Origin of the sequence: Microbacterium protaetiae (assembly GCF_004135285.1) — a bacterium.
GTDB lineage: Bacteria > Actinomycetota > Actinomycetes > Actinomycetales > Microbacteriaceae > Microbacterium > Microbacterium protaetiae.
This window is the reverse complement of sequence record NZ_CP035494.1, coordinates 2,281,398-2,393,606: the sequence shown is the minus strand read 5'-3', so window position 1 is coordinate 2,393,606 and position 112,209 is coordinate 2,281,398. Positions and strand designations below refer to the sequence as shown.

Genomic DNA, 112,209 nt, shown 5'->3' with positions numbered 1-112,209 from the left:
GTGGTCCTGGTCGAGCACGACGACGCCGTCGTCGCGCGTCCACAGCAGCGGGGCGCGACCGTATTGATCGGAAGAGATGCTGCCGCGGGTGTCGGCCGGTTCGACTTCGACGGTGATGTGGCGGTCGACGGCGACCAGCACCGAGGGCTCCCCCGGCTCGACGACCGCATACTCGCCCGCGATGAACAGCTTGCCGGGCGCCTGCTCGCGGATCATGCCGTCACCTCGACGAGGTGGGCGCCGGCCCCGGCACGGGCGGCGATGAGTCGCTCGCCCGGCATGTCGGCGGTCAGCGCTTCGCGCACGGCATCGACCTCGCCGGCCGGGCAGACGAACACGACATTGGGCCCGGCGTCGGCGGTGGCGTACGCCTGCAGACCCTGCGCCCGCAGGCGGGCGGCGGCGTCGAAGAGGGCCACGCTCTGCGGCGCCAGGTAGCGGATCGGCGGGCGGCATCCCATGATCGCCGCGTGCATGCGCAGCGCGTTGGATTCGGTCACCTCGCCGATCATGCCGATATCACCGGCGGCGAAAGCCTGCTGCATGAGAGCGAGGTCGGCCTCGGCCGCGTGCACCCATGCGTCGGCATACGGCGAAGTGTCGCGGGTGCGACGCATGGCTTCGCGGCTCGAGACAGCCTTGGCTCCGGCATCCACCACGGCGATCACCATGCCGAGGTCGGGACCGTCGACGTGTTCGGCGAACGAGGTGGCATCGTCGAGGCCGGCATGCCAGATGGCCGCTCCCGGGATGATCGAGCGGCACGCCGAGCCCGAGCCGCGGCGAGCCAGCCTGCTCAGCGCCCTCTGGTCGAGGGTGAGGCCGTAGGCGTCGGCGGCTGCGACGGCGAGCGCCGCGAAGCCCGACGCGCTCGAGGCCAGCCCCGCGCCGGTGGGCACGGAGTTGCGCGTGTCGACGCGGGCGCGGGCGTTCGTGCCGGCGAGGGTGCGCACAAGGTCGAGGAAGGCGGTGATGCGGGCGGCGGCCGAGCCGGTGGCCGGTGCTGCGTCGAAGACGATCTGATCGGCCTCGGCGTGCGGGTCGACGACGACGGTGGTCGTGGTCGGAAACACGTCGAGAGTCAGCGAGAGACTGCCGGTGAGGGGCAGGATGAGCGAGTCGTCGCGCTTGCCCCAGTATTTGACGAGGGCGATGTTCGGGTGGGCGACGGCGGTGCTCATGCAGTGGTCTCTTCGGGGCGCAGCATCCATGTGCGCTCGGCGCCGTTCTCGCGCATCGCCGCCGCGATCGTCTCGGCGTTCTGCGCCGTCTCGGCCAGGGCGAGCACGCAGCCGCCGCGCCCGCCGCCGGTGAGCTTGGCGCCCAGGGCGCCCGCGGCCTCGGCAGAGGCGACCAGGCGGTCGAGATGCGGATTGCTGACGGTCAGCTCGCGCAGCAGAGCGTGCACCTGGCTCATCCGCGCGCCGAGCGCGGCACGGTCGTCGCCGGCGAGGTCGTCGACGGCGGCCTGGGTGCACTCCTGGATGCGGGAGAGGATGCCGGCCACCCGGTCGGGTTCGGCCGCCTTCAGCGCGGCGACGCCGGCGACGGCCTCACGGGTGCGGCCGCGCAGCCCGGTGTCGGCGATCACGAACACGCCGCCGAGGGCGGAGGGCAGCTCGCGCGCCTGGCCCGCCTGGAACCACACCGGCGTGTCGGAGACGACAGAGCGGGCATCGAGCCCGCTGGGCGTGCCGTGTGCGACACGCTCGGCGGCCTGGATGAGGGCGAAGCGCTCGGCGGCATCGAGTTCGACGCCGCAGCTGCGTGCCACCGCCGCGGCGATCGCCGCCGCCACCGCCGCGCTCGAGCCGAGCCCCCGTTCGGCGGGGATCTCGCCGTCGATGCGCACCGCACGCCCGGTCGCCGGCGCACCGACGTGGCGCAGCGTCTCGACGATGGCCGTCACGGGTGCCGCCAGCAGCTCGGGGGCGGCGGCGATCGGACCGCGGTAGAGCACCGAGTCGATCCACAGCGGTCGGTCGGTGCGGGTGACGGTGGCGGTCAGCGCGAGGCCGTGAACCGGCAGAGCAATGGCCGGAGCACCGTGCACGACGGCGTGCTCGCCGAGCAGGATCACCTTGGCATGAGCGGTGGCCGTGGCCTCGGCCGGCGCCGCACCGATCGTCGAGGCCGGTCGCGTCGACGGTTCCCAGACGCGACCTGTCACGCCGGCCATGTGTCGTCTCCTGAGGTCTGGAACACGGGCGCGCAGCAGGATCGTGGGCGAGCGTGCGGCGCACGCTGCGGATCCGGCCGCTCTGCTCGCGGGCACGCGTGCGCGTGCCAACGTTCGATTTTATCCATGACCGACCGGTCGTGGCTGTGTCCCGGCCGAGCATCGCCCGACGCCGAAGCGTCGGCGCCGCGACACACTTCGTCACTCTGGGTAAGAGAGCGTCGCACATTTCGCCGGTTCGTCGGCGCGGCTTCTAGCGTTCTGATCACATCGCGCACCACGCGCCCTTCGAGAGGACAGCCATGTCACGCATTCGCCGCACCCTGATCGCCAGCAGCCTGGTCGTTGCCGCGATGGGGATGGCCGGGTGCGCGGCATCCGGAGCCGAAGCCGACGCCGAGCCCGGCGTGCAGAAGGTCGTGGTGGCGACCGGTGCGAATCCCAAGCCGTACACCTATCTCGATGACGACGACCAGCTCACCGGCTACGACATCGAGGTGCTGCGCGCCGTCGACAAGTTGCTGCCTGATGTGTCGTTCGACTTTCAGGTCGCCGAGTTCGACGCGCTTTTCGCGGGCTTGGACTCGGGGCGGTACAACATCGTCGCGAACAACCTGTCGGCCACGGCCGAGCGTCGCGAGAAGTACGACTTCACCGACCCGTACCTGCAGGCGCAGTTCGGCGTCGGGGTTCGGCCCGACAGCGGCCTGACGAACATCACGAAGATCGACGACCTGGCCGGCAAGAAGACCTACGGTCAGGCGGGTCTGAACTTCACCCGCGTGCTCGAGCAGTACAACGACGCGAACCCGGGCCACACCATCGACATCACCTACTCCGAGGCCGATCTGCAGACCCAGTACAAGAACCTCGCCGCCGGCGCCGTCGACTTTCTTTTCACCGAGCGCGTGGTCTTCGACGGCTACGGTGCCGCCAAGCTCGGCCTCACCTTCGTGCCGCTGGACGGCGACTATCTCGAATCGACCTACGGCACGAGCCTGAAGTCGGCGTTCGCGGTCTCACGGCATACCGAGAACGCCACCACCATCGAGTCGGAGATCAACGGCGCGCTGCAGAAGCTGAACGCCGACGGCACGCTGACAAGCCTCAGCGAGAAGTTCTTCGGGCTCGACCTCACGCCCAAGCAGTGACCCGATGGACGACATCGTCGACGTTGGAGCGTTGCTGCGGTACACGCTCGCTCTGATCCCGTACATCCCGGTCACGTTGCTGCTGAGCATCGCGGCCACTGTGCTCGGAGTGATCATCGGCCTCGTCATGGCCCTCATCAAGATGGGGCGCGTGCCGGTGCTCTCGCAGCTGAACGCTGTGCTGGTGTCGTACCTGCGCGGCACGCCGGCCCTGGTGCAGCTGCTGCTGAACGTGAACGCGGCGCCCATCCTCATTCTGTTGAGCAACCGTTGGCTGGGTACCGACTTCGACGCTTTGGCGCTCTCGCCCTTTCTCATCGCGACCTTCACCTTCGCCCTGCACGAAGCGGGGTACGGGTCCGAAACGATCCGCGCCGCGCTGCTGTCGGTCGACAAGCGTGAGATCGAGGCGGCGCACGCGCTGGGCATGACCGGATGGCAGACGCTGCGGCGGGTGATCATCCCGCACGCGGCCGTCGTGGCATTCCCGACGCTGGTCAGCCAGTTCATCGGAATGCTCAAGGCCTCATCGCTGGCGTTCGTGGTGTCGGTCGTCGAGGTCACCGCATATGCGAAGATCCTCGGCGGGCGCGACTACCGCTACTTCGAGGCGTATCTGGCGACGGCGATCATCTACTGGGCGCTGACGGTCGTGATCGAGCAGATCACGGCACGTGTCGAGAAGCGGATGCTGCGACCCCGGCCGACGCGCCGGGTCACGCGGCATCCCTCCCCCGTCGAGGTGGCGGCATGACCGGCGTCAGCGGCCTGCAGGTGACGTTCGGGCAGCGACGCGTGCTCGACGGTCTCGACCTCGAGTTCGCCCCCGGTGCCGTCACCGCTGTGGTCGGGTCATCGGGCGCCGGCAAATCGACGCTCTTGCGCTGCGTGAACCTTCTCGAGCGCCCGCAGGCCGGCTTTATCACGATCGGCGACCTGAGAGTCGACACCACACGAGCCACCGCACGCGAGATCCGCGAGCTGCGTCGGCGCACCGCCATGGTGTTTCAGCAGTTCCACCTCTTCGCCCGCAAGACGGCGACCGAGAACGTCGCCGAAGGTCTACGGGTGGTGCGCGGCATCGACCGCCGCGATGCCGAGCGGCTCGCGCTCGAGCATCTCGACCGGGTCGGGCTGGCCGCCCACGCCGACCAGTACCCGAGTCAGCTCTCGGGCGGGCAACAGCAGCGGGTGGGCATCGCCCGTGCGCTCGCGATGCAGCCCGAGGTGCTGCTGCTGGACGAACCGACCTCGGCCCTGGACCCGGAACTCGTCGGCGAGGTGCTCGCCACGATCCGCAGCATCGCCGAACAGGGTCAGACGATGGTGCTGGTCTCGCACGAGATGCATTTCGTGCGGCAGGTGGCCCAGCGCATCGTGTTCCTCGAAGGCGGCCGGATCATCGACGACGCCGCACCTGCCGAGTTCTTCGGCGCCGCGGCATCCGACCGCACTCGCGGCTTCTTGCGCGAGTACCACCACGCACACGGCACCTACCAGATCTAGGAGTTCGACATGACAGACACGCCCCGCCCGGTACGCAGCCTCGGCTTCGTGCACATCGCCCCGTTCGACCGTGATTCACCCCGCGAGGGGCTCGACAATGCGATCGAGCTGTTCCGCTATGCCGAAGAGCTGGGCCTGGACAGCGGGTGGCTGCGCACCCGCCACCTGCAGCACGGCGTCTCGTCGTCGCCGGTGCTGTTCGGCGCCATCTCGCAGCACACCGAGCGCATCAAGCTGGGCCACGCCGTCATCCCGGTCGGGCACGACAACCCGTTCCGGCTGGCCGAAGACCTGGCCACCGTCGATGTTCTCAGCGGCGGTCGCCTGCAGCCCGGCCTCAGCGTGCATCCGCCGAAGTTCGCCGATGATGTCAACGACATCGTGTTCGACCGCGGATGGCGCGAGCAGGACTACGGGTACGGCCGCATCGAGCTGCTGCGTGAACTGTTGGCGGGGCGCGCCGTGCGCGAGATCCCGCCGTATCAGGGCATCGGCGGCGACTTCGACTCTGACCGTGTCGAACCGCACAGTCCCGGGCTGGCCGACCGCCTCTGGTACGGCGGCGGATCGCTGCGGTCGGCCGAATGGGCGGGGCACGCCGGGCTGAACTGGCTGGTGAGCAACATCAGCACGACCGCCGACGGCGACACGGATTTCGCCCGCGTGCAGCGCGGGCAGATCGATGCCTTCCGCGCGCACCACCCCGCCGGCGAGCAAGCGCACGCCACGGTGGCCCGGGTGGCCGTTCCCACCGACGCTGCCACAGGCTCGCAGCTGCGGCGATACCGGGAGTACGTGCAACGGCGCACCCCGCGCACCAGGCAGATCCAGGGCAAGAACACGATCATCGCGCTCGACATCCTGGGCTCCACCGACGAGATCGTCGAGGTGATCCGGGCCGACGCCGCCTTCCGTGCGGCGGAGGACTACCTGTTCGAGCTGCCGTTCGAGCTCGAACTCGAAGACTGGAAGCACATTCTGCATCAGCTGGCCACCCGGGTCGGCCCGGCCTTGGGTTGGGCGCCGGCTGCCGAGCGCCGTGAGCAGGCAGCATGAGTGTGCAGGTGCGCCGCGCCCGGCCCGAGGAGTTCGAGGAGATCGACCGTGTCATCGACGACGCATATGCACACGACTACGGCCCGCGTGAGCACCACGACGACATGCATCGCTCGGCCGTCCGTGCACGTGACTACGACGTTCTGGTCGCCGTCGACGAGCACGGAGCGGTGGTCGGCAGCGTGACGGTGCGCCGGCGCGGTGGCCCGGTGCTGCACGAAGACTTCGGCGATGACGATGCCGATCTGCGCCTGCTCGGTGTGGCTCCCACCGCTCGGCGGCAGGGAGTGGCTGCCGCCCTGATGCAGCAGGTGATACGGGATGCCGCAGCCGCCGGGTACGCGCATGTGACGCTGAAGACCGGCCCCGACATGCATGGCGCGCACCGGCTGTACGAAGCGCTGGGATTCGAGCGTGCGCCCGAGCACGATGGGCTCTGGATCGGCGGCGAGCGGGTGTTCGATCTGCTCGCCTATCGTTACCGTCTCGGCGCGACCACGCCGGTGCCGCAGCCGGCGCGCAGCGGCGTGGCGGAATGACGTGACCGCTCAGGCTGTCGGCGCCTGCGCCCGCACGCCGGAGGACGCTGTCAGTCGTGCGCCGACGCGACGCGACGCGCGGAAGGCCAGCCAGGCGAGGGGATGCCGGCTGCCCTTGCGGTAGACACGGTGCGGCACATGCGCGTCTTGCGGGCGCGTATAGCCGGCGGCCGCGCACACGCTCGGCAGGATCGCCCGCGCTGCCGCGCGATAGCCCGCGTCGGAGGGGTGCAGATGGTCGTGCGTCGAGAACATCTCCTCGGGAGTCCGGCGAAACAGCGGTCCGAGCGTGTCGGCGAGCGAGACCGTCCGGCCGCCGGCGCGCAGCACCACTATCGCCTGACCGGTCGCGGTCAGGCGGCTCGACCAGTGCGCGAAGAACCGCAGCGGCTGCGAGAACGTCTGCACGGTTCCCAGGTCGGGGCACGTCGCCACCACCACCTGCACTCCGCGCCGGCGCAGTTCCCGCACGGTCTCTGACAGCGGCCACAGCGCATCGGTGAGCCGTTTGAGCCGCATCACATCGTTTGCCCCGATGACGATGACGACCACGTCGAGCGCCGGCTGCTCGTCGAGAAGCGTCGCGAGCTGTGCGATCAGCGCCGTCGCCTCGGCGCCCACCTCTCCGACGTTCGTCAGTTCGACCGGGCGATTGGCCGCGTCGGCCAGGCCCATCGCCAGCAGCGTGCCCGGCGTCTGTTCGGGATCGAAAGCTCCGTAGCCGACAGCCAGCGAGTCGCCCATCATCCCGAGCTGCAGCGGTGTTCCGGGACGGTGCACGCCGAATCTTCCACTGCGCGGCTTGATCGGACCCAGGCGCGTGGGCGCGAGTCGCTCGCGCGCGAAAAGTCCCTCGGCGGTCGTGATCGCCGCGACCGCCGCGAGAAGACCGGCGGCGGCGCCCAGAACCATCGTCACGGCGCGCACGAGGCGCAACACTGCCGTCGGTGCCCGGCGGCGCTCGGAATCGGCGCGGGGCTGCGGCATCCTGCGACCCGGCCACGTGCGTTGTGTGCCCATCTTCTGCCCCCGAGGCCAGGCTATGCCCCGCTCGGCCCGCGCGGGCTGTGCCACCGATATCGCCGCGATCAGCCCACCCCGCCGAACAGCGTGCCGACGGCGAAGGTGGCGGCCAGCGCCAGCGCGCCCCCGATGACGGTGCGTACGACCGATCGCCAGCGCACGGCTCCGCCGATCCACGCGGCGACGTGGCCGGTGACAGCGAGCGCGAGCAGCACCGCGACGAAGGTCCACGCGACCCGCACCGCGGGTGGCGTGAGCAGGATCGTCAGCACGGGCAGCATCGCGCCGACCGTGAACGACACTGCCGAGGCAAGCGCGGCATGCCACGGGCTGACCACGTCGTCTTGGTCGATGTTCAGTTCCATCGACAGATGTGCCCGCAGAGCGTTCTTCTCGGTCAGCTCCCTCGCCACCGTGCGCGCGGTCTCGTGCGACAGCCCCTCCTGTTCGTACAGCCCCACGAGCTCTTCGAATTCGGCCTCGGGGTCATCGGCGAGCTCCCCGCGCTCCTTCGCGATCAGCGCCCGCTCGGTGTCACGCTGGCTGGAGACCGAGACGTATTCCCCGAGCGCCATGGAGATGGCCCCGCCCACGAGGGCGGCCGCGCCGGCGAGAAAGACCGGGCCTACGGCATCCGTCGCCCCGGCCACCCCGACCGCGACAGCGGCCGTCGAGACGATGCCGTCATTCGCGCCGAGCACACCCGCGCGCAGCCAATTGAGTCGCTGTGCCAGGCCCGGGGCGTGCGGCTCGTCGGCATGGCCGCGCCCAGAAGTGTCCGTCACCCGACCAATCTATTGCGGGGGATGCTATTGCGGGTCTATTGCGGGGGATGCTGTTGCGGGTCTATTGCGGGGGATGCTGTTGCGGGAGGATGCCGCGGGGCGGCGCCGCGGCGATGAACGGTCGCCGCGCGGTCGCGGCATTGTTCGTTCAGTCGTCACATATGACCACTTTTCGGGCAGTCAGGCGGCCATTCGTGACGACTGAATTCGCCGCACGCCGTGTCAGCGCCATACGCCGCGATGAGCGCGCCCCCGGCACAATGCTCACGGTCCCGGCTCCCAGCGCAGGATGTCGCCGGGCTGGCATTCGAGCACGCGACAGATGGCGTCGAGGGTGGTGAAGCGCACGGCCTTGGCGCGCCCGTTCTTGAGCACCGACACGTTCACCGCCGTGATGCCGATGGCCGCGGCGAGCTCGTTCACGCTCATCTTCTTGCGCGCGAGCTGCACATCGAGGTCGATGATGATGGGCATCACACGACCTCCGACATGTCCTGCTCGAGCTGCACGGCCTGGCGCAGCAGCTCGCGCAGGACGACGACGACCAGCGCGATGCCCAGGCCGACGATGATCGCCAGGATGCCGCCGATCAGCGCCACCGGCGTTCCGGCGCCCGCCCGGTCGATGAGGATCATGCCTGCGACCACGAGCACGACTGCCACCAGTACCGCGATGATGATGGCATCGACCCACCGGAACGCCGCGGGTCGGAAGATGCTGTCTTCAGCGACCATCGACAGCAACCGCCACACGCATACGAGCATCACCTCGACACACACCAGCAGCAGCACGGTGAGCACGACTCCCGGCACCTGCAGGCCCGCGAACTCGGGGGCATCATGCGCGACGTCGCCCGCGAGCACAGGCAGCAGCACGATCTGACAGACCAGCAGCGCCGCGAACAACACGACGATGAGCGCCTTCGTGAGGATGACGGCCACATCGCGCATGATGATCCCTATCGTCTCTCGAGCGTTATCTATCGAGAAACGATAGCCTATGCTTTCGCGCCGCGCATCCCGTTCTGCGGAGTCGCGCCGCCTACGCGGTGGCGTCCATGATGTGCACGACCGTCACCTCGATCTGAGCATCGGGATGCCGCGGCTCCAGCAGAGCCCGCACGGCGTCGTGCACGGCACGAACCGTCTGCGGCGCGCCCTGCGCGGCGTGCACGCCGATGGCCACGCGCACGCGCAGCTCGCCCCCGGATTCGTCGATCGCCACCAGCGAGGGCGACCGACCCAGCAACTCGGCGCCGGCGTCGAGAAGGTTCGCCGCCAGCGACCCCGGCCGATACAGCGTGATGACACCGGTGACGGCCCGCGCAGCCGCCTCGACGGCCGCTGCGAGCACCGCGCTGTCTTCCGTGGTCATCCTTCGTCCTCCTCGTCGGCCGCCGGCACGATGAGCTGCACGTCGTGGATCCTGATGTCGATTCCGGTGACGTTCAACTCGGTGTGCACCGCCAGTCGCCGTGCTATCTCGTCGCGCAGCCGATCGGCCAGCCGTGGAAGCGGCTCGCCGTACGGCACGCTGGCATCGATCTCGATGCGCACCGGCGCACCGGGGGTCGTCACATCGCCGTTGAGGCGACAGCGTCCGATGAGCACCCCTGGAATCGCGTTTTCGGCTGCCCGCACGAGTCCGCGCACAGCGCCTTCGGTGAGAGCGATCTCGGCACCCGGGGCCGGCGGGGTGAGGGGAATGCGTCGCCCGGCCCGGGCGTCCAGGGCGATGCCGCTGAGGATCTTCTGCACCCAGCTCTCGTCGGCAGCCGGCTCGGCCGCGGCATCCGCTGCCATCAGCTCAGGTGTCAGCGAGTGCAGCCGTTCGAGCGCCTCGAGCGCGAGCTGGCAGCCGGCGGACTGCTCGATGGACGGATCGGACGGCGAGCGACCGGCCTCGAGATAGTCGGTGAGTTCCTCGATGGTGTGGCCGTCGAGGTCGCCGGGCTCCACGCCCAGCCGTCGGGGATCCGGACGTTCTGCGGTCATCGCCACTCCTCCATCCGGATGATGATGTACTTTCTCGCCCGAGCCAGCAGGCCGCGCACCGTCGAGAGCGGAAGCTCGAGCTGCTCGGCGATCTCGTCGTACGGGTATCCGGCGATCTCGCGCAGCACCCAGCACTGCCGCTGCTCGTCGGGCAACTCCTGCAGCACGAGACGCAACGCCTCGACTCCAGCATGCGTCTCGGCGATGCGTGCGGGAGAGGCGTGCGCGGGCGCCGGATGATCCAGATCATCGATGTCGCTCTGCGGGCGTGAGGCACGGATGCGGTCGACGGCCTTACGGCTCACGATGCGCATCAGCCAGCTCTTGACCTTGGCCGGGTCATCCAGTTCAGGCAGCCGCTGCCATGCCGTCACGAATGCCTCTTGCACGACATCATCCACGTCGGCGGAGGCATTCAGGATGCGGCGACTGTACGCCCGCATCATGGGTGTGTACCTGCGCACCAGCACCCCGAACGCGGCCATGTCGCCGTCGGCGGCGCGGCCGGCGACGATGAAGTCATCCGCGCGCTCGAGAGCGCTCGGAAATCGGTCACCGGTCATCCCCCTGACCTCTGCATGCGATCCCGCTCTCCCCGGGGGGACAAGGGCGGCTCATGATCGCCGCCTCGTCCCCCGCATCCCTCACGAGAACACCCCCGGTCGGGGGTTCTGTGCGATCTTCTCATTCGCTGGCGCGGCGCCCGACGATGAGCCCGTAGATCAGCAGCACTATCAGCGGCCCGCCGATCGCCAACAGCCACGTCGAGAGGCTGAAGAACGACTGCAGATCGACGTGGAAGATGAGCCCGCCCAGCCATCCGCCGAGCATCGCACCGATGACGCCGAGGATGAGAGTGACGAACCAACCGCCGGGCTGTTTGCCCGGAATGATGAGCTTGGCGATCGCCCCCGCGATCAGACCGAGCAGAAGAAAGCTGAAGAACCCCATGGGGTGCCCCTTTCGTTGATGGTCGAGGCCTCCGGTGCCCGGAAGCCGTGTCGTGATGGCTCAGCCGCCGATCCTGTTCCTTTCGTTCGTCTTCGTTCCCGCTATCGCACGCGGGCAGCCGATCGCAGGCCGTCCACCCTCCGGCGGTCGGCCAGATGCACCGCCACCGGCACCCTGACACCCGCGAGCCGGTCCCAGTCGTGCACGACGTCTTCGACGGCAGCCAGAAGCCGTGCGAGATCCGCTCCCCGTCGCGGTCGCACCGTCAGTGCTATCGCGGGGGCCCGCCTGACCCGGTACACCTCCACGGTCGCCGACAGCACGTCGGCGCGCGCGCTGAGTTGTTCGGTCAGTATCGTGGCGGCGATGCCACGGTCTACCGAGGTGCGTCCTTGGCCGGTGACCTGCCGCAGCACCGTGCGCGTCTTTCCCCGCCCGCGCGTGGCGAGGAACACGGCCAGCAGTGCCACAACCACCACCAGCGCAGCCACGACGACGACCTCGGCGCCCGAGACGGTGCCGCCTCCGGGCAGCGCCATGCGCCATGCGCGGGCGCGGGATGCCGCATCCGCAACCCCCCTCGTCGCGCCGGCGATCATCGGCTCTGCCCCTGTGGGCCGTATGCCGGCGAGCATCGCACTCGCGCCGATCACGAAGAGCAGGATGCCCGCCGCAAGCAGCACCGCGCGATTGAGGACGCGGTTCGTGGCGTTCATGCCACGACCGCCCGGTGGTCGACGAGCACTCGCGACGTCACCGCGAAGCCCGCCGCCGCGATGGCCTGCTTCGCCGACTCTGCGGCAATGTCACGGTGCACCCGCACACCGCTGAGCGGAACCACCCGCACGGTGGCAGACCGCGGCCGCACGCTGACCGAGACGCGGTCGGAGCTCAGCCCGCACGCGGCGGCGACCGCGTCGGCCGAGGCATCGGCCAGCACGCCGTCGTCGGCGGACAGCGCGACGCGCCCCGTCATGCGGGTGTGGCGTGCCCGCCGCCCGGGCAGCACGGCCATGGCGATCAGCAGCAGTGAGAGCAGCACGGCCACGACCCCGATCGCCGTCACAACGGCCCGATCGCCGCCGAGCTGCGACAGCGACCCGACCAGGCGGTCGACACGTTCGCGCACGGCCGGATCTGCCCAGCACCACATCGCCAGCACGATCCCGGCGGCGCCGAGAACACTGGCTGCGGCAGCCACGACCACTGCGGCGCCGGTGCGGGGCGAATACCGTTGGCGGCGCAGCACCCGTCGGTACACGGCCGATTCGGCAGTCATCGCACCCTCCGCGCCGGCATCATGCGTACACCTGCGTAGCGCACGTCGACGGCGCCGACGGCGCGGCCGCTCAGCGTCTTCATTCCCGCGATCACGTGATTGCGCACGAGTGCGCCCTGCTCGAAGATCGGTGTTGCGGGGCGTGCGCCCACCAGAAGCGGCACGGTGACCGAGACCCGCAGCGCACCGGCGGCGTCGGCCAGTGACACCTCGATGTCGCGGACGCGGGCGGATGCGGCATCCCGCACCATTCCCGTCACCAGATGCTCGAGCGCCCGCGCGCTGATGGTCGTTCTGCCGGGAACGAGCCGGTCGACCGAGGTCATGACGACGAGCGCCGTCCGCGGAACGCATCGGCCACGGCCCGCACATCCAGTCGGCCATCGACGATGCGGCCGATTCCGGCGCCGACGAGCATGGCGACCGCGACCAGCACGAACGCCCAGAACCCGAGCACGACCCAGGCGATGGCCAGTACCGCCCCCGCCGCCGCACCGACCGAGGCGGTCGTCATCGGACTCGCGCCTCGGGCTGCTCATCGTCGTCGTCCGAGGGAATGTGCACGTCGTTGACCGTCACGTTCACTTCGGTGACCTCCATGCCGACGAGATCTTCCATGGCGCGGTAGATCGCCTGACGCACATCGTCCGCGACTTTCTGCAACGACACCGGGTACTCGGCGACGATCGTCACGTCGACGGCGACCTGCTCTTCGCCGACGTCGACACTGATGCCCTGGCCGAGATCGGTCGTGTTCAGCGCTTCGCGGATCGCCCCGACCATGCGAGCAGCACCGCCGCCGAGCGCGTAGACGCCGCTCACTTCGCGGGCGGCGATGCCCGCGATCTTCGTGACCACGGCGTCTTCGATGGTCGTCTTGCCGCCCAGGGCCCCGCTGTTCTCGCCGGGTGCAGCACTCGGCCGCGTTCCCGCCTGTGTCGCTGCGCCTGCCTGCACCCGGCTGTCTGCGTTCGCCATCATGATCTCCTTCGCGTCGGTACCCCGTGCCCTGAAGCTACGAGGCTTCACGGTCGGCTCACTGATCAGACGCGCGCACCGGCGAAAATGTCACAGATCGGCTTCGGCGCCGCCGCAGGCGTGCTCACACCGGGTCGTACGCGCCGCTGCGAAGGTCGTCGAGCCAGCTCGGCCGTGACGGCGCCCAGCCGAACAGCTCACGGGTGACTTCGGCGGATGCCGGGCCGTCGGCCGACCAGAATCCACCGAGGAATCCGAGGTATCGGCCGACATCGGACTGATCGACCGAGATCGCCGGCACATCGAGTCGCGAGGCTATCGTCTCGGCGACCTGCCGGATCTGCACGCCCTGTTCGGCGACCGCATGCACGACCGCGCCGGCCGGCGCCGATTCGACGGCACGGCGGAACAGCTCCGCGGCGTCGTCGCGGTGCACGGCCGGCCACCGGTTGGCTCCCTCCCCGACATACACCGAGACACCGGCCTTCTTCGCCGCGTTGACGGCGGTCGCGGTGAACCCGTTGTCGCCCCGCCCATGCGTGGCTGGGGGCAGGCGGACGACGCTCGAGCGGATGCCGCGCTCGGCCAGCGTGAGCACGTGCCGGGCGGTGGCGGCACGGTCGCTGCCGCCGCTGACCGGTCCGGGCTGCTCGTGTGAGAAGCGCCCGTCCGCCTCGGTCGCGATGACGCCGGGGGTAAGACCCAGCACACCGAGAATGCCCGACGCGACCACAAGGGCCTTTCCGGTTCCGGCCAGGCGTTCGGTGAACACATCGATGACGGCGCGGTCATCGTGCGCGGCCCCGGCATAGTCCCCGGCGAAAGCGACATCATGTTTGAAGGCCAAGTGGATGACCGCATCGGCCGATGCGGTCGCATCGCCCACGAGGTCGTGATCGTCGAGCGTGCCGGGCACGACATCCGCTCCGAGCGAGCGTGCCCGTGCGGCCGAGCGATCGGTGCGGGCCAGTGCCGCGACGGTGTGACCGTGGGCGATGAGTTCAGGGACGAGAGCTGAGCCCACCCATCCCGACGCCCCTGTGATGAAGATGTGCATGGGTCCCTCCTGTTTGGGGTCGAGGTCCCATTATTGGTACACTCGTTCAACAAATGCAAGGGGGCGGGGCATGGCCGGCAGACCCGTGAATCAGCAACGGCGCGATGAGCTTCTCGACGCTGTCGTCGCCTACACGGTCGACCACGGCCTCGCAGCCCTGACCTGGCGGCCGCTGGCGGGGGCCCTCGGTGTCACGCCGACCACCCTCGTGCACCGCTTCGGCAGCAAGGAACGGATGATCCAGGCGGTGCAGCGGCGGCTGCGCGAACGCATTCTCGACGAGACGGCGGCTTCAGACGACGGCGACGCGGATCCGTCGGCCATGGCGCGGCGGATATGGCGGCGCGTCTCTGATCCCAGCCGCGAGGCCGAGTTCCGCCTCTTCTTCGCCGTATACGGGCAGGCTCTGCAGACGCCTGATGTCTTCGGGGACTTTCTCGACCACGTCATCGCCGACCCGCTTGAGGCGTTCGCCTCGCCGGCAGAAGGTGAACGCGGCGCGACGCTTGTGATCGCGATGCTGCGCGGATTGCTCCTCGACCTTCTCACCACCGGCGACCGCGAGCGCGTCGAGGCCGCGGCAGAGGCGTACTTCGCGTCTCAGGCCGACGCGCCACCGATCGAGGCTGCGAAGAAGAGTGGGGTCGCTCAGCCCCCTCGCGAGCGACCCCACAGGTGAAGAACCCGACCCCCCAGAGTCGGGACTCGACAATGAGACGTGCGCGCAGCGCGATCCGTCACAAAACGACGCCTCGCTGGGAGTTCGGATGGTCGACGCGCACCCATACGTCGTCGTCGCGCCGCCACACAATGCGCTCCCCCTCCCACTCACGCACGGTGTCGGTCAGCCACACGGTGACATCTGGGCCCCAGCCCGCGACCACGCTCGCATACTCGTCGTCGATCGGGATCGCCCGGGTGGCGGCGTGCACGTATCCGAACGCACTCAGGTGCACGGCATCCCACTCCTGCGCCACGCGCTGCCAATCGGGGATCAGCCATCGCCCGTCGCGCCCGGTGGTGCGATACCAGTCGTGACGGCGCGACGCCGTGACCTCGAGCGGGAACCGTCGGCACAGCTGCGCCCAGTCTTCTGCCCGGTGGATCTCATGGGTGCGGCCGACACCGCGCACGGGAATGGCCGTGGCGATATTCCAGCCCGGTGAGTCCTCGACGTGCCGCAGGCCCACTGGCTCTCGGGCATCCGTCACTCCTGTTGTCGGGACCAGACCGCCCGGTGTCGACCACCACGTTCCCGACCAGTTCGCGGTCGGCTCACGCGGTCGCTCGCGCTCGGCCCGTCGCTCTTCGGCGAGCGTCTCGCGCTTCCATTTCTGCAGTGCAGATGCCGGGTTGCGCTCGAGCGACGCTGAATCGCCGGGATCGCGCCATTCGATCGCCCATTGTTCGGTGCGGCGATCGGCCGTCCACCACGCGGGTGGATGCTGCGCAACAGCCTCGGCGAGGGGACGAAGCGCGTCGACCACCTCGGGAAGAGCCGCGAGCACGTCCTCACCCGACGGCTCCTGCCAGTACCGCGCCCCGTCGACCGAGGCGGCCAACGCCGCATCGAGGTCGGCGAGAGCGATCGAGTCGGGCGCGACGCGCTGCACAGCGCGCACGAGGTCTTCAACCCTGCCGGCGGGCGGTGGCTCACCCACCTCTTCGCCGATCATGAGACGAACGACCGACGTGCCCTTACCGGGATCGAGTTCATACGAGAGGTCGAAGGCGAGCTGCCGCACCCGCTGGTCGCTACGCGAGGCCAGCTCGAGGCACAGCGCACGGCCGCGAGGCCCCTGCAGCAGCTCTCGCGCGTCGATCATGCCGCGAGTGTAGCGGGGTGGGCAGACGGGGTGCTTGAGCTGTGGTGCCCGACAGGGATACTGTCACGGCATGCGCACCTCGGGCTGGACGGTCTTCGTCATCATCGCGGGGCTGACGGCCGCCGCGCTCACCCTCCTCACTGACAACGGCGCGCTGCCCCCGGCCAGTGGCCTCGTCGCGGTGAGCGCGATTCCCCTGCTCGTGCTGGGAGCGGCTTTCGTCGGCCTGATCGTGTCGTTCTCGGTGATCACGAGCGGGATCGTGGCAGTGACCGCGATCGTGGCGCCCATTCTGGACGTCACCGCCCACTCCCTGGCCGCCGGCAACTTCGATGATGCGACCGGCTATGGGCTCTGGTCGGGCCTGGCGATCTCCGGCGCCGGACTGCTCGCTCTCACCGCGGTCGTCGCCAAGCGTGGCCGGGAGCACGGTCTGCTGATGATCGTGTGAGGACGGAGTCAGTCCCCATCGATCTCATCGGCTCGGGGCACGGTCCGCATCAACGGCGGAATGAACATCATGACCGCCGTGGCCACCCACGACTGAGGAAAGCTCGGGCACGGCAGGCGTCGCCCTGGGCTGCCACACGCTAACGTGGCAGCCCAGGGAAGGGGCGGCATGAACGACTTCTCGTGCGACGACGTCGACTTCGTCACGTCTGACACCCACTTCGGGCATGCACGCATCATCGAGCTGGCCGGGCGGCCATTCTCTGCGGTCGAAGAGATGGACGCCGAGATGGTGCGCCGGTGGAACGATGTCGTCTCTGCCGATGCGGTCGTGCTGCACCTCGGCGACCTCGCGCTCGACACGATCACCGAGACCTTCGCCATTGAGCAAGGCGAGCTCGCGAGCGTGTGACGGAGCCGAGCAGCTGTTGAACGAGTTCTTCCCCGGAGACGACCTCACGCCGAAGACCTACGAACGCGTGCGGAACGTCTTGGACGCGGGCCTCCCGCCACACGCTCTCCCGCCACTGCCTGACCTCACCTGAAACCCTCGATCCGACACAGATGCCCCCGAGATCCGCGTGATTCCGCGGTTCTTCGGGGGCTTGATGTAGCAGGAGCGGGGCTTGAACCCGCGACCTCACGATTATGAGTCGTGCGCTCTCACCAACTGAGCTACCCTGCCGCGAAGCATCCCGAACCAAATCGTGATGCATGCGAGCCCCGAGTCAGGATTGAACTGACGACCCCTTCCTTACCATGGAAGTGCTCTGCCACTGAGCTATCGGGGCGTTCCCGGACCATTCCGGGCAACCAGAAAAGAATATCAGAGCGAAGCGTGAATACCGAACCAGAAGGCTCGCAATCGCAGCCCGCTCAGCACTTGTTGTGCGAGCGCAACCAGGGCAGCGGATCGATCGGCGTGACGCCGTTCTGACGGATCTCGACGTGCGTGTGCGCGCCGAACGAGAAGCCGGTGTTGCCGGTGCGGCCGATGTACTGGCCGACCTTGACCTTCTCGCCCGCGTGCACCTGCAACGAGCCGTACTGCATGTGCCCGTACAGGCTGGCGACGTGCTGCCCGTCGATCACGTGATCGATGATGACGGCGACGCCGTAGCCCTGGTAGCCCTCCTGGGCGATGCGCACGGTTCCGTCGGCGATCGCCTGCACATGCGCACCGTTTCCGGGCGTGAAGTCGACGCCCTCGTGGAACTCTCCGGGGCGCGGGCCGAACCCGAACGAGATCGGCACGCCGATCGCGAACGGCCACTGCACATCGCACAGTGGGTTGTTCGTGTAGACAGAGCTCGATACGTTCTGGATGCCGGTGGTCCCGGCCATCTCGACGAGCGTCGCGGTGCTGTAGTTGGCGGTGCGGTCAAGGTCGTCGGCGACGGGCTGGGTGTCGCCGGGCGCCACATAAGCCTGGATCTCGTCGCTGGCTGAGGCCGAGACATCGCCCGCCTGCTGCAGCGGAGCCACGCCGGTGAGCTGAGTGTCGACGGCGGCGACAGCCTCGGCCGGCATCGTGGTGCTCACCGCGAGCAGGCCTACGGCGACGATGACTCCGAACGACGCGGATGCCGCGGCCATGCGCTTGAGCGACGAGCGAGTGGAATGCGCACGGCGGGGTGCGCTGTGCTTCTTCTCACCCTCGGCTGCGACGGCCTCATCGGCATCGTCCTGTGTGAGGACCGGCTCGGCGGTGAGCTCGTCGTCGGCGCTTTGCACCGGGGTCTCGCCCGTGAAGGCGAACAGGCGTGCGGCCTCGGCGAACTCATCGACCGACTTTCGGGCGGTGGATGCCGCGGCGGGTGATTCGACCTCGACGACGGGCTCGGGCGGAGCGACCGACTCGGACTGAGACTGGGTCTTGCGCTCGGGCTGGGTCTCGCGCTCGGGCTGGGCCTTGCGCTCCGGCTGGGCCTTGAGCTCGGCCTTGCATTCGGGCTGGGTCTTGCGCTCGGGCGCGGGACGCTCGACGACCGGCACTGACGCTGTCTGCACCGGAACCGAAGCGGTGGGCAAGGAGAGGGAAGCCGTCGACAGCACGCTGAGCACCTCGGGCCCCGCTTGCGGGATGACGGGAGTGGGCTGCGTGTTCATCCGACGCTGGCGGCGCGTGAGGGGCGCGGCGGCCGCGGACTTCGCAGGCGGCGCGGCGGCCGCGGACTTCGCAGGCGGCGTGGTGGTCGCGGACTTCGCAGGCGGCGTGGCCGCGGCCGTCTTCTCCGGGGCGGCAGGCATCGGGACGGATGCGCTGGCGGCTGGTGACGCGGTCGGCGCCTCTGTCGCGACCGGCGCGGTCTCGCCCTTCACCGAGCGCCCCCATACGACCGCAGGACGCTCGGCCGGAGAGTGCTGGGGTGCCCGACGCCGAAGTTCCGCCCTGCTCAGCGCCGCGGCATCCGTCGCCGGAACAGGCGTGGTTGCGGTACGGGTCGAGCGCCGCGTGCGCGCAGGCTCGGCCATAGGGGCGTCAAGAGACAAGGGGAAAGGCGATCTCTCGGGTCAGGTCGCTGGGGGGCAACGGTCGGACGACGGGGTCTGATCATCCTCGTCGTTCGGGCCGACGAAGATAACGAATGGGTAAACACTACCCCGCTGAATCTGAAAATGCCATGCACGCACATCGATATATCAGTCACGTGCGGCGATGGCCGCCTCCAGCGCGACGAAGAGGTCCGGGCCGGCCGCGATCGTCAGGTCGTTGCCCGGACGACCTCCGGGAAGACCGCCGACGCGACCCCCGGCCTCCTCGACGATGAGGGCGCCGGCCGCGTGATCCCAGGGGTGCAGGCCGCGTTCGAAGTAACCGTCGAGGCGTCCGGCAGCGACATAGCTGAGGTCGAGTGCGGCAGATCCGATGCGTCGGATGTCGCGGGCCAGGGGCATCACCCGCGTCAGACGCGCCAGGTCACCGGCATGCGTGGCCGGGTCGTAGCCGAAGCCCGTCGCGATGAGTCCGCCCGCCTCGGGCGCATGCGCGCGCACTGCCAGCAGCTGGGCGTCGGGGCCCGTGCCCAGCCACGCGCCCTCCCCCGCGCTCGCCTGGAAAAGCTCGCCCAGCGCGGGAGCGAACACGACCGCGGCCAGGGCGCGCCACCGCGTGGGGTCTGGTTCGCCCTCGACCGCGGCGATGCTCACCGCATAAGAAGGGATGCCGTAGGCGTAGTTGACGGTGCCGTCGATGGGATCGACGACCCAGGTGATGCCCGACGAGCCCTGCTCAGCGCCGGATTCTTCTCCGAAGAACCCGTCCCGTGGTCTCTCCTGCGCCAACCGACCGCGGATGAGTGCTTCGACCTCGCGGTCGGCCGCCGTCACGATGTCGGCGAGAGCCGACTTCGTCGCCGCTATGCGCACGCCCTCGCCACGGCGTCGCCGCGCGAGTTCGCCCGCTTCGCGGGCGATGTCGGTGGCCAGTCGGGTCAGATCAGTGGGCGAGGTCATCCCCTCACGCTAGACCTTCGCGCCGCAGGCCCTCGGCCTCAGCGCGGCAGCGGCGGCGGAGGCGGAAACCCTTCATATCCGGGTGCCGGCGCCTGCGGTGGCGCTGCAGGCGGCGCCCACTGCGGACCGGGCTGCGGGCTGGGCGGCACCGGGTTCGGCTCGGGGCTGGGCGGCACCGGGTTCGGTTCAGGACTGGGCACCGGATTCGGCTCGGGTGCGGGCTCAGGAATCGGGGCCGGGTACGGATCCGGGGCCGGGTACGGATCCGGGGCCGGGTACGGATCCGGAGCCGGCGCGGGCGCCGGCTCGGGCGCCGGCCAGTCCGGTGCCGCCGGGGTGCCATACGCGTCGGTGTAAGGCTGAGCGACCGTCTCGGGAGCGATGGCGGGCGCCTGTTCGGGCGCGGGCCACCCCGCCGCGACTGCTGGGGCTGCGGCATCCTGACCCGCCCAGACTGCGGGCTGGGGCACGCTGGGATATCCGGTGTAATAGGCGTTCCAGTCAGGCTGGCCGTCGGGCAGCACCGGCAGCGGCGTGATGCCGTCGGCGTAGGTGGGCCATCCCTGCGGGGCGACAGCATGACGCTCGCGCCGCGGCGCGAACAGGGCGTTCACCAGCGGCACGAGCGCGGTGCCCACGGCGGCGAGGATCGCGACGGCGACCGTCAGTCGCCAATAGAGGTCATGGAAATGCACCCACTCCTTGAGCATCAAGGGGAAGACCAGCATCAGTGCCAGCAGCGCGACCAGCACGATAGTGATCCACGCGACGACATCGGTGAACGTCGTGCGGTGTCGGTCCCACGCCTTCACGAACAACCGCACATGCAGCACCGCCAGCTGCAGAATCAGCACGATCACCAGGAACGACAAGAAGCGTCCTGCGCCGCCGCCGAACTCCGACTCGTTGAACCCCCGGAAAGGCAGCCAGATCATCACCGCGCCGATGAGCAGGGTGATGACCCACACCACCATGCTGGTCAGCGCGAACCACACCGGGCGGCGCGGAGCGAGGTAGGTGTCGAGCAATGCGACGCCGGAGAACGCCACCATGAGCAGGATGGTCAGGAACGCTCGGCCGACGATGCCGTTGGCCGAGCCGACCAGCACCATGATGACGCAGACGACCGCCGCCGCGATCAGTGCGCCGATGGCCACCCAAATGGCAGCGCGCAGGATCTTGGAGTTGGACGTGTCATGGGCAGGAGGTGTCACCTGTGGCGCAGTCATGGATGTCCTCTCGTCAGCGGATGTCGACCCGCGCTCCCATCCTGACACGGTCCCCCGACAAGATGAGAGGGTTTCGCGCGGATCTGTGGACAAGTCGGGTTTCGGGTTGGTGCTCCTGGGTGCAACGTTCGCCGGCCCCACCGACCCGAGCTATCTCGGCCGCATGGGCTCGATCATCAAGGTCGGCGACGACAGCCTGCGCCCGCTGACGATGGCCGCGTTCAGCGCACTCGCCTCGGCGACCGTGCTCTGGGTTCTGTTCGTCGTCTACGGCACCGGCATCACCGGCTTGATCGTCGTGCTCTTGAGCAATCGGCAGCTGAGAACGCTTTCGCTGCGGACGGTTACCTAAGGTGAATATGTGAGTGAAGCGCAATGGTCCTCGAGCGACGAAGCATTCGAGTACGGCAGCGGCCTCTTGACCGACGGCACAGTCGCCTTACGTGCCCTGCGACCAGCGGATCTGAGCGAGTTGGTCACGTGGTGGAACAGCCCTGAGTGGGCCAGCCTCCAGCAGCGAATCATCAAGCCGAGGCCCGACACACCGATCGAGGAGATGTTCCAGACCTGGAGCACCAACAAGCCACTGGGCGACACCGGCTTCAGCATCGTCAGCCATCACTCGGGTGATCTGCTCGGCCATCTCACGCTCTACGGCGCATCGCTGCCCGCACGCTCTGCGTCGTTCGCGATCATGGTTGGTCCCGAACACGTGGGACACGGCATCGGACCGAAAGCAACCCTTCTCGCACTGTCATACGGCTTTCGCGAGCTCGGGTTGAATCGCGTCGAGCTGCACGCCTGGGCGTTCAACACACGTGCTATCCGCGCCTACGAGAAGGCAGGGTTCGTCGTCGAGGGGCGCCGTCGTGAGGCCGTCTTTCACGACGGTCGGTTCCACGACGAGCTGATCATGAGCGTGCTCGCTCGCGACTACTTCGCGGAGTGAACACCGGGGCGGTCTGCCTGAAGAACACGGAGTGGTCTCCTGACGACGCCGTCGGAGCGCGTCGACACCTCCCGCGAACCCACAAACACCCCGAACCCACAAAAACGTCCTGAGCCGCGACCCGTTCGTAAACGATGTCGCGACTCAGGACGTGGTGGGTTGTACAGGAAACTCATACAGCCGCGTGATTCCGGACGTTCCATTCGCCGCTTCCAACACAGATCCTCTGCTTCCTCCGTGCTAATCCTCCGCGGTCCAGTGAGGTCAATTACCGGAGACGGCACCCCAGACGATTCTTCGACGGGCAAGTCAACGGTGTGGCCATCAATGATCGATGGTGTTGCCTCAACGTAGGTCTGATCGTCGAGTCCACAGGGGCGTTCGCCGGGTTGTGCATTGCCGACGTCAAGGGCCCCGACGCACTGTTTTGACCGGCAAGGACGGCATCCGTCGGAACAAGGACAGCTACGCTTCGACCGCTTCCGTCTCGTCGCTCCAACGAGCGACCACCGAGAGCACTGCGAGGAACTCCAGCGCGACCTGCTCAGGCCAGGGCTCATCCTCATGGGCGGCAATGTTGCGGATCCCCGCGAATGTGCCCTGCGCAAGCAGGTGCAAGCCGGACTGACGCGATCGCCAGGATTCGTCGTCGCGCTCGCCGGGAAACTGAAGCCGGACCCCTCCGGGCTTCGGCGGGTCGAGGCTGAAGACGTCCTGCACGAGCTTGCGGTCGGACAGCTTCGACTTGGATCTCGCCTTGAGGTGCATTGCGAGGGCCAGGGCAGCCTGGCCGACGGCGATTCGATACTCACCCGTGTCCCAGATGACGGCCGCCGCACCCCAAACCCTCGGATGCAGGCGATCCGCTACAAACTCGGGCGCCTCCGGTGCGAGGTGCTCGTTCGTCTCCTCAATATCTTGTAATGCGCCGAGCGCCCTCCGAACGCGAAGCTCCGTGTCGCTGTCGCTGTAGTTTGGGGGCAAGAGCGGATTGGTATTTGCAGGGTCAACCTGGAACAGGACCCGCTGAACTGTAGAGAGCATGAGTTCTGCGTCGTCGTTGATCGGGCTCGCCCGATCACTCCAGTACTCGCCCGGTGGCACCGCTGCTTTCACAGCCCGACAGAGGTTCAAATACCGTTTCAGTTTCGAAATCGCCCACTCGATGTCCACGTCGTCACGGTAGCGCTCCCCGCCGACGCTGAACGCATCAGGTCATGCCCGCTCACGAAGCGCTCCGCACCACGATTCGTCTCGCCGCACGGCGACATATCGTCAATGACGCCACCTCAGTCAAATGCGTAGTCGTCCACAGTGCCGCCTTCCAACACTGCCCGGATTGCCTCGCGCTTCCACACTCGGCCGAGGTCCGAGGTATCCGTGATGCGTCCCGAATAGATCCCGAGAAGCTCCCACGACTCTGCGGAGCCGATCTGAATGTTTCCCCGCTGCGTGAGCTTGGTCCGCTCCGGCGTCCAGTACGCGATCACGGGCGAGCCTGACTGACCCGAGCGAGCCCTCGCATCCACGAGGAAGCAAGGCTTCCCCTCGAAATCCAACTCGGGCTCGGTCGCGATGCTCGCACGCGTCCAAACAGGAAGATCGATTCGCTGATCGAGGTCGAATGGATACCCGACGATGCTCACTTCCGAGGTCGGAGTGAAAGCCGCAGGGTCCTCGGGTTCCGTTGCGTCGTACGGCATGAAGTCCTCGGCGCGAGCCGGGTAAGACGGGCCGAACTCAAACGCGACAACGTCGACCGCTCGCCCAAGTGTTGGGTGAACGAGCCACCGCGCTCGCCCTTGGTCGTCGTAGAGTTGCAGGTCGTAGCGCACCTTGCCGAGTCGTTGGTCGGCTTCGGACTCGACGATCACATGGGCCTCGAGACGGCTCGGCTTTGCCGATGAACTACCGATCTGTTCATCGGTCAACGGGTCCCGCCCAGTCAAGACGTGCCAGTTGGTCACGAGATACGATCTGCTGTCACTGAAGACCACGAAGCCGGTCCCCGTGCCAAGCGTCTGCCACTCGCCCGTTTCGACGTGCTGGCGAGTCGCACGGAGGTACACGGACATCCCAGACGGTGCGGAGAGACGAATCACCTCATCAGGATAGGGACGCCCCCCCCAGACACCGACTGCTGCGGCCCAGCCGGCGGGAACCGCGTGCCTCGTCGCCGACTACCCGTGCTACGCGGCGTTCGCGCTGATCGGCACGTCGATCACATCCCGCGCTACGACGATCCCGTCCTTGATCACGTAGCACTCAACGACGTGCTCACCGCGGAAGCTGGTCCGCTCGTGGTGGGCGTGACCGGCACGGTTTGGCGGGATGATGCCGCCACGGATGTTGTCGCGGCGCTCAGCCTCATCGCCGCGGTTCAGAACTTTCCACCTCACGTCGTACGGCGGTGAGACCGTGCAATCTATGATGCTGAAGTCAAGCTCCTTATTCGGAAGCAAGAGCGTTTTGTTGACGAGCATCTCGCGCAGGGACGCCGTTCGCCAGCCGTTCTGGGAGACCTTGCAATCAATTGCGACCGACTCGCGAATATCAACCGGGTACCGGCTCTCGATGAACTCCTCCGTGTCTTTGAAAGCGCGGGCCGAGCTACTCGCCGCGAGAGGCACCGCGGTGCCGAACACCTCGCGCCACTTCTTGTTCGCCGCCGCTTTGCCCTCGTCAGCGATCGCCTCGAGGCACCGGTTGTACGCCTTCTTCGCCTTGGCCTGGAACCGCTTCTTCACATAAACACGCTGATTGCTGCCCAGCGCGAGGTAGTAGTCCTTGTCCGGCTCGTCCATGAGGAACTCGAAGAAGTCTCGGACCATGAAGTCGTACCAGAGACTCCCCTTGTCGTCATACTCACCGGTGCCCTCGAAAAACCGGTGTACCAGCGTGTCGATGAGCAGACCGCCCATGGCAACTCCGTTCGCGTCCTTCCACGCCCGGGCCATCCGGGCGAGGTGGCGCATGTTCTTGGACGTGCGATCGTTGCACTCCCTTGTCGCGGCGATCTCCTCGCGCGGCTTTGTGGTCCTCCAGCTGTCGGACTTCGTGTCCGGGTATTCGAAGCTGCCATCGTCGTTCTCGAACGCTGGCTGCACCTCGAACTTGAACTTGCTGCTGACGAACGTCACCCGCACGACACACTGGTCGACCTTTATGTCGGTGCCGGGGTATCGCGCCTTCAGATCATCCCGGACACGGTTGAGCATGCGTCGCGGCCCTGTCTCACTGCTGTAGTTCGAGCGCAGCGACGCCGGGAGGATATGGATCATGTCGAGGTCGGAGACTCCCTTGATAGCCGTGTGCCGACCGTAGGAGCCCACCATCAAGCGGTTCGCCGTGGAACCTACGACGGACCGGAAGTCCTTGTTCAGCGCCTTCGTGATCTCATCGCGGCGCGCGGCGATGAGATCATTGGCGTCGCCAACCTTCAGGTTCTCGAGCAGCGTGTCGAAGATCTCGTCCACCTTCATCGTCAGACCTCGCCTTCGTTGAGACGAAGCGACTCTGGGAGGAAGAGGTCAATCTCGTGCGACGTGAACGTGAGCTCCTCGTTGTTTTTGAGTCCATCCTGCGCCCGACCATAAGCCTTCGACGTATTCCGAGGAGCATCGGAGTATGCAGCGCGCGCCGCCTCTTGGAGCTCGTCGCGGCGCCTGCGTCCATCCGTCGGCGACGTCGCCCCGGACATGAGATCGGCGATCAGGGACAGGTAAGACTCGCGCACGTCCCAGAGCCGGGCGGCGATGTCCCGGTGCGCCGCGGACTCCTCGCTGAACTTGAAGCTCTTCGAGGCGAGGCTCAGCGCGCTGACGACGAGCGCGATGAACGAGGTGGTGAGGCTTGTTAGCACTTGGTTTCCCACTAGCCCCAGCAAGGACACGAGGAAGGTTCCGGTGCTGATCGCGGTGAAGGCGATCAGCACTCCCTGCTGCCACCGGTATCGCACAAAGCAAATGTCCGCCTGCTTCTCGTGCGTCTTGTGGCTGTAGACCACTCGCCCAAACGCCTCTCGCACCTGAGCGAGCAGATACCAGTCTCGCCCCGCCTCGGCTGCATGCTCCATCGCCACTTGTCTCCCCACTGACCGTCCACCAACAGGTGCACCCCAATCGACTCCCCCAGCCATCTACGCTGCGGAAGCGCGACCGCCAGTGACGGTCGCTGCACTCGAATCCAAGTATGGCGAGGGCCACCGACACCCCCAGAGCACACAAGCCCAGGGGCCCACCTCGCATTACCTGTGGCGCCTACTCAGGTGGGGGATCTTTGAGTGACAATGTGCGCAGCTGCCGGTTGCTCAGCAGCACGGTGATGAGTGCGGTGATGGCGAGGCCATAGACGACGAAGGGGACCCAGAGCGCGGTGGTGGATGCGAGGATGCCGAACAGCGCCATCGTCAGGGGACGCAGGCTGTCGTCGCCGATGCTGATGATCGAGCCCATCCGGCCGAGGTAGCTCGGGTCGGTCGTGCCGGCGAAGGTCGCGCCCAGCAGCACGGACCCGAACCCGGCGCCGAAACCGATGACGACGCCCGCCGCGATGACCAGCCACAACGGCCCCAGGCCGACCGCGATGATCGCGACGCCCTGCGTGCTGAACGCCCAGAACCCGGCGAACGCCTCGCGACGCGGACGCCACTTCATCACGATCGCAGCCCCGACGGTTGCACCAACGCCGGCGAACGCGCCGAACCAGCCGACGGCTTCGGCGCCCCACCCTTCTGCCGTCGCCCGCAGTGCGACGCCGATGCCCATCGCCGGAGCGGCGGCCAGATTCAGGCTGGCCAGGGCGATCACGAGCGTACGGGTGGCGGGAACGTCGCGAAGATGCCGGAAACCCGACGTTATGCCGCGCAACACCGATTCCCGTGCGGCGCGGGGCAATTCGAAGCGCGGGCGCAACCAGATCGCGATGAACGCGACGACGATCGCGAACGAGACGGCATCCAACGACGCCGAGCCCGACATCCCGATCTGCGCGACGATCACACCGCCAACGGCAGAGCCGAACATGCCGCCGAGCCGGGCCGACGTCTGCATGGCCGCGCCGTACGTGGGCAGATCTGCTTTGCGGACCATCTGCCGTGAAATCGTCCCCGCGGCCGGCTCGTAGAACGCGTCACAGATACCGAAGGCCAGAGCGGCCAGCAGCAGGATGACGACCGACGGCACGTTGAGCGCACACCAGATCGCTACCGCGACGAGCACGATGGTGCGGACGATGTTGAACAGCACCATGAGCTTGCGGGCGTTGAGCCGATCGGCGAGCACACCGCCGAACAGCAACGCCAACGCACGCGGCACCGAGCCAGCCGCCACAACCAGTCCCGCCAATGCGGGCGTCGTCACCTGGACGGCGGTCCAGGCCAGCGCAACGGACCAGATCGCGTCGCCGGCGTCCGAGATGCCCCGCATGACAATCCACGCGTGCGCGAGATAGTCGCGGCGAAACGGTGGCACATCGCGCAACTGCTCGAGATCCGGCGGCGACACCCGCCCATACTATTCCGACGATCACGCAGCCGAACCACCAGTGCCCTCTGAGGAATCCGCTTGCGTCCGGGCCGCTGCGCCACGGAGCGTTGCAAGAGCACCCGTCGCAGAGGGCCGAAAGACACGGCTGAAGCCCGGGAACGGTCTCGGCTCTAACGATTTTCGGACCCCGCCGAGCACTGCTACTGCCGCGACGGCAGCGTGAACTTCAGGTGCGAAGCGTGTCGCGCAAGAAGGGTGACAGGTTACACTCGGCAAACTCGCGTTCATTCGTGAGAGCGAGGCGTCAGCGCCGCATGCATAATCACGCGGGAACACGGAGGGCGAATGATCTCGTTTGTCGCGGGCGCAAGGTCCGAACTTGGCCCGGTGAGGTCGTCGAACCAGAATTCCGTCTACGTGTCGCGGACGAGTGCCATCGTGGCTGATGGGGGTGGGTGTTCCGTGACGGGCACCCTGGCTGCACTCAGCCCGCAATCGGAAACGACAGCCGTGCCGCTTGGGGCCTGCCGGGCCGTGACGTCAACACCCCCGAACCCACAAAAAAGTCCTGAGCCGCAACTCGTTCGTAAACGATGTCGCGACTCAGGACATGGTGGCAGGTGAGGGATTCGAACCCCCGAAGTCGAAGACGGCTGATTTACAGTCAGATCCCTTTGGCCGCTTGGGTAACCTGCCGGGTGCGCACCCGCCCGGCTTTTTCAGTCGACCAGAGGCGCGATCATTTATCTTACCCGTCCGCCGCACCCCTCGCGAATCAGGCGGGGCTCACGTTCCCAGCCGGTCCAAATCCATGGTGACGGCGTCGGGATGCCGCAGCAGAGCGCCCTCGAACCGCACGGTGGCCGCGGCCACCCGCATGGCCCGCTCGAGCGCTTCTTCCCATGCCACCGGGTCGGCCGGGGCATCCCTCACCAGCGATGCGACGATCGACGCGAGTACGGCGTCTCCCGCACCCATCGTGTCGACGATCCGGCCGGGCATTGCGGCCACCGGCACCGCCACGTCGGCACCCGCGGCATCCAGAACCGCCCCTGCCGCACCGGCGGTGGCCAGCACCGCCTGGGCACCGGCTGCCCCCAGCTGCGCCCGTACGGTGTCGAGGTCGCTCTCGTACAGCAGCCGGGCATCATCGTCGCCGACCTTGACGAGCCGGCAGCTCGGAACCAGAGAGCCGAATCCGCGCACGAATGCCGCCCGGTCGTGCAGCATGCCCGCCCGGGGATTCGGGTCGATCACCAGCGGCCCGTCGCCGACCGCCTCGGCCAGTGCGGCGACCTGCTCGGCGTCGTCGAACGGAAAGCAGCTGACCACCGTCAGCGGCGCTTGCGCGATGGCGGCACGCTCGTCGGGCCCGAAGTCGACCCGGCGCTGCTGGGCCGCTGCGTTGAACGCGTACACCGGCTCACCGGCCGTGCGAGTCGACACCGCCCGTGACGATCCGCGCGGGCCGGGCGTGGCCAGCAACTGCACGCCGTAGTCATGCAGATACGCGCGGATGTGCTCGCCTGCCTCGTCGTCGCCGACCATGGCGATCAGTGTCGCCGCAACCCCGAGCCGCACGAGACCGACCGCGACGTTGAGCGCGGCCCCGCCGACGAGCTCTTTCACCGACCGCCCGTCGCGCAACTCGTCGATGAGCGCGTCGCCGATCACGACGACGCGGGCGGTGCGCTGTTCCATGACGACAGTCTAGAAAGGCCGGATGCCGCGCCCCCGCGTGACCGCGCGCGGCGGCCACCCCGTGCGGCCGGGCGGGCGCGTTGCGGGGTGTCTACTTCACGGCGCCGGCGGTCAGACCCCCGACGATGTAGCGCTGCAGCGACAGGAACAGCGCCATCGGCAGGATGGCGGCCAGCACCGCGCCGGCCGCAAAGACACTCCAGTTGCGCGCCGTCTCTTGGGAGACGAACTGGTAGAGACCGACCGCCAGCGTCTGCTTGTCGGGATCGACGAGCACGACCGAGGCGATGACGAAGTCGCTGGTCGTGCTGATGAACGCGAGCAGTCCGATCACGGCGAGGATCGGGGCCACAAGCCGCAGAATGATCGTGAAGAAGATGCGGGCGTGCCCGGCGCCGTCGATCTTGGCCGCCTCGTCGATGGATGCGGGAACGGTGTTGAAGAAGCCGTACATCAGGAAGGTGTTGACCCCCAGCGCGCCGCCCAGGTAGATCATGATCAACCCGATCTGCGAGTTCAGCCCGAGCACCGGAAAGATGTCGCCGATCGCCGACATCAGCAGGAAGATCGCGACGAAGGCGAGCAGCTGCGGGAACATCTGCACGAGCAGCAGAGTGAGCAGTCCGAAGCGTCGCCCGGTGAACCGCATACGCGAGAAGGCATAGGCGGCCAGCGCGCACAGGATGACGGTTCCCACCGAGCTGCACACGCCGATCACTATCGTGTTCACGAACCAGTCGCCATACGGGCGCGTGGGATCGGCGAAAAGGTCGATGTAGCTGCCCAGATCGAAGTTCTGGAAAAGGCCGTTCGCGGTCAGCAGCGTGCCGCCGGGGTTCAACGACGCCGACAGCACGTACACCAGCGGAAAAGCGGCGAACACCAGCATGACGATGCCGATGAGGTGCCGCCAGCCGGTCTCGCGGAACCAGCGCCCGAACGGGCGGCGGGGCAGGGGTGCCGGCTCGGCCGCAACGGCCTGAGCGGGCGTGATCGGCACGATGGTGGACTGCGTGGTCATATCAGTTCAGCTCCTCCAGGACCTTGGTCTGACGGAAGCTGAAGTACGAGATCAGCGCCACCAGCACGAAGATGATGATCGAGAACGCGCTGGCCAGACCGTAATCCCGGTTCGCACCGACGAATGCGACCTTGTAGACCATCGAGATGAGGATGTCGGTCTGCCCGACGTTGATGCTCGCGTCGGCGAATCGCGGCCCGCCGCCGGTGAGCATGTAGACCAGGTTGAAGTTGTTGAAGTTGAACGCGAACGACGAGATCAACAGCGGTGCCACCGAGACCAGCAGCAGCGGGAATTTGATATGCCGGAAGATCTGCCACACGCTGGCTCCGTCGACCCGGCCGGCCTCTTGGATGTCGTCGGGGATCGACTGGATCGCCCCGGTGCACACCAGGAACATGTAGGGGAAGCCGAGCCAGAGATTGACCACGAGGATGGCGATCTTGGCCAGCCACGGGTCTTGCAGCCAGGGAACCGATGCACCGCCCAATAGCACCTGGTTGATGAAGCCGAAGTCCTGGTTGAACATGCCCGCCCACACCAGCGCCGAGAGGAACCCCGGGAACGCGTAGGGCAGGATCATGATCACCCGGTAGAACTTCTTGCTCTTCATGCGTGGATCGTTGAACACAATCGCCAGGAAGAGCCCCAGGATGAAGGTCGTAGCCACCGACAGCACGGCGAACACGAACGTCCAGATCAAGACCGTGAAGAACGGCCCACGAATGGACTGGTCGCTGAAGGCGCGCACGAAGTTGTCGCCGCCCACCCACACCTGCCATCCCGGCAGCAGCTGTGTGCCGTCGTCGGCCGTGAAGGCGCCCTGCCCGGTATCTCGATAGACCGTGCCGGTGGTGGTGTCGGTCATCGTTCCCGCGGCGGCATCCCACGTCAGCGATGAGGTGAAAAGGTAGGCGTTCGAGCCGTCGGTGGTGCGCAGGAAGCCGTCGTTGGGGTCGGCGTCGAGCTGCACCGACAGCTCGCCGATCGCGTCTTGGTGCGCCAGGATCTGCCCGAAGTCGAGAGTGGTGAACCCGGGTGCGCCCGCGGCGTCGGCTCCGGCGACCGGTGCCAGCGGCTGATCTTCACCGCCGATGACGAACGCACCGGTGTCGGGGTCGGTGGTCAAGAAGTAGAACCCGCCGTCACGCTCGAGCACCTTCACGGGGAAGGTGGGCGAGTTCTCCACGCGCGACTGCGACTGCTGCATCAACGCGTTGACGGCGTCGTCTTTTGTGGAGATGTGGCCCGAGCCGTAGTTCGTGAAGGCGATGTAGATCGTGTACAGCACGACGAAGATCTGGAACACGAACAAGAAGACGAGCCCCGGTGTGAGGTACTTGGCCGGCAGCAGGCCGGGCACCAGGTAAACGATGTTGATCGCCACGGCGACGACGACGACGATCGCCGGAACCAGCCACTGCCCCTGGCCGATCAGCACGAGGACGGCATAGATCGCGAGCGCATCGATGATGCCGAGCAGCACGATCTTGGCTAGCCACACCTTCCACCCCGCCGAGGCGGCTTCGGCCACGGCGGCCGCACGCTTGCCGCGCCGCTGCGTGGCGGCGTCGGTCGCGGGTGCGTCACGAAGGGTGGGAGCTGTCATCATCGACTCCTGTCTGCAGAATCCGTCTGCGAAGGTACGGGGTGGGGCGGTGCATGTGGCACCGCCCCACCCGGCGCACTACTTGAGCTTCGCCTCGATGTTCGAGGTCATCTTCTGCCAGCTGGAGACCGCGTCGCCGCCCTTGATGATGGCGGCCTCGGTCTTGCCCCAGTCGTCCCAGACAGCGCCCATCTGCGGGATCGACGGCATCGGCACGGCATTCTCGCCGACCTTGCCGAACCCGGCGATGATCGGGTCGGACTGCGCGGCCTGATAGGCACTGGTCAGTGCCGGCGGGCGCCCACCTGCCTCGTAGAGAGCGGTCTGCACGTCTTCAGTGGCGATGTAATTGACCAGGAAGTCGGTGGCCGCCAGCGCGTTCTTCGACTTCGCACTCAGGAAGAACGTCTGCACACCCGCGAAGGGTGCTGCCGTCTCGCCGCCGGCCGACGGGATGGCGTCGACCGACACGTCGATGCCCTTGGCCTGCGCGTCGGCCACGTTCCACGGACCGGTCAGCAGGTACGGCGATTCGCCGGCGAGGAAGGCCTCTTTGGCCAGGTCCTGCGAGAGGTTCAGGTTGATGACCTTGGTGCCCTTGTCGCCCTGCGAGCGCAGCCACGTCGCGAAGGCCTCACCCGAGGCGTCGCCGATCGTGAGCTTGCTGGCGTCGTACGAGCCGTCGGCGTTCTGCGCGAAGACGGAGTTGCCGAACGAGGTCTGGAACGGGTACAGGTGGTACGGGTCAGCGCCCTGCGGGTCGATCCCGACCAGGAAGGGATACTTCGTGCCGGCCTTCTCACCTTGCGCGATCATGTCGTCGAAGCTCGCGGGTGTCGCGTCAGCGAGCTTGGTGTTGCGAAGGATCGCGATGTTCTCGATGGCATACGGCAGGCCGTAGGTCTTTCCGTCGTAGGTGACCGCCTGCACGGCGACCTTCTCGAACTGCGACGCCTTGTCGCCCAGCTCGACGGGGGCGATGACGCCGTCTTGCACGAAGCCCCCGGTCCAGTCGTGACCGCCGATGGTCAGGTCGGGGCCCTTGCCGGTCGGCACCTGTGCGGTGAAGTCCTGCTGGATCTTCGAATAGTCCTTGACGACGAGATCGACCTTGACGCCCTTGTCCTTCTGGAACTGGGCAGCGACGTCCTTGAGCGCGCGCGCCCGGTCGGCGTCGACCCAGACCGTCAGGGTGCCTGATGTGGTCGCGGCCGGCTTGTCGCCATCGCTGGCAGGCGAGTCGCTGCTCGCGCAGCCGGCAAGTCCCAGCATGCTTCCGGCGATCAGCGCCGCAATGGCCACGGCGCTCTTCTTGTTCACCTTCATCGGTGTGTGCCTCTCTGGAATGGATGAGCGGGCGGCGATGCGTCACGCTCGGGATGCTCGATTTGCAAGCGCTTACATTGTTGCTCACGAGTGGCTTTCGCACAATCTCGCGATGCTACTGATATCGCGTCGTGACATTTCCGTCCAGCCACAGCCGGTCATGGAAGCGGTTGCATGAGATAAGACAGTGGATGCCGCCGCCTGCTGAGTAGACTCGCGGCATGGCTGACTCATCCTTCGACATCGTCTCCAAGGTCGACCACCAAGAGGCCGACAACGCTCTGAACCAGGCGCGCAAAGAAGTCGAGCAGCGCTACGACTTCAAGGGCACCGGCGCCTCGATCGAATGGAGCGGCGAGCAGATCCTGATCAAGGCCTCGACCGAGGAGCGTGCGAAGGCCGTGCTCGACGTTTTCGAGTCGAAGCTCATCAAGCGCGGCATCTCGCTGAAGAGCCTCGAGGTCGGCGAGCCCGTCCAGGGCGGCAAAGAGGTGCGGATCACCTCGAGCCTGAAGGACGGCATCTCGCAGGATTCCGCGAAAAAGATCAGCAAGGTCATCCGCGACGAGGGTCCCAAGGGCGTCAAGGCACAGATCCAGGGCGACGAGCTGCGCGTGCAGTCCAAGAGCCGCGACGATCTGCAAGAGGTCATCCGGCTGCTCAAGGCCGCCGACCTCGACGTCGATCTGCAGTTCGTCAACTACCGCTGACGGGCACCGCGGGGCATCCCCTCGTCCGTCGCCTCGCAATCTTAAGATTCGCTGAAGACCTGCGGCTGTGTCCCCCATTCGGTGGACACGCGAGATTCCACCAGGTAGCTTGAGAGCACTTGAAGCTACGGGGCGAACATTCACTGGACGCCTGCGCCGCCGAGACTGACTGGGGAGTCACCGGACCGGCAGGGCGCCGTCGATCAGCGTGTTCGAAGCAGAGAGGACGTGGGTACCGCGAGCTGTCGATTTTTGGGGAAACGAAGTCTCGCGGCACCCACGCTGGTTGTGCGCTCGCAGCGGTCCCGTCTGGGGAACAGGCACGACACCAAGCTGGGGACTCGGTGCGCCGCATACGCAGGAACCACTTTCAACGGTAGTTGCCCACCGGCATCCTGTCGAGCCAACCTGCCACCTTCCGAGAGATCACTCAGCGCGCTGCGATTGCGCACGCAGCATCGGCACCAGCCACTGCTCCAGCGCCGCATATGCCTGGGCACGGGGTGCGACGCGCGATAAGAAGACGTCATGCAGTGCCCCGTCGATGCGTGCGATGGTCACGAGCCGGCCGATGCGCGTCGCCGCTTTGGCGATGTCGTCGACGACCAGCACGGAGTCTGTCGTGGTCATCTGCTCCGACCACGCCAGCGGCGGGGTCGACCGGGCAGACAGCAGCACCAGGGCGGGGCATCCCACCTCGACTCCCGCGGCGACGCGGCGATGACCTTCCAGAATCGCCGCCAGCCACCCCGCGTGCACCCGAAAGCCCCGCTCGGGCCGCCAGTCCTGGCGATAGCCGACCACCGGCAGCACGCCCACCTCACGCTGCGCGCGCGTGTAGAAGCCGAAGTCGACGACGGGATGCAGCCCACGCGGGTCGACCCGCGCCCGCGCATTCACCAGCGGCGCCAGGGCGTTGCGCCCGATCGCGCCCAGCTGCAGCTCGAGCCAGGGGCTGTTCAGCACGAGAGCTTTCGCCCGCCCGGGGTGGCGTGCCGACCACAGCGCCAGCACGAGCCCACCGGTGGAGTGCCCCAGCAGCACGAGTCTGCGGCGCGGCGCGGCATCCGACCCCTGCCCCATCTCCCGCAGGGCAGCGCCGATGTCGGCGTCGTAGTCGTCGAGGCTCGCCACGTCGCCGGGAGTCTGCCCCGGCCGCAGGCTACGCCCGTATTTGCGCAGGTCAAGGGCGTGAAATCGCGCGCCACGCGCCGTGAAGAACTGGGCCAGCTGCGGCTGGAAGAAGTAGTCCGACCAGCCGTGCACGCTCAGCACGTCGACATCGGCCAACGGCTGCTGCCGCAGGGTGCGGCGCGGGATGCTGCGCACCAGCGTCGCGACGATGGGCCCTTCGTCGTCACGCCCCAACACCAGGGTCTTCTGCTCGAACGGCGGGCCGAGAATATCGGGCTGCCAGTCGCTCATGACCCCAGCGTAGGGCGCCGCGGGAATAACATGCCGACATGGGGACCCGTGTGGCCACGGGCGACGCGCACTCGGCTGCGCGCCTGATCGGGCGCGCCGCCCAGACGGCGATGCTGCATGCCGCGCTGGCCGACGCGGCCGGCGGCACGCCGCAGCTGATCGAGTTGATCGGCCCGCCGGGGATCGGCGCCACAGCGCTCGCCGAAGCTCTTGTCACCGATGCCGCGGCTGCCGCAATCACGACGCTGGTGCTGCGTCCCGACGCGTTGACACGGGACCGGCCCTACGCCGCCCTGGTGCGCACTCTCGCTGCCGCTGTGCGCGCGCTGCCCGCCGACGATCGCCTTCGGTCGGCGGACGCATACGCACCACTGCGCGGGTTCGTCGCGGGGCTGCACGGACCCGCACCAACCCCCCTGGCCGATCCCGCGCTCGAACGGGCGCGCGTGCACGAGGCCTTCGCACGGCTGGTCGAGGCTGTTCTTGGTGGGTCGCCGGCACTGTTGCTGCTCGACGATGCGCCGCTTCTGGACGACGCCACCCTCGCGGTGCTCGACGACGCCGCCACCGCCCTCGCCGACCACGGCGGCATGCTGCTGGTCACCGAACACGCCGAGGCACCGCCGGCGCTCGCGACGCTTCTGAGCACGCTGCGCCGCGACGGGTGGACGGCGCACCGACACGTGCTGCCCCCGCTGAACGACGCCGACGCCGATCTTCTGCTCACCACCTGTGCGGGCCGACCGCTGGCATCGGGCGCGCGGCGCCGAGCGGTCACCGCGTGCGCGGGGCTGCCGCTGCTGGTGGCCGCCGTCGGCCGGGATCTCGCCGCCCGCCCTGCCGAGGACGACGCGCTGCCGCTGCCCGCCGACATCCGCGACCGGGTCCGCATGCGCATGCACGGGCTCGACGAGCCCTCGCGCGAGATCATGACGGCCGTCGCCGTGGGCGGCGGGCTGCCGGTCGATGTCATCGCCGAGGTGTGTGCGTGCCCACCCGACGAGGTCGCCGCTCCCCTGGCCGCACTGCAGCGCGCGGGGCTGATCCGCCTCGACGACGGACGATGGATGCCGGCCCACGACCTGCTGCGCGATGCTGCGATCGCCGCCCTGCCCGAGGCCCGCACCCAGGCCGTGCACGCCCGTCTCGCCCGCGCGCTGCGCGCCACCGACGCCCCGGGTGCGGCGACGCACGCTGTCGCAGGGATCGGGTTTCTCGACCCTGACGAGGCGGCGCGGATAGTGCTGGCCGAGGCTGACCGGCTCGACCGCCTCGGCGCGGCGGCGCCGGCGCTGCGCCTCGTGGAGGCGCTGAGCGCACACCTCGGCCGGATGCTGCCCGAGACGCGATCGCGCGTGCTGCTGCTGCTCGGCCGCTGCCGCCGGCACGCGGGCGACGATGACGGCGCCCGTCGGGCTCTTGACGACGCCGCCGACGCCTTCGACGCGGCCGGTGACCCGATCGGTCGCGCGGGTGTGGACCGCGAGCACGCCGAACTGGAATGGGCGCACGGGGAGTTCGGCGCCGCACAGACGCGTCTGCAGTCGGCACGGGCACGTCTGGACGGACTCGAACCATCCGAGGCGCTCGCCGGCGTGCTGCACGCACAGGCCGTTCACGCGATGCGACGGCGCGACGTGAACGGGCTGGCAGAGCTCGCCGGCCATCTCACGAGGCTGTCCGAACGGCTCGGCACGCCCGACGTCGCCGCGCGCATCCGCCTCGTCGAAGGTGCGGCACACTTCGCACGCACCGACTTCGTCGCCGCTGAGCAGGCGACCGAGGCCGCGCTCGCGTCGGCATCGGGAAGCGACGATCTGCTGTTGCGCATGCGCGCGCACGATCAACTCGCCGTCGTCGCCGCCGCGCAGGGCGACCTCGACGCGCTGCGCGTGCACAGCCTCGCCAGCGCGCGACTGGGCCGCGGCATCCCGCTGCTGCAGGGCTGGCCGATCGGCCGGCTCGCCATCGTCGATCTCGCCCGGGGCAATGCCGACGCCGCACTGCGGGCGACGGCCCGGCTCGTCGAAGACGTCGTGCGTGAGGGCGACCCCCGCGCGCGTCTGGGCGCGCTGAGCCTGCACGGGCTCGCCCTCGTGCACGCCGGTCGCACCGCCGCAGCCCGCGCGGCGATCGACGAGGCCCGCCACATCGCGACGGACCGATTGGACGGCGACAAGAACGTCGTCGCGACCCTGGAACTGGCCGACCTGAGCGTCGCCCTCGCGCAGGGGCAGCCCGACGCCGCGCTCGCGCGGGTCACGGTGATCGACGACCCCGCCGCCGGCTGGCTGCCGCTCCTCTCGATCGCGGTGCTCGGCCGCGCGCTCGCGGCGGTCGGCGACCGACCGCGGATCGCGGCGCTGATCGACCGGGTCGACGCGGTCGTGTCATGTCGCACCACGCTCGCACACACGGTGGCGACGTGGCTGCGGGCCCTGCATGCGAACACGGATGCCGCGGCGAGCCCGCTGTTCTCGCAGGCGGCCGCCGGCTTCGCCGAGCTGGGGCTGACGACCCTGGTGCGACGTGACACTCCCCCAGCATCCGTCGTCGCACCGGCGCTCAGCGCCCGTGAGCTCGATGTCGCGCGGCTGGTCGCTGCGGGGCTCACGAACGGTCAGGTCGCCGACCGCCTGGGCATCAGTCCGCGCACGGTGTCGACGCATCTCGACCACATCTATCGGCGCTTCGGCTTTCGCTCACGCGTCGGTCTGACGCGCTACCTCGTCGACGCAGGGTTCGTCGACGCAGGGTTCGTCGCCGCAGGGTTCGTCGCCGAGGGATTCGTCGCCGCAGGAACGGATACGTAATTCTCCTGATCGCGCTCGGCCCGTCGCCGGACGAGGATGCTCATCGGAGGCACACGACATGGGGACTCGTGAGGTGAAGACCACGGCTGTTCGCGCTGTGCCCCTGGCCGAGGCCGCGCGGTGGAGGCGCGGCCTCGTCGGGGCGAAGGCTGCAAACCTGGGGATGCTCGTGGCCGCCGGATTTCCCGTTCCCGAGGGCTGGGTGCTCACGACGACCGCGCTTGCCGGCTCGGACGCCGACCTCGACGCGACCGTCGATGAGATCGACGCGGCGATGCCCGACGCCGTTTTCGCGGTTCGTTCCAGCGCCGTCGCGGAGGATCGCGCCGACGCCTCTCTGGCCGGTCGATACCTCAGCACTCTCGGCGTGCGCGGCCCGCACGCGCTGCGGGGCGCCGTACGCGCGTGCCGGCGTTCGGCCGGCGAACCGCGCCTCGGCGAACACGGCGGCGCCCGCACCCCGATGGCGGTCATCGTGCAGCGGCAGGTGGATGCCGATGCCGCGGGCATCGCGTTCACGGCAGACCCCATCACCGGCGAGCGCGACAGTGTCATGATCTCGGCCGTGCCCGGTCTCGGCGACGTGGTGGCCGGTGGGTCCGCCGACCCCGATGAGTGGACCGTGCACGGCGAACAGGCCCTCCTGGTGCGGGGGCGCAATCGCGCGCTGACGGCACAGCAGGTGCGGCAGCTGGCCGCTCTTGCCCGCCGCATCGAGGCGATCACCGGCTGCCCGCAGGATGTCGAGTGGGCCCTGGCATCCGGCCGCCCCGTCGTGCTGCAGGCGCGACCGATCACGGCGCTGCCGGTGCCTCCCCGCGACACGCTGCCGCCCGGGCGCACCTGGGTCAAAGACAGCGCGCGGTACGCCGAGCCGTTCTCAGCGCTGGGCGCATCGCTGGCGCCCGCGATGGTGGCCGCAGGACTGACCCGCGCCTTCACCGAGGCAGGGGCGCTCGTCTCCCGCGTGGACGCGCGCATGATCGCCGGTGAGATGTACACCTCGGTCATCACGCCCGGTCGGCCGGCCTCTGCTCCCCCGCCGTGGTGGATGCTGGGGGTGCTGTCCCGCATCAACCCCGATCTGCGCGCCCGGTGTGCGCGCGCCGTGCACGCCGTCGACCCTGCACATGCGCAAGCGGCGACGGATCGGTGGCAGAAGGTGCAGGGGGTGCACCTGGATGCCGCAGCCGCCCGTTTGCGCGCCGTCGAGGTGACCACGCTCGACGATGATGCCCTGGCCGATCACCTCGACGATGTGCGCGACGCGCTCGAGCAGGCGATGAGGGTGCACTTCGCCCTCACCGTGGCCGTGACCGTGCCTATCCATCGTCTCGTCGGCGTGTGCCGTGCGCTGCTCGGATGGTCGCAGAACCGGTCGCTGATGCTGCTGGCCGGCTCTTCGCCGGCCAGTTCCGAGCCCGGTGACGCCCTGCGCGCCCTCGCGGCCCGGGTGCCCGATGCCGAGCGCCTGGCGGTGCGCGAGACACCGCCGGGCGCTCTGTGGGACCGGTTCGCCCAGATCGCCCCGAGCTACGCGGCGGCGTTCGCGCCGTGGTGCGAGCGGTTCGCGTTCCGCGGGCTCACCGACGACCCCGGTTCGCCCGTGCTGTGGGAGCAGCCGCTGCTTCTGGAGCGGCTTATCCGCGCCGCGGCGGCTGAGCGCCCCGGCACCGCAGGCATGCCGGCTGGCGCGGCCGGGCACGTCGGCGCGGAAGCCGGGCATGCTGGCGCGGCCGGGAACGCCGGCGCCGAAGCCGGGCACGCTGGCGCGGCCGGGCACGCCAGCGCGGCAGCCGATGGCGCGCTCGCCGATGCGCGCGCAGCCCTTGCCGGCGCACCGGCGGCCGACCGAGAGCTGTTCGAGACGACGCTGCGGCACGCCCGCGCCGCACACGGTGTGCGCGACGACGTCGCGGTGCGTACCGGCGCGACCTTCGGCGGACTGCTGCGCCGGGCCGCGCTCGAGGCGGGCGCACGGCTTGTCGCGCGCGACGCGCTGGGCCGGCGAGAGGATGCCGCTCAGCTCGACTTCGCGACGCTGCAGGCCGCGCTGCGCCGCCAGCGCGACGACGACCTCGCCGCCCGCGTGGCCCGTGCGCTCGGTGAGCGCGCATGGGTGCGTGCCCACCCCGGACCGCAGCGGGTCGGCCCCGTTGCGCCGCCACCCGATCTGCGGGGCCTGCCGCGCGCCGCGCGCGAGCTCAACGCCGCGCTGCTGTGGATGCGCGATGACGACGTTGTGGCCGCGGCATCCCCCATCGATCCAGCGGCGGCGATGCCGCTGCTGCACGGCGCGCCGGCCTCGCCCGGCACGGCCACCGGTCCGGCGCGGGTCGTGCTGTCGGCCCCCGACCTCGCCCGCGTCGAGATCGGCGACGTGCTGGTGTGCCGCACCGCCGATCCGACGTTCGCGGCGGTGTTCGCCATCGCCTGCGCGGTGGTCACCGACCACGGCGGCGCGCTCTCGCACGCGGCGATCGGTGCACGCGAGAACGGCATCCCCGCGGTGCTGGGCACCGGGAATGCGACGACGTCGCTGCACGACGGCCAGATCGTGACCGTCGACGGAACCACGGGGCGGGTGGATGCCGCCCCCGAGGAGGGGAATCGATCATGACAACGACACACGCGGCTCGACCGCTCGTCACGACCGGCACCGCCGGCTGGCGCATCGGATTCGACCGCGCACAGCGGATCGGCGCGATCATCGGCATGGCGCTGTGCGCCCTGCAGGTGGCGTTCGCCGCCTACGGCTTCTGGGTGTCGACGCAAAGCGGTGGCGACGAGGCCGTCGGACGCGCGGCGTTCACGATGCACACCGTCACCGGTGAAGTGCTGCAGTACCTGGCCGCCGCACTGCTGGTGTGCGGGCTGCTGGCCCGCTCGGGCTGGAAATGCTGGGTGCTGCCGCTTGTGATGGCCGTGCTGCTGTTCGCGGTGCAGGGGCCGCTGGTGGGCCTTGGCTTCGGCGTGAGCGCCTGGTTCGGTGCACTGCATGCCTTCGACGGCATGCTGATCACCGCGGGGTTCGTGTGGTTGGGTGTGGACAGGATGCTGTACCCGCTGCGCTGAGTGGCGTCAGCGTCAGTGCCGCTCGTCGCGCGAGATGCGCACCATCTCGTCACGCGGCACGACCTTGATGCGCGCCCTCTCGTGCGGTTCGCCCAGCGCAATCTCGTACGCGTCGAGGCGGTGCCAGCCTTCCAGGTCGGTCCAGGCCACTCCCCGCGCGGCGAGCAGCGCGGGGATCGCGCCCTCTTCGGGGTGGTGCGGATGCCACCAGAACGCCTGATCGTTGATGAGGTTTCGCACCGTCTCCATGGCGTCTGACTTTGTGTGCCCGATCAGGCCCACCGGCCCGCGCTTGACCCACCCGGTCGCATAGACGCCGGGCACGTACTCATTCGAGTCCTTGTGCAGCACGCGTCCCTCGCGGTTCGGGATGACCCCGTGCCGCTTGTCGAAGGGCACGCCCGGCAGCGGGCTGCCGAAGTACCCGATGGCGCGGTACAGCGCCTGCACCTCGATGGTGCGCAGTTCACCGGTGCCGACGACACCGCCCTGCCCGTCGGGACGGGTGCGCTCGTAGACGTACGCGGCCACCCGGCCGGCGGCATCCGTTCGCACTTGCACCGGTTTGGCGAAAAAGTGAAAGTGCAGGCGACGGGATGCCGGAGCCCGGCCTTCTTCGGCAGCCCGCTTGCGCCACGACTGCAGAATGCGGTCGATGACCAGCACCTGCTTGTTGGTGGCCACTGCCTGCTTCGATGCCTCGTCGTAGTCGAAGTCCTCATCGTCGAGCACCATGTCGACATCGCGCAGCTCGCCGAGCTCGCGCAGCTCGAGCGGGGTGAACTTGACCTGTGTGGGGCCGCGGCGCCCGAACACGTGCACGTCGGTGACCTGCGAGGCGGCCAGTCCGTCGTGCACATTCTGCGGAATCTCGGTGGGCACGAGGTCTTCCACGTGCTTGGCGAGCATGCGGGCCACATCGAGGGCGACGTTGCCGTTGCCGATGACGGCGACCGAGGCGGCATCCAGCGGCCACTCGCGCGGTACGTCGGGGTGCCCGTCGTACCAGCTGACGAAGTCGGCGGCCCCGTACGAGCCCGCGGCGTCGATGCCCGGGATCGCCAGCGGGGCGTCGTGCGATGATCCGGTGGCGAAGATGACGGCGTTGTAGTGGTCGCGCAGATCGTCGAGGGTCAGGTCGGTGCCGAACTCGACGTTGCCGAAGATGCGGATGTCGCCGCGGTCGAGGGTGTCGCGCAGCGCCGTGATGATGCCCTTGATGCGCGGATGGTCGGGGGCCACGCCGTACCGCACCAGTCCGTAGGGGGCGGGCAGCCGGTCGAACAGGTCGATCGACACGTCGAACTTACGCTCGGCCTTCAACAGGTTGTCGGCAGCATAGATGCCCGCCGGGCCTGCACCGACGATCGCCAATCGAAGCGTGGTCATAGGGTCCTTTCGAAAGCGGATGCCGCGCGCTGCCGGTGCTGTCAGCTGCTGCGGTCGGCGACGGCCTCGGCGAAGCGTGCGAGCCCCTCGCGCACCGGGCCGTCGGGCACCGGAGACAGCGCGTCGACCGCGTCGCGCGACCAACTGTGCGCCAGGGCGCGGGTCTGCGCTGTGGCGTCATGGTCGCGCAGCGACGCCAGCGCACCGTCGAGGATGGCCGGGTCGGCTCCGGCGGCGATCTCGGCGACGCCGTCGTCGATCTGCCGGCGCAGCGCGGTGGATGCCGCATCCTCCCGCTCGCCCAGCAGCAGATAGGGCATGGTGGGCACGCCCGCGCGCAGGTCGGTGCCGGGCACCTTTCCGGTCTCACCCGGATCGTCGCTGAGGTCGATGACGTCGTCGAGCAGTTGGAAGGCGACGCCGGTCTTCTCACCGAAGTCGAACATCGCCTGCTCGTATTCGGCGGGCGCGTTGCCGAAGAGAATGCCGGCCTGGGCCGCGGCTGCGATGAGCGAACCGGTCTTGTCTTTGAGCACCTGCAGGTAGAACGCGACCGGATCGTCGCCGGGCTGCGCGCCGATCGTCTCGTGCATCTGCCCGAGCACGAGGCGCTCGAACGTGTCGGCCTGCAGGCGGATGGCGCGCTCGCCCAGCCGCGCCATGATCTGGCTCGCGCGGGCGAACAGCAGATCTCCGGTGAGGATCGCGATGCTGTTGCCCCACACCGAGTGCGCGGCGGGAACGCCGCGGCGCACATCGGCGTCGTCCATGACATCGTCGTGGTAGAGCGAGCCGAGGTGGGTGAGCTCGAGCGCCGTGGCGGCGTGGATGACATCGTCGGTCACACCGTCGCCGAGCTGGCAGGTCAGCAGCACCAGCATGGGGCGCACCCGCTTGCCGCCGGCTTCGTACAGGTAGCGGCTGGTGGCGTCCACCAGCGGGTCGGAGACGCGCAGTTCGCCGGCCAGATCGTCTTCGACGCGCGCCAGGCCGTCTTCGACGGTGCGCATGAGTCGACGGGATCGGGCACCGGCGAAAACCCGTTCCGTGAGGCCGAGGCGGCTCGCCACGCGCGAGCCCGGCACGAAGGGACGCCCAGTCACGCGTTCCAGCCTACCTGTCTGAGATGACCGAGCCTGCCGTCAGGCAGGGTCGGCGGCGGGCTTGACGGCACGGTGCAGGGCGACGATCCCGAACGTGAGATTTCGCCACGCGACATCCGTCCATCCAGCCTGCCGGATCCAGCGCGCCAGCGTGGGCTGATCAGGCCAGTCGCGGATCGACTCGTTGAGGTAGTCGTACGCCTCGGCGTTCGTGCTCACCGCCTTGGCCGCCAGGGGCAGCACGCGGTTGTTGTAGAAGCCGTAAAGCCCGGCGAAAGCCTTCGAGGTGGGGTGCGAGAACTCGCAGACGACGAGCCGGCCGCCGGGCTTGGTCACCCGGAACATCTCGGCGAGCGCCTTTTTCGGCTCGACGACATTGCGCAGACCGAACGAGATGGTGACCACGTCGAAGGCGTCGTCATCGAACGGCAGAGCCGTGGCATCCGCCTGCTCAAAAGTGAGATTCGGGATGCCGCCGTGCCGGCGCCTGCCCTCGGCGATCATCCCCTGCGAGAAGTCTGCTGCGACGACCTCGGCGCCGCTGCGCGCGAGCGAGACCGAGCTGGCCCCGGTGCCGGCCGCCAGGTCGAGGATGCGCTGGCCGCGTCGCGGGGCGACGGCACGCGTGGTGGCCACGCGCCAAAGCTTGTCGTTGCCGAGGCTGAGCACGGTGTTGGTGCGGTCATAGCCACCGGCGACCTGGTCGAACATGCCGCTGACCCGGGCGGGGTCTTTGCCGAGGTCGGCGCGATTGGGCTCGGTGCTCCTGGGCTCGGTGCTCACCCGTCGAGTCTAGGCGCGTCGGGTGTGAGCGCAGCCAGGCGGTCGAGCCAGCGCTGCGCCGTCGCATCGTCGAACGGCGGCGTCTCAGCGGTGACCTGTGCCTTGAGTTCGATCGCCTTCGCTGCCAAGGTCGCCTGCACATCGGCCGGGTAGTCGTACAGGACGCGATGCTCGTCCCACTCGTCCTCGTCGTCGATCCAAATGCCGCGCTGGTCGTCGCAGCGCACGACGTCGAGGTCCATGTCGATGGCGGTGGGCTCGGCGCCGGTCCACTGCACGTCCCAGGCGATGTCGATGTAGATGCGCACGTGACGCGGATGCATCCCGCCGTAGAACGTGCCTGCCCAGGTGGGATCGGGCGTGATCAGGGTGACGTTGGGCGACTCAGTGGTGAACTGTTTGCCGGGGCGGTGACTGTGCCACCCGGTCGGCTGCCCGACCCAATCGCCCAGCTCGTCGGATCCGAGATAGACGCAGTCGTGCTCCCAGTGCGGCGAGCCGTCCCACTTGCGCCAGCGGAAGATGAGGCGGGTGCCCGGCTCGGGGCGCTGCGCGGTGGTCACTCCCCGACGCTACCGCGCCGCCGCCGCGCGGCGGATGGCCGTGGCAGACAACGCTGCGGCGGAGGGCCGTGGCAGACAACGCTGCGGCGGATGGCTGTGGCAGACAACGCTGCGGCAGATGGCCGTGGCAGACAACGCTGCGGCGCGCGCTCACCATCTGAACCGCCCGGCGAATCAGATGGTGAGCGATCGGGCGAGAACCCCCGCATGCAGCGGCCTTCACAGCAATGGCGGCCACTGCGCTCGCCGTGATGGCGGCCGTTGCGCTTTTGCCGCACCCTTCTGGGAGGGCGCCTGGCCGTTCGGGGACGGTGCCTGGCCGTTCGGGCTGGGTGCCTGGCCGTTCGGGGACGGCTCCCGGTCAACGCGGAATAGGCTGGAGGGGTGACCGGTTCCGCCCCTGCCCGCTTGCGCGTGCACACGCGCGAAATCGACCCGATCGACGACCTCGTCGAATACACCGACCCGAACGCACCGCTGGTGTGGCTGCGCCGCGGCGATGGCATGGTCGCGCGCGGCACGGTGCTGCGGCTCGACGTGGGCGCGGCCTCGACCGAGCCGCGCACCGTGGCCCTGGCCCGCGCGTGGGCTGAGCTTGCCGCCGACGCCGAGATAAATGACGAGGTGCGGCTTCCCGGCACCGGGCTGGTCGGTTTCGGCGCGCTGACCTTCGACGAGCGCTCGGCGGCCGACAGCTCGATCATCGTCCCGGCCCTGATCGTCGGCCGACGCGGCGGTCGCAGCTGGGTCACCAGCATCCGACTGCACGATGACGAGGGTGAGGATGCCGCTGCCGCGCCGATTCCGTACGGCCCGTACTGGTCGGCCACCCTCGGCCCGGGTGCTCTCGACCCCGACGGCTATCAAGCCGCGGTCGAAGCCGGCCTACAAGCCATCGCCGACGGCGAGGTCGGAAAGGTCGTGCTGGCCCGCGACATCGTCGGCACGGTTCCCGAGGGGTCGGACCTGCGGCGCCTGCCCCGCGAACTGTCGACCGGCTACCTCGACACCTGGGTGTTCGCCGTCGACGGCATCATCGGTGCGAGCCCCGAAACCCTCGTCACCTCGCACGGCCGCAACCTCACCGCGCGCGTGCTGGCGGGAACGTTCGCGCGCGGGGCGGATGCCGACGAGGATGTCGCGGCTCGCGCGACGCTCGCGGCCAGCGCGAAGAACCTCGACGAGCACTCCTATGCGGTGCACAGCGTCGTGGAGGCGCTCGGCCCGCACACGACGACCCTGTCGGCCGATGCCGAGCCGTTCACCCTCGAACTGCCCAACGTGTGGCACCTGGCCACCGATGTCGAAGGCGTTCTGTCGAACGGCTCCAGTTCGCTCGACCTGGTGAGCGCGCTGCACCCGACCGCCGCGGTGGCGGGCACGCCGACGGATGCCGCGATCGAGGCGATCCGGCGGATCGAGCCGTTCGACCGCCGCCGCTACGCCGGGCCGGTCGGCTGGATCGACGCCGCCGGCGACGGCGAGTGGGCGATAGCGCTGCGCTGCGCGCAGTTCGAGCCTGAGGCCGTGGGCGGCCTCATCCCGGTCGCCGCCCATGCCGGCGCAGGGATCGTGGCCGGCAGCGAACCCGAGGCAGAACTGCTGGAAACGAGGGTCAAGTTCCGCCCCATCGTCGACGCCCTGGCCTGAGGGCCACGCTCGCAGCGGTCGCGCAGTCCCGACGAGTGCGCGTCCGGTAAACTGAAGGCTGAATTTCCAGGCCTATTGGGGAGCCATGAGCCACACCGGCACGTCGCCTCAGCTTGGGCGCGACGCCGCATTGGCGGCAAGAGCAGTGCGTCCGGGCATTCTGAGCACCATCACCCGCTACTACTCGCTGACAAAACCCGGCGTGCTGTACGGCAACGTCCTGACCACTGTCGCCGGGTATCTGCTGGCCGCCGCCTGGTTCGGCTTCTCGTGGCGGGTGTTCGTCGGCGTCGTCGTGGGCAGCACGTTCGTGATCGCCTCAGCATGTGTGCTCAACAACGTGCTCGACCGCGACATCGACACGCTCATGCAGCGCACGAGCACCCGCGCCACCGTCACCGGAGCGATCGGCAAGACGCCCGCCACGATCTTCTCGATCGTGCTCGGTGTGCTGGGCACGCTGCTGCTGATCGTCACAACGAACTGGTGGGTCGTGGGCACCGGTGTGGGCGGGTTCATCGTCTACGTCTGGTTCTACGGCGCCCTCTCCAAGCGCATGTCGGTGCACGGCACCCTCGTCGGCTCGATCTCGGGTGCAGCACCCATCCTCGGCGGGTACCTGGCCGCCTCGGGCCGGTTCGACATGGCCGCCGTCGCCGTCTTTCTCATGGTGTTCTTCTGGCAGGAGCCCGAGTTCTACTCGATCGCCATCTACCGCCGAGACGAGTACGCGCGTGCCGGGGTTCCCGTGATCAGCGTCGTGCGCGGCAATCGCCGCACGGTGTGGGAGATCCTCGTCTACACCGTGCTGTTCGTCGCTTCGTCGATGCTGCTGCCGCTGTTCGGCTATGTCGGCATCACGTACACGGTGGTCATGGGGCTGCTCGGCCTGGCCTGGATCGTGCTCGGCATCGCCGGGCTGCGCGCCCGCGACGTCGTGGCGTGGTCGCACCAGATGTTCCGCGGATCGATGGTGATGATCCTCGCGCTGTGCGTCATGGTGGCGATCGGCCCGCTGCTGCCCTGAGCCCGCTGCTGCCCTGAGCCCGCTGTGCCCTGAGCCCGCGCTGCCCCGGCCGCTCAGATCGAACGCTGATAGCTGCGCAGCGAGCGCACCGCCCACCAGAACGCCAGCGCAGCCAGCAGCACGAGCCCTCCGGCCTGCCACCATCCGGCATCCGGCAACGATCCGGCCAGCCCGCCGCGCCCCAGTTCGACGGCCCAGGTCATCGGGTTCCACCGCAAGACGGCCTGCACCCAGTCGGGCATGAGCGCGGCCGGCATCATCGTGGTCGACAGGAACGTCGCCGGCAGCACGATCAGCTGCGACAGGCTGATCAGCGCTATCTGGCTGCGCGAGATCAGTGCCACCGCGGTCGAACAGCAGCAGAAGATCGTCGCCAGCAGCGTCGCCACCCCCAATGTCAGCAGCATCCCGCCGACCCCGCCGGCAAAGCGCGCGCCGGCTAGCGCGCCGATGCCCAGCACGACCAGCGACTGCGCGAAGTTGATGATCAGCTGCTGCACCAGCTGCCCGGTGATGATCGCCGAGCGTGAGATCGGCGAGGTGAGGTACTGGTCCATCACACCCGAGCCGATGTCGTCGATATACCCGGTGCCTGCCCAGGCACCCGAGTACAGCACCGTCATCATCAGGATGCCGGGCACGAGATACGCGATGTAGCCGGCCGATCCGAACTGCGGCAGGGCACCCAGCGAGTGGAACACCTGACCGAACAGCACGATCCAGATGATCGGCTGCACGAGGCTCATCACGGGTCCCCAGACCTGACGGAACGTGGAGATCAACCAGCGGCGCAGCACCTGCCCGGTCTGCGCGAACCATCCCGCCGATCCGGCGGAGACGACGACCGTGCTCATGCGGCGATTCCTTCCTGAGTGTCGGCGTGCTCGCCGAAGGTGTGGCCGACGAAGTGCAGGTACACGTCGTCGAGAGTGGGGTGGGATGCCGCGACCTGCCCGTAGCGAATGCCCGCGGCATCCAGCGCGGCGATCACCGCACCGACAGCCGCCGAGGCGTCGTCGGTGCGTGCGGCCAGCAGTCCGTCGACACCGGATGCCTCGACCACGACACCGCGCAGCCCCGGCACCCGGCTCACCGCGGCGCGCACGGCTGCGGCATCCGGCTCGATCAGAGTCACCCGCAGCGAGTCGCCGTGCAGGGCGGCCTTGAGCTCGGCGGGCGTGCCCTGCACGACGGCGCGGCCGCGGTTGACCAGCAGCAGTGCGTCGGCGAGCCGATCGGCTTCTTCCATGTAGTGCGTGGTCAGCACCACGGTCAGCGACTCTTCGGCCGACAGCCGGCGGATCTCGCCCCACATCGCCGCACGCGCCTCGGGGTCGAGACCGGTGGTCGGCTCGTCGAGAAACAGCACGCGCGGCCGGTGCACGAGAGCCGCGGCCACATCGAGCCGGCGGCGCATGCCTCCCGAGAACGTCGAGACGGGCCGGCGGGATGCCTCGGCCAGTCCGAACTCGTCGAGCAGCCTCGCCGCCCGGCGCCGGGCGTCGACCGCAGCCAGTCCGCGCAGTCGTCCGGCGATCTGAAGGTTCTCGGATGCGGTCAGGATCGGATCGGTGCTCGCTCCCTGCGAGACGTAGCCGATGGCCGCGCGCCCGGCATCGGGCTCGCGCAGCACGTCGTGACCGTCGACGCGCGCGGTGCCCGATGTGGGCCGCGACAGCGTGGTGAGGATCTTCGTGGTCGTGGACTTGCCGGCCCCGTTCGGGCCGAGCAGGCCGAACACGCGGCCGGCCGGCACGGCGAGGCTGAGGCCGTCGAGGGCGCGGACTTCCGGCCGGCGGCCGCGGCCGGGGTACACCTTGACGAGGTCGTCGGCGGTGATGGCGTTTTCAGGCATGGCGAAGCATCCCTTCTTCTCTGTGTTTCATTGGTCGTTGTCACCCGGTCGTTGAGCGAGGCGGCGAGTCCGCCGCGTCGAAACGCCCCGCCCCCGGTCGTTGAGCGAGCGCAGCGCGTCGAAACGCGGCGCCCGCCCCGCATTCACCCCTCGCGGCGCGGGCCGAACATCATTCGCGCGAGCACGAGCATCATGGCCGCGAGTCCGCCCAGGAACGCCAGCGGCGCCCACCACCAGCCCACGGTGAACACGAGCACCACGATCACGGCGAAGGTGACCACCCAGATGACGGCACTGTAGATGCCGAAGCGGGCGGCGGTCTCGGGCTCGGTCTCGAAGCGGTTGGGTGGCATGCTGGCCTGCGCCTGACGTGTCCAGGCCTTGTGCCGATTGGTCTGGGTGGCACCGAGGAACGCGAACAGGATGATCGCGCCGATCACCCCCACCGCAGAGAAGACGACGGTCCACACCGGCAGCGTCTGCAGCAGGATGAGACCGACCAGGCCCAGCCCGAACACACCGAGGAACGTCGCGACGCCGTAGCCGGCGGCGCGGGGCTGCGGCATGGGGTGGTTCGTCGTCGTCTCTTGCGAGAGCGCGTCGCCCACCAGCATCCAGGCCCCCGTCGCCGTGATGCCCAGCATCAGGAACACGAACCCGAGCGCCACCTCGAGCACGCCTGTTGCGGCCAGCGTGCCCAGCGTGGCTCCGACGACGATCGCCAGCGACCACGCCACCGCGCGCACGACGAAACCGGGCTTGGGCCGCACGCGGTGTCGTGCCGCCAGTGCGTCGGCGTACCCGCCGCGCTGCGCGTCGGCGCCGGTGGCGGGGGCTGCGTCGGCGCCGGCGTCGTTGACCAAGGCACGCACATCGCCGAGTTCGGCCAGAGCGCGGGCCGCGGCATCCGTGGCCGGCACACCGGTCGATTCGAGCTCGGTGACCCGGGCGACGAGGTTGGCGCGGATCTCTTCTTTCAGGTCCTGAGTTTCGGGAGTCATCGTCACTCCCGCGAAGGCCTCGTCGAGAAGCCGGTGGATGTCGGTGTTCATTGCTCTGCGCCCTTCTCGGCGGTCACGTGCAGCAGGGTGTCGATGATGCGGCGGGTGGCGACCCAGGCGGTGACGTTGCCTCGGTAGACGGCGCGCCCGGCATCGGTGATGCGGTAGTACTTGCGGCGGCCGCCCTGGGTCTCATCGCCCCAGTACGACTCGACGAGGCCGTCGCGCTCCAGACGCCGGTACGTCGCGTACAGCGTCGCCTCTTTGATCTCGTAGTCACCGCCGGTCGCCTCGCGGATCGCCTTGTAGATCTCGAAGCCATAGCTGTCGCCACTTCGCAGCACGCCGAGCACGATCGTGTCGGTGTGGCCGCGGATCAGGTCGGCCGCGAAGGCATCATCTTTTGTCACGCCTAGTACTGTATCACATCAAGTACTTGACGACGCAGGATCTTCCTGTGCCCAGGTGGACCGCCGCGGTCAGGTGGCGTGCAGGCGCTCGCGCTCGGCTTCGACGTCGAAGGTCGCGTCGGGCCAGCGCGGGTCGATGTCGAGCAGGGCGTTCAGCAGCAGCGACTGCACGGCCAGGCGCGCGTACCACTTGCGGTTCGCCGGTACCACGTACCAGGGTGCGTACGCGGTCGAGGTGCGGTCGAAGACGGTCTGGTAGGCGTCCATGTACGCCGGCCACAGCATCCGCTCGTCGACGTCACCGGGCTGGTACTTCCAGTGCTTGTCGGGGCGGTCCAGTCGCTCCATGAGCCGATCGCGCTGCTCGTCCGACGAGATGTGCAGCATCACCTTGACCACGCGCGTGCCGCCGTCGACGAGCTGCTTCTCGAAGTCGTTGATGGCGCCGTAGCGGCGCTCGATCTCATCGGACGGCGCGAGTTCGCGCACCTTGCCGATGAGCACGTCCTCATAGTGCGAGCGATCGAACACGCCGATCATGCCGGGCTCGGGCAGCCGAGCCCGAATGCGCCAGAGAAAATCGTGGGCGAGCTCATCGTCGGTCGGCTTCTTGAACGCCGCCAGCTGCACGCCTTGCGGGTCGACCGAACCGACCACGTGCCGGATGATGCCGCCCTTGCCGGCGGTGTCCATGGCCTGCAACACGAGCAGCACCGCGGCATCGGTCGCCTCAGATCTGCTGGCCGCGTACAGCCGCTCCTGCAGTTCGCTCATCTCGTCGGCGCCGGCCACGAGATCATCGACCGAGTCTTTCTTGCGCCGCCCGTATCCGGGCGTGGCGTCGGCATCGATGCGGTCGAGGCGAAAGCCTCCGCTCACGCGCAGCAGGTGGCTCACATCGCCTGTCCAGTGCTTCTGGCTCTTCGGTGTCACATGCCCATCATGTCGGGGCGCGGCTCAGCGGTCCAGGGGCACCTCGATCAGCTGCGGCCGCTCGGTCGCCGCGCTCAGCGCCTGGTCGAGCGCGGAGCGCGTGGTCGCCCGCTGATATTCCCAGCCGTACGCGTCGGCCAGGCGCGCCAGCTCGACCTGCTGCGGCGTATACAGCACGCGCCGCAGCGCAGCCTGATCGGCGGTGGCGGCGACCTCGAGTCCGTCGAAGATCGTGCCGCCGCCGTCGTTGCCGACGATCACCTGCAGACGCGGCGCCGGCTCGTCGTCGGGCAGCAACAGGGCACCCACGTCGTGCAACAGAGCGAGGTCACCCAACAGCACCCGGGTGACCCCGACGTCGAGGCTGCCGACGGCGATGCCGGTCGCGGTCGCGATGGTGCCGTCGATGCCGGCGAGCCCGCGGTTCGCGTGCACGGGGACCTTCTTGCCGGGCAGGATGTCGTCGGCCACGCGCACGAGCCGCGACGAGCCGAACACCAACCGGTCGTGCGGCCAGGTCGCCCGCCAGACCGCGTCCACAAGCAGCTCGCGATTCAGCGGCGTGCGCAGCGCGGCGACCTCGGCCGAAATGGCTGCCAGGTGCTCGGCCGGCACCGCCGATGCCATGCCCGCGGCATCCGGAGCCGGCGGATCAAAGTCGACGACCTGCGCCCGCGACGCGCGCATCCATTCCCCCAGCCAGACGCGATCGGCTGCGCCGTCGCCGACGGTGAGGGATGCCGCGGCCGCGGTGGCCCCGTTCAGGTTCAGCCGCTCACCGGGCCCATCGACGGCGATCACCTCGATGTCGCGGCGTTGCAGCAGTGCCGTCACCTCGCGGGAGAGCGTCGGGTGGCCGAACACAACGGCACGCTGGATGCGCCCACCGAGTGCGCTTTCGCGCAGCAGGGCGCGGTAGCCGTGGACGAGGTGCCGGCCGAACCGTGCGCCGCTGACGATCTCGGCGACCAGCGGCCAGCTGCCGTCGTGGGCGAGCTGCTCGGCGGCGGGGCCGGCGTCGGCGCCGGCGATGACGATCGTGCGAGGGCCGCGCGGCAGCGCGATCGCGGGCGACCCCGCCTGCGCCGCGCCCGCCGGGCCTGGGCGCGCCGCGCCCGCCGACGCGCCCTCCGCCCCCGCCGACGCGTGCCCCGTCCGCGCCTCGCCCACCGACGCACCCTCCGCCCCCGCCGAGACAAGGGATTCGCGCCCAGACACAGGGCGTGGCCCTGGGTTTCGGGAGGAATCCCCTGTCTCGACGAACGGGGCGCCGGCGAGCGGGGCGCCGAGCGCCGGAGCGGCTCCTGCGGCGCTCACACGCTCAACGGGGGGCTCCGCCTGCGCCGCCCCCGCCGAGACAAGGGATTCGCGCCGAGACACAGGGCCTGGCCCTGGGTTTCGGGAGGAATCCCCTGTCTCGACGAACGGGGCGCCGGCGAGCGGGGCGCCGGCGAGCGGGGCGCCGAGCGCCGGGGCGGCTCCTGCGGCGCTCGCGCGCTCAACGGGGGGCTCCGCCTGCGCCGCCCCCGCGTCGCCTGGGCGCTGCTTCCCCGCCGACGCACCCTCCGCCCTCGCCGACGCATCCTCCACCCTCGCCGAAACAGGGGATTCCCGCCCAGACACAGGGCGTGGCCCTGGGTTTCGGGAGGAATCCCTTGTCTCGACGAACGGGGCATCGCCGAGCGGGGCGCCGGCAGCCGCACCATCGAGCGCCGCGGCGCCGAGCGCGCCCGACAGCGGCTCCCGGTACGGCAGGTTGAGGTGCACCGGGCCGTGGGGCGCGCCCAGGGCGGCAGCCAACGCGGCGTCCGCGGCATCCCGCACGGCATCGGACTCGCCCGGCGCGCCCGAGGGCGTGTCGAGCTCGGTGCTCCATCGCGCGTGCGCAGCGAACATCCCGGACTGGCGAGTGGTCTGGTTCGCGCCGATGCCGCGCAGCTCGGGCGGACGATCAGCGGTCAGCAGAAGGAGCGGCACGCCGGCGTGGTCGGCTTCCATCACCGCCGGCAGCAGGTTGGCGGTGGCCGTACCCGACGTGCAGACCACGGCCGCCGGCATCCCGGATTCGCGTCCGATGCCCAGCGCGGTGAACCCTGCGACACGCTCGTCGATGCGCACATGCAGGCTGATGCGCCCCCGCCGCTCAAGCTCGGCGGACACCAGTGCGAGCGCCTGTGAGCGCGAGCCGGGGCTGAGCACGATGTGCCGCACTCCCCCATCGACCAGACGCGTGAGCAGGGCGGCGGCAGCATCCATCGCCGGCGACGTCAAGGCTCAGTGCCCACGTCGCGGACCGGCCGAGGGGTCGTCGTCATCGTCGAGGCGCGCCAGCTCTTGCTCGAGCTGGCGGATGCGCTCGTCTTGGTCGTCGATCACGCGTCGATCGCCGTGCGAACCCCGCGCGGGTCCCCCGCCGAGCCCCCGCAGGAACTCGGGGTCGTCGTCGGGCGCTGTCACGCGCAGCGAGCGGGCCGAGACCCGGCCGACGGCGAACCACAGCACACCTCCGACGACCGGGAAGACGATGGTGATCACGACCCACACCGGCTTGCCCACGCCCCGGTGGCGTGCCGGCGGCTGCACCGCGGCATCCACGACGCTGAACACCCAGAAGATCACCGCCGCAACGGCGAGGATCACAAGCAGGCGAGCCATGCCCTCATCCTAAGCCGCGCGGCGGTGAACGGGCCGGGCGCCCGCCCAGAGTCCGCCCGTAGACTGGAGGGCGTGAAGATCCGGTCTGCCATTCTCTATTCGGTGCTGCGCCTGCTGGCGTTCCTGGTGCCGCTGGGGATCATGATGCTGTTCCCGATCTTCCGCGAGATGTACTGGATCGCGCTGATCTTCGCGGCGCTGATCGGCGTCTCGCTGTCGATCATCTTCTTGCGCCGCCCTCTCGACGACATCTCGCAAGGGCTCGCCTCGCGCCGCAAGGTGCGGGTGGAGAAGACGGCCGCTGAGAAAGACGCCGACATCGAGGATGCCGCGAACGACGCCGCCCGCGGCGTCGATGTGGACCACCCCGAGGTCTGAGGCCCGCCGAGGTCGCCCGTCGAACGCATCCCCGCCTACTGGCGGAGCGCATCACTGGGTTCAATCCGGGCGGCGCGGAACGCTGCGATGAGCCCGCCCAGCGCGCCGACCATGATGCCACCGACGACGGCGAGCGGCGCGAGCCTCAGGTCGAAGACCGGGCTCCAGTGCCGGGCGATCGTCACCGCGAGCGTCGCCGCCAGCCCCAGTGCGAGACCGGCCAGGCCGCCGAGAAACCCGACCGCCCCGGATTCGACCAGGACGAGGCCGGCGATGTGCGCGGGCCGGGCGCCGAGGGCGCTGCGCAATCCGAACTCATAGCGGCGTTCCATGACGGAGAGCAGCATCGCGTTCGCCAGCCCCACAATCGCGGCGAGCAGCGCGACCGCGGTAAGAATGAGCAGCGTGGCTTGCACTTCGCCTTCGACCTCAGCTCTTACGGTGCTCGGATCGACGGGAGCCTGCACCGCCACGGTTTCGGGCTGATACGGGTTGATCGACTTCGCCACCTGGTGCGAAACCACTTGCGCCGCGCCCACATGCGTCAGCAGCCACGCGGTGTCCATGCCGCGATAGCCGAGCCATCGAGAGGCCGCCGGCGCGAGGAGCACCGCACTGAGCAGTTCCGGCATCCTCGGCGATTCTTCGAGAATGCCGACGACGCGCACCTGGGTGCCGTCGACCCGCACCTGGGGGCCGCCTGCCAGCGGCCCGAGCTCGAGTTGTGCGGCCAGGCCGCGCCCGATCACCGCGTCGTGGTCGGCGAGGGTGTGATCGTGCCGGGGCATCCAGGTGATGCGCTGTCGCCCGGCGACCTGGGCGCCCTCCGTCATCGTGTACGCGTTCGTGTTGAAGTCTGGCGCGACAGGCGACGGCGAGATCGTCGCCTGCCCGTAGCTACCCACGATCCCCACCGCCTCGACGCCGTTCATCTCGCCGAGCTTGGTGGCGATCGCCGTGGGGTTGCGCTGCTGCGCCGTCAGGGCGGATTCGTCATCGGCGCTCCACGTCGCGGTGACGTCGCGACTCGTGTGGGCATCGAACGTATCTGCCACCTGCGCTCGTGCCGAGAGGGAGATGCCCCCGGTCGCGACCGCCAGGGCGACGGCGACAGCCACGGCCGCGGCGAGTCCGCTGGTGCGTCCTACACGGGAGGAGATGCTGGCGCCGGCGTCTCTGAGCAGATCGCGCAGCTTCACTTTCGAGGGTCGCCCGGGCGGGCATCCGATGGCCGCAGTCGCACTCGCGCTCGAGGTCGGCGTGCCGTCCGCGCCGTCTTCGACCCGCCCGTCCCGCAGGTGCACGCGGCGGTCGGCCACCGCGGCGACATCGGCGTCGTGCGTCACGAGGATCACGGTCGTTCCGGCGCTGTGCACCTCGGTCAGCGCATCGACGACCTGTCGCGCATTCGCACTGTCAAGGTTCCCCGTCGGCTCATCAGCGATGAGGACGGGCGCACCCGTCGTCAGTGCGCGCGCGATCGCGACGCGCTGCCGCTCCCCGCCCGAGAGCGAACCGGCCAGGGAGTGGGCCCGGTTGCCCAGCCCGACGCGCTCCAGCGCGACCCCGGCCCGGCGGCGCCGCTCGCTGCGCCCGACGCCCCGATAGACGAGGCCGAGCTCGACGCTGTCCAGAACCGGGCGCCGATCGAGCAGGTGGAAGCCCTGGAAGATGAAGCCGAACCAGTCGGATCTCATCCGCGCTCGCTCGGCGCCGGTGAGCGTCGAGACATCCCGCCCCCGCACCCGGTACTCGCCGCCACTGGCCGTGTCCAGGAGGCCGATGATGTTCAGCGTGGTGGACTTGCCGCCGCCCGACGGCCCGGTCAGCGCGACGAACTCACCGTCGTCGACGTCGAGGTCCACCCCGCGCAGGGCCTGCGTGGCGGTGCTGGTTCCGAAGACCCGTGTGATCCCCCGGAGCTCGAGCATCCGGCTGGTCATCCGACCTGCACCGCGTCGCCGACGCGCAAGGCGTGGTCGTCGAGGGGGCGGACCGCGCTCTTCCCGTCGAGCCGCGCCGACTCCACGACGGCGACCTGCCGGAACGTCCCGTCGCCGACCTGTTTGAGGACGTACGCATCGTCTCCGCCCGTGGTCACCACGGCGGACGTCGGGACCAGCAGGGAGTCCTGCGCTGCCTTCTCCAGCGTCAGAGTGACGAGGGCTTCTCGGCCGAGCCAGGAGGCGGGGATGCCGTCATCGACGGCAGACAGGGTGACCGGCACGGGGTCGCCATCCTTCGCGGCCTGCCCGACCTTCGCAACGGTGACATCGGTCGCGGCGTCATCGTCGTGCGACATGCTCCCGGCGATTCCCTCCGCCAGATCGAGGCTCACTCCGGGTTCGACATCGCCGATCGCTACAACGTCGCCCGTCTCGAAGACGAGCGGAGTATCCGGACTCACCCGCTGCCCGACGGCCGGCTGCGAGGAGAGGTACGCGGGCAGCTTCGGGACGGTCAGGAGTTCTGCCATCGGCACAACCAGACTGCCCTCGCGAGCCCCGGACGCTTCTCCGCGCCCGGTGTCGGACGGAGCGGTGTCGGGCTGACCGGTGTCTGTGGCTTCTGATGCGTCGTCGTTCGCACCGGCGCTCGGGTCGGAGACCACGTCATCCGGGCTCTCGGGGGCGGAATAGCCGATCCGCGCATAGAGGGCCTTGACCGCTCGGACGGTGCCCGCGCCCAGCACGCCATCAACGCCGACGGGGAATCCCGCCGCCGTCAGCCCGGCTTGCAGTTGCCTGACATCTCGTCCTTCGAGTCCCAGAGTGAGGTCGCGGAAGTACGGGAACGACCCCGGCACGGCGATCAACGGCCGGCTGTTCAGTTCGAGAACGACATCGCCCGGCTTGACGGCGGCCCCGTTCTTCACGAGGCGCGCGGTGACGACGCCGGAGTGCGCGTCGGACAGGGAGACGGTGGTGCGATGTGCGCGCTGGATCCCGGCGGTGAAACTCACGGTGCGCGACAAGTCACCCTCGGTGACATCCGCAGTGACGACGCCGGGCTGGGGTGCGGTCGCATGGGCCGCCCGCTGCGCGGGTGATTCGAACGCCCGCGCAGCGAACCAGCCACCACCGAAAACAGCGACCACTGCCACAGCGGCGATCGTCCACCACGCGATCTTTCGCCGCATTCTCATCCCCGGGTCTCGCGCAAGCGGCGCGTCAGCGTCATCTCTGTGCCCCCAGCTTGTTGATCGTCGCGGTCGCGTAGTCATCGAACTTCTTGATCTCGGTCAGTCGGTCGGCGAACATGTCCTCGTTCTCGTGCAGGAATGCGGCCTGCGCCGCCCACTCCGCGTTGTAGAGCGTCGTGAGGTAACCGCTGGACTGGCGACACTTCGCATCCGCCAGCGCCACGCGCCGCTCCGCCATCGACACCTTCACGGCGCCGTCGGTCGGCTCGTCCTGATCGAGCCCGAATTCGTGGATGAGCCGCGAGGTCGGGAACTCGGCCGGGTCGTCGGGCAGGTCGCTGATGCCTTGCGGCGACATGCAGGTCGACCAATCGGCGCGCCGCCTTCCGAACCGCGGCCGAGGAATCGGCCGGGGCTGTGACGTCGGGCAGGTTGCACCTGATCCGCCGACGTCATCCGGTACGCATCGAAGGGCAGCGTCCAGCTCGCGACGCTCTGCGAATCAGCCGTGGGCGCGACCGCCACCATCTGCTGCTCCGGCGGCGCGCCGCACGCCGTCACACCGATGAACACGGCCGCCGCTGTGACCATGCCCAGTGCGAACCTGCGCACGCCGGTGCATCGGTGGGGCTCGGCCCTGCCCGAGTCGCACCCGACCGACACCATCATGCCCCGCCCAGCGAACCGATGGTGTCGGAGATGTACTTCCGCAGCGCCTGCATGTTCTGAGCTGCCTGGGCGAACTCATCGCCGTGATCGGCGATGTAGGCCTCTTCGGCCGCCCATTCCGCGCCGTACAGCGCGTCCAGGTATCCCGAGGACTCACGGCACTGCGCATCCTTGAGTGCCAGCCGGCGCTCGGCCATGCTGATCGTCTCGGGTGCCCCCGGTGCGGCATCACCATCCAGGCCGAACTCCGCGATCAGGGACGACGTCGGGAAGTCCAGGGGGTCGTCCGGCAGATCCGACACGCCCGCTGGAAGCATGCACGTGTGCCATCGGACAGCCGCCGCGCGGACGTCTGCCGTGGTGTCCTGCGACGGTATCCGTGGGGGATGCAGCGCCGCCCGTGCGTCTGCCGGCACCGCGTTTTCGGCGTCGGCGAAGCACCGGTCGTAGACCGCACCCTCCTGCGGGTCGGTCGGTCGCCCCGGGTAGGTGAGACCGTTCGATGCGAACGTGTTGCGCGCAGGCGCCTGATGGAACCCCCACTTCTTCGCCAGCGCCGGCGAGCTCAGCCGGAAGCCGTAGTCGTTGTATGACTCGCCCTGGCTGTATTCGGGGTTCATCGGCGGGACCACCCATGGCACGTTGTCCCGTTGCATGCATCGGGATGCCACGAGCGATCTCGCGTAGAGCAGCGCCATGGTCTGCGCGTTCGTCGGGCTGTACCCATCGAACGGCAGCGCCCACCGAGCGATGTCCTTCTCCGTGTCGGGGGGCGGCGTCGTCTTCGGCGCCGCCGCCCCGCTGCATGCGCTGAGCAGTCCCATGCCGGCGACCAGCACGATCACCAGAGGGATGCCCCGCGCAGCGCCAGAGCAGCGTTGCGCGGGCATCCGTTCCCGTACCCATCTCACAAGAATGCCGGCCCCGATGTCACAGGCAGATGAACTGGCCGGACCAGATCTTGTCGTTGAAGCCACCCGGAACAGCCCCGACGGCGTCCACGATGTAACCGTCTTGCTCGCCCTTCTGCACATCGAAGTAGTCGGCCCCAGCGGACTGATAATTCTTCTTCGTGTACCAGCGCACGATGCAGTCCGTCCGGCTGCCCGCGTCCTTGATCGAGGTGGCGGTGCCTCCGGCGTTCTTGGTGTGCGCGGCGTTGTACCACCACCCGCCGTAGTCGGGGATTCCGTTCGCGAACTTCACGAAGTCGGTGTCGACACCCGAGGTCTTGTACATCGAATCGCCCCAGATGCACGCGTAACCGACAGGGCAATCGCTGGCCGCTGCGTTCGCTGCTTGGGGCACGAGAGCGAGGCCCACAGTAAGTGCGGCAGCGACAGTGAGTCCCGCGGCAAGAGGCCGACGCTTCATCTATCATTTTCCTTTCAATCGGGCCTCGCGATCGGCGACTCGCACCGACTCCCGCTGGTGCGGCTGTCGCGGCCTTTGTCAGGAACATCTACGCCGCGCGCGGATCCTGACAAGGCAATTTGCGCCGGGTGTGGGCCGTCGAGTGAACTCAACCTCTCCACCAACTTGCGAGAATCTCCATGTCAGGATTCCGGGCGCCCGTAGATTACCTATACGAGGGCGACAGACGGAGCGCATGGAACACGAATCAGACTCAGCCACTCGTGCCGCGCGCGCCGCGTGGTACCGAGGGCTGTTCGACGAGCACTACGCGAAGCTCGTTCGCTACGTTGAGCGCCGCATCACCCCCCGGGAGGACGCCCAACAAATCGCAGCGGACACGTTCGAGATCGCGTGGTGCAAACTCGATACCGCTGCACCCGACCCTGCAGGGTGGCTGTACAAAACAGCGAAACAAAAGATCTACAACTACTGGACCAGACAGAAGAGGGGGACGCTCGCGATGTCGCGTGCGGCTGAAGTCGCAGCACCGCCGGCAGTGCCCGAGGACAGCCTCGACAAGATAGCTGTTCACCGTGCTCTGTCTGTGCTCACCCAACGGGAACGCGAGGTGATCATTCTCACGTACTGGGAGCAGTTGGATGCGCAAGCGGTGGCAGATCGCATGCAAATGTCAGTGACCGCGGTATGGAAATGTGTGAGCAGAGCGCGTGCGAAACTGCACCGTGCGCTCGGGGATGACGTCACGTTTCCCAAGCGGCACGAGCCAGCAGGCTCAAGGGCGGTGATGCACGTTGCCGCTGACTGATGAAGAGTTCGATCGACTCATCCGATCAAGCGATCCGGCGACGACGCGGCTCGACGAAGCAGTGAGTCCCACTGCACTGGCGCTCCGTGATCGCATCATGGCTCGAAACCCCCGACCCGTCGCATTGCGCCGCGCCATTCGACGCCATCGGCGTGCGGGCATACGCATCTGGCCGTCCTCTCTTTCGATTGCGGCATCCGCCGCTGTCATCGTCTTGCTCGGCATCATCCCCGCGGCGCTCACGCCAAACAACGCGGTGGCCGGGTCGCCTCCCGCATCTGACTATCGGCCGGCAGACGCTTCTGCTCAGGCGATGCTGAAAAAGCTCGCCGCCGCCGCCACCGCACGCCGGGAACATGTCGATCCGGGATCGGTGTCTCTCCAGTCTTGGGGCGCGAATCTCGAAGAGGGCAGTGATACGCCGGGAGTCGTTCAGCCGCAGCAACTCACGTTGCACTGGAGCAGCGACCTGTCTGGCGACGTGACCATCACTGCGGGCACCCCGTACATCGACAGTGCAGCACCGGTGCCGGCCGCGACCGATTCAGGCCCGTTGCCCGTGGGGACTCCGATCTATCACGAGAGCTATACGGCAGGGGACTACCCTCTCATCTTCCGCGGAGAACCTCCGACGACCTCGGACGCGATGCGCAGCTACCTTCTGACGACTTTGAGTGGCCGTGCCGGAGCCACCCGGGCTTCAACGTTGTTTCGCGACATCAACGTGTTTCTCTCAGAACGTCAACCGACACCCAAGCAGGAGAGTGCGATTATTGCCGTCCTCGCAGACACCCCGGGCATCAGCTTCAGCGGACGGACTGTCGATAGGGTCGGCCGACCGGGGTTCGCTTTCTCGACCACAGACAACGGCGCAACCGTATTGAAGAAGGTCCTGGTGATCTCTGAGACGGGGCAAATCATCGCGGCCGAAACCCACTATGAGGGCGGTGATTCACCGGTTCCCCTCGGTGCCGGCTACCTCCTCGACTACACGGCCTGGGAAAGGACGACCAAATGAAGGGCTACTCCCTTGTGGGTGCTGTTGCGGCTATTGCCACAGCGATTATGATGCTGGCGTCACCAGCCGCCGTCGCTGCGGTTCCACAACCCAGTGATGTGCAGCTGCGTCTCGACGCGGCGCTGGCTAAGTACCCCGGTGGAGTCCAGATCTCGCCCGACTCCATCGCCTGGAGCGATGGGGCGATTGTCCTTACCGTGGCATCTGACTTCACTCCTCAATCTATCGGGTCCTGCGCAACGGGCTCTTACTGCGCGTTCTCCGGCACGAACTACAGCGGCAGCAAAATCACCTTCTCGGATTGCAGTGGTAATTCCCACGCTCTATCTGCCCTGGGCAACACTCCCGGCTCCGTGGCCAACGCTCGAACCGCCGGCACCGTGACGGCGAAGAACGGATCCACGACAGCATTCACACTTGCTCCGAACACGGGAAAAAGCGTAGTAACAGGCACAGTCGCTTCGTTGACGTGCAGCTGACCAGTTCAGCCGATGAACGCCCACATCAGCAGCGCGCCGTAGGCGACCGACGTCAACGACGTCACACTCAGGGCCGTCACCAGTTCGCGCGGTTCGCGGTACATCCAGACGATGAGCAGCGCGGGAATCGCCCCCAGCAGCGCCATCATCACGAGCCACGCGATCACATAGAACACCGCGATGAGCGCGGCGATTCCGAACGCCAGCACGATGCAGATCGTGAACAGAATCTGCGTGCCACGCTTGCCGATCAGCACCGACAGGGTCTTCTTGCCGGCGGCGCGGTCTTGCTCGATGTCACGCAGGTTGTTGGCCAGCAGCACGGCGACGGCCAGCAGGCCCGCGCCCGCCCCGCCGAGCCAGGCTTCCTGCGGTGCCGCCTGCACCTGAATCCACGTCGTGCCCAGAGTGGCGACCAACCCGAAGAAGACGAACACGAACACTTCGCCGAGCGCGTTGTAGCCATAGGGACGCTTGCCGCCCGTGTAGAACCAGGCCGCCACGATGCACACGGCGCCGACCGCCAGCATCCACCACTGCTGCGTGCGGATCACCAGCGCCAGGCCCGCCAGCCCCGACAATGCGAAGAACGTCAGCGCGACCACGAGAACGGTGCGCGGTTTCACCCTGCGCGACGCGGTCAGCCGCGTGGGCCCGACCCGGTAGTCATCGGTGCCACGCACGCCGTCGGAGTAGTCGTTCGAGAAATTCACGCCGATCTGCAGCAATACCGCGACAGCGAGGCACCCGAGCGCGAGCGCCCAGTGAAAGCGGATGTCGATGACGTGCGCGGCCCCGGTGCCGATCAGTACCGGGGTGACCGCGAGCGGCAGGGTGCGCAGTCGGGCGGCGCCGATCCAGTCACCCAGAGTCGGCTTCGGAATGCTGCGGGCCGGGGCTTTCGCCGGATTGCCACGGGGGGCGGTGCGCCTGCGGGTCTGCTTGGTGCGGGAGGAGGATGCCACGGCCGCCCAGTCTACGGGGCTGTGGCTTTGCGCACCGTGTGCGAGGGCTATGACTACGGTCTGTGTAGCGCTGCGACGGCGCGACGGATGGCCTCGCGGTCGGGTTTGCCGCTGGGCAGCATCGCGAGTTCGTCGACGAGCACGAGCCGCGCAGGGCGTGCGGGCGCGCCGAGCACCGCTCCGACGGCGGCGCGCGCTTCTTGGAGCTGTACGGATTCGCTGCGGCGCAGTGCGTCGCCCTGGGCGACGACGATGACGGATGCCTCACCCCACTGTGCATCGGGCACGCCGACGACGACCGCCGCGGCCAGACCGGGGACATCCTTGACGACGCGCTCCACACGGTCGAGGGAGATGTTCACCCCACCCGAGACGATGACGTTGTCGATGCGACCGTGGATACGCAGCACCCCGTCGTCGACAAGCCCCGCGTCACCGGTGCGATACCAGCGAACACCAGTGGCATCGCGCACGAAGACGCGATCGGTCAATTCGGCGTCGCCGAGGTAGCCGTCGGCCAGCGTCGGGCCTGACAGCCGGACTTCACCATCGACGACGTCGATGACGACATCATCGAGGGGCACCCCGTCGTACACGCACCCCCCGCAGGTTTCGGTCGATCCGTACGTGCGCACGATGCGGGCACCGGCATCCCTCGCCCGCTCGAAGGTCGTGGCCGGAAGGGCCTGACCACCGACGAGGATCGCGTCGTACGCGCGCAGCGCGGCCGCAACGCCCCCGTCGGTCTCGGCGGCGTCGAGCAGCCGGGCCAGCTGCACCGGGACGAGCGAGGTGTACCGCGAGATGGTGGGGATCGCCAGCGTCGCCGCGGCGAACGCCTGCGGGCTGAATCGTCCCTCGAGCACGACCGGATCGTATCCGGCGCGCAGTGAACGGATCATCACCTGCAAACCCGCGACGTATCCGGCCGGCAGGGCGAGCAGCCACGCGCCCTCGCCGATGCGGGCGGCCGTGGCCGACGTGCTCGCCAACAGGGCGCCACGGCTGAGCACGACACTCTTGGGAACTCCCGTCGATCCCGATGTCGTGATGACGGCGGCCGTGCCCTCGGGCACCGCGCCGGGCGCGGCATCCACCATTCCCAGTCCGAGCGCCGGACCCGATCCTGCCAGAACCGCGCGCAGGCGCGGGAGCACCTCGGCCGCGGTACTGCCGACCGGTTCGAGCCGCATCAGAAGTGCCAGGGATAGGGCGACCAGTCGGGGTCGCGCTTCTGCAGGAACGCGTCGCGGCCCTCGACGGCCTCGTCGGTGCCATAGGCCAGCCGCGTCGCCTCGCCGGCGAACACCTGCTGGCCCACCAAGCCGTCGTCGACGGCATTGAACGCGAACTTGAGCATGCGAATGGCCGTCGGCGACTTGGTGAGGATCGTGCGGGCCATCGCCAGAGCCTCGCGCTCAAGGTCAGCATGCGGCACGACCCGGTTGACCGCGCCCATCTCGTGGGCGCGCTGGGCCGAGTACTCCTCGGCGAGGAAGAAGACCTCGCGCGCGAACTTCTGGCCGACCTGCCGGGCGAAGTACGCCGAGCCGTAGCCGGCGTCGAACGATCCGACGTCGGCGTCGGTCTGTTTGAACCGGCCGTGCTCGCGGCTGGCGATCGTGAGGTCGCACACAACGTGCAGTGAGTGCCCGCCGCCCGCCGCCCACCCAGGAACCACGGCTATGACGACCTTGGGCATGAAGCGGATCAGCCGCTGCACCTCGAGGATGTGCAGGCGCCCGGCGCGGGCGGCGCGTTTCGACTCGCCTTCGGCTCGCTCAACGACCGACTGCTCGGACTCGGAGTACTTGTAGCCGTCACGGCCGCGGATGCGCTGGTCGCCGCCCGAGCAGAACGCCCAGCCGCCGTCTTTCGGGCTCGGGCCGTTGCCGGTGAGAAGCACGACTCCGATGCGCGGATCCTGCCGGGCCTCGTCGAGCGCGCGATAGAGCTCATCGACCGTGTGCGGGCGGAAGGCGTTGCGCACCTCGGGCCGGTCGAACGCGATGCGGGCGATGCGCCCGTCGGTCGAGACATGCGCGGTGATGTCGGTGTACGCATCGGCGCCGGGCGCCGACATCCATTCGCCGGGATCGAACAGTTCGGAAACGCTCACCCGACCAGATTACGCGGGCGTCGCGAACGGATTCTCTCTGCGGACGGTGCGGGAGACGCTGAAGTCGTCGAGGAACTGCCGGGCCACGGCGGGATGCCGCGCGGCGTGCGAGACTGGAGACCGGGCGTGCGTACCAGCAACGTCGTCCGGGAAGGCCCCATGAAGATCACCCGAACATCCGACTGGCGCGACGCCCTGGCATTCGAAACGCCGATGATCGCCGATACCGTCATGCCCGGCGAACCCGCCCGCTGCGTCACCTGCGGCGTCGAAACCGAGCCGCTGCCCCGCACGCAGCTGTGGGCCGTCAAGCACCGGCATCCACACGACCCGGCCGGATCGGTGCGGCTCTACTGCGCCGCGCATGCGCCGAAGGCCGCGGCACCGGTGGCATCTGCGGCCGCTGCGGCATCTGCGACCCAGTCGGCCCACGATCGGGGCACTGCCTCGGCGCCTCGTACGCCGCGCGCCGCCGCGCCGCGCGCCCATCGAGCCGCGGTGCCCAAGCCCGTCGAGAAGCCCGATGTGGTCTGCCCCGACTGCTACATGGTCGTGGCGCCCAGCGGCATCTGCGGGGTGTGCGGCCAGAAGGTGGCGTAGTCCGCGTCAGGCGTTGCGCGCGTTGCGCCAGGCCAGCCAGCGGTTCACGAGCTCATAGTCCCATTCGGGGCCCTGCAGGGCGAGCGTGAAAAGGCGCACCCCGGCGTCGTACAGGGCTGTGGCATCCGTCTCGTCGCGATTGTGCAGCTCGTTCGAGACGATCAGGCCTGACACGTCGCGCTGCTCTCGCTCGGCCCAGCGCTCTATGACGTCGATCTTGTGTGCGAGGTCGTCGGCGCCGACGAAGCTGTGCCAGATGTCTGCGTGCCGCGCCACCAGGCGCAGCGTCTTGCGCTCGCCCTTGCCGCCGATCATGACCGGGATGTCGCGGACCGGTGCCGGGTTCAGCTTCGTCCACCGGTCCTCGACCCGCCGCAATCCCTCGGCGAGCGCATCCAGGCGAGTGCCGGGCGTGCCGAACTCGTAGCCGTACTCGTCGTAGTCGCGCTCGAACCAGCCGGCCCCGGTGCCGAAGATGAACCGCCCGCCCGAGATGTGGTCAAGCGTGCGGGCCATATCTGCTTGCAGATCGGGGTTGCGGTATCCGTTGCAGTTGACGAGGGTGCCCAACTCGACACGCTCTGTCTGCTCGGCCCAGGCGCCGAGCATGGTCCACGCCTCGAAGTGCGTGCCGTCGGGGTCGCCGTACAGCGGGAAGAAGTGGTCCCAGTTGAAAAGGATGTCGACCCCGGCGTCTTCGAGGCGGCGCACCGCGTCGCGCAGGTCGGAGTACTGAACTTGTTCGGGACGCAGCTGCACGCCGATGCGCACGGGGGTGTCGAGGAGCACGGGTTCAGCCTACGCGGCGCGACCGTGCCGCTGCGATCGGCCCGGTGACCTCACGCACCGCGGCCACCCACGCGCCGCGCACGCCCACCCACCCGCTGACCTCACACACCGCGGCCACCCACGCGCCGCGCGCACCCACCCACCCGCTGACCTCACACACCGCGGACACCCACGCGCCGCGCACGCCCACCCACCCGCTGACCTCACACACCGCGGACACCCACGCGCCGCGCACGCCCACCCACCCGCTGCGCGCGGACGGCCTTCAGAAACGCGTCGATGATGTCCCAGACGGCGATGATGCCGATCGCGCCGGCGATGATGCCGATCGCGCCGGCGATGATCCACGTCACCAGGCGATGCACGAGCGCGGCATCCGCCCCGGCGACGATCTCGAAGAACACGGGATTGAGCAGTGCGCCACCCACGTACACGAGCAGACCGATCACAGCAAGACCCAGCACGGCATTCACGGCCGCCAGCGGCAGGCTCCATCGGCCCCGCACGTGCACGGCCACCGCCAGCACGGCACCGGCGGCCATGATGACGAACAGCACGATGATCGCGACCGGCCACAACTGCGGGTTCAGGAACGAGACCCGATGCCCCACCACGAAACCGATCAGCTGATCCCAGATGATGGCGCCGACGAGGATCAGCGTCATGACGATGCTCGCGATCATGTCGGCGAAGGTTGCGCCGTGCTGCTTCGGCTCGGGCAGCCGATCGGGCGTCCAGGGACCGGCATCCATCGTCTCGTGGCCCGTGCGCTCGAGGATGACGAATACGAGCGTCGTCCAGAAGGCGACGTGCAGCACCGCTGTGAGCACCGCTGCCACCGTGCTGCCCACGATGTCGCCGACGGGGGCGTCCGACAGTATCTGACCAAGTGCGACACCGAAGGCCACGCTTGGCAGCACTATCCACATCAGCAGCTTCAGCAGCCGCCACCAGTCGAGGTAGTAGCGCGGGCCGATCAGGTGCAGCTGGCGTCCGGTGTAGCCGGCGGCGAGCTTCTCGGGATCGCCCAGCTCTGTGAGCACGGCCCGCTCGGCCGTGTCGGCCACCTCGCCACTGTCGGTGCGCGCCTCGATCTGGTCGGCGATGGATGCCGCCAACTCGGCGGACAGGTCTGCCCGCTGCTTCTCCGGGACGGTGCGCATCGCTGCGTCGACATAGCGGTCGGTGAGAGTCATGTCAGTCCCCCTTCGGGAGCTCGGCGATCGCGCTCGCGATCGCGTGGAAGTCTTCGGTGAGCGCGCCGGCGAGCATCGCGCCGGCGCGGCTGGTGCGGTAGAACTTGCGCGGCCGGGATTCGTCGGTGTTCCACTCGCTGGTCAGGTACCCCTGCTTCTCGAGGCGTCGCAGCAACGGGTAGAGAGTGTTGGCGTCGGTGGTGAAGCCGCGACGCCCGAGTTCTTCGAGCAGGCCGTATCCGTAGCCGGGCTCGACGAGCAGGCGCAGGCAGGCGAGCACGACAGTGCCGCGTCGCAGCTCTTGCAGGTGCGTCTCGAGGCTTTCATTCACGCATCACACGTTACTGTGTGTCACACACTATTGTCAATGCTGCACCCTTGCTTTCCCGTCGTCGCGCCTGTGCCACCAATGCGAGGCGGAAGATCGGCGACACGATGGCCACGCCGGCCCGAATCGTCGCTTCGCGCGCCCGAGGCGACAAGATCAGACGGGGAGACCGCCCGCGCCTCAGCGCCCCGTCCGACTTCGTCGCTTCGCGCGCCCGAAGCGACAACATCGGACAGCGAGACCACCACCGCCCACTCGAGCCCCGCAGCCCCGCCCCGCGCCAGCAACTCCCGTCCCACATCGTCGCTTCCCACCCCCCAAGCGACAACATCGGACGGGGAAACCGCCCACGCCTCAGCGCCCCGTCCGACTTCGTCGCTTCACGAGTCCGAGGCGACAAGATCGGACGGGGAGACCACCACCGCCGACTCCAGCCCCGCAGCACCCACCCCACATCGCCGACTCCCGCCCCACATCGTCGCTTCCCACCCCCCAAGCGACAACATCGGACGGGGAAACCGCCCACGCCTCAGCGCCCCGTCCGACTTCGTCGCTTCACAAGCCCGAAGCGACAACATCGGACCGGGAGACCACCACCGCCGACTCCAGCCCCGCAGCCCCGCCCCACGCCGGCAACTCCCGTCCCACATCGTCGCTTCCCACCCTCCAAGCGACGACATCGCACGGGGAGGACGCCCACGCCTCAGCGCCCCGTCCCACATCGTCGCTTCACAAGCCCGAGGCGACAACATCGGACGGGGAGACCACCACCGCCGACTCCAGCCCCGCAGCCCCGCCCCGCGTCGGCAACTCCCGCCCCACATCGTCGCTTCCCACCCTCCAAGCGACAACATCGGACCGGGAGACCACCAGCGCCCGGCAACCCCGTCCGACTTCGTCGCTTCACAAGCCCGAAGCGACAAGACCGCACGGCGCACGGCCGTTCACGGCAGGATGGAGACGTGAACACGCCCCCTCTCGGTGAACTGCTCGAGACCGCCCGCATCGTCGCGCTGCCGATGGCCACGCGGTTCCGCGGAATCACGACCCGCGAAGCGCTGCTGTTCGAAGGCCCCGAGGGCTGGAGCGAGTTCTCCCCGTTTGTCGAGTACGAGGATGCCGAAGCCTCGGCCTGGCTCGCTGCGGCGATCGACTTCGCCTGGAACCAGCAGCCGGCGCCCGTGCGCGCCGCCGTTCCCGTCAACGCCACGGTGCCCGCGGTGGCCGCCGACGAGGTGCCCGGGGTGCTCGCCCGCTTCGACGGATGCCGCACCGCCAAGGTCAAAGTTGCCGAGACCGGGCAGACCCTGGCCGATGACATCGCGCGCGTGCACGCGGTGCGCACCGCGATGGGCCCCGAGGGCCGCGTTCGCATCGATGCGAACGGCGGCTGGAACGTCGACGAAGCCGAACGTGCCGTGCACGCTCTGGCCGACGCTGACCTCGAGTACATCGAGCAGCCGTGCGCGAGCGTCGACGAACTCGCGGAGTTGCGCCGCCGCATCGTGCGCTGGGACATCCCGATCGCCGCCGACGAGAGCGTTCGCAAGGCCGACGATCCGCTCGCCGTCGCGCGGGCGGGCGCCGCCGACATCGTCATCGTCAAGGCGCAACCCCTGGGCGGCGTGCGCCGCGCCCTCGAGATCGTCACCGAAGCCGGACTGCCGGCCGTGGTCTCCAGCGCCCTGGACACCTCGATCGGGCTCGCGATGGGCACGGCCCTGGCCGCAGCGCTGCCCGACCTCGATCACGACTGCGGGCTGGGCACATCGTCGCTTTTTATTCGGGATGTCGCAACCCCGCCACTGCGTCCCACCGGCGGCGTGCTGCCAGTGGGACGGATCGCCCCCGACGACGACGCGCTGTCTCGCCTCGCGGCTGCCCCGGCCCGCACCGCCTGGTGGCTCGCGCGCCTGGAACGCTGCTACGGGATGCTCGCCGACTGACGCCCGCCCGCCCATCCGCGCACTCGCTGCCGCCCGCCCGCGCCTCCCCACCGAGCCCACCCACGTGCCGATGCTCACGTTTGCTCACCCGCGCCGGGCCGTCTGCGCCGGGCCGTCTGCGCCGGGCCGTCTGCGCTGGGCCGTCTGCGCCGGGCCGCCCGGGCCGGGCCCCCGCCCGGGCCGTGGCACAACTCAGTCTGAGTACGGCGCCACATAGCCGCAAACCGCGGATTCCCGCGGACGGCATCCGCGCCACCAAAATCTCAGACTGAGTTATTGCCCACCTACCCACCAAGGCTCGCGTCTGCCCGCTGACTGACGCACCCGCCCGCGCATCCGCGCATCCGCGCGGCCTTCCACCCGCGCATCCGCGCCGAGCCCCGCCCGCCCGTGTCACAACTCAGTCTGAGAACGGCGCCACATAGCCGCAAACCGCGGATTCCCGCGGACGGCATCCGCGCCACCGAAATCTCAGACTGAGTTATTGCCCACCTGCCACCGAGGCCCACGTCTGCCCGCGCATCCGCGGGCCCGCCCGGCGCACCCGCGCCCGGCCGCCGGGCCGCCCGCGCCGGGCCATCCGCGCCGGGCCGCGCACCCGCGCATCCGCGCCAGGCCGCCCACCCGCGCATCCGCGCGCGGCCCCCGCCCGCCCGTGTCACAACTCAGTCTGAGAGCGGCGCCGCACAGCCGCGAACCGCGGATTCCCGCAGGCACCGAACCCGCCGAAGAAATCTCAGACTGAGCTGTTACCCGCGTGCGAGCGGTCTTCTTCGACGTCGCGGATGCCGGCGGCCACCGCCTTGCGAATCACCCAATACAGCGCATAGAGCGAAGCGCCGGTGAGCACGACGACGAAGGCGAAGCCGGTGAAAGGATCCATGCCCACCAGCATGGCACCGCCCGCGCGGCGGCCGTCAGCTCACGCGCTCGGAAAGCCCTCGACCACGGCGGCGGCCAGCGCGTGCGTGCGTCGTCCCATCAGTGCGGCGGTCGCCCTGTCGTCGAGTCGGTCGGTGATGGCGCTGACCGCCGTGCTCTCCCAAAGCTCGAGCATGATCTGCGCGAACTCTCGCGCGGGCATGCGCAGCGTCATGCCATAGGTGGCGACGAGGTCTTCGATGATCGCCGTCACGCGGGCGACCATGCCGTCCATCCATGCGCGATACGACCGTGCCGTCTCTTCATCGCGCATCGCCCGCGTGCGGATCTCGCTCATCAGCAGCACGCCCTGACGGGAGTCCAGCGAGACATCGACGAGCTGCTGCACGATCTCGTCGGGCCGCGCCGCGGGTTCGGCGCCGCCGGTGATCTGCCGCACCCGCTCGGTGATGGTCGCGAGCTTGCGCTCCGATACAGTGCGCGCCAGTTCGAGGAACAGCTCGTCCTTCGACGCGAAGTTGGAGTAGAAGGCGCCGCGCGTGAATCCGGCGCGCTCGCAGACGGCTTCGACGGATGCCGCATCCAGCCCGACATCGGCGAACACATCGAAGGCTGCGTCCAGCAGACGCGCGCGAGTGTTCTCCCTGCTCCGGGTCCCGGTCACGGCGTCGGTCACAGCATCCCCTTCGGATTCACAGCGGGCGTCCGGGTTCAGCCTGGCCCTTCGGTTTACGATACACAAGTGTATTCGATACACTCCTGTATTGGATACAGCGTTGTATCGGAATCACCCGCCCATTCACCGGAGGCTCCGTGTCCACTCTTCTCGCCGCTCTCGGGCGCTGGTCTTTCCGCCACCCGTGGCGCGTGCTCGTCACCTGGCTGCTGCTGCTCTGCATCGCCGGCGGCGGGGTTGCGCTGTTCGCACAGGGCACCGACAACTCGTTCTCGATCCCCGGCACCGAATCGCAAGAAGGGCTCGAGCAGCTCAGTCGTACCTTCCCGCAGGTCAGTGGCACGAGTGCGCAGGCGATCGTCGTCGCCCCCGAGGGCCAGAAGGTGGATGCCGCGCCCTTCACGACCGACGTGAAGTCCACGATCGCCGACATCGAGAAGCTCCCCGGTGTACTGGCCGTCTCGGATCCCTTCTCAGATCAGGTCGACGGACTCGTCTCGGACGACGGCACCGCCGCCATCATCCAGATGCAGTTCAAGGGCCAGGTCACCGATATCTCCGACAGCACGAAGTCGAGCCTGGAAGCGGTCATCTCCGACCTGCGCACCGAGCTGCCCGACGGATCGGCGGTCGAGCTCGGCGGTGATCTTTTCGCGACGGAGCTGCCCACCATCTCGATCACCGAGGCCGTCGGTCTGGTCATCGCTCTGCTGGTGCTGATCGTCACCTTCCGATCGTTCCTGGTGGCCGGGATGCCGCTGCTCACGGCCCTGCTGGGCGTCGGTCTTTCGATGGCCCTGATCTATGTGTCCACGGCGTTCTCGTCGATCTCGTCGACCACTCCCCTGCTCGCCCTCATGCTCGGCCTTGCCGTGGGCATCGACTATGCGCTGTTCATCATCTCGCGACATCAGGACCAAGTGCGCGACGGAATGGACCCCGAAGAGTCGGCATCACGCGCGACCGGCACGGCCGGATCGGCGGTCGTGTTCGCCGGCGTCACGGTGCTGATCGCCCTCATCGGCCTCGCGTTCGCGCAGATCCCGTTCCTGACCACGATGGGCATCGCCGCCGCCGTGGCCGTGGCGATCGCCGTGGCGGTCGCCGTCACGCTCACCCCCGCGTTCCTCGGCTTCGCGAAGGGTCGTGTGGTGGGCTGGCGTCGCAGGTCCCCGGCCGCTCAGCCCCCGGACCTTGAGCGAGCGAGCGCAGCGAGCGAGTCGAAACGCACTGCGGAAGAGAGCGATGTCGTTTCGGCTCACTCACCGACCCCGGCGAAGAAGGGCTTCGCCACCCGCTGGGTGGGCCTGGTCACGCGGCATCCGATCGTCACGACCGTCGCAGTCGTGGCATCCCTCGGCGCGCTCTCGGTGCCGGCCGCGAGCCTGGCACTCGCCCTGCCGAACGCCGGCATGCTGCCCGAAGGCAGCCAGGCGCGCCAGACCTACGACCTGGTCAGCGAGCACTTCGGACCCGGCTTCAACGGCCCGCTCATCATGACCGGAACGATCGTCACCAGCGACGATCCACTGAACCTCATGCACGACATCGGCGATGACATCGCCAAGCTCCCGGGCGTCGCCTCGATCGCGCTGGCGACACCCAACGAGACGGCCGACACCGGCATCGTGCAGATCATCCCGACCACCGCGCCTGACGACCCGGCCACCGCCGACCTCGTGCGCGAGCTGCGCGACCAGCACGATCGCATTCTCGACGAGTACGGCGTCGATATGAAGGTCACCGGGTTCACGGCCGTCGCCATCGACATCTCCGATCGGCTCGGCGGCGCGCTGCTGCCGTTCGGCGTATTCGTGGTGGGCCTCTCGCTTGTGCTGCTGGCGATAGTGTTCCGCTCGATCTGGGTGCCGCTGAAGGCCGCCGCGGGTTACCTGCTGTCGGTCGGTGCCGCGTTCGGCATCGTCTCGCTGGTATTCGTGCACGGTGTCGGCGCCGACCTGCTGAACGTCACGAAGGTCGGCCCGATCATCAGCTTCATGCCCATCGTGCTGATGGGCGTGCTGTTCGGTCTCGCAATGGACTACGAGGTGTTCCTCGTCTCGCGCATGCGCGAAGACTTCGTGCATGCCCGGCGTCGCGGCGACGGGCGCACACCGCGGCAGACAGCGCAAGACGCCGTGCGCTCCGGCTACACTGCCTCGGCCCGCGTGGTCACCGCCGCCGCGGTCATCATGTTCGCCGTGTTCGCGGCCTTCGTCCCCGAGGGCGACATGAACCTCAAGCCCATCGCGCTGGGACTGGCATCGGGCGTGGCCATCGACGCGTTCCTGGTGCGCATGACGCTCGTGCCCGCCGTCATGGCGCTGCTCGGCGACAAGGCGTGGTGGATGCCGGCGTGGCTGGCCCGTCGCCTGCCCCATTTCGACATCGAGGGCGAAGCCGTCGAGCGCGAGATCGCGCTGGCCGACTGGCCCGAGCCGCATATGACCGCTGCCGTGGTGTCCGAAGGCCTCGAGTTGACCACCGCCGACGGCGCGACGCTGTACCGCGACGCGACGCTGCGGGTCGAACCCGGCGGCACCCTCGTCCTGCACAGCGCCGACCACCGCTCGGCGCGCGCCCTCGCGCTCACCGTCGCGGGACGCGTCGCCCCCACCGACGGGCGTCTCAAGGTCGACGGACACCTGCTGCCCGGCCGCGCCATGTGGGTGCGCGGTCATGTCGGCGTCGCACTGCTGACCGGTGCGGCCGACCCCGCCGCAGACATCCGCGGCGCGTTGAAGCGTCGCACCCGCGTGCTTGTGATCGACGGACTGGATGCCGCAGTCTCGGCCGGCACGCGCGATCAAGTGACCGCCGAGCTGCGGGATGCCGCATCCGTGACACCGGATCTGACCGTCATCGCGACCGCCGCCGACGCGGCTGCCGCACGAACACTCCTGGCCGAAGCCGGGCGCGCCAGCGATGTCATCGACGTCAGCACCGCGCCCCGCCGCGCCTCTCACGCCGCACTCTCTGCGGCCGCCGACTCTCCCGAGGTGATCGCATGACCCTGCCCATCGAGCGCTCCCGCTCCCGCAAGCCCGTCACGTGGCTGACGGTGCTCGGCGTGTTGTTGCTGCCGGTGCTCATCGGCGGCATCCTGGTCGCCGCGCTCTACAACCCCACCGAGCGGCTCGATGCCATGAACGCCGCCATCGTCAACAACGATGAGGCCGTCACCTTGAACGGGCAGATGGTGCCGCTGGGGCGCCAGCTGACCGCCGGACTGGTCAAGGGCTCCGACGACGCCGACAGCAACCTGAACTGGACGATCTCGAACACCGACGACGCCAAGGAGGGTCTGGCCGACGGCACCTACCAGGCCGTCGTGACGATTCCCAAGGACTTCTCGGCCGCGGCCGTCTCGCCCGGGCAGCAGCTGTCGGGCGCCGACGATTCGGCGCAGCAGGCGACGATCCTGGTCGACACCGCACCTGACGCGCGTGTGGTCGACGATGCCATCACCGCGCAGGTGTCGCAGACCGCGGCCACCGTGCTCGGGCAGACACTGTCGTCATCGACCCTCGAGAATGTCTTCTTGAGCTTTACGACGCTCGGCGACCAGCTGGGCGACGCCGCCGAGGGTGCCTCGTCGCTCGCCGACGGGGCCGACACGGCCGCCGATGGCACGATCAGCCTGGCCGACGGCATCGGCAAGCTGTCGACCGGCGCCGCGACGCTGGCCGACGGGGCCGACGGCATCGCCTCAGGCATCGGCAAGCTCGGCGACGGCGCGAGCGGCGTCGCCACCGGCGTCGGGCAGCTGGCCGACGGCGCCTCATCGTGGGCCGCGGGCGCCCAGAAGGCGGCCGATGGCCTGGACACGTGGGCAGGCGGCGCCGGAACGCTGGCTGCGAACACCCGGCAGCTGTCCGACGGCCTGTCGCAGGCGGCATCCGGCCTGTCTGAAGTGCCGCAGATTCCGCAGGAGCTCGTCGACGCGACGAACCAGCTCGCCGCCAACAGCGAGCAGATCAAGGCCGGCGTGAACGACACGATCTCACAGCTCGACGCCGCCGCCGCCGAGTGCTCGGCTCAGGGCGGGTCCGACCAACTGTGCGCGACACTGCAGCAGGCCGTCGACACCGCCAAGGACTCGCTCCCCCAGGTCACCGGTGTCATCGACCAGTCGGGCACCATCGCACAGGGCGTCGCCGGTCTCAACCAGCTCTCGCAGCTGGGCACCGGGCTCACCCAGCTCTCCGACGGCATGTCGCAGGTCGCCGACGGCATGGACGGCCTCGCCACCGGCGCCACCGATGCCGCGACCGGCGTCGACACGCTCGCCGACGGGGCGACCTCGCTCGCCTCGGGGGCCTCCCAGGCCGCCGACGGCGCCACCTCGCTCGCCTCCGGCGCTGCCCAGGCAGCCGACGGAGCCTCGCAGTGGGCCGACGGCGCCCACACCTTGGCCGACGGCGCAACCAATGCTGCCAACGGTGCCGACGACCTCGGCGCGGGCATCGGCAAGCTCGCCGACGGGGCCGACTCGCTGTCGTCGGGCCTGACGAAGGCCACCGACGCGCTGCCCTCATTCACCGACAAGCAGGCCGCGTCACTGGCATCCGTCGTCTCTGACCCGGTGGCGGCCGACGGCGTGGGAGAGAACATGTTCGGTGCATCGGCGATCCCCCTCCTAGCGATGCTGGCGCTGTGGTTCGGCGGCCTCGGGTCGTTCATCGCCCTGCAGGCAGTATCGCGCCGGGCTCTGACATCCCGTCGCCCCTCGGCTCTGCTGGCCCTGCGCTCACTGGCCCCTGCGGCCGTCATCGGCGCGGTGCAGGGACTTCTCGTGGCCGGGGTCGTGCAGCTCGCGGCATCCTACGACTGGGGAACCTGGTCGATCTTCGCCATGGTGTGCGTGATCGCCGGGGTCGCGTTCGCGGCGGTGAACCAGGCTCTGGTCGCGGTGCTCGGCGGCGCCGGACGCTGGATCGCGGCCCTGGTGGGAGTGTTCGTCGTGGCGACCGGTGTGGTCTCGACCGTTCCGGGGCTGCTCGTGTCGATAGCGAGCGTGCTGCCGACGGCTCCCGGAATGACGGCGGGGCTCGCCGCGCTGACGAGCGCTTCGGGGCTCGGTGCCGGGATCGCGGGAATGCTCATCTGGTCCGTGCTCGCGTTCGGAGCGACCGTGCTGGCTGTGATGCGGCGGCGCTCGACGTCAGCGGCAGCGCTGCTGCGCGGAGCGCCTGCCACTGCCTGAACACCCAACGCTCAAGTAGTGGTAAGCGGAGGAGTTTTGCGTGGCGAGCGTCATATCCAAACTCCGGGCTCGCTATTGGCGGAACGCCTCGACCGGTTCAACGTGGGTGGCGCGTATGGCCGGGTACAGCCCCGCAATGGTCCCTACTGCAACCCCCAGCAACGGGCCCACGATCAGAGACCACGGCTCGATGATCGCGGACCACCCGAGCAGTACGCAAACGATAGTGATCGTGGCCACACCTAGCGCTGTGCCCAGCGAGCCTCCAAGCAGACCCCGCACCCCGGACTCGATTAGGAATTGAGCGGCGACGTGCCGAGGTAACGCACCGAGCGAACGTCGGAGTGCGATCTCGCGTGTGCGTGCGATAACACCGATGAGGGAGACGTTGGCGATACCCACCCCGCTGACGACGATGCCGATCCCGGCCAACGAGTAGAAAAGAAACTGCGTGAACCCTCCGACTCGATCGCGAACCAACGTTGGTAGTGGAGGCGGCGTGATTTTATATGTATCGGGAGATCGCGGGTTGAGTGCAAACGCGATCTGCTTGCTGACCGTTGCTGCGGCGCCGCTGGCAGTATCGACGACCATTTGCTCGTTCTGCCCGGGAGGCAAGAAGTGAGTTCGTGCATACTCGGCCGGGACAGTCACCGAGTTCAGCGCGGCGCTCGAGCCACGGGTGTCTCTGACGATCCCGATCACGACCAATCGCTGACCGTTGACGATGACAGCCGTTTGATCCGATAGGTCGGAGATGCCCAGGTCCTTAGCGACACTAGCACCGAGGACTGCGACGGGTTGGTCGCGAAGGAATGAGTCGAAGACCCGCCCAGTCTTCAGAGTCGGACCGATAAGCGTCCAGTATCCCGGAGTGGCTGCACGTACAGGTGGCTGAACAGTCGATGGAGGAACAATCGAATCGGACAACCGTGAAACTGCAGCGTCCGACACAGCCCATGAGCGGCCCACGGCCGTCACCCCATTGATCGCCGCGACTGCCTGATCGGCATTATCGGGAAAGAGCGCATCCGCGGCCTCTCCACCCGCCGGTACCACCTGGATCAGCGTTGCTTCAGCGGAAAGGAACTCGTTGTTAATCTGCCCGTTCGCGCTCGTAGTCATGCCGAGCACCGATATGAAAGAGGCGACGCCGAGCGCGATACCGGTGACAGTGAGCGGCGACCGTGACGCGCGAAGCATCACGCCTGACATCGCCTCCTGAAGAATTCTCTGCAGAGAGGGACGCACTCTGGCCCGCTTGCGTGCGATCACACTGCGGACTCAGATTCTGGCATACGCTCGGTGAGTGCTCCGTCGAGGATGGCGACAGTTCGGTTGCCTCGACGTGCAGCGGCGTGATCGTGGGTGATTAGGAGGATCGTTCTACCCGCTGCGTTCAGCCGATCGAAAAGACCCATGATTTTCTCGGCCGTTGAACTATCAAGGTTCCCTGTGGGCTCATCGCAAAGCAGAATGGAGGGGTCGCCGGCAAGCGCCCGAGCGATGGCGACACGTTGTTGCTGCCCCCCCGAGAGCTCACTCGGCATATTGTTTTCTCGCCCTCCAAGACCGACTGACTCAAGCGCGGCTGTCGCAAGCCTGCGGGATTCTTTCGCTGTGTTCCCCGTGTACAGATCTGAAAGCATGACGTTCTCAACGCAAGTACGTTGTTCGAGGAGCTGGAATGACTGGAACACGAACCCGATGTGCGAGCCTCGCGCTCTGGCGCGCTGATCCTCGGAGTAGGCGATAACATCCTCGCCCTTAAGGCGGAGGTTCCCTGATGTGGGCGTATCGAGTAGGCCGATGAGATTGAGCAGGGTCGACTTTCCCGACCCTGAAGGACCCACCACAGTCACATAATCACCCTCGTACACGGTGAGAGTGCATTCGTGCAACGCCATGATCTCAGGCGGTCCCGCGTACAGACGGCTTATCCGAGAAAGCTCCACAACGGGCCTCATTGCGCTCCCACCACTACGTCGTCTCCGATGTCGAGCCCCCCGTTCGCCACCCGGATGAGAGCCTGTCCTCCTCCCGTCTCACCCACTGTGACAAATACTCGAGCCTGGGCCCCTCCCACAATTCGCCGGACAAAAGGCCGGCCTACGGCGTCCGAATACACCGCAGATAAGGGAACGACCAGCCCAGATTTCGGCTTGTCGTCGGGTGTGACAATGATGTCGACCGGACTTTGAACGGCCTCGAAGCGCAGTGGATCGGAAGTGGAGACCCGCACGTGGACTTGATATGTTCCGGCATCGGACTTCATCAAGCCGGAGATGGCGACGATCCTTCCGGAATGTTCACCCCCGATCGCGGCCCCGGAGACGGTTACTTTCGCGCCGACAGCGAGCTTCTGCGATGTGGTTTCGGCTATGTCAGCCGTAACCTCGGGGGGGCTCGTAGCGACCTTCACCGCCGGTGCGCCCGCGGCCTCTCCAACAGCCCCACCGAGCGCCACGACACGAGCGGTATCCCCATTCCCGAACATCAGCTCACTCCTCAGTGCCGAAGAATCTATTGGAGCGCTGTAGCCCGCTCCCTGGTAGAGAGCGCGCAAAGCCGCGGCAGTCCCCGCACCGAATACACCGTCTGGTTCAGGTGCGCCGCCCCATGACTTGAGTGCACGTTGGAGGCGTAGGACATCCGGCCCGTGATCGCCCACATGCAGATCGCGCAGCAAGGGGATCTTGCCCTTGAGGTAAATCACCGGGCGGTCGCTGATCTCGATGACGGCCGCCCCCTCTCGCACCGTCTCGCCAACCGCGGCCGGCAACTTCGTGACGATGGCGGCCGATGCATCTGAAGGACGAACTGTGAACGCGACCAAGTCGCCCAGTGACACCTCTCCAGAAAATCTGAGTGGTTCGGCAACCGACCCTTCGGTAACCTTCGCGGTCAGCACCGTCAGTGGAGGGGGGGAGGTCTCGGCAGCCACTTGCGCCGGGGATCGCACGAACGCTACCGCCACTAGGGTGATCAGAACAGACAGCGCCGAGGTCAAGACGAGTAGCCAAAGCACGCGGTGGCTTGCAGACATATCCTGAGCCCTATTCCTAATCATCTCCAGGCCGTGTTCGGAACGTGGGTAAGTGGCTAGTGTCAGCCAACAAGGTGATCCAGCGTATGAAGACGTTCACTCTCCGCCCTCAAGGCGGATTCAAAGAATTCAGGTGTTTTGTCTATCGCCTGCTGCTGGTAGGCGCCGAGCACGAAATAGAACGTATCAGGCCACCTTGATGACTTGGTACATTTGACGTCCGCGACGGCTACAGAAACTGCGTACGGTGAGACATCACCCGCATTCGAAACCGCCCCATCATCGACTCGCTCAAACTCGAACCCGGAGTCTGCCATGCACGACACCCAGTCTGCCATTCGTGCCTTGACTCTATCGTCGCCGAACGTCAGCCCGTAAGCATCGTTCTCGACTTCAGTCAAGCTGACGAGCGGTGTGCCAAGTTCCTTGTCAACCAATCGCGCGCATCCTCCGCTCGGCGGCAGCTTCCCAGCCCCATTACGTGGCATCTCGTCGTCCGACAGCTGCGTTTGAGCCCCGGCATCGCCAATTATCACGGCTTCATCTGGGCCATACAGGGCGCCACTTATCCTGGCATAATCAATCGGGCTCGCATCGTAATTGTATGGAGATAGGTTCGCGGGGTTCGAGAGATAAAACCCACTGCCATTCTGCCAAGGCGCGCCGGGGGGCGCGGTATAGGCGAACTCGCTCGCCTGACTCGCGGTCATAGTACCCAGCCACCCGCCCCATTGATACTGTGCTGGTGTCTGACCGTCGCCGTCAAAAGTCTGTTTCATATAGTCTCCCGAGAATCTCGCTGACAGACCATATTCTTCGAGGCACCGCCCGAGAAGCAGCGACGTTCCCTGCTGTAGTCTTTCTCGATCCAGACGATTCAACTCGTACTTTTCGAACGGTAGGGTGCTGTTCGCGGTGAAGCTTGGCAACACTGACGGAATCTCTGGGCGTTCCCAGCCATCCCCCATATCTGATGATGCACAGCCGCCTAGCGCGAGAATCATCGATCCCGCCAGCGCGAATCGGGCCGACGCGGCCCCCGATCGATTCAATACGTCTCCTCTATCAACGGGACAAGCTCCTTAGCCTCCACAACGATTCGGACAGCGAGGAGGCCTTGACTCAGATTCCGGTGTAACCGCTCCACGAGCCGCAACCAACCTCCGTGAGATTTGAGGTGATCGCACATGACTTGAGCCTCACGCTGGTGGACACATCCCAGTTCGGATATGCATATGCGGAACTGCCGGCACCGCCGTTAGCATTAACGAAACTGGTACCGCCTTTGTTGCCTTCCCAGTGCGTGCGAACCCGAGTGCCGCGCCCGCGACAAACTTACGAGAATTCATTGCTTGACCTTTCGTGATTGTCCAGCTACTGAGCAGATCACTCGCGCCGCTCACGTCCCAACGGTGGAGATCTGGAGAGTGTAACGAGCCATTGCGGCCGAGCGCACTCCCCGCATCGGGAGAATCGTCGGGCGCGACGTGACAGTCATGTTTCCTCACCTCCGACGGTGAGGGGTCTGTCAACTTAACGGTGTCACTGGGGTGTGTTGTCATGCTGCTCTCGGGCTGCTGAGGCGACCATCGAATCGGACGTCGAATGCGTTGAGCGCCTGCTTCCAACGCTGGGTCTAGCGGGCTCTGCCCTTCCCTGTGGGGTCCAGGGCCATCACAGCGAGATAGACGCATTTGAACGCGTCGGGCGAGTTCGATGAGTGCGTTCACGGCTTCGGTGCCGCCGTTGGATGACCGGTCGGGGTTCTCCAGTAGGCGAGGAACGCTTCGCGCCACTGGGCGAGGGTGCGGCCCAACCGTGCGATCTCCGGGATCGGGCATGACGGGAACGAGTCGAGGACGTGTTCGGCGATCTTGCGACCGGCGGTAAGGTCGGGTTCCCGGTAGGCGTCGCGGAGTTGCTGCGCGCACTGCCATGCGATGTCGACCTCGACGTGTTCTTCTCTTACCGTGAATGTTGCTTCGAGGCGTTGCTTCTGCCGGTCGGTGAGTCGTTCTCTGCCGGCGCGGAGGATGTTGCGGATCCCGTAGAGCGGGTCGCCCCTGCGGCCGCGGTGGCCGAGGGTGTCTTGTTGGACGCGGCGGCGGACCTCGTCGACGAGTTCGTCGCCGAGGGCTTTCTTATAGCCGGCGAACGGGTCCAACGTCGCGATCTGCACCTGGTCACGGAACTGCTCGCCGCGCTCTTGCAGCCAGTCCGCGTAGGCCTTCGCGGAGCGGCCGGGCACGAGGTCGAGCAGTCTGGCGCGCACGCGTCCGCTGGCGTCACGGGTCAGGTCGACCATCCCGGTGAGTTCTTTCGCGCCGCGTCCGCCGTCCTCGACGGGCTTCCTGGAGACGTGATGCCAGAGATGCTCATCGACACCGAGGGTTCTCACGCCCTGGAAGCGGGACTCGTCCGCTGCACGCTTCTCCAGCACCGGCTTGACGTGTCGCCAGACCGTCTTCCCCGACACCCCAAGCTGCCGGGCGATGCCTTGCACCGAGGCGTTCTCTGGCCGCATCTGCCCGACCGCCCACGAGATGGAGCGAGCCGTGAGTTGCGCCCGCGGGGCGGCGACGGCAGCGTCCTGCTCAGTGAACGACCTCACCGCACACGCGTCGTCGCCGCATCGGAACCGGCGCTTGCGCCACCGGACACGCACCGGAGCAGCCCCCACCGGCGCGTCGATCAGCACGAGTGTCTTGCGGCCCCTGGACTCAGCGACCTGCCCGCACCGCGGGCACCCCACCGGACCCGGCGGCGACTCGACATCAATGACGAGCACCCCATCGCCGCGGCGCTCCACAGCGAACACGTGAAGCCCGCCACGGTCCACGAGCACACCACAACGGTCACAGTAGACAACAGAAGATGGGCACGCCGCCACGCACCCCGTAGCATCAGGCACGGGTCGAGGACTCCGAAGAACGGTTGGCTTGGTCGCTACCGATCCTCGAGCCCTCGACCCACCTCACGCCCTTACGCCACGGCCCAGAGAATCACCCCAACCCCCACCACCTAAAGTCAGAAGAGCCACTAATCCGGCTCTTCGCACCACCTCATCTATCAAAGGCATGACCACAACAGAATCGCGGCTATGCTCACGCCATGACGGACAGCGAACGAACAGTTGGCGGCGGGCCTCCCCGCACCGGACTGCGTGATCGCGCGCTCCGATGCCTGGTAGGCCCGCGATTCATCGACTTACCGACCCGCGCTCTCACCTTCATCGTTGCCGCTTCTGGGATATTTTGGGGCGTGCTCGAAAGCGACGATCTCGCATACGTCACGCTCTACTACGTGTCCCAAATTCTCGTCCTTGTGGTCGCGTTTATTCCGCTCTCGGGCAGTGTGCTGTGCGTAGTTCTCGGTGCGCTCCTGTGCATCCGATACCCGGACTTCCTTAACAATTTCGACTTTCCAATCTACGTCGCCGCCGCCGTCATGCTCTCTCGCGGCCGGTGGCGGTCCTGGCTGGGTCTATCTCTTCTTGCGATGGGATTTGATTTCGGAATGCATGCTTTATCGCCAAACAGTCCGGTTGACTTCGGATACGTTGCCTACACCGCAGTGCTTACTTCAGCACTCGGCATCTCGGGATTCTTAATCGAGCGTCGTCTAAATCGTGAACTTAGTACGCGTGCGCGTGATGCTCGAGAGTACGAGCAGCGCGTTCAGAACGAGCGGATTGATCTCGCGATAAACGCACATGACACTATCTCTCAGGGCTTGGCGACTGAAGCCGCGATAATCAGACTTCTCTCAGCACAAGCGACTGAGGAGGAACGCATACCCATGCTCACCGAGCTATCGCTAGTAAACGCGGATACGAAGCAGCAACTCAGCCATCTGCTGGCGCGGCTTACGGGCCCGGTGACCGGTCCTACTGGAGGATCGGGGGCCCTCTACCAGGGTTTGGACGCACTCCGTGCAGCTGCCGAAACGGGCAGGATCGAGCTCCGCTTGGAGCACTCCGCGGAACTCGAACGTCTACCCATCGAGACGATCAACGACATGCTCCTCGCCATGCGCGAACTGGTGACCAACATGGTGAAACATGCCGCCCGCGACCAACCGTGTGAACTGAAGGTTTTCGTTGAAGGATGCGAGCCCGCAGAGTTGGTTCTCGCATCTCGAAATTACGCTCTGGATACAGCCGGGCATCCGCCCCGGAGCCTCTCCCTACGCGCGAAGCGACTTGGGGGATCGTGCACGGCAGGAGTCGAAGATGGCATCTACAGCGTGGAGTTTCGGCTTCCCCTTCCCTGCTCGATTCCCCCTGATTAGGGAGAGCGCAACGAGTGGCCGAGGATGTTCCCTTGAAGCGTGCGAAACATCCTGTTGACCCTGTTGACCATCGCTCCTATTGTGGCTGCCATTGGCTTCCCCGCCCATTCCTCGGTCGAGCAACGCTCCTCCACCATCGTCTCTGTTTCGGCAGACGGGCTCGCGCCCAGCGCAACGCCAGCGCAGTGCGCATACTGGAAAGCACACAACCAACCTCTCGATCTGAAGTACTGCACCTGATCCCTTGCGTCACCTTCCGAATTCGCTCATCTCCGTTCTGGTCGTTGACAACGACCGGTGGGTCACTCGCGCGCTGGCCGCGGCAATCAAGTCAACCGAAGATCTTGAGGTTGTAGCGGCGGTACACAGTGGTGAGGAAGCTATCGAAGCCTATGAGAGGCAGCGTCCGGACGTCGTCCTTATGGACGTGAACATGGCGCCCGGTATGAATGGGATCGATGCGACGACATCGATTCTCGAACACGATCCGTCCGCTAATATCGTCGTGCTCACGACGTTGGCCCCCGGCCCCGGTCTCGCCCACGCACTCGCTGCTGGCGCCATCGCCGTTGTGGACAAGAACGCTTCTGACGCGACGCTGTTCAAGACGGTGCGCCTGGCCGCCCGGGGTGAGAACCCTGCGCTCTTGAGGGGACTGATCGAAGGCGTCCTAATCAGCGGCGACAAGCTCGGCGACGCGCCGACGGTGGTACCGAATTTGACCCGGTCAGAACGGCAGGTACTCAAGCTCATCTGTACGGGTCTCACCTACGGGGAAATTGCGCAACAACTACATGTCGCAGAGTCTACCGTCCTCTTCCATACAAAGTCCCTGCGGATGAAGGTCGGCGCAAAGAATCTCGCTCAACTCGTCATACGCGCGATCGAATATCGATATGTCGATCTGATCTGAATAGTCGTTCTGGGCCCTGATCCACTGGTCGGGGTGGTGAGGCATGGCGTGCTGGGAAGTGAGATGTCCACCTGGTCTGGGGGAAATCTTGAGTGTCTAGTGTCGCGTGTACACGACCACCCGACCTCTCCACCGACTTACATCAATAACACACCAGAGACTCGGTCGTCCCACTGACGTTATTCCAGCTCTGCGCATATGCAGTGGCGAGCACCGCGCTTCCACTTCGCGCCTCGAGTCGACCAGTCGATCTGGCGTCTGCGATTGACCGCACTGGCGAGCCAAGCGCCGTCGGCGATACCGTCGCGCAGGACGTCCACGACAGCCTATTGCCTCCCATCGTCGCCGCCGAGAATGCGCACACGCTTCCATTCGGGCAGCTCCCAATCGCTTCGCGGGTTCGTTCGTTCGGGACGACCAACGTCATTTCCTTCTCAAGCCAACACGCCGTGTGCGAGTCGATGATCTGACCGCCCGGGACCAGTTCGAGCGCGTCCAGGATAGCCGGTGCCACGTCGTCTGCGTGCGCGGGTGCCGCTCCGAGCACACCCCCATCGACGCAGTAACGAAAGCCAGCGCGCAGGTCCTCATTGACAACTTCATTTGTCCACATCCCAGAGTGTGTAGGAGATAACCGAGCCCGCGGGAATTCCATACGCCTCGGTCGTGCGTTGTGCTTCCACAGCGACGATGCGACCCGTGTCGCGCGACACGAGAAGTATCTTGCGAACACCGGGGAAACTCGATGAGTCAGCAGCCACACCGATTACGTCCCGGTCAGCCCGGTCCACAGTGCTCCCGAGAACGAAGACATCACTCTCGGCGAGCACAACCCCAAGGAGAACCCGCTGTTGCTCGCTTGTCAGCGTCCAATACGAGAAGGTATTCACGATGGCATCGATCATGTCGGCGCCGCGGCCGCCGGACGCGAGTCCGGCTTGTTTGAGCATGTTCACTATGTCGCGTGTCGAATCGCCCGGCGGCAACGGGATCGGCGTCTCAAACTGGCCAGCCCCAAATGGGGTGTCTACAAGAACTGTGCCCTTGACCGGCGCATCGGCGGCTGGAATCGAGTCGCCCGCATCTGCAGAGTAAGGCGCTCCAGCGGAAATCGTGGTTCGACCGGAAAGATCCGCAGACCACACCGTCGACGTTATCTGAGGTGCGATCACGGCCGCAGACTTCACAGCACCATCGCCGAGAGCGAGTTGCAAGTACCATCCCACCGAGTAGGACTCACGAAGCGGCGTGCGTGGACCGCTGTGTTGCTCTGTTGCTACCGTGCGCTTCACCATCTCAAGAACGTCTTGCGGACTCTGACTCGTCGGCGTGAACGGCAAGGGACGCGGTGTCACAGCGCTCGCAGGCGCTGTTCGGATGACAGCCGGCGCGACAACGAGGAGGAACGCAAGTACTGCTGTCAACACAGCCAGCGGGGTCCTCACCGCCCATCGTCGGCGAGCCACGCCCCGAGCGGGCATCATCGACGACATGTATATACCCGCGTAGATCCTGTCCCGGATCTCCATCTGGCGCAGTGTCGGTTCGCTGTCCGCAGTCTGCATCTCTGGATCGGCCGCCGCGATCAGTTGACCGATACCCTCATCATCCATGTCTGTCCAACACCTCCCAACGAAGACTCTTCGCCTAGCAGCTGACGGAGCTTGCCCCTTCCTCGGCTCAAAGCAGTCCATACGGATGCGGTGCTGCATCCGAGAACAGTGGCGACCTCTTGCGCGCTGAGCTGATCCCAATAGGTGAGCAGAATCACCTCGCGCTCCCGATTCCCAAGCCCGGCGAGCGCTTCGCGGACTGCGAGGCGATCGATGTGGCTGATGCCGTTTGCTGCGACGATGCTGTTGTCAATGAGCGATTGTTCCGCCCTGCGGCGACGGGCCGCTGACCGGTAGTACTGCATGACCTTGTTGCGCGCCGTCGCGTACAGCCATGGCAATGCGGCTTCTGTCGAAGTCAACTTGGCCAACGCCACCATAAACGTCTCGGCGGCGATGTCTTCCGCGTGACCGCGATCCGCGACGCGTCGTCTTACATACCTGAGAACATCAATGAAGTGCGCGTCATACAGCTCATTGAACTCCTGCTGGTGCAGCTCAACGTCGACAACATACGTGCTGAAGCCACGACGAGGTGGCTTCCAAAACCAAGGACGGGACCGTCATGAGCAAAGTGACCCAACGGGCGAGCCGGCGATGGAGGGCGACGGCGACGCTGGTCGGCATCGCCGTCTCATCCTTGCTGATGTTGACCGCATGCCACCCGGATACGCCTGTCACGGAATGCACACCTACTGCGAGTTCGACCTCGGACGCCAGCCGTGGCGTTGACACCGGCGCACCCTGCCTGGCCGCGAGCCCAACGACACCCGGGTTGCAAACGCAACAACTCAACACCGGCCTGCCCGTGCCCGACGTGCTGAACGACTACCTGCAAGTGGAGATTCTCATCGGCCCAGGCGGTGGTCCTTGCTCATCGACACCGGCGGGTCTGGGGACATTGCCCGATCGATGTACGGTCCTCGCAAGTTCCCTCGCGGATAGCCTCGATACCGTGTTGTGGTCCCCGTCGGACGTCATCAACGAGGCGATGTTCGGCACCGGCGCCGATACGTACTACAGCGTGACATCCGTCGGCTACTCGGAGTCGAGAGCGCACACCTTCATGTACCGCATGTCGGTGTGGCGGTTCCCCGGATCCGCTCACGCCAGCACACAGCCGCTCATGAAGCTGATCGGCGGGTGCCAGCCATCACGTGAGGACTTCCTCGGCAACGAGCGAACTGTTCTGTATGACGACGGTGATGCAGCCATCATCCTGTTCCAACGCGACCAGAAGGTGTATCTCATTGACAGTATCCGTCCCGTCGGGCCGTCTGGAGAATCACTCGACACGCTCGACACTTCGTCGGGGCTTCTGCCCACATCGGCCATGAATGACATCGAACAATGGTGGACGGACCAGTCCGACAAAGTGCTTGCATCGATCAGTCCGAAGTCGACGTGATTCTGGCACCACCCTCTCTTAAACGCCGATAGCCGCGAGGTCCGACCGCGAGTGCCGGCATTTCGTGATCGCTCAACATGACGGGCGGCGGCGACGCGTCGCAAACGCCGCCCGATAGAGTCGAAATGGTCTGCGCACTGCTGACGCAGTTGCCCGCGGCAGCCTGACCAGCCTCGAACGGCTCTAGGCTGAGGCCATGGGCACGGTGGACATCAACGCGGTTGCCGAGCACGCACGCGCGTACGGCTTCGCGTATCTGATCACGATCACGAAGCATCAGCGGGTGCACACCTCGGTGGTGCATCCGGAGTTCACCGATCACGCTGTGACGATCCCAGGCGCAAGCGACCGCGCCCGCACGAACGCGGGAGCACATCCTGACGTCAGTCTCGTCTGGCCGCCGCCCAATGCGACCGGGTACTCGCTGATCGTCGACGGCACCGCCGACGGGCAGGATGCCGCGGCCCTGCGCATTGCGCCGAGCCGGGCGATTCTGCACCGGCCGGCGACCGAGCCGACCGCGCCCGGTGCCGGTGACGGCTGCGTGCAGGACTGCATCGAGTTGTGATGGATCGCCGCGGGTGCCCAGGCGATGGCTCGCGCGCGCGTCAGTCGGGGATGAGTCGCACCGTCGGGAAGTACGTCGCGTAGCGCCCCCGATCTCGCGTGGTCGTCTCGCCCCAGCCGCGGCATCCCGCCCCAGCCGGTAGAGTCGTGACCGTCTGCGTACCCGGCGCAGCACCGACCGGAGGAGTGCCGTGCCCCGCAGACTCATCGCCGGGGGCGTGCTGGCCCTGCTGTGGCTTGCGTGCGGACTGGGAGCGTATTTCCTGCAGCTGCCGGGTGGCTCGATCGCGACGCTGGCGCGGCTGATCCCCTCACCCATGCGTGGCGACTTCTTCGGACTGCCGACCGGCTGGGCGATCATCGTGCACGCGCTCGCGGTGGTGCTGATCGTGGCCGCGTACGCGGTGATCTCGTCGTGGTTCGGGTCGCGGGCGACGTTCGCCGCGGGCTGGCTCGCTGCGCTGCTCACCGGGTTCGTCGTCGGTGGGGTGCTCGACCTCGGCGACTTCGTCGCGTGGGTGGGCGACTTCGGCATCCGCGGCGCTCTGGGAACGATGGGCGCCGCGCCGCTCACGGTGTTCTGGGCGCTCGTGGTGGGCTGGATTCCGGCGCTGCTCGTGCGCGGGCAGCGCTCCCGTGCTCGCGGCTGGGCGATCACGGTGACCGTGATCGCCGTCGCAGCCGCGATCGCGCTGCCCCTGGCCGCGCAGGGCGCGCACGCCGCGCAGCAGGCCCAGCTGCGCGAAGACCGCGCCGCCGCCGAAGCCGAGGCCCAGGCCAACGCCGACCCCGATGGCGCCGCACCACGCGACCCGAACGCGCAGGGAGAACCGGTGCCGACGGTCGCACCGACGGCGGCTGCGGCATCCCCCACCGCCTGCACGGCCGAGAACGCCACGATCATGGCCCCCGCGCCGGATGCCGCCACCGGGCACCGGCTGGTGTCGCTGCAGTTGGTCAACATCTCTGACGAGCCGTGCACGCTCGACGGATACCCCGACGTCGCCTTCGGCGACCAGAATGACCATGTGCTGGATGTCGCGCTCGAGCACGGCTCGTCGTTCATGGCGACCGATCCCGGCCCCGCGGCGATCGAGCTCAGCCCGGGCGCATCCGCGCGCGCGGGCATCGCCTGGGATGCGAACTCGGTGCAGGGGCAGCTCGCCGCCCGGCAGCTGTGGGTCGCACCGTTCGCCGGCACGGCGCGCTCTCGGTGGGACGTGTCGCTGGACATCGTCCCGGGGGCGACTGTCAGCGTCACGGCCTGGGAAGCGGTGTCCGTCGCCGGGTGACCAGAGCGGCCGACGCGGTGCGAGCCGAGGCAGCGGCATCCGCTCCCCGCGCCCCGCGCCGCGCCCGCACCCGCGCCGCGCTCCGCGCCCGCGCCCCGCGCCCCGCGCTCCGCGCGCCGCACCCGCGCTCCGCGCGCCGCACCCGCGAGACAAGGGAATCGCGGCGAAACCCAGGGCTACACCCCCGGTCTCGAGGTGATTGCCTTGTTTCGGCGGTCACGCACGGATACGCGACGGGGCTCGGCTCAGTTGCTCAGCCCGCTGTAGGCGTGCAGCCCCTTGAAGAAGACGTTGACGATCGCGAAGTTGAACAGCACCGCGGCGAAGCCGATGATCGACAGCCATGCCGACCGGGTGCCGCGCCAGCCGCGCGTCGCGCGCGCGTGGATGTATCCGGCATAGAGCACCCAGATGATGAAGGTCCATACTTCCTTGGTGTCAAAGCCCCAGAACCGGCCCCACGCGTCGTTGGCCCAGATGGATCCCGCGATGAGCGTGAACGTCCAGAAGATGAAGCCGACGATAGCGAAGCGGTAGGCCAGCGACTCGAGCGCCTCTGACGACGGCAGGGTCCGCAAGAACCCCCAGGTCTTGACGGGCTTGTCGCCCGCGGCGATCATCTTGTGCTCGCGCCGCGTCTGCAACAGCTGCAGCAGCGACAATCCGAACGTCAGGGCGAAGAAGGCCGTTGCGAGGGATGCCACGAACACGTGGATCACGAGCCAGGGCGACTTCAGCGGGTCAGACAAGGGCGAGACAGCCACATAGAACGACAGCGCCGACCCACCCAACAGAATCACGGCCAGCCCGGTGATGAGCGTACCCAAGAACCGCAGGTCATAACGGAACAGCACCCCGAGGTACACCGCCACCATGAGCATCACACCGGTGAGGGCGAACTCATACATGTTGGCCCACGGCACACGACCCGCGGCGATGCCGCGCGTGACGTCGCCGCCCACCTGGAAGAGGAAGCCCAGCCAGGTCAGCGACGTGCCGATGCGCGCGAAGACAGGGCGCACGCGCTGGGACGCAGGCACCGCCAGCGGCGAGCGCGAGGAATCGATCGAACGGTTCGCGGCGCCGGTGGGTCGTTTCGGGTCGCCGGGGCGTTTCGACTCGCTTCGCTCGCTCAACGACCGGGAGCTTTCTTCGCTCAACGACCGGGAGCTTCGCTCGCTCAACGACCGGGAGGAGGCCGCGGCGCCGACCAGTTCGCGTTCGCGAACCGTGGCGTCTTTCGCGTCGAGCGACTGCGCCGAGCGGCGCGCCAGATCGATCGTGTAGAAGATGAACGCGACGGCGTAGATCGCGACGGCGGTCCAGACCAGCAGCAAAGAGATCTGATCGAGCGAGGGCATGGGTCCAGCTTACGCGCGGTCGCCGGGCTCGGCCGGGGCGGCCGGGTCCGCCGGGCTTGAGTCGCCGGGCTCGGCCGGGGCGGCCGGGTCCGCAGTGCTTGAGTCGCCGGGCTCGGCCGGCTCGGCGGGGTCCGTGGAGTGCACAGGCTCGGCTGCCGCACGCCCGGCGCCCGTGCCGTCGCTTTCCAGCGCTTCGCCGTGCTTGGCGGCAAGCGCCTCGACGGCCGAACCCAGCGTCGGGTCCTCACCGCGCGCGAGCCCGGCATACTCGAGCGTGACCACCGAACCCGACGGCGTGGCCTTCACCCACATGCGCCGGCGCGGCACGAAGAGAGCGAGCATGAGGCTGAGCACCGCGAGCACCGCGAAGCTGAGCACCCACGGGCCGGCGACATCCCGATGGATCGACAGCGACACGAACCGCTTCACTGACTGCGTGGCATCCGTCGCACCCACCGGTGACTGGTCGTCGAAGGTGATAGTTCCCAGGCCATTGGGCAGATCGGCGGTCTGGCCCGGCTGCAACTCGATGGAATCCACTCCGGTCTGCCCGCCGGTCAGCTGGGTCATACCGGTCGTGTCGAGGGCATACACCGAGCGCGGGATGCCGTTGTTGATGCCCAGGTCGCCGGAGTAGACGTTCAGCGACAGCACCGGGTTCAGCAGCGCCGGGTATCCCGAGGTGAACGCCCCCAGATCGTTCTTCACCTGCGTCGGGTAGAAGAACGCGAGCATGCCGAGCTGCTCGCTCAGCCCATCGGGCACCTTGATGATGCCCAGCGAGGTGAGGTTGTTGTCCTGCGGCAGGAACGCGATGCTGTCGTGGAACACGACATCGCCGGCGGCGTTCTTCACCGTGACGGTGGGCGCATATCCGTTGCCGAGCAGGTACACCCGGTCGCCGCCGATGGTCAGCGGATGGTTCACGCGGATCTGCGCGTCGGTGGCCTTCTGGCCCGGCAGCTGCGTGGTCAGATGCGCGATGAAGTCGCCGGCCTGCCCCTGCGATCCCGAGCCGATCGGCTGGTAGCTCACGTCGAACTTGTCGAGCTTCAGCGTGTAGGGCAGCAGAGCGTCGGGGTCGACGAAACGTCCGGGGTTGAACGAGGAGTAGTCGGTGCCCACCGAGTTGACGAACGTCGTGCCCTGCACGATGACGCGCTGTCCGGTGTAGGCGAACCCGCCGCCGATGCCGACGGCCAGCAGCACCCCCAGCAGGGCGATGTGGAACAGCAGGTTCCCCGTCTCGCGCAGGTAGCCGCGTTCGGCCGAGATGCTGAACGCCCCGCGAGCGTCGTACCGCTCGACGCGATACCCGCCGGCCTTGAGCTGCTTCGCGGCGATGTCGATGGCGTGGGATGCCGCGGCCGCGGCATCCGTTCCGGGAGCCAACTCGACAAGCGACTCGCGGTGATCGCCGAGACGGCCCAGCCGAGCCGGGGTGCGCGGCGGGCGCGAGCGCAACGCCTTGAGATGGTGCTTTACGCGCGGGATCACACAGCCGATCAGCGAGATGAACAGCAGGATGTAGATCGCTGAGAACCATGCCGAGCTGTACACGTCGAACAGCTGCATCTTGTCGAGGACGGGTGCGAGCGTCGGGTTGTCGGTGAAGTAGTTCGTGACGCCGTTCGGGTCGGCGCTGCGCTGCGGCACAATCGAGCCGGGCACCGCCGCGATGGCCAGCAGCAGCAGCAGCACCAGCGCCGTGCGCATGCTGGTCAGCTGGCGCCACGCCCACCGGATCCAGCCGATGGGGCCGAGCTTGGGCGAGGTGATCTCTTCGGCGCCGTCGACGTGATCCGACGGCCGCAGCGGATCGGACGAGTCGACGACGGATTCAGAGCGCGGGCGTGACACCGGCGATCACCCCCTGCAGGTGCGACATGAGAACTCCCCAGAGCCCCGTCACCATGAGGATGCCGAGGACGATGAGCAGGGCGCCGCCGACGATGTTGACGGCGCGGACGTGGCGGCGCAGAAACGCGACCGACCGGGTCGCCCAGCCGAAGCCGAGGGCGATGAGCAGAAACGGGATGCCGAGACCCAGCGAGTATGCCAGGCCGAGCACGGCACCCCGCCCGGCCGAGGCCCCGTCAAGCGACATCCCGAGGATCACCGCGAGGGTGGGGCCGATGCACGGCGCCCAGCCCACGCCCATCGCCAGGCCCAGAAGCGGGGCGCCGACAAGGCCCAGGTTGCCGCGCACCTGCGGCTTGAACGTGCGCTGCGCGAAGCCGAACAGCCCGATGAACACCAGGCCGAGCAGGATGATCACCACACCCATCACGCGGGTGATGGCGTCTTTGTAGTGCAGGAAGAACAGGCCCACCGAGCCGCTGAAGATGTTGACGGCCATGAAGACGACCGTGAACCCGAGGATGAACAGCAGCACGCCCAGCACCAGCCGCCCGCGGGCGGGGGCGGCATCCTGCGGCACCCGACGTGGGGCGACCGCTCCCCCGATGAATCCGAGATATCCCGGCACGAGGGGCAGGACGCACGGGGAGACGAACGACACGAGCCCGGCCAGGATCGCGATCGGGACCGCGACCCACAGCGCACCCCCGGCGACGAGCTCGGTCACGACGTGGAGCCCAGTGCGGTCTTGATCAACGACTCGAGAATCGAGGCGTCGGGAATCGCCCCCACGATGCGGGCCGTGGGCCGGCCGTCTTTGTCAAGGATCACCGTCGACGGGGTGGCGCCCAGCGGCACGACGCCGACGAACGCGCTGGTGACCGACTTGGTGTCGGCGTCGATCACGCTCGGATACGTGATGCCGAACTCCTTGGCGAAGCTGCGCGCAGTGGCCGCCTGGTCGTAGGTGTTCACGCCGAGAAAAGCGACGTCTTGGTCGGCGAAGGCGGCGTCGGCTTGCTTCAGCACCGGCGCCTCGGTGCGGCACGGGGCGCAGTTCGCCCACCAGAAGTTCACGACCGTCACGGTGCCCGCGTACGTCGTGCTCGACACGTCGCTGCCGTCGTCCAGGGTGCCCTCGAACGAGATCGCCGGAGGCTGATCGCCCGGTTTGTACTCGTGCACCGCGAAATCGGCGGCGATGTAGCCCTTGCCGTCGCCGCTGCGGTATTGCTGGGCCAGATCGTCGCCCGCGCCGGTGCAGGCCGTCAGGCCGGCGACCAGCAGCAGGGCCGCGGTCAGGGATGCCGCGACCTTGTTCCGTCGGCGCATCACACGGCCCCCACATCGATCGAGCCGGCAACGCTGGCCGGTTCGGCGTATGCGACCTCGACCCAGCTGTCGCCGGTGCGTTCGAAGCTCGTGACGCTCGACAGCGCGCACCGGCGCTTGCGCGGGTCGTGACGCGTCGGCAGCCCCGCGATGGCCAGGTGGGTGACCCAGATGGGCAGCTGGTGCGAGACGATGACGGCGTCTCCGGAGTCTGTGCGAGCCCAGGCATCCCGCATCGCCGCGTCCATGCGCGCGACGACCTCGGCGTAGGGCTCGCCCCAGCTGGGGATCGACGGGCGGCGCAGGTGGTGCCAGTTCAGCGGGTTGACGACGGCGCGCGACATGCGCTTGCCCTCGAACACGTTCGTGGGCTCGATGACGCGCTCGTCGATGACGGGGTCGATGCCGAACAGGGCGGTGAACGGCTCGGCGGATTCTTGTGTGCGCTGCAGCGGCGAGCAGGTGAGCGACCCGACGGGACGCTCAAGGCTGTGGACATACTCGGCGGCTTCGCGGGCCATCTGCCGGCCCGCGGTGCTCAGAGCGAAATTCGGAAGTCGCCCGTACAGCACGCGGCGGGGGTTGTGGACTTCCCCATGGCGCACGAGATGAAGGCGATCGGCGGGCACCGTTCCAGTGTACGGTCCACGCGGTTCAGAGGGTGCTGAGAGCCGCGTTGCCCGCGCCGCTCGCCGAGTTGTCCCCGCGTTGCGCGAGTTGTCCCCCGGTTGCGCGACCTGTCCCCGCGTTGCGCCACCTGTCCCCGCGTCAGGACTCCACTGTGCGCGCGAGCAGCTCGACCAGCAGCCGCTCGACGACCTGATGCGGCAGCGCTTCGACGAGCGCGAGGAACGGCGCCATCTGCGCGGGCAGTCCACCCTCTCCGCCGAGACCGATGCCGGCCAGCAGCACGCCCGCGGCATCGGCGTCGAGTCGCTCGGGCAGCTGCGCGGGCAGCGCGCCCAGCACCTGAGCGGCATCCACCGGCGGCACGCCTCGCACCGCATCCGCCGCGGCGACGAGCGCCGCCACGAGCGCCTCGGCGTCGGTGACCGGCGTGACGGTGAGGTGCGTCGTCGGCGGCAGGTGGATGCCGTCGGCCTGAGTGAGCCCCGGCTGCTGCTGCAGCATCCATCCGGCCGCACGAGCGGCGTCGGCCCAGTGGTGCGGATCGACGCGCCGCTCGGGTGCCGCCTGCTCATCGGTGGCGACCGCCAGCAGCGGCCCGGTCGGCCGCCCAACCACACGCAGCCCCTCGATGCCGGCGATGGCCGCCGTCAGCGCCTGCGTCGTGGCGGAGGTCGTGCGCGCGAGGGATGCGAAACCCTCAGCGCCGAGCGCTTTGATGATCGCCCAGGCCGCCGCGAGCGCGCCCGCCGATTTCGAACCGAGCAGCGTCGGGTTCACCACCGGGTAGCCCGGCCAGTCGGTGGTCGCGAAGTACTGCGCCCTCTGCCGGTCGCGAGTGGAATGCAGCAGCACGCTGACACCCTTGGGCGCGTATCCGTACTTGTGCAGATCGGCCGACAGGCTCGTCACTCCGGGCACGCGCAGATCCCACGCAGGCAGATCTTGGGGCCAGAACGGCAGGATCCATCCGCCGATGCACGCATCGACGTGGCACGAGATCCCGGATGCCGCACAGGCAGCGGCGACATCAGCGATGGGATCCATCGCGGCGAACGGGTACGACGGCGCCGACACGACGACCAGCGCCACGTCATCGCCGAGCCGGTCGATCAGTTGCGCGGCCTCGACTGTGCCGGTTGCAGGATCAACGGGTACGCCGTCGAAGCGCAGGTCGAACAGCTCGGCCGCCTTGCGGAACGCGGCGTGCGCGGTCGTCGGTGCGACGATGCGCCCGACGCCGGCGCCGCCCGCCGCGCGCCACAGGTCGCTCGCCGTCTTGACCGCCAGCAGGCACGATTCGGTGCCACCGCTGGTGACGGTGCCGGCTTCGCCGCCCAGGATGTCACGGGCGAACGCGAGCACGTCGCGCTCGAGGGCCGCGACCGACGTGAAAGTGGTGGGGTCGAGCCCGTTCACCGCCTGCATGCGCCGCGCCGCGTCGGCGGCGAGCGCATCGAGCTGCGGCATCCCAGAGTCGTATACGTAGGAAAGCACCCGCCCGCCGTGCGTGGGCGCGTCGGCCGCGCGCAGTGTGTCGAGTTCGGCCAGGATCGCTGCGTCGTCGAAGGTCACGCGGCCAGCCTATGCGCGGGCGCGCGATGCGTGCCGCGGGGATGTGGGCGCTTCCCCTTCAGTCGTCACGTATGGCCCCCGTTTCGCGGATCATGGGGCCACATGCGACGACGCAACACCCGAGGAGCGCCAGCCCCAACGCCGCGCCTTCAGTCGTCACATATGGCCCCCGTTTCGCGGATCAAGGGGCCATATGCGACGACTCAACCACGGGGGCGCATCTTCAGTCGTCACGTATGGCCCCCGATCGCGCGCGCAAGGGGCCACATGCGACGACTCAACACCCGAGGAGCGCCAGCCCCGAGGCCACGCCTTCAGTCGTCACGTATGGCCCCCATTTCGCGGATCAAGGGGCCACATGCGACGACTCAACCACGGGGGCGCATCTTCAGTCGTCACGTATGGCGCCCGCGCGCAAGGGGCCATATGCGACGACTCAACCACGGGGCCGCATCTTCAGTCGTCACGTATGGCCCCCGATCGCGCGCGCAAGGGGCCATTTGCGACGACCGAACACCCCTGCGGGATGCCGCGGCGCGCGCGTAGGGTCGGCAGCGCGACATCCGCAGCCGAAAGAGGAGGAATCATGACGGTGACCCAGATCATGGCGAACCTGCACGTCGACGACCTCGACGGGGCTCGCCGGTTCTATATCGACGCGCTCGGTATGACCGAGGAGCCTCTCGGCCACACCTGGGTGACACGATTCGTCGACACATCGACCGGGGCGGCGGTGCAGGTGCAGATCCACGACGCCACGGCCCCCGAGGACTCGGTCGCGACCGTCAAGGTCGACGACGTCGAGGCTGCCCACGCCGCGATGCGTGCGGCGGGGCACGAGATCGTGCATCCGCTGGTCACCGAGACCTGGGGTGTGCGGCGCTTCTTTGTGCGCGCGCCCGGCGGCGTGCTCAACATCGCCCAGCGACACGAAAACGCCTAGCCGCGGCATTTCCCCAGAACATGAGGAGGCCGGATGCCGCACGGCGACGCCCGCACGAGCAGCCGGATGCCGCACGGCGACGCCCGCACGAGCAGCCGGATGCCGCACGGCGACGCCCGCACGAGCAGCCGGATGCCGCACGGCGACGCCCGCACGAGCAGCCGTATGCCGCAGGGCGGCGCCCGCGCGGGCAGCGGCATCCCGCCACGTAGACTTGACTTTTGTGACAGAACGCATCCTCGTGAACCAGCTCGCCGCCCGCACCGACGGCCCCGTCTCCGTGTCGGGATGGGTGGAGACCGTCCGCGATCAGAAGAAGGTGCAGTTCGTCATCCTGCGTGATGAGACCGGCGCGGTGCAGCTCGTGAATCCCGCGACGCGCCCCGACCCGGAAAAGACGGATCAGGATGCCGCGGCCCTGGCCCTCACCGACACGATCTCGAATCTCGCCCACGGCACGTTCCTGACCGTGACCGGCGATCTCAAGCACGACGAGCGCGTCAAGCTCGGCGGCATCGAGGTGAAGCTCACCTCGCTCGAGGTGGCCGCCGCCGCCCTGCCCGAGACGCCGATCGCCGCCGACAGCAGCATGGACAAGCGCATGGACTGGCGCTTCATCGACCTGCGCCAGCGCCGCAACAACCTCATCTTCCGCGTCTCGACCACCCTCGAGCACGCCATGCGGCAGTACTGGATCGACCACGACTACATCGAGATCCACTCGCCGAAGCTCATGTCGAGCCCGTCGGAGTCGAACGCCGAGCTTTTCAGCCTCGACTATTTCGAAGACAAGACCGCCTACCTCGCCCAAAGCCCCCAGCACTACAAGCAGATGGCGCAGGCCGCCGGCTTCGGCAAGGTGTTCGAGATCGGCGACGTCTACCGCGCCGACCCGAGCTTCACGAGCCGGCACGCGACCGAGTTCACGAGCGTGGACGCCGAGATCAGCTGGATCGACTCGCATGAGGAAGTCGCCACCATGCAGGAAGAGCTGCTGGCCGCGGCGATCCAGGCGGTGAAGGAGAAACACGGCGACGAGATCAAGGAGCTGTTCGACATCGATGTCGTGGTGCCGGCGCTTCCTTTCCCACGCATCCCTCTGGCCGAAGCCCGCGAGATCGTCAAGTCCCGCGGCTACGACAACCCCCGCGAAGACGGCGACCTCGACCCCGAGAGCGAGCGCCAGGTCTCGGCGCACGTGGCAGAGCACTTCGGCCACGAGTTCGTGTTCGTGACTGACTACCACGCCGGGATCCGGCCGTTCTACCACATGGTCGACGAGGCCACCGGCCTGACCCGCAGCTACGACCTGCTGTTCAAGGGTGTGGAGATCACGACCGGCGCGCAGCGCGAGCACCGCATCGAGGTGCTCGAGAAGCAGGCGCTCGAGAAGGGTCTGAAGCTGGAGGGGCTTGAGCACTACCTCGACTTCTTCCGCTACGGTGTGCCGCCGCACGGCGGATTCGGCATGGGCCTGGCCCGTGTGCTGATGCTGCTGCTGGGCGAGGCGTCGATCCGCGAGGTGACGTTCCTGTTCCGCGGTCCGACCCGGCTCGCGCCGTAACCCCGGTCGCACGAGGCACTTCCGCCCCCCGACGCGGCTACAGCTCGAAGTCGACCGCGACGCGGTCGGCGACCACGCTGCGCACGTATGCGACCACCTTCTGGTGCTCCGGGTGCACGGCGTAGGCATCGAGCGCTGCCTTGTCGGCGAAGTCGGCGACCAGGGCGACGTCCCAGTTGCCCTTGACCATGTTCGCACCGGCGGTCAGAGCGCCGATCGTGGGAACCACCCCGACCAGGGCGTTCAGCCGGGTGGCGATCTCCTGCGCCTGCGCGGCGCGGGTCGCGGCATCCGGCGCCGCCATCTTCCACGCCACGACGTGCCGCAGCGTCATCGCTTGACCGCCGCGGCATCCAGCAGCGCATCGCGCAGCCTGTCGGCCCCGACTCGCCAGTGCGCGTGCAGCTGCCCGTCGATGAGCACCACCGGGATCTTCTCCCACCACAGCTCATAGAGTGCGGGGTCGTCGGCGATGGATGCCTCGACCACGTCGACATTCGACGCGACGCGGTCGGGCAGGTCGGCCAGGACATGGTCGACGACGCCGTGCGCGACGTCGCAGAGATGGCAGTCGGGCTTGCCGATGAGGGTGAGCGTGGTCACCCTTTCATCCTACGGGCGGCTCGTCACCGCGGCTCAGCGCTCGACTGGGAAGCCCTGCTCGACCCACTCCGCGGTGCCGCCAGCGACATCGGTGACGTCGTACCCCGCGGCATCGAGCTTGCGTGCGACCGACGCCGAACGCCCGCCGAGCTCGCAGATCACGTGGAACGGCTCGGTCGGAAACTCGTCGACCCGGTCGCGCCATGTCGAGAACGGGATGTTCACGGCGCCGGGTACGTGCCCGGCGTCGAACTCGTGCGTCTCGCGCACATCGATGAGCGGCACACCCGTGCTCTCGTGCAGCTGCTGGACGGTGATCGTCTTCATTCCCTCTCCCTGTGCGTACACGAAGCGCCCGTCCCGCAGGACAGGCGCTCGGTGTCTGAGCCGCTACTTCTTGTTGCGGCGCTGGTGGCGAGTCTTGCGAAGCAGCTTGCGGTGCTTCTTCTTCGCCATGCGCTTGCGGCGCTTCTTGATGACAGAACCCACGGAAAACCTCACTACGTCAGGGGTCTGGACGCAGGGTCACCCGCGCCCGGGAACGGGCAGATGGAAAAATGCCTCGTCCTAGTCTAGCCGACGTCGGCGATGGGACGATGCAGGGCGTCGGCGACGGCCGATTCGGGCACCCGATAGCTGCGTCCGAACCGCACGGCGGGCAGCTCGCCGGCATGCACGAGCCGGTACACGGTCATCTTCGAGACACGCATGATCTCGGCGACCTCGGCGACCGTCAAGAATCGCACATCGGGAAGTTCGGCCATGTCCTCATTCACCTTTCCCCAGCAAACGGCTGTTCGATCCCCAGATCACGGCAGCCCCACACTGCTGTGCACACTCTATGGTGTCGCAGCGACCTGTGTAAACCCATGGGACGGGTGTGACGGATGCTGGGTGTTCACGCCCCACGCTTGGCGAGGCGCCCGCGCGCATAGAAAACCCATATCCGGCACAGGGCACGGCCTGACCGCACGCTTGCCGTCCGTGGATGACGATGCCGTCTGCTGGGGGCATGGACGAGACAGCGGCCGACCCGGCGACCCCCAGCGCCGCCCCACGGCGACGGATGCCCCGCACCGCGAAGCGGCTGATCGGCGCCTTCGCGCTCGTTCTGACCCTCGCCGGCGGCGGGGGCGCCTGGTGGGCGGCGAATCGGTTTCTCATCCCCCATGTCGAGATCTCCGATGTCGCCGCCTACCAGGCACAGCAGGGCGCGCAGAGCGCCGCCGACACATCTGACACGGTCGACGGCACGGTCAACGGCACCAGCTTCACCTCCGACGACGCTGCCGTGACCATTTCCACGCACACCTCCGGCTCGGGGGCTGACACCCTCACGTACTACGTGGCCGACGTAACGCTGACCGATGCGACCGCGCTGCGCAGTGCGTTCGCCGACAACCAGTTCGGCGAGAACATCACCGCCCGCGTCTCGGAGATCGCCGAGGCCAACGACGCGGTGTTCGCCATCAACGGCGACTACTACGGGTTCCGCTCCGACGGCATCGAGATCCGCAACGGCGTCGTCTTCCGCGACGAGGGCGCTCGTGAAGGACTCGCGTTCTCCACCGACGGCACCGTGAAGGTGTACGACGAGACCGGCACCACGGCCGACGAGCTCGTCGCCGACGGCGTGTGGAACACCATGAGCTTCGGACCGGCGATCGTCGAAGACGGCTCGACCGTCGACGGCATCGACGACGTCGAGGTCGACACCAACTTCGGCAATCACTCGATCCAGGGTGATCAGCCGCGCACCGCCGTCGGCGTGATCGACGCGAACCATCTCGTGTTCGTCGTCGTTGACGGGCGCGACACCGGCTACAGCCGGGGCGCGAGCCTGGAAGAGCTGGCCGGGATCATGGAGGGCCTCGGCGCGCAGACCGCATACAACCTCGACGGCGGCGGGTCGAGCGAGATGTGGTTCGACGGCGAGGTCGTCAATCGCCCCTCCAACGGCGGCGAGCGCGCCACCAGCGACATCTTCTACATCGCCGGGTGATCGGCATGAGCGTCGTCCTGATCCCCGCGTACGAACCCGACGAGCGCCTCGTCGCCCTGGTGAGGGAACTGCGCGGGATGCCGGTGGTCGTCGTCGACGACGGGTCGGGGCCCGCCTACCGCAGCGTGTTCGCCGCGGTCGCGGCATCCGGCGCCCTCGTGCTCGCGCACGATCGCAACCGCGGCAAGGGCGCCGCGCTGCGCACCGGCTTCGCACACATCGCGCGGAGCATGCCCGACAGCTGCGTCGTGACCGCCGACGCCGATGGCCAGCACACGCCGGCCGACATCGCCCGGGTGGCCGCCCGTATCGCGCCGAGCCGCATCGTGCTCGGGGTGCGCGCGTTCACCGGCCGGGTGCCCACGCGCAGTCGCATCGGCAACGGTGTGAGCCGCATCGCATTCCGCCTCGCGTCGGGCCGGACCGTCGCCGACACCCAGACCGGTCTGCGCGGTGTGGCCGCCGACGCTCTGGGGTGGTTGCAGAGCGTGCGCGGAGACAGGTTCGAGTACGAATTCCGAGTGCTGCTGCAGGCCGGCGCGGCCGGCTTCGACCTCGTGGAACAGCCGATCGCGACGATCTACACCGACAACAACGCATCGAGCCACTTCCGCCCGGTGCGCGACTCCCTGCGCGTCTACGCGCCGGTCGTGCGGTTCGCGGCGTCTGCCCTGTCGGCCTTCGTCATCGACACGCTGGCGCTGCTCGTGCTGCACGCGATGACCGGTTCACTGCTCTTCTCGGTGGTGGCGGCCCGGGTGCTCAGCTCGACCGTGAACTTCGCCGTCAACCGCCGGCTGGTCTTCCACCGCGGGCGCGACGTCGCCCTGCGCGCCGCAGCGATGCGCTACTTCTCGCTCGCGCTGCTGCTACTGGCCGCGAATTACGGCACGATCAGCGCGCTGTCCGAACTCGGACTGCCGCTGCTGGCCGCGAAGGTCATCACCGAGGCGACGCTGTTCCTGGTCAGCTACGGCGTTCAGCGGGCTGTCGTGTTCGCTCCCGCATCCGGTCCCGCGCCACCGCGAGCAGCCGATCCAGCCGCTGTGCATGCGGGGCCGGCTGTCGGTCCCGGGCATAGGTGATCGCTGCGGCCGCAGCCGCCACGAGGGCGGCGCGGTCGTCGATGAGCCGCTCGAGCGTGGCGGCCAGGCCCGCGGCATCCACCCCCGCCGTGCCGATCGCGGCGGCACCGAACTCTTCGGCGAGCACGGGGTCGACCACAACGGCGGGCCGGCCACGGCTGAAGGCCTCGAGCGCGATCATCGGCTGGTTGTCGAAGCCCAGCGACGAGATGAGCACGGCGTCGGATGCCGCGACCAGGGCGCCGACCCGCTCACCGGCCACCCGCCCGTGGAAGGTCACGTCGGTCTGCGGCGGGTGCGTGCCCCCGCACACATGCAGATGGACGCGACCGGGCCCGCGGCGTGCGGTGATGATCCGGAGCGCCCCGAGCGCGACATCCAGCCGCTTCTCGGGCGCGAAGCGGGCCGCCCACACCAGGGTGAGCGGCCCTTCGGCCCGAGCCGGCGCGGGATGCAGCGGCTCGGCGATGTTCGAGAGTTCGCGCACCGCCTTCACCCCGACGGTGTGCAGCGCCCGGGCCTGATGTGCAGAGGGCGAGAGCACGACATCGGCGCGCGTGGCCACAGTGAGGGTCATGGACCGCAGCGCGTTGTTGATGGGGGTGCTGCCGGTGTAGCGGGGCGAGGGCCAGCGGCCGGTGATGTGGTGGTATTCCCAGCGCGCCAGCGGCACGAGCACGTCGAGGGCCCGGGAGGCCTGCCAGAAGAAGGTGTGTACGGTGTGCAGCACCGGCCGATCCTGCGCGGTGCCGATATCAAGTGCGGCGACCGCGAGGGTGAACTCGGAGTGCACGAGAAGCGCTCGCACGTCGTGGGCAGCCGCGAGCCGGGCGATCTCGACCCGCAGACGGCGCCGCGATGCCAAGACCGGCAGCCCCACGCCGGGCACCGTGAATGCGACCCGCACCGGCACGGGCACGATGCCCGGCACCTCGGCCAGCACATCGGCGTCGGGTGCGACCACCACGACGGCCCAGCCCTGCTCGGCCAGCCCCCGCGCCTGTCGCAGGAAAGCCGTCTGAGCGCCGCCGAGATAGCGCAGCGAATAGTCGCACAGGAGCATGATCGCCCGCTGCGCGGTATCGCCCGTTTTCACCGCCCGGGCAGCTTCTTCAGCGCGTTCTCCCACGCGTGCTTGGCGGATGCCGCGGCGCGGCCGACCGCTTCGGCGGCGTGCACAGCCGGCTCGGGAAGCGGTGCACCGGCATCGTCAGCGGCCTCGTCGAGGAATGGCACTATCCACGCGTCGACCTCGTCGAGCGGCGCGGCCAACAGCCGGTAGTAGCGATGCTGCCCCTCCTCGCGAACGGCCACCAGCTCGGCTTCGCGCAGGACCTTCAAGTGCTTCGAGACGGTGGGTTGGCTCACACCCAACTCGGCGACGATCTGCGAAACGCTGGTGCCGGCACTGCCTGCGGCGGAGCGATCCAGCAGCAGGCGCAGGATGTCGCGACGGGTGCCGTCTGCGATCACGTCGAAGATGTCCGCCATGCCCTTAGGTTAGCGGGGCGTCTGGCTGAGTACCATGACACAGGTGTCCACGCGTTCCGATTCCGCCGCACGCCGGTCGTCGTTCCGGCGTCGGCTGCGGGCTGCACCCCGCCGGGCCTGGGATACCCTGCGCGATGCGACCACGGCGTCGCCGGCGCGGTTCGCGGTGGGCGTGTACATCATTCTCATCTCGATCTTCACGCTGCTGCTCTCGCTACCGGCCGCGACCACAACGGGCCAGCGCACGCCGTTCGCCGACGCGCTTTTCACCGCCATCTCGTCGGTGTGCGTCACCGGACTGTCGACGGTCGACATGGCCGCGCACTGGTCGGCGTTCGGGCACGTCGTCATCTACATCGGCGTGAACGTCGGCGCCCTGGGCGTGCTGACGCTGGCATCGATCCTGGGCTTGGTGATCTCGAAGCGGCTGGGCTTGCGCGCGAAGCTGATAGCGGCGAGCGACTCGAACCCGCTGCGCGCGCACGGCGGACCCGTCAACGAGGGACAGACCGTGCGGCTGGGCGATGTCGGCTCACTGCTGGCGACGGTCGCGCTCTCGACCCTGGCGATCGAGCTCGTGCTGGCGGTGCTCATGTACCCATCGCTGGTGGTCGGCGGAATCAGCCCGCTGCGCGCTCTCTGGGAGGCGCCCTACTACGCGGCGATGTCGTTCACGAACACCGGCTTCTCCCCCAACCCCGGCGGGCTCACCCCGTTTCAGCACGACTACTTCTTTCTCACCGTGATGATGGCCGGTGTCTTCCTCGGCTCGATCGGATTCCCCGTCATCTTCACCGTGCTGCGTCAACGCTGGCACGTGCGCCGCTGGTCGCTGCACGCGAAGCTGACCGTGATCACCACGGTGCTGCTGTTCATCGTCGGAGCGCTGATCTTCTTGCTGCTCGAGTTCGACAACCCGAAGACATTCGGCGGCCGCGACGCCTGGGACACCGTCTATCAGTCGTTCTTCCTCTCGGCGATGACGCGCTCGGGTGGATTCTCGGTGGTGGATGTCAGCAGCCTGCACGGTTCGTCGCTCATCGTCGGGTCGATGCTCATGTTCGTGGGCGGCGGCTCGGCATCGACCGCCGGCGGCATCAAGGTGACCACCCTCGCCGTGCTCGCCCTCGCCGTCTGGTCAGAGGCGAAGGGTCGCCCCTCGGTGCAGGCGTTCGGCCGCCGCATCCCGAGCGACGTGCAGCGCGTGGCGCTGTCGGTCGTGGCCTGGGGTGCGACGCTGGTGGCGGTCTCGACGATCACCATCGCCCAGTTCACGAAGGCGCCGGTGGCCGACGTGCTCTTCGACGTGATCTCGGCCTTCGCCACCGTCGGGCTGTCGTCGGGGCTGACCGATTCTCTGCACGATCCGGGCAAGTATGTGCTGGCGGCGACCATGCTCTTCGGCCGCGTTGGTACAGTGACCCTTGCCGCGGCCGTCGCCGCGACAAGTCGCAAGCAGTTGTATTCGCTTCCCGTGGAAAGGCCGATCGTTGGTTGAGCAGATCCGAGGCGATGCGCCGGTCCTGGTGATCGGGCTGGGCCGGTTCGGCGCCGCATGCGCCGGCGAACTCGACCGACTCGACCGCGACGTGCTCGCCATCGACATGAACCTCGACCTCGTGCAGAAGTGGTCGGAGCGGGTCACCCACGCCGTACAGGCCGACGCCCGCAACCTCGACGCGCTCAAGCAGATCGGCGCGCAGGACTTTCAGGTCGCGGTCGTGGCCACCGGGTCGTCGATCGAGTCGTCGGTGCTGATCACTGCGAACCTCGTCGACCTGAAGGTGCCGCAGATCTGGGCGAAGGCCGTGTCGCAGTCGCACGGCAAGATCCTGGCCCGGGTCGGTGCTAACCACGTCATTTATCCCGAACGCGAGGCCGGCGAGCGCGTCGCGCACCTGGTCAGCGGCCGCATGCTCGATTTCATCCGCTTCGACGACGACTTCGTGCTGGCCAAGATGTACCCACCCAAGTACATTCGCGGCATCGGCCTGAACCAGTCGGGTGTGCGCACGAAGTTCAACGTCACAGTCGTCGGCGTGAAGAGCCCAGGCCGGCCGTTCCGCTATGCCGAGGCCGACACCGTGGTCACCAACCACGACCTCATCATCGTGTCGGGCACGAACTCCGACATCGAGCGCTTCGCCTCGCTCGAGCGCTGATCAGCGGCGCCGCGGCTCGTGATCGTAGTGCGGTTCGGGTGAGGTGGGAAACCCGGCCCGCGCCTGCCCGGGCACCGGCCGCGAACGCCGGCCGTAGATGAGCTCTGACGAGTCAAGCAGCCACGGCACGAGGGTGATGGTCACCCCGTGCACGAGCATGAGCTGCTGCGCCATGCGGCGGGCGCGCCGGTTGTGCAGAATCCGCTCCCACCAATGCCCCACGATGTACTGCGGCAGGTAGACCGTGACCACGCTTGAGCCGTGCTCTTCGCGGTACTTCTTGATGAACTCGATCACGGGCCCCGCATAGCTGCGGAACGGCGACTCGATGGTGATCAGCGGCACCGGCATCCTGTGCTGCTGCCACGCCTTACGCAGCGCCGCCGACTCATCCTTCGTCACCGCCACATGCAGGGCGAGGGTCTTCTCGTGCCGGGCCGCCAGGGCGTAGTCGAGCGCCTTGACGACGGGCTTCTGCAGCCGGTTCACCAGGATGAGGGCGACATCGCCGGCCGAGCCGAAATGCACCGTGTCGTCCATGCGGGTCTCGTGGTCGACGTCGCGGTAGTAGCGGTAGACGCCCATCATGAGCGTGGACAGAATCGGGATGGCCAAGAACACCAGCCAAGCGCCGTGCGTGAACTTGGTGATGGTCACGATCACCAGCACCGCGGAGGTGATGGTCGCGCCCAGGGAGTTGATGGCCAGGCCCCGCTTGAAGCTCTGCCGCTGCCGCTGCGCCGACTGCTGCGCCCGCGCGTCGTCGGGAAGCGACCGGATACGGCGCAGACCACGGATCCAATGCCGGATCATGCCGATCTGCCCCAGCGAGAACGACACGAACACCCCGATGATGTACAGCTGGATGAGGTTCGACAGGTTCGCCTCGTAGACGAGCAGAACGACGATGGCGGCGACGCCGAGCACGATCATGCCGTTGGAGTAGACGAGTCGATCGCCGCGGGTGTTCAGCGCTTTGGGGGCGTACCCGTCGCGGGCCAGCACCGCCCCCAGCAGCGGAAAGCCGTTGAACGCCGTGTTGGCGGCCAGCAGCAGCACGCACGCGGTGGCCGCCTGCACGATGAAGAACGGGATGGATGCCGCCCCGAACGTGGCGGCTGCCAGCTGCGCCATGAGGCTCGGCTGCGGCGTGTGACAGTCGAACCCCTGCAGATCGCAGGGATCCTGCGCATACTGCACGCGCGAGATGAGGGCGAGAGCGACGAGTCCCGCGAACATCAGAGTGGCGATGCCCCCGAGCATGACGAGCGTCGCGCGTGCGTTGCGGATCTTCGGCCGGCGGAAGGCCTGCACGCCGTTGGCCACCGCCTCGACGCCGGTCAAGGCCGAGCATCCACTCGAGAACGCGCGCAGCAGCAGCAGGATCACCGCTGCCTGCGAGATGCTCTGCGCGTGCACGACGTAGTGGGCGCTGGCGGCCACGGGTGCCGCGCCCACGGCGGTGCGCAGCAGCCCCGTGACGACCATGACCCCCACCGACCCGACGAACACATAGGTGGGGATCGCGAAAGCGCGTGAGGCCTCGCGCACCCCGCGCAGGTTCACGACCACGATCAGGGCGACGCAGCCCACCGCCAGCTCCACCCGCCAGGGGTTCAGTGCCGGTACGGCCGAGATGATGTTGTCCACGCCCGATGCGGTCGAGACGGCGACGGTGAGAATGTAGTCGACCAGCAGGGCGGATGCCACGATCACCCCGGGCACTTCGCCCAGGTTCGTGCGCGCCACTTCGTAGTCGCCGCCGCCCGAAGGGTATGCACGGATCAGCTGCCGGTACGACAGCACCACGACCACGAGCAGCAGCACGACCGCGGCGGCGACCCAGGGTGCGAAGGCCAAGAATGCCAGCCCGCCGGCCAGCAGGATCATCAGCATCTCCTGCGGCGCATAGGCGACCGAGCTCAGTGCATCGGAGGCGAAGATCGGCAGCGCCATGCGCTTGGGGAGCAGGTGCTCATCCGCATTCTCCGACGCCAGCGGGTCGCCGAGGAGGATGCGTTTCACGATCGGCGACTCAGGCGTGCCGTCGCGATTCTCGCTTGTCACGAGCGGCGACATTACGCCCGAAAACCCCCGGGTGCAATCCGGCGGGGCACGCGATTCTTCTGGGTGCGATCCCGGGGCCCACGCCCGCTCTCGCGGGGTGGTTCAGTGCCCTTCGGCGAGCTCGCGTGCGCGCGCCAGCGCGGCATCCGTTGCGCTGGCGAACACCTCGTCCAAGCGCGCCTGCTGCAGCACCGCCACGGCCCGCTCGGTGGTGCCCTTCGGGCTCGTGACACGGCGGCGCAGTTCGGCGGGATCTTCGCCCGATGCCGCCAGCAGCGCGGTCGCCCCGATGAAGGTCTGCTCGGCCATCGTGCGTGCGTCGGCTGTGGTGAAACCCTTGCCGACAGCGGCCTTGGTCAGCTCTTCGATGAGCAGGAACACATACGCCGGCCCCGAGCCGGAGATGGTCGAGAGTGCGTCGATCTGGTTCTCGGGCACCTCGATGACCGTGCCGACGGTCTCGAACAGTGCGCGCACCACCGCGATGTCGTCGGCATCGACCGCCGAGCCCGCGGCGATACCGGTCACGGCCTTGCCGACCAGGGCCGGAGTGTTCGGCATCGAACGCAGCACAGGCGTCCCGGCCGGCAGGATCTGCTCGAACGTGTCGATCGTCACACCTGCAGCGATGCTCACCACCACGGTGCCCGCAGACAGCGCCGGCGCAATCTCGCGCAGCAGATCAGGCACCATCGCCGGCTTCACACCGACGAGCACGACATCGGCCGCAGCTGCGGCATCCGTGTTGCCCTCAGCCTGCTGCTCGAGGGCGATGCTGCGCACGCCGGTCAGCCCGGCCAGCGCCTGCGCCTTGGCCGCTGTGCGGTTCGTGACGATGAGGTCTGACGCCTGCCCCGACTCGACGAGGCCGTGCAGAATGGCGCCGCCCATAGAGCCGGCGCCGAGGATCGCGATGGGTGGGAGCATGCCGCTCATCCTACGGCTGGCGGGCGCGGTTATAGTCGAGACAGGACCGCTGAGGAGGCCGATTCCATGACAGTGTTCGACGGCATCGCCGCACGCATCGTCGAGACCCCGAATCTGGCGGTGAACATCCTCGAGCGCACGGCCGACGGCCCTGCGACACCGGCCGCACAGACCGTCGTCTTCGTGCACGGCAACGTCTCTTCCGCGCTGTTCTGGCAAGAGATCATGGAAGACCTGCCCGGCGACATCCGTGCGATAGCGGTCGACCTGCGCGGCTTCGGCGGCTCCGAGGCCAAGCCGGTGGATGCCACCCGCGGCGTGCGTGATTTCTCCGACGACCTGCATGCGACACTTCAGGCCCTCGGCCTGGGCGCCGTGCACCTGGTGGGCTGGTCGATGGGCGGCGGCGTGATCCTGCAGTACGCGCTGGAACACCCGGTGCTCAGCCTCACGCTGCAGGCACCGGTCTCGCCCTATGGGTTCGGCGGCACCCGCCGCGACGGCACCCGGCTCACCGACGACGATGCGGGCGTGGGTGCAGGCGGTGCGAACCCCGACTTCGTGCAGCGGCTGCGCGATCACGACACGAGCGCGGATGCCGCGACCTCGCCGCGGAGCGTCTTTCGGTCGTCGTACGTCTCGGCCGACTACGTCACCGCGCACGAAGACATCTGGGTCACTTCGATGCTGAGCACCTCGACCACCGAAGGCAACTACCCCGGTGACAGCGTGCCGAGCACGAACTGGCCCGGCTTCGGCGCCGGGTCGGTCGGCGTGCTCAACACCATGGCGCCACGGTATTTCGATGTGTCGGGCATCGTGCACCTGGCATCCAAGCCCCCGATCCTGTGGGTGCACGGCACCGCCGACGCCATCGTGTCGGATGCCTCGTTCTTCGACCTCAACCAGCTCGGCAAGGCCGGCGTGATCGCCGACTGGCCCGGCGACGACGTCGCCCCGCCGCAGCCGATGGTCACGCAGACCCGCGACGTGCTGGATGCATATCGGGATGCCGGTGGCCAGGTCGTCGAGCTCGAGCTCGAGGGTGTCGGCCATGCGCCGCACCTGGAGCGCCCGGGTCTGGTGCGTCGCGCACTGCTGCAGGTGATGGGATACATCGCCTCGCCGACCGGGCCGCAGCCGCCGACCGAGACGATCATCCTCAAGAGCGAGGACTGAACTCCGTAGACTTCTCGGCATGAGTTCCTCCGGCGGCGGCAAGGCGATCATCGCCGCATTCCTTGCGAACCTGGGCATTGCCCTGGCGAAGTTCGTCGCGTGGTTCTTCTCGGGGTCGGCGTCCATGCTGGCCGAGGGCATCCACTCGGTCGCCGACAGCGGCAACCAGCTGCTTCTGCTGCTCGGCCGCCGGAAGGCACGGCGGCAGGCAGACCAGGAGCACCCGTTCGGTCACGGCCGCGAGAGGTTCGTCTACGCATTCGTGGTCTCGATCATCCTGTTCTCGGTCGGCGGGCTGTTCTCGATCTACGAGGGCGTCGAGAAGGTCACGCACCCGCACGAGCTCGACCATGTCTGGCTCGCGGTGCTGGTTCTCGTCATCGCCATCTGCCTGGAGGGCTACTCGCTGCGCACGGCTATCCACGAATCGACGCCGCACAAGCAGAAGGGCGAGTCGTGGATCGGTTTCATCCGGCACGCGAAGGCCCCTGAGCTGCCGGTGGTGCTTCTGGAAGACACCGCAGCCCTGACCGGCCTCGTGTTCGCACTGCTGGGCGTCGGGCTGTCGTGGCTGACCGGCAACCCGGTCTTCGACGCCATCGGCACGCTCATGATCGGCACGCTGCTGATTCTGGTGGCGATCACACTGGGCATCGAGACCAAGAGTCTTCTCGTGGGCGAGGGCGCGAACCAGACCGATCTGCGCGCCATCGTGGCCGCGATCGAAGACGGCCCCCAGGTGCACCGGCTCATCCACATCAAGACGCTCTACCTCGGCCCCGAC

At 68.0% G+C, this 112,209-nt stretch carries 116 protein-coding genes, 3 tRNA genes and 1 pseudogene (2 of these 120 running past the window's edge); 38 read left to right on the top strand and 82 right to left on the bottom strand.

What is annotated here, in order from left to right:
• The 3 genes in view from ET475_RS11180 to mvk are tightly spaced (each overlapping or abutting the next) and all read right to left on the bottom strand, a layout consistent with a single transcriptional unit that may run on beyond the window.
• Positions 1-216: the beginning of a phosphomevalonate kinase gene (locus ET475_RS11180; protein WP_129390006.1), read on the bottom strand. 873 nt of this gene lie to the left of the window's left edge; the window shows 216 of its 1,089 coding nt (coding positions 1-216); the start codon lies at positions 214-216; its stop codon lies beyond the left edge, outside the window.
• The gene (gene mvaD, locus ET475_RS11175) at positions 213-1,181 is read right to left on the bottom strand and encodes a diphosphomevalonate decarboxylase (protein ID WP_129390004.1); all 969 of its coding nucleotides are present in this window, start codon (positions 1,179-1,181) and stop codon (positions 213-215) included. The genes ET475_RS11180 and mvaD overlap by 4 nt, the downstream gene beginning before the upstream one ends.
• Positions 1,178-2,179 carry a mevalonate kinase gene (gene mvk / locus ET475_RS11170; protein WP_129390001.1) on the bottom strand — a complete coding sequence of 334 codons (1,002 nt, stop codon included), beginning with the start codon at positions 2,177-2,179 and terminating at the stop codon, positions 1,178-1,180. Before mvk ends, mvaD begins: the two co-directional genes overlap by 4 nt.
• A 302-nt stretch (positions 2,180-2,481) precedes the next feature.
• On the opposite strand from mvk, the gene ET475_RS11165 reads away from it, so the two are divergent.
• The 5 genes from ET475_RS11165 to ET475_RS11145 are packed head-to-tail and all read left to right on the top strand — an operon-like array spanning position 2,482 to position 6,431.
• Positions 2,482-3,330, top strand: coding sequence for a transporter substrate-binding domain-containing protein (locus tag ET475_RS11165; RefSeq protein WP_129389998.1), 849 nt, complete (start codon positions 2,482-2,484; stop codon positions 3,328-3,330).
• Between the two features lie 4 nt (positions 3,331-3,334).
• Complete coding sequence (locus tag ET475_RS11160) at positions 3,335-4,084, top strand: amino acid ABC transporter permease (RefSeq protein WP_129389995.1); 750 nt, start codon at positions 3,335-3,337, stop codon at positions 4,082-4,084.
• Positions 4,081-4,836 carry an amino acid ABC transporter ATP-binding protein gene (locus ET475_RS11155; protein WP_129389992.1) on the top strand — a complete coding sequence of 252 codons (756 nt, stop codon included), beginning with the start codon at positions 4,081-4,083 and terminating at the stop codon, positions 4,834-4,836. The genes ET475_RS11160 and ET475_RS11155 overlap by 4 nt, the downstream gene beginning before the upstream one ends.
• Positions 4,837-4,845: 9 nt before the next feature.
• Positions 4,846-5,892, top strand: coding sequence for an LLM class flavin-dependent oxidoreductase (locus tag ET475_RS11150; RefSeq protein WP_129389989.1), 1,047 nt, complete (start codon positions 4,846-4,848; stop codon positions 5,890-5,892).
• A complete protein-coding gene (locus ET475_RS11145; RefSeq protein WP_129389987.1) occupies positions 5,889-6,431 on the top strand; it encodes a GNAT family N-acetyltransferase in 543 nt (180 codons plus the stop codon). The genes ET475_RS11150 and ET475_RS11145 overlap by 4 nt, the downstream gene beginning before the upstream one ends.
• A 9-nt stretch (positions 6,432-6,440) precedes the next feature.
• On the opposite strand, the gene ET475_RS11140 is transcribed toward ET475_RS11145, so the two are convergent.
• From ET475_RS11140 to ET475_RS11075, 14 genes are all read right to left on the bottom strand, one after another.
• Positions 6,441-7,418, bottom strand: coding sequence for an SGNH/GDSL hydrolase family protein (locus ET475_RS11140; protein ID WP_165310885.1), 978 nt, complete (start codon positions 7,416-7,418; stop codon positions 6,441-6,443).
• A gap of 101 nt (positions 7,419-7,519) precedes the next feature.
• The gene (locus ET475_RS11135; protein WP_129389980.1) at positions 7,520-8,239 is read right to left on the bottom strand and encodes a VIT1/CCC1 transporter family protein; all 720 of its coding nucleotides are present in this window, start codon (positions 8,237-8,239) and stop codon (positions 7,520-7,522) included.
• Positions 8,240-8,503: 264 nt separating this feature from the next.
• Complete coding sequence (locus ET475_RS11130; RefSeq protein ID WP_129389976.1) at positions 8,504-8,713, bottom strand: helix-turn-helix domain-containing protein; 210 nt, start codon at positions 8,711-8,713, stop codon at positions 8,504-8,506.
• Positions 8,713-9,189 carry a DUF2975 domain-containing protein gene (locus ET475_RS11125; RefSeq protein ID WP_129389973.1) on the bottom strand — a complete coding sequence of 159 codons (477 nt, stop codon included), beginning with the start codon at positions 9,187-9,189 and terminating at the stop codon, positions 8,713-8,715. The genes ET475_RS11130 and ET475_RS11125 overlap by 1 nt, the downstream gene beginning before the upstream one ends.
• A gap of 91 nt (positions 9,190-9,280) precedes the next feature.
• The gene (locus ET475_RS11120) at positions 9,281-9,613 is read right to left on the bottom strand and encodes a hypothetical protein (RefSeq protein ID WP_129389970.1); all 333 of its coding nucleotides are present in this window, start codon (positions 9,611-9,613) and stop codon (positions 9,281-9,283) included.
• Positions 9,610-10,233, bottom strand: a complete 624-nt coding sequence (locus ET475_RS11115) for an Asp23/Gls24 family envelope stress response protein (protein ID WP_129389967.1) — start codon at positions 10,231-10,233, stop codon at positions 9,610-9,612. The genes ET475_RS11120 and ET475_RS11115 overlap by 4 nt, the downstream gene beginning before the upstream one ends.
• Positions 10,230-10,796: an RNA polymerase sigma factor gene (locus ET475_RS11110; protein WP_129389964.1), complete on the bottom strand. Its 567-nt coding sequence runs from the start codon at positions 10,794-10,796 to the stop codon at positions 10,230-10,232. The genes ET475_RS11115 and ET475_RS11110 overlap by 4 nt, the downstream gene beginning before the upstream one ends.
• A 121-nt stretch (positions 10,797-10,917) precedes the next feature.
• On the bottom strand, positions 10,918-11,184 hold the full coding sequence (locus tag ET475_RS11105) for a GlsB/YeaQ/YmgE family stress response membrane protein (RefSeq protein ID WP_129389961.1): 267 nt from the start codon (positions 11,182-11,184) through the stop codon (positions 10,918-10,920).
• A 101-nt stretch (positions 11,185-11,285) separates the two neighbouring features.
• Positions 11,286-11,900: a hypothetical protein gene (locus ET475_RS11100; protein WP_129389957.1), complete on the bottom strand. Its 615-nt coding sequence runs from the start codon at positions 11,898-11,900 to the stop codon at positions 11,286-11,288.
• The gene (locus ET475_RS11095) at positions 11,897-12,463 is read right to left on the bottom strand and encodes a hypothetical protein (protein ID WP_129389954.1); all 567 of its coding nucleotides are present in this window, start codon (positions 12,461-12,463) and stop codon (positions 11,897-11,899) included. The genes ET475_RS11100 and ET475_RS11095 overlap by 4 nt, the downstream gene beginning before the upstream one ends.
• Positions 12,460-12,789, bottom strand: a complete 330-nt coding sequence (locus ET475_RS11090; RefSeq protein ID WP_129389951.1) for a hypothetical protein — start codon at positions 12,787-12,789, stop codon at positions 12,460-12,462. Before ET475_RS11090 ends, ET475_RS11095 begins: the two co-directional genes overlap by 4 nt.
• On the bottom strand, positions 12,786-12,977 hold the full coding sequence (locus ET475_RS11085) for a DUF2273 domain-containing protein (RefSeq protein ID WP_129389948.1): 192 nt from the start codon (positions 12,975-12,977) through the stop codon (positions 12,786-12,788). Before ET475_RS11085 ends, ET475_RS11090 begins: the two co-directional genes overlap by 4 nt.
• Complete coding sequence (locus ET475_RS11080) at positions 12,974-13,444, bottom strand: Asp23/Gls24 family envelope stress response protein (RefSeq protein WP_422879912.1); 471 nt, start codon at positions 13,442-13,444, stop codon at positions 12,974-12,976. The genes ET475_RS11085 and ET475_RS11080 overlap by 4 nt, the downstream gene beginning before the upstream one ends.
• A 121-nt stretch (positions 13,445-13,565) precedes the next feature.
• On the bottom strand, positions 13,566-14,498 hold the full coding sequence (locus ET475_RS11075) for an SDR family oxidoreductase (RefSeq protein WP_129389942.1): 933 nt from the start codon (positions 14,496-14,498) through the stop codon (positions 13,566-13,568).
• Between the two features lie 70 nt (positions 14,499-14,568).
• Here ET475_RS11075 and ET475_RS11070 point away from each other — a divergent pair, with 70 nt between their 5' ends.
• Complete coding sequence (locus ET475_RS11070) at positions 14,569-15,177, top strand: TetR/AcrR family transcriptional regulator (RefSeq protein ID WP_129389939.1); 609 nt, start codon at positions 14,569-14,571, stop codon at positions 15,175-15,177.
• A gap of 58 nt (positions 15,178-15,235) precedes the next feature.
• Here the strand turns inward: ET475_RS11070 and ET475_RS11065 are convergent, their stop codons facing one another.
• Complete coding sequence (locus ET475_RS11065) at positions 15,236-16,324, bottom strand: hypothetical protein (RefSeq protein WP_207205339.1); 1,089 nt, start codon at positions 16,322-16,324, stop codon at positions 15,236-15,238.
• Between the two features lie 70 nt (positions 16,325-16,394).
• On the opposite strand from ET475_RS11065, the gene ET475_RS11060 reads away from it, so the two are divergent.
• Complete coding sequence (locus ET475_RS11060; protein ID WP_129389936.1) at positions 16,395-16,775, top strand: hypothetical protein; 381 nt, start codon at positions 16,395-16,397, stop codon at positions 16,773-16,775.
• 168 nt (positions 16,776-16,943) lie between these two features.
• The gene (locus tag ET475_RS11055) at positions 16,944-17,186 is read left to right on the top strand and encodes a metallophosphoesterase family protein (protein ID WP_129389933.1); all 243 of its coding nucleotides are present in this window, start codon (positions 16,944-16,946) and stop codon (positions 17,184-17,186) included.
• 199 nt (positions 17,187-17,385) lie between these two features.
• Here ET475_RS11055 and ET475_RS11050 read toward each other — a convergent pair.
• The 5 genes from ET475_RS11050 to ET475_RS11025 all read right to left on the bottom strand — a co-directional run bounded on the left by ET475_RS11050 (position 17,386) and on the right by ET475_RS11025 (position 21,459).
• Positions 17,386-17,459, bottom strand: a tRNA-Met gene (locus tag ET475_RS11050).
• Between the two features lie 34 nt (positions 17,460-17,493).
• Positions 17,494-17,565: transfer RNA gene (locus ET475_RS11045), tRNA-Thr, on the bottom strand.
• 85 nt (positions 17,566-17,650) lie between these two features.
• Positions 17,651-18,883 (bottom strand): M23 family metallopeptidase, encoded by a 1,233-nt coding sequence (locus tag ET475_RS11040; RefSeq protein ID WP_129389930.1) that lies wholly within the window; start codon positions 18,881-18,883, stop codon positions 17,651-17,653.
• A 534-nt stretch (positions 18,884-19,417) separates the two neighbouring features.
• Positions 19,418-20,230, bottom strand: a complete 813-nt coding sequence (locus ET475_RS11030; protein WP_129389927.1) for an inositol monophosphatase family protein — start codon at positions 20,228-20,230, stop codon at positions 19,418-19,420.
• Positions 20,231-20,268: 38 nt separating this feature from the next.
• Positions 20,269-21,459 carry a hypothetical protein gene (locus ET475_RS11025; protein WP_129389924.1) on the bottom strand — a complete coding sequence of 397 codons (1,191 nt, stop codon included), beginning with the start codon at positions 21,457-21,459 and terminating at the stop codon, positions 20,269-20,271.
• A 109-nt stretch (positions 21,460-21,568) separates the two neighbouring features.
• Here ET475_RS11025 and ET475_RS11020 point away from each other — a divergent pair, with 109 nt between their 5' ends.
• Together ET475_RS11020 and ET475_RS11015 are read left to right on the top strand one after the other, a co-directional pair.
• The gene (locus tag ET475_RS11020; protein WP_165310883.1) at positions 21,569-21,811 is read left to right on the top strand and encodes a hypothetical protein; all 243 of its coding nucleotides are present in this window, start codon (positions 21,569-21,571) and stop codon (positions 21,809-21,811) included.
• 9 nt (positions 21,812-21,820) lie between these two features.
• A complete protein-coding gene (locus ET475_RS11015) occupies positions 21,821-22,408 on the top strand; it encodes a GNAT family N-acetyltransferase (protein ID WP_129389918.1) in 588 nt (195 codons plus the stop codon).
• Positions 22,409-22,873: 465 nt separating this feature from the next.
• On the opposite strand, the gene ET475_RS11010 is transcribed toward ET475_RS11015, so the two are convergent.
• The 10 genes from ET475_RS11010 to ET475_RS10965 all read right to left on the bottom strand — a co-directional run bounded on the left by ET475_RS11010 (position 22,874) and on the right by ET475_RS10965 (position 33,551).
• Positions 22,874-23,581, bottom strand: coding sequence for a TIGR02391 family protein (locus ET475_RS11010; RefSeq protein ID WP_129389915.1), 708 nt, complete (start codon positions 23,579-23,581; stop codon positions 22,874-22,876).
• Positions 23,582-23,697: 116 nt separating this feature from the next.
• The gene (locus ET475_RS11005) at positions 23,698-24,510 is read right to left on the bottom strand and encodes a S1 family peptidase (RefSeq protein ID WP_129389911.1); all 813 of its coding nucleotides are present in this window, start codon (positions 24,508-24,510) and stop codon (positions 23,698-23,700) included.
• Positions 24,511-24,597: 87 nt separating this feature from the next.
• Positions 24,598-25,890, bottom strand: coding sequence for an SMODS domain-containing nucleotidyltransferase (locus ET475_RS11000; protein WP_129389908.1), 1,293 nt, complete (start codon positions 25,888-25,890; stop codon positions 24,598-24,600).
• A gap of 2 nt (positions 25,891-25,892) precedes the next feature.
• Positions 25,893-26,483, bottom strand: a complete 591-nt coding sequence (locus tag ET475_RS10995) for an SLATT domain-containing protein (RefSeq protein ID WP_129389905.1) — start codon at positions 26,481-26,483, stop codon at positions 25,893-25,895.
• A gap of 184 nt (positions 26,484-26,667) precedes the next feature.
• On the bottom strand, positions 26,668-27,912 hold the full coding sequence (locus tag ET475_RS10990; protein WP_242497604.1) for an MFS transporter: 1,245 nt from the start codon (positions 27,910-27,912) through the stop codon (positions 26,668-26,670).
• A gap of 593 nt (positions 27,913-28,505) precedes the next feature.
• A tRNA-Tyr gene (locus tag ET475_RS10985) sits at positions 28,506-28,590 on the bottom strand.
• A gap of 90 nt (positions 28,591-28,680) precedes the next feature.
• Positions 28,681-29,595: a PfkB family carbohydrate kinase gene (locus ET475_RS10980; protein ID WP_129389901.1), complete on the bottom strand. Its 915-nt coding sequence runs from the start codon at positions 29,593-29,595 to the stop codon at positions 28,681-28,683.
• Positions 29,596-29,686: 91 nt separating this feature from the next.
• The gene (locus ET475_RS10975) at positions 29,687-30,616 is read right to left on the bottom strand and encodes a sugar ABC transporter permease (protein ID WP_129389898.1); all 930 of its coding nucleotides are present in this window, start codon (positions 30,614-30,616) and stop codon (positions 29,687-29,689) included.
• Between the two features lies 1 nt (position 30,617).
• Positions 30,618-32,225 (bottom strand): ABC transporter permease subunit, encoded by a 1,608-nt coding sequence (locus ET475_RS10970; protein WP_129389895.1) that lies wholly within the window; start codon positions 32,223-32,225, stop codon positions 30,618-30,620.
• A gap of 78 nt (positions 32,226-32,303) precedes the next feature.
• Positions 32,304-33,551: a sugar ABC transporter substrate-binding protein gene (locus tag ET475_RS10965; protein WP_129389892.1), complete on the bottom strand. Its 1,248-nt coding sequence runs from the start codon at positions 33,549-33,551 to the stop codon at positions 32,304-32,306.
• Between the two features lie 221 nt (positions 33,552-33,772).
• On the opposite strand from ET475_RS10965, the gene ET475_RS10960 reads away from it, so the two are divergent.
• Entirely contained in the window at positions 33,773-34,261 is a 489-nt protein-coding gene (locus tag ET475_RS10960; RefSeq protein ID WP_129389889.1) for a YajQ family cyclic di-GMP-binding protein, read from the top strand.
• Positions 34,262-34,687: 426 nt separating this feature from the next.
• Here the strand turns inward: ET475_RS10960 and ET475_RS10955 are convergent, their stop codons facing one another.
• Complete coding sequence (locus ET475_RS10955; protein ID WP_129389886.1) at positions 34,688-35,686, bottom strand: alpha/beta hydrolase; 999 nt, start codon at positions 35,684-35,686, stop codon at positions 34,688-34,690.
• Positions 35,687-35,724: 38 nt separating this feature from the next.
• Between ET475_RS10955 and ET475_RS10950 the strand changes: the two genes are divergently transcribed.
• Genes ET475_RS10950 through ET475_RS10940 form a run of 3 tightly spaced genes read left to right on the top strand, consistent with a single transcriptional unit; the run spans position 35,725 to position 41,574 of the window.
• Positions 35,725-38,499 carry a helix-turn-helix transcriptional regulator gene (locus tag ET475_RS10950; protein WP_129389883.1) on the top strand — a complete coding sequence of 925 codons (2,775 nt, stop codon included), beginning with the start codon at positions 35,725-35,727 and terminating at the stop codon, positions 38,497-38,499.
• A gap of 58 nt (positions 38,500-38,557) precedes the next feature.
• The gene (locus tag ET475_RS10945; protein WP_129389880.1) at positions 38,558-41,119 is read left to right on the top strand and encodes a PEP/pyruvate-binding domain-containing protein; all 2,562 of its coding nucleotides are present in this window, start codon (positions 38,558-38,560) and stop codon (positions 41,117-41,119) included.
• Complete coding sequence (locus tag ET475_RS10940) at positions 41,116-41,574, top strand: hypothetical protein (protein WP_129389877.1); 459 nt, start codon at positions 41,116-41,118, stop codon at positions 41,572-41,574. The genes ET475_RS10945 and ET475_RS10940 overlap by 4 nt, the downstream gene beginning before the upstream one ends.
• 12 nt (positions 41,575-41,586) lie before the next feature.
• Here ET475_RS10940 and ET475_RS10935 read toward each other — a convergent pair whose 3' ends face one another.
• The 4 genes from ET475_RS10935 to ET475_RS10920 all read right to left on the bottom strand — a co-directional run bounded on the left by ET475_RS10935 (position 41,587) and on the right by ET475_RS10920 (position 45,412).
• The gene (locus ET475_RS10935) at positions 41,587-42,963 is read right to left on the bottom strand and encodes an FAD-dependent oxidoreductase (protein WP_129389874.1); all 1,377 of its coding nucleotides are present in this window, start codon (positions 42,961-42,963) and stop codon (positions 41,587-41,589) included.
• Positions 42,964-43,004: 41 nt separating this feature from the next.
• Positions 43,005-44,066 carry a polyprenyl synthetase family protein gene (locus ET475_RS10930; RefSeq protein ID WP_129389871.1) on the bottom strand — a complete coding sequence of 354 codons (1,062 nt, stop codon included), beginning with the start codon at positions 44,064-44,066 and terminating at the stop codon, positions 43,005-43,007.
• 39 nt (positions 44,067-44,105) lie between these two features.
• Positions 44,106-44,777 carry a class I SAM-dependent methyltransferase gene (locus ET475_RS10925; protein ID WP_242497850.1) on the bottom strand — a complete coding sequence of 224 codons (672 nt, stop codon included), beginning with the start codon at positions 44,775-44,777 and terminating at the stop codon, positions 44,106-44,108.
• A 68-nt stretch (positions 44,778-44,845) separates the two neighbouring features.
• Positions 44,846-45,412: a DUF402 domain-containing protein gene (locus tag ET475_RS10920; protein WP_129389864.1), complete on the bottom strand. Its 567-nt coding sequence runs from the start codon at positions 45,410-45,412 to the stop codon at positions 44,846-44,848.
• Positions 45,413-45,796: 384 nt separating this feature from the next.
• Between ET475_RS10920 and ET475_RS10915 the strand changes: the two genes are divergently transcribed.
• Positions 45,797-47,062, top strand: a complete 1,266-nt coding sequence (locus tag ET475_RS10915) for an isochorismate synthase (protein ID WP_129389861.1) — start codon at positions 45,797-45,799, stop codon at positions 47,060-47,062.
• An 85-nt stretch (positions 47,063-47,147) separates the two neighbouring features.
• On the top strand, positions 47,148-48,089 hold the full coding sequence (cyoE, locus tag ET475_RS10910; RefSeq protein ID WP_129389858.1) for a heme o synthase: 942 nt from the start codon (positions 47,148-47,150) through the stop codon (positions 48,087-48,089).
• Positions 48,090-48,142: 53 nt separating this feature from the next.
• On the opposite strand, the gene ET475_RS10905 is transcribed toward cyoE, so the two are convergent.
• The 7 genes from ET475_RS10905 to ET475_RS10870 form a co-directional block, all read right to left on the bottom strand.
• Positions 48,143-48,943 (bottom strand): ABC transporter permease, encoded by an 801-nt coding sequence (locus tag ET475_RS10905; protein WP_129389855.1) that lies wholly within the window; start codon positions 48,941-48,943, stop codon positions 48,143-48,145.
• A complete protein-coding gene (locus tag ET475_RS10900) occupies positions 48,940-49,944 on the bottom strand; it encodes an ABC transporter ATP-binding protein (RefSeq protein ID WP_129389852.1) in 1,005 nt (334 codons plus the stop codon). Before ET475_RS10900 ends, ET475_RS10905 begins: the two co-directional genes overlap by 4 nt.
• Before the next feature lie 143 nt (positions 49,945-50,087).
• Positions 50,088-50,996, bottom strand: coding sequence for a permease prefix domain 1-containing protein (locus tag ET475_RS10895; protein ID WP_129389849.1), 909 nt, complete (start codon positions 50,994-50,996; stop codon positions 50,088-50,090).
• Positions 50,993-51,355 carry a PadR family transcriptional regulator gene (locus ET475_RS10890; protein WP_129389846.1) on the bottom strand — a complete coding sequence of 121 codons (363 nt, stop codon included), beginning with the start codon at positions 51,353-51,355 and terminating at the stop codon, positions 50,993-50,995. Before ET475_RS10890 ends, ET475_RS10895 begins: the two co-directional genes overlap by 4 nt.
• Positions 51,356-51,424: 69 nt before the next feature.
• The gene (locus tag ET475_RS10885; protein ID WP_129389843.1) at positions 51,425-52,288 is read right to left on the bottom strand and encodes a PPK2 family polyphosphate kinase; all 864 of its coding nucleotides are present in this window, start codon (positions 52,286-52,288) and stop codon (positions 51,425-51,427) included.
• A 24-nt stretch (positions 52,289-52,312) separates the two neighbouring features.
• A complete protein-coding gene (locus ET475_RS18145; protein ID WP_242497603.1) occupies positions 52,313-54,544 on the bottom strand; it encodes a thiamine pyrophosphate-binding protein in 2,232 nt (743 codons plus the stop codon).
• An 18-nt stretch (positions 54,545-54,562) separates the two neighbouring features.
• Positions 54,563-54,943 (bottom strand): PLD nuclease N-terminal domain-containing protein, encoded by a 381-nt coding sequence (locus tag ET475_RS10870; protein ID WP_129389840.1) that lies wholly within the window; start codon positions 54,941-54,943, stop codon positions 54,563-54,565.
• Between the two features lie 72 nt (positions 54,944-55,015).
• Here ET475_RS10870 and ET475_RS10865 point away from each other — a divergent pair, with 72 nt between their 5' ends.
• Complete coding sequence (locus ET475_RS10865; protein ID WP_129389837.1) at positions 55,016-55,321, top strand: DUF4229 domain-containing protein; 306 nt, start codon at positions 55,016-55,018, stop codon at positions 55,319-55,321.
• Positions 55,322-55,356: 35 nt separating this feature from the next.
• On the opposite strand, the gene ET475_RS10860 is transcribed toward ET475_RS10865, so the two are convergent.
• The 5 genes from ET475_RS10860 to ET475_RS10840 form a co-directional block, all read right to left on the bottom strand.
• Positions 55,357-57,264 (bottom strand): ABC transporter ATP-binding protein/permease, encoded by a 1,908-nt coding sequence (locus ET475_RS10860; RefSeq protein ID WP_129389834.1) that lies wholly within the window; start codon positions 57,262-57,264, stop codon positions 55,357-55,359.
• Positions 57,261-58,460 carry a peptidoglycan-binding domain-containing protein gene (locus tag ET475_RS10855; protein WP_129389831.1) on the bottom strand — a complete coding sequence of 400 codons (1,200 nt, stop codon included), beginning with the start codon at positions 58,458-58,460 and terminating at the stop codon, positions 57,261-57,263. The genes ET475_RS10860 and ET475_RS10855 overlap by 4 nt, the downstream gene beginning before the upstream one ends.
• 37 nt (positions 58,461-58,497) lie before the next feature.
• Entirely contained in the window at positions 58,498-58,821 is a 324-nt protein-coding gene (locus ET475_RS10850; protein ID WP_129389828.1) for a hypothetical protein, read from the bottom strand.
• Between the two features lie 307 nt (positions 58,822-59,128).
• Positions 59,129-59,977 (bottom strand): hypothetical protein, encoded by an 849-nt coding sequence (locus ET475_RS10845; protein ID WP_165310881.1) that lies wholly within the window; start codon positions 59,975-59,977, stop codon positions 59,129-59,131.
• 85 nt (positions 59,978-60,062) lie between these two features.
• The gene (locus ET475_RS10840; RefSeq protein WP_129389822.1) at positions 60,063-60,506 is read right to left on the bottom strand and encodes a hypothetical protein; all 444 of its coding nucleotides are present in this window, start codon (positions 60,504-60,506) and stop codon (positions 60,063-60,065) included.
• Between the two features lie 235 nt (positions 60,507-60,741).
• Here ET475_RS10840 and ET475_RS10835 point away from each other — a divergent pair, with 235 nt between their 5' ends.
• The 3 genes from ET475_RS10835 to ET475_RS10825 are packed head-to-tail and all read left to right on the top strand — an operon-like array spanning position 60,742 to position 62,811.
• A complete protein-coding gene (locus ET475_RS10835; RefSeq protein WP_129389819.1) occupies positions 60,742-61,314 on the top strand; it encodes an RNA polymerase sigma factor in 573 nt (190 codons plus the stop codon).
• The gene (locus ET475_RS10830; protein ID WP_129389815.1) at positions 61,301-62,332 is read left to right on the top strand and encodes a hypothetical protein; all 1,032 of its coding nucleotides are present in this window, start codon (positions 61,301-61,303) and stop codon (positions 62,330-62,332) included. Before ET475_RS10835 ends, ET475_RS10830 begins: the two co-directional genes overlap by 14 nt.
• The gene (locus ET475_RS10825) at positions 62,329-62,811 is read left to right on the top strand and encodes a peptidase inhibitor family I36 protein (protein ID WP_129389812.1); all 483 of its coding nucleotides are present in this window, start codon (positions 62,329-62,331) and stop codon (positions 62,809-62,811) included. The genes ET475_RS10830 and ET475_RS10825 overlap by 4 nt, the downstream gene beginning before the upstream one ends.
• Before the next feature lie 5 nt (positions 62,812-62,816).
• Here ET475_RS10825 and ET475_RS10820 read toward each other — a convergent pair whose 3' ends face one another.
• The 3 genes from ET475_RS10820 to ET475_RS10810 are packed head-to-tail and all read right to left on the bottom strand — an operon-like array spanning position 62,817 to position 65,859.
• Entirely contained in the window at positions 62,817-63,776 is a 960-nt protein-coding gene (locus ET475_RS10820) for a 1,4-dihydroxy-2-naphthoate polyprenyltransferase (RefSeq protein WP_129389809.1), read from the bottom strand.
• Between the two features lie 53 nt (positions 63,777-63,829).
• The gene (locus ET475_RS10815) at positions 63,830-64,969 is read right to left on the bottom strand and encodes an AMP-binding protein (protein ID WP_129389806.1); all 1,140 of its coding nucleotides are present in this window, start codon (positions 64,967-64,969) and stop codon (positions 63,830-63,832) included.
• Positions 64,969-65,859, bottom strand: a complete 891-nt coding sequence (locus ET475_RS10810; protein WP_242497849.1) for a 1,4-dihydroxy-2-naphthoyl-CoA synthase — start codon at positions 65,857-65,859, stop codon at positions 64,969-64,971. Before ET475_RS10810 ends, ET475_RS10815 begins: the two co-directional genes overlap by 1 nt.
• A gap of 195 nt (positions 65,860-66,054) precedes the next feature.
• Here ET475_RS10810 and ET475_RS10805 point away from each other — a divergent pair, with 195 nt between their 5' ends.
• Complete coding sequence (locus ET475_RS10805) at positions 66,055-66,495, top strand: glucose-6-phosphate dehydrogenase (protein ID WP_129389800.1); 441 nt, start codon at positions 66,055-66,057, stop codon at positions 66,493-66,495.
• 6 nt (positions 66,496-66,501) lie between these two features.
• Here ET475_RS10805 and ET475_RS10800 read toward each other — a convergent pair whose 3' ends face one another.
• Genes ET475_RS10800 through ET475_RS10785 form a run of 4 tightly spaced genes read right to left on the bottom strand, consistent with a single transcriptional unit; the run spans position 66,502 to position 68,811 of the window.
• Positions 66,502-67,284 (bottom strand): LLM class F420-dependent oxidoreductase, encoded by a 783-nt coding sequence (locus ET475_RS10800; RefSeq protein ID WP_129389797.1) that lies wholly within the window; start codon positions 67,282-67,284, stop codon positions 66,502-66,504.
• 4 nt (positions 67,285-67,288) lie between these two features.
• Positions 67,289-67,495, bottom strand: coding sequence for a hypothetical protein (locus tag ET475_RS10795; RefSeq protein ID WP_129389794.1), 207 nt, complete (start codon positions 67,493-67,495; stop codon positions 67,289-67,291).
• Entirely contained in the window at positions 67,488-68,480 is a 993-nt protein-coding gene (locus ET475_RS10790) for a permease prefix domain 1-containing protein (RefSeq protein ID WP_129389791.1), read from the bottom strand. Before ET475_RS10790 ends, ET475_RS10795 begins: the two co-directional genes overlap by 8 nt.
• Position 68,481: 1 nt before the next feature.
• Complete coding sequence (locus tag ET475_RS10785) at positions 68,482-68,811, bottom strand: PadR family transcriptional regulator (protein ID WP_129389788.1); 330 nt, start codon at positions 68,809-68,811, stop codon at positions 68,482-68,484.
• Between the two features lie 959 nt (positions 68,812-69,770).
• Between ET475_RS10785 and ET475_RS18140 the strand changes: the two genes are divergently transcribed.
• Entirely contained in the window at positions 69,771-70,754 is a 984-nt protein-coding gene (locus ET475_RS18140) for an o-succinylbenzoate synthase (protein ID WP_129389785.1), read from the top strand.
• 736 nt (positions 70,755-71,490) lie between these two features.
• Here the strand turns inward: ET475_RS18140 and ET475_RS17860 are convergent.
• Together ET475_RS17860 and ET475_RS10775 are read right to left on the bottom strand one after the other, a co-directional pair.
• A complete protein-coding gene (locus ET475_RS17860) occupies positions 71,491-71,637 on the bottom strand; it encodes a hypothetical protein (protein ID WP_165310879.1) in 147 nt (48 codons plus the stop codon).
• A gap of 39 nt (positions 71,638-71,676) precedes the next feature.
• Entirely contained in the window at positions 71,677-72,312 is a 636-nt protein-coding gene (locus ET475_RS10775) for a TetR/AcrR family transcriptional regulator (RefSeq protein WP_242497602.1), read from the bottom strand.
• Positions 72,313-72,449: 137 nt separating this feature from the next.
• On the opposite strand from ET475_RS10775, the gene ET475_RS10770 reads away from it, so the two are divergent.
• Entirely contained in the window at positions 72,450-75,323 is a 2,874-nt protein-coding gene (locus tag ET475_RS10770; RefSeq protein WP_129389782.1) for an MMPL family transporter, read from the top strand.
• On the top strand, positions 75,320-77,518 hold the full coding sequence (locus tag ET475_RS10765; protein ID WP_129389779.1) for a YhgE/Pip domain-containing protein: 2,199 nt from the start codon (positions 75,320-75,322) through the stop codon (positions 77,516-77,518). The genes ET475_RS10770 and ET475_RS10765 overlap by 4 nt, the downstream gene beginning before the upstream one ends.
• Positions 77,519-77,590: 72 nt before the next feature.
• On the opposite strand, the gene ET475_RS10760 is transcribed toward ET475_RS10765, so the two are convergent.
• The 6 genes and pseudogenes from ET475_RS10760 to ET475_RS10735 form a co-directional block, all read right to left on the bottom strand.
• On the bottom strand, positions 77,591-78,793 hold the full coding sequence (locus ET475_RS10760; protein ID WP_129389776.1) for an ABC transporter permease: 1,203 nt from the start codon (positions 78,791-78,793) through the stop codon (positions 77,591-77,593).
• Positions 78,790-79,485: an ABC transporter ATP-binding protein gene (locus tag ET475_RS10755; protein WP_129389773.1), complete on the bottom strand. Its 696-nt coding sequence runs from the start codon at positions 79,483-79,485 to the stop codon at positions 78,790-78,792. The genes ET475_RS10760 and ET475_RS10755 overlap by 4 nt, the downstream gene beginning before the upstream one ends.
• Positions 79,482-80,528 (bottom strand): peptidoglycan-binding protein, encoded by a 1,047-nt coding sequence (locus tag ET475_RS10750; protein WP_165310877.1) that lies wholly within the window; start codon positions 80,526-80,528, stop codon positions 79,482-79,484. Before ET475_RS10750 ends, ET475_RS10755 begins: the two co-directional genes overlap by 4 nt.
• Positions 80,529-80,626: 98 nt before the next feature.
• On the bottom strand, positions 80,627-81,568 hold the full coding sequence (locus tag ET475_RS10745) for a hypothetical protein (RefSeq protein ID WP_129389767.1): 942 nt from the start codon (positions 81,566-81,568) through the stop codon (positions 80,627-80,629).
• A gap of 554 nt (positions 81,569-82,122) precedes the next feature.
• Positions 82,123-82,269, bottom strand: a pseudogene (locus tag ET475_RS18420) (IS256 family transposase); the annotation flags it as partial.
• Between the two features lie 21 nt (positions 82,270-82,290).
• Positions 82,291-83,316, bottom strand: coding sequence for a transposase (locus ET475_RS10735; protein ID WP_422879944.1), 1,026 nt, complete (start codon positions 83,314-83,316; stop codon positions 82,291-82,293).
• A 359-nt stretch (positions 83,317-83,675) separates the two neighbouring features.
• Between ET475_RS10735 and ET475_RS10730 the strand changes: the two genes are divergently transcribed.
• Both ET475_RS10730 and ET475_RS10720 read left to right on the top strand, forming a co-directional pair.
• Complete coding sequence (locus tag ET475_RS10730) at positions 83,676-84,854, top strand: sensor histidine kinase (protein WP_129389764.1); 1,179 nt, start codon at positions 83,676-83,678, stop codon at positions 84,852-84,854.
• Positions 84,855-85,098: 244 nt separating this feature from the next.
• Positions 85,099-85,767: a response regulator transcription factor gene (locus ET475_RS10720; RefSeq protein WP_129389758.1), complete on the top strand. Its 669-nt coding sequence runs from the start codon at positions 85,099-85,101 to the stop codon at positions 85,765-85,767.
• Between the two features lie 599 nt (positions 85,768-86,366).
• Here ET475_RS10720 and ET475_RS10715 read toward each other — a convergent pair.
• Both ET475_RS10715 and ET475_RS10710 read right to left on the bottom strand, forming a co-directional pair.
• On the bottom strand, positions 86,367-87,380 hold the full coding sequence (locus ET475_RS10715) for a hypothetical protein (protein ID WP_129389755.1): 1,014 nt from the start codon (positions 87,378-87,380) through the stop codon (positions 86,367-86,369).
• The gene (locus tag ET475_RS10710) at positions 87,353-87,853 is read right to left on the bottom strand and encodes an RNA polymerase sigma factor (RefSeq protein WP_277985774.1); all 501 of its coding nucleotides are present in this window, start codon (positions 87,851-87,853) and stop codon (positions 87,353-87,355) included. The genes ET475_RS10715 and ET475_RS10710 overlap by 28 nt, the downstream gene beginning before the upstream one ends.
• Positions 87,854-87,945: 92 nt before the next feature.
• On the opposite strand from ET475_RS10710, the gene ET475_RS10705 reads away from it, so the two are divergent.
• From ET475_RS10705 to ET475_RS10695, 3 genes are all read left to right on the top strand, one after another.
• Positions 87,946-88,788, top strand: a complete 843-nt coding sequence (locus ET475_RS10705) for a hypothetical protein (protein ID WP_129389749.1) — start codon at positions 87,946-87,948, stop codon at positions 88,786-88,788.
• A gap of 196 nt (positions 88,789-88,984) precedes the next feature.
• Positions 88,985-89,356 (top strand): pyridoxamine 5'-phosphate oxidase family protein, encoded by a 372-nt coding sequence (locus tag ET475_RS10700; RefSeq protein WP_129389746.1) that lies wholly within the window; start codon positions 88,985-88,987, stop codon positions 89,354-89,356.
• 190 nt (positions 89,357-89,546) lie between these two features.
• Entirely contained in the window at positions 89,547-90,647 is a 1,101-nt protein-coding gene (locus tag ET475_RS10695; protein WP_129389743.1) for a DUF4232 domain-containing protein, read from the top strand.
• A gap of 245 nt (positions 90,648-90,892) precedes the next feature.
• Here the strand turns inward: ET475_RS10695 and ccsB are convergent, their stop codons facing one another.
• From ccsB to ET475_RS10665, 6 genes are all read right to left on the bottom strand, one after another.
• Positions 90,893-92,008: a c-type cytochrome biogenesis protein CcsB gene (ccsB, locus tag ET475_RS10690; RefSeq protein WP_129389740.1), complete on the bottom strand. Its 1,116-nt coding sequence runs from the start codon at positions 92,006-92,008 to the stop codon at positions 90,893-90,895.
• A gap of 9 nt (positions 92,009-92,017) precedes the next feature.
• Positions 92,018-93,868, bottom strand: a complete 1,851-nt coding sequence (gene resB / locus ET475_RS10685; RefSeq protein WP_129389737.1) for a cytochrome c biogenesis protein ResB — start codon at positions 93,866-93,868, stop codon at positions 92,018-92,020.
• Positions 93,849-94,595, bottom strand: coding sequence for a cytochrome c biogenesis CcdA family protein (locus ET475_RS10680; protein ID WP_129389734.1), 747 nt, complete (start codon positions 94,593-94,595; stop codon positions 93,849-93,851). Before ET475_RS10680 ends, resB begins: the two co-directional genes overlap by 20 nt.
• Positions 94,592-95,200, bottom strand: coding sequence for a TlpA family protein disulfide reductase (locus tag ET475_RS10675; protein ID WP_129389730.1), 609 nt, complete (start codon positions 95,198-95,200; stop codon positions 94,592-94,594). Before ET475_RS10675 ends, ET475_RS10680 begins: the two co-directional genes overlap by 4 nt.
• Positions 95,200-95,829, bottom strand: a complete 630-nt coding sequence (locus ET475_RS10670; protein WP_129389727.1) for a histidine phosphatase family protein — start codon at positions 95,827-95,829, stop codon at positions 95,200-95,202. Before ET475_RS10670 ends, ET475_RS10675 begins: the two co-directional genes overlap by 1 nt.
• A 139-nt stretch (positions 95,830-95,968) precedes the next feature.
• Complete coding sequence (locus ET475_RS10665; protein ID WP_129389724.1) at positions 95,969-97,402, bottom strand: pyridoxal phosphate-dependent decarboxylase family protein; 1,434 nt, start codon at positions 97,400-97,402, stop codon at positions 95,969-95,971.
• Between the two features lie 586 nt (positions 97,403-97,988).
• Here ET475_RS10665 and ET475_RS10660 point away from each other — a divergent pair.
• Genes ET475_RS10660 through aspS form a run of 3 tightly spaced genes read left to right on the top strand, consistent with a single transcriptional unit; the run spans position 97,989 to position 99,909 of the window.
• Positions 97,989-98,345 carry a VOC family protein gene (locus tag ET475_RS10660; protein ID WP_129389721.1) on the top strand — a complete coding sequence of 119 codons (357 nt, stop codon included), beginning with the start codon at positions 97,989-97,991 and terminating at the stop codon, positions 98,343-98,345.
• Positions 98,346-98,365: 20 nt separating this feature from the next.
• Positions 98,366-98,557 (top strand): hypothetical protein, encoded by a 192-nt coding sequence (locus ET475_RS10655; RefSeq protein WP_129389718.1) that lies wholly within the window; start codon positions 98,366-98,368, stop codon positions 98,555-98,557.
• 11 nt (positions 98,558-98,568) lie between these two features.
• Positions 98,569-99,909, top strand: a complete 1,341-nt coding sequence (gene aspS, locus ET475_RS10650) for an aspartate--tRNA(Asn) ligase (RefSeq protein ID WP_129389715.1) — start codon at positions 98,569-98,571, stop codon at positions 99,907-99,909.
• 37 nt (positions 99,910-99,946) lie between these two features.
• Here aspS and ET475_RS10645 read toward each other — a convergent pair whose 3' ends face one another.
• The 5 genes from ET475_RS10645 to ET475_RS10625 all read right to left on the bottom strand — a co-directional run bounded on the left by ET475_RS10645 (position 99,947) and on the right by ET475_RS10625 (position 101,276).
• The gene (locus tag ET475_RS10645) at positions 99,947-100,243 is read right to left on the bottom strand and encodes a Dabb family protein (RefSeq protein ID WP_129389712.1); all 297 of its coding nucleotides are present in this window, start codon (positions 100,241-100,243) and stop codon (positions 99,947-99,949) included.
• Positions 100,240-100,512 (bottom strand): glutaredoxin family protein, encoded by a 273-nt coding sequence (locus ET475_RS10640; protein ID WP_129389709.1) that lies wholly within the window; start codon positions 100,510-100,512, stop codon positions 100,240-100,242. Before ET475_RS10640 ends, ET475_RS10645 begins: the two co-directional genes overlap by 4 nt.
• Before the next feature lie 33 nt (positions 100,513-100,545).
• On the bottom strand, positions 100,546-100,839 hold the full coding sequence (locus tag ET475_RS10635; protein ID WP_129389706.1) for a rhodanese-like domain-containing protein: 294 nt from the start codon (positions 100,837-100,839) through the stop codon (positions 100,546-100,548).
• Positions 100,840-100,902: 63 nt separating this feature from the next.
• A complete protein-coding gene (locus ET475_RS10630; protein WP_003792170.1) occupies positions 100,903-101,001 on the bottom strand; it encodes a 30S ribosomal protein bS22 in 99 nt (32 codons plus the stop codon).
• 83 nt (positions 101,002-101,084) lie between these two features.
• The gene (locus ET475_RS10625; RefSeq protein ID WP_129389703.1) at positions 101,085-101,276 is read right to left on the bottom strand and encodes a helix-turn-helix domain-containing protein; all 192 of its coding nucleotides are present in this window, start codon (positions 101,274-101,276) and stop codon (positions 101,085-101,087) included.
• Positions 101,277-101,524: 248 nt separating this feature from the next.
• On the opposite strand from ET475_RS10625, the gene ET475_RS10620 reads away from it, so the two are divergent.
• A complete protein-coding gene (locus ET475_RS10620; protein ID WP_422879911.1) occupies positions 101,525-102,514 on the top strand; it encodes a phosphodiester glycosidase family protein in 990 nt (329 codons plus the stop codon).
• A gap of 5 nt (positions 102,515-102,519) precedes the next feature.
• The gene (locus ET475_RS10615) at positions 102,520-103,599 is read left to right on the top strand and encodes a bifunctional glycosyltransferase family 2/GtrA family protein (RefSeq protein WP_129389700.1); all 1,080 of its coding nucleotides are present in this window, start codon (positions 102,520-102,522) and stop codon (positions 103,597-103,599) included.
• On the opposite strand, the gene ET475_RS10610 is transcribed toward ET475_RS10615, so the two are convergent.
• Positions 103,481-104,695 (bottom strand): glycosyltransferase family 4 protein, encoded by a 1,215-nt coding sequence (locus tag ET475_RS10610; protein ID WP_129389697.1) that lies wholly within the window; start codon positions 104,693-104,695, stop codon positions 103,481-103,483. The two genes, ET475_RS10615 and ET475_RS10610, sit on opposite strands and share 119 nt — an antisense overlap.
• Positions 104,692-105,090, bottom strand: coding sequence for an ArsR/SmtB family transcription factor (locus ET475_RS10605; protein WP_129389694.1), 399 nt, complete (start codon positions 105,088-105,090; stop codon positions 104,692-104,694). The genes ET475_RS10610 and ET475_RS10605 overlap by 4 nt, the downstream gene beginning before the upstream one ends.
• A gap of 94 nt (positions 105,091-105,184) precedes the next feature.
• On the opposite strand from ET475_RS10605, the gene ET475_RS10600 reads away from it, so the two are divergent.
• A complete protein-coding gene (locus ET475_RS10600; RefSeq protein ID WP_242497847.1) occupies positions 105,185-106,588 on the top strand; it encodes a TrkH family potassium uptake protein in 1,404 nt (467 codons plus the stop codon).
• Positions 106,581-107,252, top strand: coding sequence for a potassium channel family protein (locus ET475_RS10595; RefSeq protein WP_129389688.1), 672 nt, complete (start codon positions 106,581-106,583; stop codon positions 107,250-107,252). The genes ET475_RS10600 and ET475_RS10595 overlap by 8 nt, the downstream gene beginning before the upstream one ends.
• Here the strand turns inward: ET475_RS10595 and ET475_RS10590 are convergent, their stop codons facing one another.
• On the bottom strand, positions 107,253-109,331 hold the full coding sequence (locus ET475_RS10590; protein WP_129389684.1) for an APC family permease: 2,079 nt from the start codon (positions 109,329-109,331) through the stop codon (positions 107,253-107,255). It lies immediately after the preceding gene.
• Between the two features lie 90 nt (positions 109,332-109,421).
• Positions 109,422-110,255 (bottom strand): pyrroline-5-carboxylate reductase, encoded by an 834-nt coding sequence (gene proC / locus ET475_RS10585; RefSeq protein ID WP_129389681.1) that lies wholly within the window; start codon positions 110,253-110,255, stop codon positions 109,422-109,424.
• Positions 110,256-110,312: 57 nt separating this feature from the next.
• Between proC and ET475_RS10580 the strand changes: the two genes are divergently transcribed.
• Both ET475_RS10580 and ET475_RS10575 read left to right on the top strand, forming a co-directional pair.
• On the top strand, positions 110,313-111,425 hold the full coding sequence (locus ET475_RS10580) for an alpha/beta hydrolase (protein ID WP_129389678.1): 1,113 nt from the start codon (positions 110,313-110,315) through the stop codon (positions 111,423-111,425).
• A gap of 19 nt (positions 111,426-111,444) precedes the next feature.
• A protein-coding gene (locus ET475_RS10575; RefSeq protein WP_129389675.1) for a cation diffusion facilitator family transporter crosses the window boundary here: on the top strand, positions 111,445-112,209 show its 5' portion. 201 nt of this gene lie beyond the right edge of the window; the window shows 765 of its 966 coding nt (coding positions 1-765); its start codon is at positions 111,445-111,447; its stop codon lies beyond the right edge, outside the window.

What these genes read in the sequence shown, in the direction of transcription:
- mvaD (WP_129390004.1), bottom strand. Translation starts at nt 1,181, where the DNA reads ATGAGCACCGCCGTCGCCCACCCGAACATCGCCCTCGTCAAATACTGG.
- mvk (WP_129390001.1), bottom strand. Translation starts at nt 2,179, where the DNA reads ATGGCCGGCGTGACAGGTCGCGTCTGGGAACCGTCGACGCGACCGGCC.
- ET475_RS11165 (WP_129389998.1), top strand. Translation starts at nt 2,482, where the DNA reads ATGTCACGCATTCGCCGCACCCTGATCGCCAGCAGCCTGGTCGTTGCC.
- ET475_RS11160 (WP_129389995.1), top strand. Translation starts at nt 3,335, where the DNA reads ATGGACGACATCGTCGACGTTGGAGCGTTGCTGCGGTACACGCTCGCT.
- ET475_RS11155 (WP_129389992.1), top strand. Translation starts at nt 4,081, where the DNA reads ATGACCGGCGTCAGCGGCCTGCAGGTGACGTTCGGGCAGCGACGCGTG.
- ET475_RS11150 (WP_129389989.1), top strand. Translation starts at nt 4,846, where the DNA reads ATGACAGACACGCCCCGCCCGGTACGCAGCCTCGGCTTCGTGCACATC.
- ET475_RS11145 (WP_129389987.1), top strand. Translation starts at nt 5,889, where the DNA reads ATGAGTGTGCAGGTGCGCCGCGCCCGGCCCGAGGAGTTCGAGGAGATC.
- ET475_RS11140 (WP_165310885.1), bottom strand. Translation starts at nt 7,418, where the DNA reads ATGCCGCAGCCCCGCGCCGATTCCGAGCGCCGCCGGGCACCGACGGCA.
- ET475_RS11130 (WP_129389976.1), bottom strand. Translation starts at nt 8,713, where the DNA reads ATGCCCATCATCATCGACCTCGATGTGCAGCTCGCGCGCAAGAAGATG.
- ET475_RS11125 (WP_129389973.1), bottom strand. Translation starts at nt 9,189, where the DNA reads ATGCGCGATGTGGCCGTCATCCTCACGAAGGCGCTCATCGTCGTGTTG.
- ET475_RS11120 (WP_129389970.1), bottom strand. Translation starts at nt 9,613, where the DNA reads ATGACCACGGAAGACAGCGCGGTGCTCGCAGCGGCCGTCGAGGCGGCT.
- ET475_RS11115 (WP_129389967.1), bottom strand. Translation starts at nt 10,233, where the DNA reads ATGACCGCAGAACGTCCGGATCCCCGACGGCTGGGCGTGGAGCCCGGC.
- ET475_RS11110 (WP_129389964.1), bottom strand. Translation starts at nt 10,796, where the DNA reads ATGACCGGTGACCGATTTCCGAGCGCTCTCGAGCGCGCGGATGACTTC.
- ET475_RS11105 (WP_129389961.1), bottom strand. Translation starts at nt 11,184, where the DNA reads ATGGGGTTCTTCAGCTTTCTTCTGCTCGGTCTGATCGCGGGGGCGATC.
- ET475_RS11100 (WP_129389957.1), bottom strand. Translation starts at nt 11,900, where the DNA reads ATGAACGCCACGAACCGCGTCCTCAATCGCGCGGTGCTGCTTGCGGCG.
- ET475_RS11095 (WP_129389954.1), bottom strand. Translation starts at nt 12,463, where the DNA reads ATGACTGCCGAATCGGCCGTGTACCGACGGGTGCTGCGCCGCCAACGG.
- ET475_RS11090 (WP_129389951.1), bottom strand. Translation starts at nt 12,789, where the DNA reads ATGACCTCGGTCGACCGGCTCGTTCCCGGCAGAACGACCATCAGCGCG.
- ET475_RS11085 (WP_129389948.1), bottom strand. Translation starts at nt 12,977, where the DNA reads ATGACGACCGCCTCGGTCGGTGCGGCGGCGGGGGCGGTACTGGCCATC.
- ET475_RS11080 (WP_422879912.1), bottom strand. Translation starts at nt 13,444, where the DNA reads ATGATGGCGAACGCAGACAGCCGGGTGCAGGCAGGCGCAGCGACACAG.
- ET475_RS11075 (WP_129389942.1), bottom strand. Translation starts at nt 14,498, where the DNA reads ATGCACATCTTCATCACAGGGGCGTCGGGATGGGTGGGCTCAGCTCTC.
- ET475_RS11070 (WP_129389939.1), top strand. Translation starts at nt 14,569, where the DNA reads ATGGCCGGCAGACCCGTGAATCAGCAACGGCGCGATGAGCTTCTCGAC.
- ET475_RS11065 (WP_207205339.1), bottom strand. Translation starts at nt 16,324, where the DNA reads ATGATCGACGCGCGAGAGCTGCTGCAGGGGCCTCGCGGCCGTGCGCTG.
- ET475_RS11060 (WP_129389936.1), top strand. Translation starts at nt 16,395, where the DNA reads ATGCGCACCTCGGGCTGGACGGTCTTCGTCATCATCGCGGGGCTGACG.
- ET475_RS11055 (WP_129389933.1), top strand. Translation starts at nt 16,944, where the DNA reads ATGAACGACTTCTCGTGCGACGACGTCGACTTCGTCACGTCTGACACC.
- ET475_RS11040 (WP_129389930.1), bottom strand. Translation starts at nt 18,883, where the DNA reads ATGAACACGCAGCCCACTCCCGTCATCCCGCAAGCGGGGCCCGAGGTG.
- ET475_RS11030 (WP_129389927.1), bottom strand. Translation starts at nt 20,230, where the DNA reads ATGACCTCGCCCACTGATCTGACCCGACTGGCCACCGACATCGCCCGC.
- ET475_RS11025 (WP_129389924.1), bottom strand. Translation starts at nt 21,459, where the DNA reads ATGACTGCGCCACAGGTGACACCTCCTGCCCATGACACGTCCAACTCC.
- ET475_RS11000 (WP_129389908.1), bottom strand. Translation starts at nt 25,890, where the DNA reads ATGAAGGTGGACGAGATCTTCGACACGCTGCTCGAGAACCTGAAGGTT.
- ET475_RS10995 (WP_129389905.1), bottom strand. Translation starts at nt 26,483, where the DNA reads ATGGAGCATGCAGCCGAGGCGGGGCGAGACTGGTATCTGCTCGCTCAG.
- ET475_RS10980 (WP_129389901.1), bottom strand. Translation starts at nt 29,595, where the DNA reads ATGGAACAGCGCACCGCCCGCGTCGTCGTGATCGGCGACGCGCTCATC.
- ET475_RS10975 (WP_129389898.1), bottom strand. Translation starts at nt 30,616, where the DNA reads ATGACCACGCAGTCCACCATCGTGCCGATCACGCCCGCTCAGGCCGTT.
- ET475_RS10970 (WP_129389895.1), bottom strand. Translation starts at nt 32,225, where the DNA reads ATGACAGCTCCCACCCTTCGTGACGCACCCGCGACCGACGCCGCCACG.
- ET475_RS10965 (WP_129389892.1), bottom strand. Translation starts at nt 33,551, where the DNA reads ATGAAGGTGAACAAGAAGAGCGCCGTGGCCATTGCGGCGCTGATCGCC.
- ET475_RS10960 (WP_129389889.1), top strand. Translation starts at nt 33,773, where the DNA reads ATGGCTGACTCATCCTTCGACATCGTCTCCAAGGTCGACCACCAAGAG.
- ET475_RS10955 (WP_129389886.1), bottom strand. Translation starts at nt 35,686, where the DNA reads ATGAGCGACTGGCAGCCCGATATTCTCGGCCCGCCGTTCGAGCAGAAG.
- ET475_RS10950 (WP_129389883.1), top strand. Translation starts at nt 35,725, where the DNA reads ATGGGGACCCGTGTGGCCACGGGCGACGCGCACTCGGCTGCGCGCCTG.
- ET475_RS10945 (WP_129389880.1), top strand. Translation starts at nt 38,558, where the DNA reads ATGGGGACTCGTGAGGTGAAGACCACGGCTGTTCGCGCTGTGCCCCTG.
- ET475_RS10940 (WP_129389877.1), top strand. Translation starts at nt 41,116, where the DNA reads ATGACAACGACACACGCGGCTCGACCGCTCGTCACGACCGGCACCGCC.
- ET475_RS10935 (WP_129389874.1), bottom strand. Translation starts at nt 42,963, where the DNA reads ATGACCACGCTTCGATTGGCGATCGTCGGTGCAGGCCCGGCGGGCATC.
- ET475_RS10925 (WP_242497850.1), bottom strand. Translation starts at nt 44,777, where the DNA reads ATGTTCGACCAGGTCGCCGGTGGCTATGACCGCACCAACACCGTGCTC.
- cyoE (WP_129389858.1), top strand. Translation starts at nt 47,148, where the DNA reads ATGAGCCACACCGGCACGTCGCCTCAGCTTGGGCGCGACGCCGCATTG.
- ET475_RS10905 (WP_129389855.1), bottom strand. Translation starts at nt 48,943, where the DNA reads ATGAGCACGGTCGTCGTCTCCGCCGGATCGGCGGGATGGTTCGCGCAG.
- ET475_RS10900 (WP_129389852.1), bottom strand. Translation starts at nt 49,944, where the DNA reads ATGCCTGAAAACGCCATCACCGCCGACGACCTCGTCAAGGTGTACCCC.
- ET475_RS10895 (WP_129389849.1), bottom strand. Translation starts at nt 50,996, where the DNA reads ATGAACACCGACATCCACCGGCTTCTCGACGAGGCCTTCGCGGGAGTG.
- ET475_RS18145 (WP_242497603.1), bottom strand. Translation starts at nt 54,544, where the DNA reads ATGGATGCTGCCGCCGCCCTGCTCACGCGTCTGGTCGATGGGGGAGTG.
- ET475_RS10870 (WP_129389840.1), bottom strand. Translation starts at nt 54,943, where the DNA reads ATGGCTCGCCTGCTTGTGATCCTCGCCGTTGCGGCGGTGATCTTCTGG.
- ET475_RS10860 (WP_129389834.1), bottom strand. Translation starts at nt 57,264, where the DNA reads ATGACCAGCCGGATGCTCGAGCTCCGGGGGATCACACGGGTCTTCGGA.
- ET475_RS10855 (WP_129389831.1), bottom strand. Translation starts at nt 58,460, where the DNA reads ATGCGGCGAAAGATCGCGTGGTGGACGATCGCCGCTGTGGCAGTGGTC.
- ET475_RS10850 (WP_129389828.1), bottom strand. Translation starts at nt 58,821, where the DNA reads ATGTCGCCGCAAGGCATCAGCGACCTGCCCGACGACCCGGCCGAGTTC.
- ET475_RS10840 (WP_129389822.1), bottom strand. Translation starts at nt 60,506, where the DNA reads ATGAAGCGTCGGCCTCTTGCCGCGGGACTCACTGTCGCTGCCGCACTT.
- ET475_RS10835 (WP_129389819.1), top strand. Translation starts at nt 60,742, where the DNA reads ATGGAACACGAATCAGACTCAGCCACTCGTGCCGCGCGCGCCGCGTGG.
- ET475_RS10825 (WP_129389812.1), top strand. Translation starts at nt 62,329, where the DNA reads ATGAAGGGCTACTCCCTTGTGGGTGCTGTTGCGGCTATTGCCACAGCG.
- ET475_RS10815 (WP_129389806.1), bottom strand. Translation starts at nt 64,969, where the DNA reads ATGCGGCTCGAACCGGTCGGCAGTACCGCGGCCGAGGTGCTCCCGCGC.
- ET475_RS10810 (WP_242497849.1), bottom strand. Translation starts at nt 65,859, where the DNA reads ATGTCGGCGCCCGGCGCCGATGCGTACACCGACATCACCGCGCATGTC.
- ET475_RS10805 (WP_129389800.1), top strand. Translation starts at nt 66,055, where the DNA reads ATGAAGATCACCCGAACATCCGACTGGCGCGACGCCCTGGCATTCGAA.
- ET475_RS10790 (WP_129389791.1), bottom strand. Translation starts at nt 68,480, where the DNA reads ATGACTCTCACCGACCGCTATGTCGACGCAGCGATGCGCACCGTCCCG.
- ET475_RS17860 (WP_165310879.1), bottom strand. Translation starts at nt 71,637, where the DNA reads ATGGATCCTTTCACCGGCTTCGCCTTCGTCGTCGTGCTCACCGGCGCT.
- ET475_RS10765 (WP_129389779.1), top strand. Translation starts at nt 75,320, where the DNA reads ATGACCCTGCCCATCGAGCGCTCCCGCTCCCGCAAGCCCGTCACGTGG.
- ET475_RS10755 (WP_129389773.1), bottom strand. Translation starts at nt 79,485, where the DNA reads ATGAGGCCCGTTGTGGAGCTTTCTCGGATAAGCCGTCTGTACGCGGGA.
- ET475_RS10745 (WP_129389767.1), bottom strand. Translation starts at nt 81,568, where the DNA reads ATGATTCTCGCGCTAGGCGGCTGTGCATCATCAGATATGGGGGATGGC.
- ET475_RS10730 (WP_129389764.1), top strand. Translation starts at nt 83,676, where the DNA reads ATGACGGACAGCGAACGAACAGTTGGCGGCGGGCCTCCCCGCACCGGA.
- ET475_RS10715 (WP_129389755.1), bottom strand. Translation starts at nt 87,380, where the DNA reads ATGGATGATGAGGGTATCGGTCAACTGATCGCGGCGGCCGATCCAGAG.
- ET475_RS10705 (WP_129389749.1), top strand. Translation starts at nt 87,946, where the DNA reads ATGAGCAAAGTGACCCAACGGGCGAGCCGGCGATGGAGGGCGACGGCG.
- ET475_RS10700 (WP_129389746.1), top strand. Translation starts at nt 88,985, where the DNA reads ATGGGCACGGTGGACATCAACGCGGTTGCCGAGCACGCACGCGCGTAC.
- ccsB (WP_129389740.1), bottom strand. Translation starts at nt 92,008, where the DNA reads ATGCCCTCGCTCGATCAGATCTCTTTGCTGCTGGTCTGGACCGCCGTC.
- ET475_RS10675 (WP_129389730.1), bottom strand. Translation starts at nt 95,200, where the DNA reads ATGCGCCGACGGAACAAGGTCGCGGCATCCCTGACCGCGGCCCTGCTG.
- ET475_RS10660 (WP_129389721.1), top strand. Translation starts at nt 97,989, where the DNA reads ATGACGGTGACCCAGATCATGGCGAACCTGCACGTCGACGACCTCGAC.
- ET475_RS10655 (WP_129389718.1), top strand. Translation starts at nt 98,366, where the DNA reads ATGAGGAGGCCGGATGCCGCACGGCGACGCCCGCACGAGCAGCCGGAT.
- ET475_RS10645 (WP_129389712.1), bottom strand. Translation starts at nt 100,243, where the DNA reads ATGACGCTGCGGCACGTCGTGGCGTGGAAGATGGCGGCGCCGGATGCC.
- ET475_RS10635 (WP_129389706.1), bottom strand. Translation starts at nt 100,839, where the DNA reads ATGAAGACGATCACCGTCCAGCAGCTGCACGAGAGCACGGGTGTGCCG.
- ET475_RS10625 (WP_129389703.1), bottom strand. Translation starts at nt 101,276, where the DNA reads ATGGCCGAACTTCCCGATGTGCGATTCTTGACGGTCGCCGAGGTCGCC.
- ET475_RS10620 (WP_422879911.1), top strand. Translation starts at nt 101,525, where the DNA reads ATGGACGAGACAGCGGCCGACCCGGCGACCCCCAGCGCCGCCCCACGG.
- ET475_RS10615 (WP_129389700.1), top strand. Translation starts at nt 102,520, where the DNA reads ATGAGCGTCGTCCTGATCCCCGCGTACGAACCCGACGAGCGCCTCGTC.
- ET475_RS10605 (WP_129389694.1), bottom strand. Translation starts at nt 105,090, where the DNA reads ATGGCGGACATCTTCGACGTGATCGCAGACGGCACCCGTCGCGACATC.
- ET475_RS10590 (WP_129389684.1), bottom strand. Translation starts at nt 109,331, where the DNA reads ATGTCGCCGCTCGTGACAAGCGAGAATCGCGACGGCACGCCTGAGTCG.
- proC (WP_129389681.1), bottom strand. Translation starts at nt 110,255, where the DNA reads ATGAGCGGCATGCTCCCACCCATCGCGATCCTCGGCGCCGGCTCTATG.
- ET475_RS10580 (WP_129389678.1), top strand. Translation starts at nt 110,313, where the DNA reads ATGACAGTGTTCGACGGCATCGCCGCACGCATCGTCGAGACCCCGAAT.